At 60.8% G+C, this 115,343-nt stretch carries 24 protein-coding genes and 2 pseudogenes (1 of these 26 running past the window's edge); 11 read left to right on the top strand and 15 right to left on the bottom strand.

Annotated elements, in window-relative coordinates:
• The 3 genes in view from LCH65_RS17270 to LCH65_RS17260 are tightly spaced (each overlapping or abutting the next) and all read left to right on the top strand, a layout consistent with a single transcriptional unit that may run on beyond the window.
• Window positions 1-1,732 carry the 3' portion of a TerB N-terminal domain-containing protein gene (locus tag LCH65_RS17270; protein WP_096114875.1) on the top strand. It extends 734 nt beyond the left edge of the window, so the window shows 1,732 of its 2,466 coding nt (coding positions 735-2,466); its start codon lies beyond the left edge, outside the window; the stop codon is at window positions 1,730-1,732.
• On the top strand, window positions 1,729-3,024 hold the full coding sequence (locus LCH65_RS17265; protein ID WP_226439667.1) for an ATP-binding protein: 1,296 nt from the start codon (window positions 1,729-1,731) through the stop codon (window positions 3,022-3,024). Before LCH65_RS17270 ends, LCH65_RS17265 begins: the two co-directional genes overlap by 4 nt.
• Window positions 2,999-5,287, top strand: coding sequence for a DEAD/DEAH box helicase (locus LCH65_RS17260; RefSeq protein ID WP_226439711.1), 2,289 nt, complete (start codon window positions 2,999-3,001; stop codon window positions 5,285-5,287). The genes LCH65_RS17265 and LCH65_RS17260 overlap by 26 nt, the downstream gene beginning before the upstream one ends.
• Window positions 5,288-5,482: 195 nt before the next feature.
• On the opposite strand, the pseudogene LCH65_RS17255 reads toward LCH65_RS17260, so the two are convergent.
• Together LCH65_RS17255 and LCH65_RS17250 are read right to left on the bottom strand one after the other, a co-directional pair.
• Window positions 5,483-5,863: pseudogene (locus tag LCH65_RS17255) on the bottom strand (HAD family hydrolase); the annotation flags it as partial.
• A gap of 184 nt (window positions 5,864-6,047) precedes the next feature.
• Complete coding sequence (locus LCH65_RS17250) at window positions 6,048-6,512, bottom strand: DUF3429 domain-containing protein (RefSeq protein ID WP_226439666.1); 465 nt, start codon at window positions 6,510-6,512, stop codon at window positions 6,048-6,050.
• A gap of 499 nt (window positions 6,513-7,011) precedes the next feature.
• Between LCH65_RS17250 and LCH65_RS17245 the strand changes: the two genes are divergently transcribed.
• Both LCH65_RS17245 and LCH65_RS17240 read left to right on the top strand, forming a co-directional pair.
• On the top strand, window positions 7,012-7,731 hold the full coding sequence (locus LCH65_RS17245; protein WP_004417680.1) for a hypothetical protein: 720 nt from the start codon (window positions 7,012-7,014) through the stop codon (window positions 7,729-7,731).
• 503 nt (window positions 7,732-8,234) lie between these two features.
• A complete protein-coding gene (locus LCH65_RS17240) occupies window positions 8,235-9,305 on the top strand; it encodes an alpha/beta fold hydrolase (RefSeq protein WP_122266777.1) in 1,071 nt (356 codons plus the stop codon).
• A gap of 26 nt (window positions 9,306-9,331) precedes the next feature.
• Here LCH65_RS17240 and LCH65_RS17235 read toward each other — a convergent pair whose 3' ends face one another.
• Complete coding sequence (locus LCH65_RS17235) at window positions 9,332-10,657, bottom strand: FAD-binding oxidoreductase (protein ID WP_226439665.1); 1,326 nt, start codon at window positions 10,655-10,657, stop codon at window positions 9,332-9,334.
• 397 nt (window positions 10,658-11,054) lie between these two features.
• Between LCH65_RS17235 and LCH65_RS17230 the strand changes: the two genes are divergently transcribed.
• Window positions 11,055-11,495, top strand: a complete 441-nt coding sequence (locus LCH65_RS17230) for a TspO/MBR family protein (RefSeq protein ID WP_003371008.1) — start codon at window positions 11,055-11,057, stop codon at window positions 11,493-11,495.
• A 124-nt stretch (window positions 11,496-11,619) separates the two neighbouring features.
• Here LCH65_RS17230 and LCH65_RS17225 read toward each other — a convergent pair whose 3' ends face one another.
• The 5 genes from LCH65_RS17225 to LCH65_RS17205 all read right to left on the bottom strand — a co-directional run bounded on the left by LCH65_RS17225 (window position 11,620) and on the right by LCH65_RS17205 (window position 20,699).
• Entirely contained in the window at window positions 11,620-12,798 is a 1,179-nt protein-coding gene (locus LCH65_RS17225) for a DUF2252 domain-containing protein (RefSeq protein WP_226439664.1), read from the bottom strand.
• Window positions 12,799-13,039: 241 nt separating this feature from the next.
• Window positions 13,040-14,668 carry a methyl-accepting chemotaxis protein gene (locus LCH65_RS17220; RefSeq protein WP_072365813.1) on the bottom strand — a complete coding sequence of 543 codons (1,629 nt, stop codon included), beginning with the start codon at window positions 14,666-14,668 and terminating at the stop codon, window positions 13,040-13,042.
• Window positions 14,669-15,139: 471 nt separating this feature from the next.
• On the bottom strand, window positions 15,140-18,172 hold the full coding sequence (locus LCH65_RS17215) for an efflux RND transporter permease subunit (RefSeq protein WP_226439663.1): 3,033 nt from the start codon (window positions 18,170-18,172) through the stop codon (window positions 15,140-15,142).
• Window positions 18,169-19,272, bottom strand: a complete 1,104-nt coding sequence (locus LCH65_RS17210) for an efflux RND transporter periplasmic adaptor subunit (RefSeq protein WP_032609571.1) — start codon at window positions 19,270-19,272, stop codon at window positions 18,169-18,171. The genes LCH65_RS17215 and LCH65_RS17210 overlap by 4 nt, the downstream gene beginning before the upstream one ends.
• Window positions 19,269-20,699, bottom strand: coding sequence for an efflux transporter outer membrane subunit (locus tag LCH65_RS17205; protein ID WP_003371023.1), 1,431 nt, complete (start codon window positions 20,697-20,699; stop codon window positions 19,269-19,271). The genes LCH65_RS17210 and LCH65_RS17205 overlap by 4 nt, the downstream gene beginning before the upstream one ends.
• Before the next feature lie 275 nt (window positions 20,700-20,974).
• On the opposite strand from LCH65_RS17205, the gene LCH65_RS17200 reads away from it, so the two are divergent.
• Entirely contained in the window at window positions 20,975-22,309 is a 1,335-nt protein-coding gene (locus LCH65_RS17200) for a diaminobutyrate--2-oxoglutarate transaminase family protein (protein ID WP_122266779.1), read from the top strand.
• A gap of 208 nt (window positions 22,310-22,517) precedes the next feature.
• Here the strand turns inward: LCH65_RS17200 and LCH65_RS17195 are convergent, their stop codons facing one another.
• The 7 genes from LCH65_RS17195 to LCH65_RS17165 all read right to left on the bottom strand — a co-directional run bounded on the left by LCH65_RS17195 (window position 22,518) and on the right by LCH65_RS17165 (window position 102,136).
• Window positions 22,518-24,479 (bottom strand): MacB family efflux pump subunit, encoded by a 1,962-nt coding sequence (locus LCH65_RS17195; RefSeq protein WP_003433892.1) that lies wholly within the window; start codon window positions 24,477-24,479, stop codon window positions 22,518-22,520.
• Window positions 24,480-24,481: 2 nt separating this feature from the next.
• Entirely contained in the window at window positions 24,482-25,639 is a 1,158-nt protein-coding gene (gene macA / locus LCH65_RS17190; RefSeq protein ID WP_060707782.1) for a macrolide transporter subunit MacA, read from the bottom strand.
• A gap of 63 nt (window positions 25,640-25,702) precedes the next feature.
• The gene (sypC, locus tag LCH65_RS17185; protein ID WP_226439662.1) at window positions 25,703-66,301 is read right to left on the bottom strand and encodes a syringopeptin non-ribosomal peptide synthetase SypC; all 40,599 of its coding nucleotides are present in this window, start codon (window positions 66,299-66,301) and stop codon (window positions 25,703-25,705) included.
• Window positions 66,302-66,717: 416 nt separating this feature from the next.
• Window positions 66,718-83,124, bottom strand: a complete 16,407-nt coding sequence (locus LCH65_RS17180) for an amino acid adenylation domain-containing protein (protein ID WP_345945909.1) — start codon at window positions 83,122-83,124, stop codon at window positions 66,718-66,720.
• Window positions 83,121-99,155, bottom strand: coding sequence for a non-ribosomal peptide synthetase (locus LCH65_RS17175; protein ID WP_226439661.1), 16,035 nt, complete (start codon window positions 99,153-99,155; stop codon window positions 83,121-83,123). The genes LCH65_RS17180 and LCH65_RS17175 overlap by 4 nt, the downstream gene beginning before the upstream one ends.
• A gap of 138 nt (window positions 99,156-99,293) precedes the next feature.
• Window positions 99,294-100,994 (bottom strand): cyclic peptide syringomycin export ABC transporter SyrD, encoded by a 1,701-nt coding sequence (gene syrD / locus LCH65_RS17170; protein WP_003433908.1) that lies wholly within the window; start codon window positions 100,992-100,994, stop codon window positions 99,294-99,296.
• Window positions 100,995-101,074: 80 nt separating this feature from the next.
• Window positions 101,075-102,136 carry a TauD/TfdA family dioxygenase gene (locus tag LCH65_RS17165; RefSeq protein ID WP_003433909.1) on the bottom strand — a complete coding sequence of 354 codons (1,062 nt, stop codon included), beginning with the start codon at window positions 102,134-102,136 and terminating at the stop codon, window positions 101,075-101,077.
• 332 nt (window positions 102,137-102,468) lie between these two features.
• Here LCH65_RS17165 and syrB1 point away from each other — a divergent pair, with 332 nt between their 5' ends.
• The 4 genes and pseudogenes from syrB1 to syrE all read left to right on the top strand — a co-directional run.
• Entirely contained in the window at window positions 102,469-104,313 is a 1,845-nt protein-coding gene (gene syrB1, locus LCH65_RS17160) for a syringomycin E biosynthesis L-threonine--[L-threonyl-carrier protein] ligase SyrB1 (protein WP_122241494.1), read from the top strand.
• 17 nt (window positions 104,314-104,330) lie between these two features.
• Complete coding sequence (gene syrB2 / locus LCH65_RS17155; RefSeq protein ID WP_003349549.1) at window positions 104,331-105,263, top strand: syringomycin E biosynthesis L-threonyl-[L-threonyl-carrier protein] 4-chlorinase SyrB2; 933 nt, start codon at window positions 104,331-104,333, stop codon at window positions 105,261-105,263.
• A gap of 72 nt (window positions 105,264-105,335) precedes the next feature.
• Window positions 105,336-106,547 (top strand): syringomycin E biosynthesis aminoacyltransferase SyrC, encoded by a 1,212-nt coding sequence (syrC, locus tag LCH65_RS17150; RefSeq protein WP_003433914.1) that lies wholly within the window; start codon window positions 105,336-105,338, stop codon window positions 106,545-106,547.
• Window positions 106,548-106,934: 387 nt separating this feature from the next.
• Window positions 106,935-115,343, top strand: a pseudogene (gene syrE, locus LCH65_RS17145) (syringomycin E biosynthesis non-ribosomal peptide synthetase SyrE); the annotation flags it as partial.

Genomic DNA, 115,343 nt, shown 5'->3' with positions numbered 1-115,343 from the left:
CGGCAACAACAACTCGTTCCGCGGTTACGCGACGCGCTTTCTGGATCACCTTAAGATGCACGAGGTCGCTCCTCAAACCTACCTGCAAGAGCCGCAGAAATACGAGGCGGGCTCTTACGAGTTACCGATGCCAGTTCGAATCGCGCTCGGGCAAATGGCGGTCGACAAGACTCCATTGAAGAGCTCTTGGGCGCTCGCATGGGCATTGACCGATCCGAATATTACGCGCCGCACGCCCGTGGCCCGCTGCGGAGATAAATTTGGGCAGCTGTTCCAGCAGGAGTTCGACCGCCGCCACCCCAATGGCATAACGCTGGGCAACAACAAGACGCGCTTGAAGGTCGCCTACCGCCCCGCTTCGGCCAGACTCTCTGTTCCAGCCGTCAAGATTGGCGATCTGCCGGATGTTTCTGCGACCTCTGGCCCCCGGAACAAGCTTCAGGCGCTGGTGGATCAGTGCTCAATAACGCTCGACCCTTATAGCCGTTACCTCGGCCGCAACCCAGACTCTCCGGATTCACTGGAAGCCCTGCTGCAGCTCCCTACCCCGCTGTGGCCAGCGGAGGCTCAGGCTGAGCTTGAGATGATAAGGGAAAGCGTCGGTACTGACACAGTGTGTATGAGTTTTGGTGAGCTGGCCGGTCGCTTTAAGTCTGCAGGCGCGCTGTCACGGGACAAGGTCATTGCCTTGGCCCGGGCGCTAGAAGCCTGCAACGTTGGGTTCGAACCCGATGTGCTCTCAGGTGCTCGAACGCCTAAAGCTGAAGACATCGTTGCATTATTTGGGGTCTTGCCGTCGGATGGCCCCCTGCGGGCGGACGATGGATACAACGCAGCCGTGGTCACCCTTGATTTGGCGAGTGCGGTGGCAGCAGCCGATGGCGATACGTCACTTGAAGAGGTGCGCCTGCTGACCAGCCATGTTGACTCCTGGACTCATTTTGAGCCTGGGCACCGCAAGCGTCTGAGCGCACACCTGGCGTTACAGCTCAAGCAGCCCCCTACGCTGGCCAGCTTGAAGAAAAAGCTGGAGCCGTTGGGCGTTGAGGCCAAACGCAAGATTGCGGGCTTCCTGTCCCACCTTGCACATGCTGACGGCGAGGTCACCCCAGCAGAAGTGAAGCTGCTTGAGAGGGTCTACAAGACACTCTCTCTTGATCCTAAAATGGTGTACAGCGATCTCCATTCAGCCGCATCTAGTATCACCGCCCCAACCGAGCGAGGCTCATCGGCGCAACCGAGGTCCATGCCTATCAATGATACTGGTGCTAGCAAACTAAAGACGGACACAGGCTTTACTCTCGATATGAGCAAAATCGCCCAGCTGCAGCAAGAGACCGCCGAAGTCTCTGCTTTACTGGCTGGTGTTTTTGCCGAGGACAGCGCAGGAGACGCCACCATCGCTGCTCATGAAGTCCCGGAAAACCAGCCAAGAGAGAGAACTGCGCTCTCAGGCGACGTCGAATCGGACGCTGAGGCTTCTGAGACATCCCATGGGGCGACTGTGTATGGTTTGGACGTTGATCATTCCGCGTTACTACGCCTGCTTGTAGGCCGCAATGAGTGGAGCCGGGCTGAACTCGAAGACGCAGCCGCCGACCTAGACCTGATGCTTGATGGCGCCCTGGAGCAGATAAATGACATGGCATTTGATCGCTTCGACATGCCGCTCTGTGAGGGCGATGACCCGATCGAGATCAACCCCGAAATTATGAACGAGCTAACCCTATGACGACGATACGAGCCAAGGATCGCGACGCGGTCATCCAGTCCCTCCGTGCAGGGGTAGTCCCGCGTGTTGGCCAGCATCTGATCCAGGTCGGACGTTCTGGCGAGCTTGACTCGCTACTTAAGGACATTGACCGCCTCGCTGATGGTGGGTCTGCGTTTCGCGTTGTCATTGGCGAGTATGGAGCGGGTAAGACGTTCTTCCTGAACCTGGTGCGCGGCATCGCGATGGAGCGCAAGCTTGTGACGATGCATGCGGATTTAAACCCCGATCGCCGACTTCACGCCTCGGGCGGCCAGGCTCGTTCGCTGTATTCCGAGCTCGCAAAGAACATGTCGACTCGCACAAAGCCGGACGGCGGGGCTATGCAAGGGATTGTCGAGAAATTCATCGCTCAGGCTAAGTCCGAGGCCAAGGCCAGTGGCGCTGAAACAGATGCTGTCATCCGCCGCTACCTAGCTGGCCTCACCGAAATGGTAAACGGATACGACTTCGCTGACGTGATCGCCGCCTATTATCGTGGCTTTGAAGAAGGCAACGAACAGCTCAAGGCGGATGCAATCCGTTGGCTTCGGGGCGAGTTCACCACCAAGACTGACGCCCGCGCCGCGTTGGGCGTTCGAACCATCATCGATGACGCTTCTGTTTACGACCAACTGAAATTGCTTTCGCGGTTCGTAAGGCTGGCGGGGTTTACAGGGCTGATGGTTTGCCTGGATGAGCTGGTCAACCTCTACAAGTTGGCAAACACCCAGGCGCGGAATGCCAACTACGAACAGATTCTGCGTATCCTGAACGATTCCCTGCAAGGATCAGCTGAAGGGCTGGGCTTTGTTCTCGGTGGCACGCCTGAGTTTTTGATGGATACACGCCGCGGGTTGTACAGCTACCCGGCGCTGCAGTCTCGCTTGGCTGAAAACACTTTTGCCCGCACTGGCCTCGTTGACCTTTCTGGGCCAGTAATTCGACTCAGCAGCCTTACCCCAGAAGACTTTTATGTACTGCTGCAGAAGCTGCGCAATGTCTACGCATATGCCGATCCAGAGAAATACCTCCTACCGGATGAGGCCATCCCTGCGTTCATGGCGCACTGTAACCAACGACTGGGTGAGGCTTACTTCCGTACACCGCGCACCACTATTACGGCCTTTATCAACCTGCTGGCCGTCCTTGAGCAGAATCCAGGCGCAGACTGGCGATCTCTCCTAGGGGCCGTCGAGCTAGCCAAGGATGAGGGTGGCCAACAGGATCTGGTGGTAGAGGCGGATGATGAGCTCGCAAGTTTCAAACTCTGATTCGTCGTCCTTCGAACTACTGCACCCTGAAGTACAGCAATGGGTATGGTCGCAGGGCTGGACGTCACTTCGGGATGCTCAGGAGTGGGCAGTGCCGGCACTGGTCAATGCCGACAGGGACGTCATCATTGCGGCGTCTACGGCGGCGGGCAAGACCGAAGCAGCCTTTCTACCCATCCTGACTCATCTGCTGAGCCGGCAGGATGACTTGGGAACTGTGTTGTACATCAGCCCGCTCAAAGCGCTGATCAATGACCAATGGGACAGGCTCAGCAGGCTTTGCGAGCGCCTCGAAATCCCCGTGGTCGCCTGGCATGGAGATGTTTCAGCGAGCAAGAAACAACGATTTCTGAAGTCGCCTGAAGGCATTCTGCTGATTACGCCTGAGTCGTTGGAGGCTTTGTTTGTAAACAGGGGGACTGCCCTTCCCGGTTTGTTTGGCGCTACACGCTACCTAGTCGTCGACGAGCTTCATGCCTTCATAGGCAGTGAACGTGGCAAACAATTGCAGTCACTGATGCAGCGCGTCGAATTGGTCGTCGAGCGACAAATTCCCCGTGTCGGGTTGTCGGCGACCTTGGGCGATATGTCTCTCGCACAGCGATTCCTGCGTCCAGGCGCGCCGCAAGGCGTGGAGTTGGTGGAGTCCAAATCATCGGGCCAGGAACTGCTGGTTCAGGTGCGTGGGTACGTCGAGCCACCGATTGAAAAAGTAATTGCTCAACATCTCCAAGGTGCGAACCCGCGCGGCCAAGTCCAAGACAGCCAGGTTCAAAATGGTTCAGCAAGTAACACCGATGAAGAACCGGATGAGCCAACCGGCACCAAGGTCGCTATTGCAGAGCACTTATACAAAGTGCTCCGGGGGAGCAATAACTTGATCTTTCCCAACAGCCGTCAGCAGGTCGAATGGTTTGCCGACCGTCTTCGTGCGCTGTGTGAGCGTGACGGTGTGGTAAACGAGTTTTGGCCACACCATGGCAGCCTCTCCAAAGAGCTGCGCGAAGATACTGAGCGAGCGTTAAAAGCAGGCGACATGCCCGCCTCTGCTGTATGTACAACCACGCTTGAGCTTGGGATCGATATAGGCAACATCAAAACGGTCGCGCAGATCGGCTGCCCTCCCTCAGTGGCCAGCTTGCGGCAGCGGCTAGGGCGTTCAGGGCGCCGTGGGGATGAGGCTGCGATACTGCGGGCGTACTGTTCCGAGCGGCCCATAACGCCGCAATCAGGTCTGTCTGACCAACTGCGCGAAACCCTCGTGCAGTCCATCGCGATGATCCGACTGCTGATTCAAGGGTGGTTCGAACCCCCTAGGGCCGAAGGTCTGCACGCGTCGACCTTGGTGCAGCAGTGCTTGTCATCAATTGCCCAGCTCGGCGGAGCAAGCGCGGCTCAACTATGGAAGAACCTTGTGACTTCGGGTGCATTCCACAACATCGACAAAGGGGATTTCTTGAACCTACTCAAGTCGCTGGGAGAGAAAGAATTGATCGTGCAAGAAAGCGCAGGGCTCCTGCTGCCTGGTGAGCTGGGCGAACGTCTGATCAATCACTACGAGTTCTACAGCGCGTTCAACACCCCGGAAGAATTTCGACTCATCCGAGACGGGAAGCCTCTTGGATCGGTACCGATAGACCGGCCTCTCTCCATCGGTCAGCGAATTATCTTCGGCGGGCGCCGTTGGCAGGTTCAGCAGGTCGACCAAGAAGCCAAGGTGATCGTGGTGACCGCTGCACGGGGTGGCGAGCCGCCTCAATTTGACGGCCTCGGCGCACAGGTTCACGGCCGAGTTCGAGAGGAAATGCGCGCGGTGTTGATGAGTAATGAGCTCTACCCTTTTTTGGATGCCCAGGCAAAGACCCTACTGGAGGAGGCACGCAAGACCTTCCATGCCATGGGTCTTGAGAACAAACACATGGTTGGCTCGCACAGTCGAACGTACCTATTTACTTGGTGCGGAGATCACACTAACGATGCCCTTGTGTTGATGCTCAATCATGTAGGCTTGGACTGCAGCGGTTCAGGCCTTGCGCTCGAAATCAGTAGCTCGCCAGAGCGGACATCACAGGCCCTGGCAGAGGTAGCACGGCTTGATCCAGACCAATCCGAATTGGTTCTGGCCAACGTCGAAAATATGGTGACTGAGAAGTGGGACTGGGCATTACCGAACACCCTACTGATGAAATCCTATGCTTCAAGCCATCTGGATATGCATGGGGCAACTGCGTTTGCTCAGGCTTACACCAAGGCTATCGCTTAGAGTAGACTTGCTGAATAGAGCGATGCTGTCTTGCTCGGCTACAAGCCACCACAAATGTGAGCTCTTCGAGCCAACAACGCTAAGTCCGGTCTGGCCTGCATACCACACATACTGGGCAGCAGCCTGCTGTAGTCCTGATTGGCCTCACCTCCGCGAATTAGAGACAACCCTTCCCCCTCATGATGCGAGGAGGCCTCACGCCCCGAGGAGCTTCACGCTGTGGCTATGTCGCGACTCAATGACCAGATGAGCAAATTGAACCAAATCCTGCACGGCTCCCCTGCCCGACCTGTTTAAATGAAATCCCAGCATCCCCGCTGCCCTAGGCCCATCCCTGTCGCACTTCACGGAATCGCCCACCATCGCGATCTGCTGCTTTCGATCGTCAAACATTTCCCCAGGTACCACCGCCAGCGCACTGCAGATGGACTGATAAATTATTGCGTGCGGCTTCATCGCACCCACTTCATAGCTAAAGGCGTACCCGTCCATTTTCGGAAATCCCCGCAGCACCGCAGCTCCATAGGGCTCGCACAGGTTTGAACAGATGCCCACCCGCACACCCTCGGAGCGCAGCGACCTATGAACATATGACATCGCCCACTTGTTCAATTATGTGTATTTATATGTCTGTCCATGTGTAGCCGCTTTCACCAATCCTTACCTCCCTTTCATGAACCCCGATGCCTCGACCTCCCTCTGTGCTTGCTGACGCTGCATCGGCGAACCTTCCACGGCCAACATTTGATTGTGAGAGGCTTCATAAATGAAGCGCCTCAACTATCGCGGCAAGCAGTAAGCAGACGCTAGCCACGACGGTAAGCCGTAATCGCATCGGAAGGTACCAGGCGGGCAAGCTTATAACCCGCGAGAGTTGCCTGTCCTGCCAGAGGTGGACAACAAAGCCGATGACCAACAGCAAGCAACCCAATGGCATTGGCAGTAACGTGGCAATCCAGGCAATAAGTGCAGGGATGACACTCCAGATGAACCGGCCGCTGCGCTGCTCGGCTTTCATGTCTTGCGCGGTCATGGCGAAGCCCCAGTGCAAGGCGCCGACGAAGCTCAGGATGACGGCTCCATAGTTAACAAGCGCAATCGCAAACAGCGGCCGATAGTCGCCAGAGAACGGGATCAGCAGCGCCAGAGAAATAAACGGCAAAAGACCGCCATAACCCAGCAGGCTGATGGGCTTTGGCAGAGAGGTTGAAGGCAACGCGTTCATGTGTATTCCTTGCAGTGAGCGACACTCAAGACTGTAGGCCCAAAAGCCCCGCTTGAGCGATACATTGATGGCAGGTGGGCCCCGCCTTATGACCCGGTCTTCAGGGTAACCCCATATCGTGATTGAGCCGAGAGCAGTGACCATTTGGGCAAATTGAACGAGATTCCGCATCGGCCCCCTGCCCGGCCTATCCAGATCAAACCCCAGCGTTGATCTTCAAGGCGTGCAATCAGTTTGCTACTTGCTGACGGAGTCATCTCATGAGCCCTGGCAGCAGAAAAACTCCTGCTTTCCGTGCTTTTGCCCGTCGTTGCGCGCCACCATCGTTGCTCTTTCACGTGCGCAATAAAGCAAATCTTATGGCCTTCAGATATCAGGGAACTGACAAGCCAGTATGAGCCACTTAAACGACGGTGATGTCTGGAACCCTTTGGTGCGTGACATTCGATGTGGTAGCGACACTCCCAGCTAACGTAATTCGAACAACGAAGGACATAATATGCTAAATAGAATTTCATCATCCAGCCCGACCAGCTATGTCAGTTCAGGCAGCTCATCGGCAGGTATCAACCCCAGTATAAATGTCAGGCCTCCAAGGGGTGGGCCCGTTGATACGCTAGTAGGCGCAGCCAGTGACAACAACCTTGTGTACATTGGTGATGAGCACGGTAAGCTTTTCATACCTAAACTAATAACCGAGTCCGCTGCAAAACTTAAAAATGCAGGCGTCGACCACCTGGCGGTAGAGTTTGTAAAGCACTCCGATGGCGCCGCGTTCAGAGAAGCATTGAGCGATGGAAAAAGCGCTGTCAAACACTTTCTGGAAGCATCATGGGGGCGACACGGAGACGCTTGGCTAGACAAGGTTTCTGAGGCGCTGTGCAGTGCTCATCGTGCAGGGATTTATGTTTCTGGAATTGATAGGAAAATGGCGATAGATCAGCCTAAAACGCCGATGCAAAAAATTTTGTACATGAAAAAGAGGCTAGCTTTGAATGTAGCTTGGGATGCGGCGGCTACAAGAGAGGCCTCCGCTGTCTGCGCGAACAAAAGTATCGTATGGGGCGGTGCCGGCCATTTCAGCAACAGCAAGACTGACGGACCAAAAGACATGCGGCCAGGCTTGGTAATCTCGTTTGATCTGACTGGAAGAGGCTCTAGCAGAATCAATGATGCTGATGAACATAGCCATATCGTGATCGCTGGCGAGGATAACTAAAGAAAACCATTACTGGTTAATTTTCCTTGGCCATTGCATTTGACGTCTTGGCGAAATTCCGAGCAAGGTCATTGCTTCCGGCCAAACCGTTTGAGGTTTCCGGCTGCGTTTTCATCGCTTCGACTGGGCTGACTGGACTTTTGGCCCAGTCAACCCTCTTACGGGCGCAACTCACTCACCCCCTCCACCGCTCCCTCGCCAACGCGCGAACTCGCTTTTTTCAAGCATATTCTTCAAAACAAAGCTGCGCCAAGGTGTTAAGTAATGTTATATAAAAATTAACTTAACATTATCTGATCGTTGGAAGATGATCTTTTCGACATCCATGACGCCCTGAAAAAAATACAGAACGGGACGGGAACCAAGATCCCCTGTATTGACACCGGGGACATTGCGCCGCGGTGGCACCATCCCAAGGCCCAGCGAAATGCGCGCCAAGTAATTAATCTCCTGCAAGCATCGGAGCGCAGGACCTCCTAAAACAAAAATAATAGGACACAATCATGCATAGATTCATTTCACGTCCCGCGATCGGGCTGTTGTTTTCTGTAGCGTTACTGGCCTCCGCCGTCAATGCCGCACCCTTACCCGCCGCAACCGACGGCGACTGGGTTGCACCGCAGTTCACCTTCCATACCGGTGAGAAACTCGCCAACCTCAAACTGCACTACATCACCCTTGGCAATCCCAAAAATCCCGCCATCCTCTTTCTGCACGGCACCTATCGGCCAGGCAGCGATATGCTGAGCAAGGATTTTGGCGGGGAGTTGTTCGGCCCTGGTCAGCCGCTGGATGCAAGCAAGTACTACATCATTTCCACCGATGGCATTGGCGTAGGCCAGTCAAGCAAACCATCGGACGGCTTGCGCACTCGGTTTCCGGCGTACAACTACGACGACATGGTTCAAGCCCAGTATCGCTTGGTCACCGAAGGCCTGGGTATCAAGCACCTGAGGCTGATCATCGGTAACTCCATGGGCGGCATGCAAACCTGGATGTGGGGCCAGAACTGGCCGCAGATGATGGATGCGCTGGTGCCCATGGCGTCTCAACCCACCGAAATGTCATCCCGCAACTGGATGATGCGCCGCTTGCTGGTCGAGTCAATCAAGCAAGACCCGGCCTGGAACAACGGCAACTACAGCGCGCAACCGCCGTCCCTACGCTTGGCCAACGCGATGTTCAGCATCGGTACCAGTGGCGGTACTCTGGCGTATCAGGCGGCTGCCCCGACCCGCGCTCAGGCCGACAAACTGGTGGATGAACGCCTCAGCGCTGCACAAACCGCCGACGCCAATGACTTTATCTACCAATGGCAATCTTCCGCCGACTTCAACGCAGCCCCCGGTCTGAAGAAAATCCAGGCACCGGTGCTGGCCATCAATTCAGCGGACGATGAGCGCATCCCACCGGAAACAGGCCTGATGCAGGCCTCGATGAAAGAACTCAAGCACGCACGGCTATTACTTATCCCCGCCAGTGCAGACACCCGTGGTCACGGCACCACGAGCATGGCGAAGTTTTATAGCAAGGAGCTCGGGCAGTTTATGCGCGAGACTGAAAAGGTGAAATAAATCCACCTCCTCGCCCCAGCTTCAGCTCAAAAGTCCGCCACCTTGCCCCAGGCGGACGTTTGAAAGCGGTCCGGATGATAAGGACGCGGATCAACAATGGGGCTCACACCGCTGACAATATCGGCAATGAGATGACCCGCGCCCGGGCCAATACCAAAGCCATGCCCGCTGAACCCGGCCGCAATCACTAACCCAGGCAGGCTGGACATTTCGCCGATACCGGGAACGCCGTCCGGTGTACTGTCCACGTAACCGGCCCAGGACGCCTTGATCGACGTACCCTGCAGTGCCGGCACCAATTCCACCGCGCGCTTGTAAGTCAGCGCAACTGCGGAGGCGTCAGCGCTTGGATCGAGAATGCGCATTCTCTCCATCGGCGTGGGCTGGTCCAGGCGCCAGCGCTTCAAGCTTTCGTGGCCAGCCTGCCAGCCTTCCAGCCCCCCAGGTGCAAGGTTGCGCCAGCGACGCTGAAACATTGGCAGGAATTGCGTAGAGAACCTCAGCAACTGCGGCGTGATATCGACTCGACCCCAGCCACTGATCGCCAGCGTGTAACTGCCATCAAAGCGGCGGGTCATGGACGCGCCGGTGGTATGCAGCGCACTGGGAATTTCCTGGCTCGGGGCGGTGACCGAAAGCACGGTCTGACGAATCGTCGCTTGCGGGAAGCGAATACCATACTGGCGGCAGAACGAAGATGCCCAAGCGCCTGCGGCAAGCACCGCGAGCCGGGTGCGGATGGTGCCTTTTTCGGTGACGACTGCCGACAAGCGACCGCCTTCGGTCTCGACGCCCCGCACGGCGCAGTCCTGATGCACGCTACTGCCCAGTGCCATGATCGCGCGCGCGACTGCGGGGGCTGCGCGGGACGGATCGGCAATGCCATCGGTGGGCGCAAACACCCCGCCTTTCCAAGGCTTGCCCGTCGCCCTGCCCCGTTCGGCGGCCTGCTCGGCGGTAAGCATCTGGGTCTGCACGTTGACGGTACGCGCAAACTCGCCCCAGCGCGCCCACCCTTCCAGCTCCTGGTCGTTGTTGCTCAGGTAGAGCAAGCCGCACCGCGTAAAGCCGGTCTGTTCACCGGATTGCTCGGCGAATTGCTCCCACAGTTCCAGGCTTTTGGTGGCCATCGGTAATTCACGCGCATCGCGATTCTGCTGACGGCACCAGCCCCAGTTACGGCTTGACTGCTCGGCGCCTATGCGGCCCTTTTCGACCAGCGCGACCTTCATGCCGCGCTTGGCAAGGTAATAGGCGGTAAACGCGCCTATGATACCGCCGCCGATCACAACCACATCGGCCTCCGCCGGCAGATCTGCAGAGGTATGCACGGGAGTTAAAGGTGCTGGCATGTTCTGGTTATCCACATGAGTTCAGAAGAGTGACCTGTTGCTAAAGCCCGACCCGTCCAGCCAGTCCTCCGATAAAGCGCAGACCACCGTGGTCTGACGAGCATCTGGCCATCAAGGGTTTATTACACCACCATAAGGCCGTCAATAAGCGCTTAAACGCGGGGCTACCTGGTAGAAACCACCGTTTAAACGGCACGCTTCGGCAGACTTTATCGAGGCGCCGAGGTGGGCTTTACAATTCGGCAACAGCGCTTTCCAAGGTGTCAAGCAGAGGGCACGCCTCTCTTCTTCGCTCTGACCCTCACATCAAAAAAACGGACCTTTTCAACACAAAGGCGTCCAACCTGGGTATCGCTACCACCGATCAGCCTCATAAGCCCTCGACCCAGGACAACTCATGACCTTCTTCATTTTCCTTCTAGCCTGCTGCGCCGCCGGAGCAACCGGCATCATCTTCAAGCCAGGAGCATGGTACGAATCTCTTAAGAAACCGAGCTTCACCCCACCTGACTGGGCGTTTCCGGTGGCGTGGACGACGATTTATCTGCTTCTCGCCTGGGCGGGCTATCGCTTGACGCTGATCCCCGGCAGCGAGATCGTGCTGGCCTTGTGGGCCGCTCAAATAGCGCTTAACACGTTGTGGACGCCGGTGTTTTTTGGCGCGAACCGTCTGGTTGCTGCGATGGTGATTCTGGTTCTGCTGTGGGTCGTGGTTGCCGCGATGATCGTGATGGCCTTGCAACTGGACATCATCACCGGGCTGATTTTGTTTCCCTACCTGGTCTGGCTCTCTGTGGCAGCGGCGTTGAACTTCTCCATTCTGCGCCACAACCGATAAGTGCCTGGCGCTGACTTCCTTATGCTTCCCCGGCGAGTTTGAGCAGAATATTGATTAACTGATTCATGTAAGCCAAGGACGGCCAGCATCGGCAGTTAATCTGTTCCGCTCAATTCACAAGGCGCTACAGCGCGTAGCGCCGACAGTGCTCAAGGTAGCCTTGCTCGTGACTGCCGACCAGTTGAACGACGCTTGACCATAGCCAGGAGGGAGCGTCCAGGGTCTCGGAGCGATTGCTTTGCAGATCTCTGATCCACGCCGCACGTGTGGCCAGATCCATCTGTCTGGCGTGGGCGTTACCAACCACTTTTGCGAGATACGCTGCGGCCTGCATGGCCTCTTGCTCGGTGAGCTCATCCAGTTCCAGCTTCATGTCCTGAGGAAGCAGCTCACGTATGAAGAACGAATGATCCAGCATTCGCACGGCAACCATTCGGCTGCCCAGGCCGGGCGAAAGATTCCGGGCGCCCTCCACTACCCGTTTGCCATTGTCTCTGGGCATGCGAGCCCTTGCCGTACGGGGGGCCGCCGCTGCGACGGCTTCCTTGACGTCGAGCAGGCAGAACTCTTCATCCTCTTCATCGCCAACACCCATCAGCACCGCATAGCGAAGCAGCCCCAGCGAGCTGCATCCTTTTACCCAATAGGCGGAGTCGAGTAAGCGCACACGGTCATCCTGCGACCTGCCTTTGAGCGATGTCACCAGCGCATGAATCTCCGGCGTTTCACAAAGCTCCTTGATTGCATCGCGTTCCGCGCGTGACAGTTGCCAGAAATGCTTACCCAACGGAATGGTCGGCTGCGTACCTTCGAAGCGCTCCTTGGCAAGGTGCTTCCACGTGCGTTGTACCGCGCTACGCATTCCGGCTTTCACTTGCGCAGGGCGATCAGGCTCTTCATCGTCGTCGCCCAAAAAAGCTTCTTCGTAGCCCTGCATCATCTCTTCCAGCATTCTTGCCGTGGTAACGCCGGGCAAGTCCGAGCCACGAGCAGCCGTCGCCAACGACAACCCCAGCCTCACCAGGTCATGGGCAGGATTACCGATGACGGCCTGATCGAGATCGCGGATATGCATGTCGATGCGCCCTCTCGAATCCCCTGTGGGCCCCAGATTGCCGGCGTGACAATCGCCACAGATCCAGACCGGCGGACCGCTGGGCAGACGCCTACCCGACTGGCTGTGAAGCCACTCATAGAACTGGGCGGTATTGCCTCGAACGAACGCGTGCGCAGACCGCGCCATTTTTAGATTGCGCAGATTGATGAGGGATTTGAGACGTGTGTTCGGGCGAGGCATTTTCATCGGAAAACCTTGAAGAGGGTTACTCCATTGACTCTTCATGTGACACGAATGTTTCAAGATATTTCATATCTGATCGCTGTTTATTTCAGCGTCCCAGCCGGATTCAAACTGTTTCAAGCGCTTTGCCCACCGCAAACTGGCAAGGTCGACCGTCAACAAGAAAAGAACAAGAGAAAGCAGTGTGTATTCCCGGTCAAAGCGGTCCAGACGATCAGACCGGAAATACACCTGCACAAACCCGTTAAAGCTTGAACTGCGCAACCATCGTGTTGAACGAAATCGCCAGCCGTGAAAGTTCCTGACTGGATGCACTCGTCTGATTAGCGCCGGCTGCAGACTGTGCGCTCAGCTCCTGAATGTTGACCAGGTTGCGATCCACTTCGCGTGCGACCTGAGCCTGTTCTTCGGACGCCGAGGCAATCACCATGTTGCGCTCGTTAATGGTGCCTACGCCGCTGGTGATTTTTTCCAGGGCGCTGCCGGCACGCTGAGCGAGTTCCTGGGTGTTGGTGGCCGTCGCCAGGCTTTTGCTCATTGCAGCGACCGCACCGTCGGCACCGGACTGCACGGTACCGATCATGCCTTCGATTTCCACCGTTGAAGCCTGGGTGCGGTGCGCCAGAGCGCGCACTTCGTCGGCTACCACAGCAAACCCTCTGCCTTGTTCACCGGCGCGTGCAGCCTCGATGGCGGCGTTCAGCGCGAGCAGGTTGGTCTGTTCCGCAATGCTGCGGATGACCTCAAGCACTTTGCTGATATCCCGGACGTGGCCAGCAAGCGTGGTCACTGACCCTGTCGACTCGGTAATCTCCCTGACCATCGTGCCGATGCCCTTGACGGTGTTATCAACCTGGCCACGACCGTTCGCGGCGTCGGTTGCCAGTGCTTTGGACTCCTCCGAGGTAGACACTGCATTGCGGGCTACCTCTTCAACAGCCGCCGTCATTTCGTTTACCGCCGTTGCAGCCTGTTGAATCTCGTCATTTTGTCGAGTAAGGCCGCGTGTGCTTTCTTCGGTGACCGCGCCAAGCTCTTCGGCTGCGGAGGCAAGCTGATCGGACGCGCTGGAAATCTCCTGAATCGTGCGTTTCAAATTGCCCTGCATCGTGCCGATCGCATTGAGCAGGTGCCCCGCTTCATCGCCTCGGGTGCTGGAAACGCTTTGGGTCAAGTCGCCCGATGCAATACGTTGTGCAACTTCGATAGCGCTTCTCAGTGGTCCTGTAATCATGCGAGTGATCAGAATACCCAACATGATCGCCACCACAAACGCGGTGACGATACCCGCCGTCAACATGAATACCGAGTTGCTTTGCAGCCTGTCAGCGGCCTCTGCACCTTCTTTGATCTGGCGCTTGTTGGAGTCGATCATGATCTGCAGGTAGCCGCGAGCCTTGTTGAACTCCCCGTCCGCCAGCGCGTTGAGGCGATTGCGCGCGTCTTCCAGTTTGCCCGCCTGCTGCAGGTCAAAGATGTTCTGGGACGCAGAGATGTAGGCTGACATCAAGACGTCGTACTGGTCGCCCGCTGCGCGTTCATCGTCTTCCAATGGGGTGGCGCGGTAGATGGCATAGACTTTCTGCGCACGCTCCAGCTCGGCATTGATACTTTGGCGCATTTTCTCCGCCGTGGCCTTGTCCTTGGCGTCGAGCAAACGGTAAAGCCCGCGGTTATGAGTGGTCAGGGCGGTCATCGTCTCGTTGGTGTTGGCCACTGAAACCAGATTATTCGAGAACGTCAGCTCAAGGGCATCGGAAAGCCGGTTGATACCGAGCATGCCCAAACCACCCACAGCCAAGGTGATCATGGCGCAAACGATGAACGCGGCCATGAGTTTTTTAGCGAAACTGGTGCGATTTATCAGGTTCATTGATTATCCATCATCGTTAAGTAAGGGGTCACTTCTGTCCGAGAGCCCTACTGCACTAGAGGCAAGTAGTTACGCGTGGTTTTGTACTTTTGTTGTAAGCGGTTCGTTGGACTACAGAAATGGCCATCCCCTCTCTGTGCCAGGGCAGAACCTGCTTCCAACAACAAACTAACCGTGCCGTAGCCTAGTAGATATCTGGCCCAAGACCGTTAGTTTTACGGGGCGCGAGAGGTGGAAAGTGCTGTTCACGACACTTTGACTTTTCGCGCTCCCTGTCTTTATCGGCATGAAGCGGATTTTATGAATAGCCACGGGGGTGTTACTGGATAAAAAGGGGGGACTGCATGAAAACGGGTACTGATGCGCTGGGTGCGCTCAGTGGAACCCAGTGAGGAAGTATGTCGGAATGCGAAGTAGTCTCTGGTGCTTATTCCGGTCAGGGAGCCAGCCCCGAGGCAGCATTTACACTGTTTACCCAGGCCTGCGAAGCCACTTTATAAGTGTCTCATGGCCATCATCTATATAAGTAAAGATAACGGGCACTACCAACAGGCTTAGTACGGTCGAGGCCAACAGTCCGCCGATAACGACCACCGCCATCGGTTGACGGAAACCGGATTCGCCGCCCCATCCCAGTGCGGTCGGCAGCATGCCCGCGCCCATTGCAATGGTGGTCATGAGAATTGGCCGGGCGCGTTTGTGGCAGGCGTCGATCAACGCTTCGTAGCGGCTTACGGTCGGCGCACGGCGAGCCATGATTGCGTACTCCACCAGCAGGATCGAGTTCTTGGTGACGATCCCCATCAGCATCAGCAGACCGATGACTGACGCCATGGAAAAACTCATCCCGCCGATCAACAGTGCCAACAGTGCGCCACCAAGCGATAGCGGGAGCGCCGACAGGATGGTCAGCGGCTGCATGAAGTCATGGAACAGCAACACCAGCACCGCGTAGATACAGAATACGCCAACGGCCATTGCCAGACTGAAGTTGCCAAACAACTCGCTCATCAACTGCAACTCACCCTGCTCCACCAGTTTTACTTGCGCTGGCAGGTTCTGCATGACCGGCGTTTGCCTGGCCTGTTCCATCACTTCGCCCAGATTGCTGCCATTGAGTTCGATGGACAGGGTGATATTGCGTAGGCGATCGATACGATCAATCTGCGCGGGGCCGCTGCCCATGCTGAGCTCTCCCAGCGACGCCAGTGCGATCTGGCCATCACGCCCCGTGACCCGTAACTGAGCGAGGCTCTGCAGGTCGGTACGTACTTGCGGCTGCATGCGCACCCGTACATTGACCTGGCGCTGGGACAGATTGATCTTGCCCAGAGACGAACTGTACTCACCATAGGTGGCCATGCGCAGGGTGTCGGCGATGTCCTGACTGCTGACACCCTGCTCTGCCGCGCGGACAACATCCGGGCGCATCTGGATTTCCGGTCGTTGCACCGCAGCACTTGAGGTGACGTTGCCGATGCCCTTTATCTGGCGCAACTGCGGTTCAAGCGCGGCGGCGGTACGCTCCAGCAAATCGCCATCATCGCTGGCAAGGACGATGTCCAGCCGTTCGCCGCTGGCGTCACCACCGACCGTCACCCGCACACCAGGTAAACTGCGCAGACTTTCACGCATGCTCGCTTCCACCTGGGATTGTTTCAGGGCGCGCTGGTCTCGCGGCAGCAGATCGACGGTCAGTATCGCGTTGCGATTACCTGCACTGCCGGCATCGCCGCTGCCCGCTGCGATGAACACGTGGGCCACTTCAGGGATCGCACGTAAACGCTTCTCAGCCTGCAAGGCAATCTCGCCGGTCTGCGCCAGACTGCTGCCGGGCGGCAATTCCAGGTTGACGGTGCTGCTGGCAATATCCTGTGCAGGCAGAAAGCTGGTCGGCAGCAAGGGTATAAGCGCCAGCGAGCCGATAAATAGAGCGCCCACAATGGCCATGGTGGTCTTGCGGTGGCTCAGGCTGGTGTGAATCCAGCCCAGGTAACGCCTCATCAAACCGCCGTCGTGTTCGCCATGCGATCGCGCCTTGAGAAAGTGCGCAGCCATCATCGGCGTCAGAAGACGGGCGACCAGTAACGAAAACATCAACGCAGCGCTGGCGGTCACTCCGAACTGGCGAAACAGTTTGCCGGAAATCCCGCCCATGAAAGCGGTCGGCAGGAATACCGCGACCAGGGTCACGGTGGTTGCCAATACCGCAAGGCCGATCTCGTCGGACGCTTCGATTGCCGCCTGCCGTGGGGTTTTGCCCATGCGCAGGTGTCGCGCAATGTTTTCGACCTCAACGATGGCATCGTCGACCAGAATGCCGATCACCAGCGCCAGCGCCAGCAGCGATACGGTATTGAGGCTAAAACCGGCAAAATACATCACGCCGAAGGTCGGGATGATCGACAAGGGCAGCGCCGTGGCCACGATAACGGTCGCCCGCCAGTCACGCAGGAACCACCAGACCACCAGCACAGCCAGTAACATCCCTTCGTAGAGCAGCGCCATGGAGCCACGATAGTTTTCCATCACCGGCTCGACGGCATTACTCGCCTCTTCAATACGCACATCAGGGTGCAGCCTGGCGAACTCACTGACTGCCTGGCGCAAATCCCTGGTCACGCCGACGTCGGAAAAGCCCAGGGAGCGGATGACCTGAAAGCCAATCACCGGTTTGCCATCGCGATACGCCAGCGTAGTACGCTCGGCATGGGTATCGCGCACGGTAGCCAACTGCTGCACAGCGAGCATCCGTCCATCGCTGACGGGAATGCGGATAGCGCCCAGCGCTGCGGGGTCGTCAATACCGCCGAGGACACGCAGCGCCTGTTGACCGCTGCCCAGATCGCCCTGCCCTCCGGAATTGTCTTTCTGCATCGCCCGCAAACGATCTGCAATGTCCGTCACACTCAGACCCAGACCGGCCATCAGCGCCGGATCAAGGTCAACCTGGACTTCGCGGTCCACACCGCCCACCCGGCTGATCTTCGCGACCCCACGCACGGTCAGCAGCTGTTTACTCAGCTCGTTGTCGACAAACCATGACAACGCTTCTTCGTCCATGCGTGGCGCATCGACCACATAGGTCAGCAACGCCGTAGTGTTGGTGGTCAGGCGGGTTACCGATGGCGTATCGAGGTTGGCTGGCAATTCAGCCGCAGCGCTGTCCACCGCATTGCGCACTTCGTTGAGGGCTTCGTTGCCATCCTTGTCGATGTCGAAGATCACATTGATGAGGACACTGCCTTCGGTAATTTGCGTGGTGACATGCTTGAGCAGGCGCAGCGAGGTCAGCTTGTCTTCGAGCTTGCGCGCGACTTCGGTTTCCAGTTGCTCCGGGGCGGCCCCTTCCAGCGAGGCACTGATGACCACAGCAGGCAGATCGGTGTCGGGAAAGTCCTGGATGCCGAGACGCTCGAATCCGAGGAAACCAAACAGGGTCAGCAATAAAAACAGCATGACCGCCGGAACCGGGTAACGAATCGACAACGCGGAGATATTCATTGCGCGCGGGCCTCGGCGTTGACCAGCGTCACGCTGGCCCCGTCATTGAGAAAGGCCCCACCGCTGCGGACGATCTGTGCCTGCTCTGCCAGGCCGCCGAGGATTTCCAGCGCCGACCCACGACGTCGTCCGATCTCTACCACTTGCTGGCTGACGCGCATGTCCTTGCCCAGTACAAACACATAGGAGCGCCCGTCGCGCAGGATCACGCTGGTGTCCGGAACCGTCAGCGCCGGGCTGGACGGCAGTTCGATGCGACCGCTGGCGTACATGCCGGAGCGGGCCATCGACCCTGTCGGCAGGGATACGTAGACCAGCGCCCTGCTGGTCTTGCCGTCAAGCACTGGCGAGACCAGCCGCACGTGCCCTTCGACCTCATTACCGCCGGGCAGCTTCACACGGGCGAGCTGCCCGGCCTTGACGCCTGGCAGTTGCTGGGCATCCAGTTCCGCCTGCCACTCGATGCGGCCCTCCCGGATCATTCTGAACATTTCGCTGCCCGCCGACACCACATCGCCAAGCAAGGCCTTGCGCCCGGAAATGATTCCGTCATCCACCGCGACGATGCGCGTCTGCGTGAGTTTGATCCGGATGCTGCGCAGATCGGCATTCGCCGAGGCCAGGTCAGCTTCGGCGGTCTGCACCTTGACCCGGTACTCTTCCAGTTTCTGCTCGGACAGGGCGCCGCTCTGCCCTACCGAGGCCGCCCGTCTGGCATTGGAGCGGGCTTCCTGCAGTTGCGCAGAGGCCTGGGCGGCCGCCGACTTCTGCTTGTTTTCCTCGGCCAGCACGCTGTCATCGGCCAGGGTCGCCAAAACCTGGCCCTTCTTCACCTGATCGCCGATATCAGCTTTCAGGCTGGCGATACGCAAGCTTCCGGTCTCGGCACTGATCACGGCTTCCTGCCACGGTGCGAGCGCACCGCTGGCCACCCGCTCCTGCGGCCAGTCTTCGCGACGCGGTTGCACCGCCTCGACCGTCAGGCTGGTGGCCGGCGCGGCTGCGGCTGCCGGGGGCGGCTCTGCGCGGCCAGACAATAGCCAGCCCGAAACGCCCAGCACTGCCAGCGTCAGCAGCCCATACACGCGTATCTTCCTCATGCGCCGCCCCGCTTCGGTGTTTCACCGGCCAAACCTTCGCGACTGTCCTGCCATCCACCGCCCAGGGCCTTGTACAGGGCAATCCAGTAGCGCACCTGATTTTGTTGCACGTTGATCAGTTCGATTTCAGCCGACAGCGCCGAGCGGCGAGCCTCTTCGCGGTCCAGCAGGCTGGCATTACCGGCCTGCCAGTTGCGGTCTGTGGCCTCGAACGACGCTTGATAACCGTCGCTGGCCCGCTGCGTGCTGGCTTGCGAGCGCCGCGCCGCGTCCAGGCGCACCAGCGCCTGCTCGACCTCCATTACCGCTGTGCGCAGGGTTTGCCGGTAGGTCGCCAGCGCCGTGTCATAATCCGCCCGCGCAGAATCTGCCGCCGCCCGGCGCTTGCCTGCATCGAACAGCGGAACAGTCAGTTGCGGGCCGAGGCTCCAATCGCGGCTGAATACTCCGGTGGTGGTCCCCACTTCGAACGAGCCAACCAGGCTCAGGCTCGGCAGACGATCAGCCTGGGCAGCGCCAATCTTCGCATTCGCTGCGGCCAGTTCGCGTTCGCTGGACGCCAGGTCCGGGCGCTGGCGCACCAGATCGGCGGGTATTTCCCGTACATCCAGCAACGCAGGCTGCGGCAGTCGCGCGGGGTTATGGCTGAGCACTTCTCGTACCTGTTCCTCGTCGCTGCCAGTCAGCTCCACCAGGCTCTTGAGCAGCACGTCGCACTCGCTCTGTTGTTTGATGAGAGTCGCAGTGCTCGCCGCCGCACTGGCGTCGCTCAACGATGAATCGGCGGCGGCGGTAAACCCGGCCTGAAACGATACGCGAGTCAGACGTGCTGTCTGCTCCTGGGATTGCGCCTGATCACGGTAAGCGTTCACCAGCATCTGGCAGCCGCGGTACTGCACGAAGTCATCACCGACCTCGGCGGCCAGTGATACGCGAGCGTCATGCCAATCATTGACACGTGCTTCGAGCAGATTGCGTGAAGCCTCGTCGGTGCGTCGCAGTTTGCCGAACAGGTCCAGTTCCCAGGACGCATCGAGGGTTGCGCCGGAGGTCTTGCCGCTCTGGCGCACCCCGCTCTGCCTGATGCCGGCGCGTGACTTGCTCACACCGCCGCTCACTTGCGGCAGCCGGTCGGCAACGCTGTCGTCCACCGTCGCACGTGCCTGGGCAATGCGCGCAAGAGCCTTGTCGAGTGACGGGCTGTCTGCCTGTGCCAGACGCAACAGGGTTGCCAGCGCAGGGTCATTGAACTGTTGCCACCAATCCTGCAGCCCGACCATCGACGCGTCATGCGGCAGTGGCGCATGCCACTTGCTGGCAACCGCCACCGCAGGCAAGTGGTAGTCCGGTCCTAGCGTGCAGCCGCTCAGCAGCGACACCAGAAACGTCGACAACAGGAAGTGGCCAGCAGGTTTGCCAATCGACATAAAGCTCTCGAAGGTTCCGGAACAGTGGTTGTCTGGAGATAAGGCAACGGCGCAGGGATCCGGGCGATCAGGAGCGTTGTCGCGAGATTTCCTACAGCGCCACAAATCCCTTTCGTAGCATGCATTTAACGCCTGAGGCCGCGAGATGTCTGTCGTGGAATACGGGGACAGTCCGGCGGCGATAAGTTGGCGATCCCCCTGAGGTTCTTACAGAATCGCGCTCTGCTCGAAGCGAGTAGCAATGAATCCGTACCTGTGCCAACAAGGGATCGACTATGGAAGAGTTAAGCAATCTCAAGAAACTGGAGTCGAATGCGCGCACCTATGCAGCGACCTTCCAGCAACTGTTTGTCAGCGGCAAAGGCATGCGAGTCAAGGACGCCAATGGCCGGGAGTACCTCGACTGCCTGTCGAACGCTGGCACGCTGGCACTGGGTCATAACCCACCGGTGGTCCGCGAGGCGGTGATCGAATTTCTCAACAGTGATCATCTGCAGCAGGCCCTTGACCTGGCCACACCGGCCAAGCACGCCTTCGTCGAAGAACTGTTTGCGACGTTGCCCGCCAGCATGCGTGACAACAGCAAAATCCTGTTCTGCGGCCCCAGTGGCTCAGATGCGGTCGAAGCCGCAATCAAACTGGCTCGCCATTACACCCAGCGCTCGCCGCTGATGTCCTTCCACGGTGGTTACCATGGCATGACCGCTGGCGCATTGTCGGCCATGGGCAACCTCAACCCCAAAGCCGGCCTGCTGGCCCAGGGCACCCACTTCCTGCCCTTCCCCTATCGCTTCCGCTGCCCGTTCGGCACCGATGGCGAACATACCGACCGCCTCTCCATCGAGTACATCCGCACGGTACTCAGTGATCCGGAAAGCGGTGTGCCCAAACCGGCGGCGGTGGTGGTCGAAGTGATTCAGGGCGAAGGCGGCTGTATCGCGGCATCGGCCGAGTGGCTGCGCGCCGTGCGGGAGATCACCCGCGAGTTCGGCATCTTGCTGATTATTGATGAAGTGCAGACCGGACTCGGACGTACCGGCAACCTGTTTGCCATCGAACATTCCGGGATAACGCCGGATATTCTGGTGCTGTCCAAGGCCATCGGTGGTGGCTACCCAATATCAGTGATCGTCTATGCCGAGCACCTGGATACATGGGGCCCAGGCATGCACGCAGGTACATTCCGTGGCAATCAGATGGCGATGGTGGCCGGAGCTGCGACCATGCGTCATATCAAGGAGCACGACCTGGCAGGCAATGCCTCGCGCCGGGGGGAGCAGTTGCAAAGCGGGCTGGAAGATATCGCTCGACAGTTCCCGTTTATCGGCGATGTTCGTGGCCGTGGGCTGATGCTTGGCGTGGAGATCGTCAAACCGGCCAGCGGATCGCGTCCTGGGGCTGGCGATGGCGCACGTGCGCGAGCGATCAAGCTGGAGTGCTTCGACAACGGCATGATCATCGAAACGGGTGGACGCAACAGCGCAGTCCTGCGCTTCCTGCCACCTTTGAACATTACCGAGTCGGAAGTAGGTACAGTTCTCGACCGCTTCGAACAGGCCCTCAGGAGCAGCAGCGCCGCACGGGTTTCCAGCGTCAGTGCGGTAGGCTGAAGCCTCGCAAAAGCTTGCTCGGGAGGCTGACGCAGACGACAGACATTCGTTGCCTGCACCAGCCTCTTGCGAGCAGGATCCCTGCCCTTAAGCTTCCTGCGCCGACCTCATACGCCGATCTTTCTGACTCCGCCCGCAGGCACTTTTCAATGCGCGGTCGTACGCCCTTTTCCAACGGGCAGGACATCCTTGTCCTGCAATCCCCCTGTCAATCCCGTGCCAGCGCTTCGATCGGATCGAGCTGTGCCGCGTTACGTGCGGGTACGAAGCCGAACACGATGCCGATCAATGTCGAGCAGATAAACGCAGTGACAATCGAGCTCACGGAGAACACCATCTGCCATTCCTTGACCAGCAGTGAAAACACATAGCCGATCACGAACGACAGGCCGATGCCGATGACCCCGCCAATCAGGCAGACCATCACCGCCTCCACCAGAAACTGCTGACGGATATCCGCCTGGCGTGCCCCGACTGCCATGCGAATGCCAATCTCACGCGTCCGTTCCGTGACCGACACCAGCATGATGTTCATCACCCCGATACCGCCGACCGCCAGCGAGATCACCGCAATCAACGACAGTAACAGCGCCAGCGACTGGCTGGTCTTCTGCACCGTTTGCATCACGCTGTCGAGGTTGTAGGTGAAGAAGTCCTTGGTCCCGTGACGCTTTTGCAACAGCTTGTTCACGTTGTCCTCGACCACCTTGCTTGGCTGTCCGTCCTTGACCCGCACGGTGATACCGTCCAGGTAGGTCTGACCCAGAAGGCGTCCGGAGGCGGTTTCGTAGGGCATCCAGATATTCAGGTTCTTGCTGGTGTCGAAGATGTTTTTCTTGTTCTCGGTCACGCCGATCACCGTGCACGGCAGGTTACCCACCAGAATCACCTGGCCCAGTGGATCGACCTTGGGACCGAACAGGCGAATCCGCGTGTTGTGATCGATTACTACCACCTGTGCCTGCCGCCGGGCGTCATCCTTGTTGAACCCCACCCCCAAGCCCATTTTGGTGCCACGCACCTGGAAGTAACTCGGGCTGACCCCGCTCACCGTCGCCGAGACGTCGATGTTGCGGTAGCGCACCAGCAGGTTGCGGCCGATATTCGGCGTGGCGCTGTCGATGTAGTACTCACTGCTCAACGCCGTCACATCGGACAGCGCCAGGGTCTGGATATCCATGGACTTGGTGTCGCCAAAGTCACTGCCGGGGAACACCTCTATGGTATTGCTGCCGATGGCCTGGATGTCCTTGAGCACATAGCGCTTGGCCCCTTCGCCGATCGCAACGATCGACACCACCGAGGTGATGCCGATGATGATCCCGAGCATGGTCAGCAGCGTGCGCATGCGATGCGAGATCAGCGCCACCCACGCCATGACGAAGGCCTCCTGGAACAGGCCGATGTTGGCCATCAGCCGGTTGCCCTGCCTGGGTTTGCTCGGCAGGCGCTCGGTGGTTTTTTCGTTGACGATCGGACGGTCAGTGTTGACCCGGTCGGCGATGATCTCGCCATCACGCATTTCGATGATGCGCTCGGCGTGCGCCGCAACCTTCTCGTCGTGGGTTACCAGGATCACCGTGTGCCCGGCGCTGTTGAGCTCGAGGAGGATATTCATCACCTCCTTGCCGCTCACACTGTCGAGGGCTCCGGTGGGTTCGTCAGCCAGAATGATCTCGCCGCCGTTCATCAAGGCCCGGGCGATACTCACCCGCTGCTGCTGGCCGCCTGACAACTGGCTTGGCCTGTGCTCCAGATGCCCGGACAATCCCAGGCGCTCAAGCAGCTTCTGCGCGCGCTCCACACGCATGCTTTTACCGGTGCCTGCGTAGATGGCCGGCATTTCGACATTCTGGATCGCCGCCAGGTGCGGCAACAGGTGATAACGCTGAAAAATGAAACCGAAGTGATCGCGGCGCAGCTCTGCCAGCTCATCATCGGTCAGCGTACCGGTTTCACGCCCGTCGACCTTGTAGCTGCCGCTGTTGGCGTGGTCCAGGCAACCCAGCACGTTCATCAGCGTTGACTTGCCGGAGCCCGAGGCCCCGGTAATGGCAACCAGTTCGCCGGCATTGATCGTGAGGTTGATGTCATTGAGCGCGATGAAGTCCTTCTCGCCGGCGACGAAACGCCGGGTGACACCCTTGAGTTCCAGAAGAGCTCGACTCATGGTCAGGCCCCCGCTGTCGCTGGTGTGGCCGACGGTTCACCGATCACCACCTGGTCACCCTCGGCAAGGCCGCTCTTGATCTCGACCCGCACGTTGTTGTTGATGCCGGTCTGCACATTGCGGCTCTGGGCCTGGCCCTGCGCGTCCACCACGCGTACCGGGAAGCTGCCGTCGCCGTTCTTGTCGCCCAGGGCCGCAACAGGCACAGTCAATACGTCCTTGGCCTTTTCACGCACGATATGCACTTGGGCGGTCATCGAAATACGCAGACGGTGATCAGGGTTGGGGACGTCGAACAATGCGTTGTAGAACACCGCACTGTTCGGCTTGCTGGCGGTGCTGGATTGTGCATCCAGGAAGTTTTGCGGTGCTGGCTCCGTGCCCTTCAGCTTGGCGTAATAGCGTTTTTCGGCATCGCCGAGAATGGTGAAATACACCTCTTGCCCGGGGGTGATATGAATCACGTCGGCCTCGGAGACCTGTGCCTTGACAGTCATGGTGTCCAGATCCGCCAACTTGAGAATCACCGGTGTCAGTTGGCTGGCGATCACAGTCTGACCTTCCTGCGTCACGATACCCACCACATCACCGCTGATCGGCGCGACGATACGGGTATAGCCCAGGTTGATCCTGGCGGTCTCGATCTGAATTCTTGCGTCGCGCACCTGTGCCTCCAGCGACCGCAGGTTGGCACTCCGGACCTCGAAATCCGATTGTGCCGTATCGAAGTCCTTTTGCGAGATTGCGTCATCCGCACGTAATTGCTTGTAGCGTTGGTAAATGGCTTTGGCGTCCTTGAGCTGCGCCACGGCCGCGTCTTTCTGGGCGATCAGGTTCTGTTCGTTGACCTGCGACTGGCGCAGGGTGTTCTGCAGCACCACGGGATCGATTTCCGCCAGCCACTGACCTTGTTTGACCTTGTCGCCCAGATTGACCTTCAGGGACTTGAGCTGGCCCGAGACCTGCGAGCCGACGTCAACCTGCTTGATGCCTTGCAGCACACCGCTGGCCAGCACCGAGTTTTCGATGTCGGTGCGTTCGACCTTGGCGGTCAGGTACTCCGGAGCCTTTTCCGGAGACTGGACGCTGTAGGCAATACCCGCTGCCAGAACCAGCAGCACGACAACGATGAGCACTTTGCGAAACTTCAACTTTTTCATAGAAAGCCACGAATGTGTTGAGAATTGACCCGGCGATAGACCGCCGGGCTTGAAGAAACGGCGTTATTGACGGGGTAGCCACCAGTTCGCCAGATGCTGTACATGCTGCGCCTTGAGAATGGTGAAATGGTTGCCCGGCCCACGCCAGACAGTGAGATCCGGAGCACACTGGCGCCAGCCGCTGACCATCGCCTGCTGTTCGCGCTGATTGCCCGCCGCATCCAGCACTGGGTCATCGGCCAGCACCAGACGCACCGGCCCGGAGTAGATCTGCGACGGTTGATAACGTGTGCGCAACGCCGTACCGAAAGCCCGCGCAGGCCCGCGCATCGCGTCCGGCGAAGAACGCTGTGGCAACATCCCTGCCCGCACCATCCCGGCATGCAACAAGCGCATCTGACCGACATCGTCCTGGGTCCGGAAGGCCGTACGATCGATGCCCAGCGACTTTCCCGCAGCCAGTTCCATGGTCTCGATCAAGCGTTCCAGTACGCCTATCGCGGTGTAAGGTTTGCCCACCACGCCGTTGCCGCCCGGTGACTCACTGTCGATCAGTGTCAGCGAAGCCACTTCTCGGCCACGTGCCGTCAGGCGCTGGGCCATTTCAAAGGCCACCCAGCCGCCGAACGAATGACCGAGCAGATGCACCGGCCCCTCGGGATGAGTGCTGTCGAGTGCTTGCAGATACGCTTCGGCGGCGGTTTCCACCAGACTGTAAGGCACCGTGCGGCCATCCAGCCCGCGCGGTTGCAGCCCGTGGATCGGCCAATACGGGCCCAGTGCCTCGGCCAGGCCGATGAAACCGGTCACACTGTCCCCTGCCCCCGGGACACAGAACACGGGCGCATGATCGCGGCGTCCGCCCTGAATCGTCAGCAACGGCCGGTGGGCGTTGTCAGCCCCCCGTGGCCGATCGGGCAGATCAGTCAACGCCTGGCTGATCGCCTGACCCAAGCCCTCGATATGTGGCGGCTTCATCATGCTCAAGTGATCGCCCACGACCTTTATACTGCGCAACTGACTGACGGGCAGTACGCTATCCCAACCCAGGTAACCGCTGTGTTTCTGTGAGTTGGGTTCCCACTCACTGGCAGTGAACAGGTGCAGCGGCACGCTGTTGGGGTAAACCGTGTAATTGGCCTGCGCATGACCGTGAGCCACCTCTCGGTCGAGGTACTGGCAAAGACCCTCGTTCGTGTAGATGTCCAGCTCCGGCGGCAGCGCACCCTGCTCACGGCAGTGCTGCAGAAGCCCGGCGAAATCAAAGGCCTGCCGGTTTGCACGCACTCGCTCCAGGGCTTCCAGAGCCTGCGCGCATTCGCCTCGGGCTTTCCAGAACTGCTCGCAGTGTTCCAGCAGGTGCTGACGGTGGGCGGTCTGCAGGTCCCAACGCTCGCGACCCTGATCCACCAGGCGCGGCATGTAGGTGTCGAGCATGCCGATAAACTCCACCTCCTCGTCCATGCCCTCCAGCTGGATGGCGATTTCGTAGGCCAGAAGCCCTCCGAACGACCAGCCCGCCAGGCGATAAGGTCCGTGCGGCTGCACGCTGCGCATCGCACCCAACAAGCGCGTTGCCAGGCATTCCATGGTCAGCAACTGTTCCTGACCGAGCGGGATGCCGCTCAACCCGTAGACCGGAATGTCGCTGTCGATGTGTACCGCCAGCGCCGCGAAGTGCACATCCTGGCCGGTGAACTCGTGGACCAGGAACAGCGGACGCTGGTTGCCGGTGGTGCGCACCGGCACCAGTTGCTCATGAAGCTGCGCTGCAACCTCTTCGCCGCGGCTGCCCAGCAGGCTGGCCAGGGCCGCCACGCTGGCGTGCTGGAAAACGTCGGCCAGAGACACCGGCAAGCCACTCTGTACCAGTTGGTTGACCAGTCGTACCGCCATCAGCGAGTGACCGCCGAGATTGAAGAAGCTGTCATGACGTCCCACCTGTTGCAATTCAAGTACTTCCGCCCAGGCTTTTGCCAGATGAATCTCCAACTCCCCTGCCGGGGCTTCAAACGTTCGGCTCACGAACTGATCCGCTGTCGGCGTTGGCAGTGCCTGGACATCCACCTTGCCATTGAGCGTCAGCGGCAAGTCTGGCAGGCAGATGAATACGCTCGGGACCATGTATTCCGGCAAGCTGGCGCTCAGTTGTGCACGCAGAGCCTCCGGCTCGGGTGCTTCAACGTCAGCGTGCACGGTGTAGTAAGCCACCAGACGCGTGTCGCCCGGGCTGTCTTCGCGGGCCACTACCACGGAGTTACGCACGCCATCGCACCCATGCAGGCTGCTTTCGACTTCCCCGAGCTCCACACGGAAGCCGCGGACCTTCACCTGGCCATCATTGCGCGCCAGGTATTCGAGGTTGCCGTCCGGCAACCAGCGCGCCAGGTCGCCGGTGCGATAGAGACGCGCGCCCGCCTGCTGACTGAACGGATCGTCGCTGAAGCGTTCGGCGGTCAGTTCCGGGCGATTCAGGTAGCCAAGCGCGACCCCGACCCCGCCGATGTAGATCTCGCCGACGCTGCCCATCGGCACCGGCTCGCCGCACGCGTCGAGCAGATAGATGCGCACGTTGGCGTTGGGTTTGCCGATCGGCAGGCTCAGGGTTCCCGGCTGCACATCAAACACTTCGTAACGAGTGGCGCACGTGGTGCCCTCGGTCGGGCCGTAGCCGTTGAACAAGCGCATTTGAGACGAGTGCTCCCGTACCCGGCGGAACGACGCCGGATCCGCCCGTTCGCCACCGCACTCCAGCATGCGCAAGCCTGCCAAAGCTTCGGGAATCAACCCGGCATACAGATTGAACAACGCGGTCGAACTGAACATCACCGTCACCGCATGGCGTTTGAGCAAGGCCGCAAAGGCTGCCGGCTCAAGCAACACGGAAGGCTCGACGATTATCGACTGGCCGCCATTGAGCAATGCACCCCAGATCTCCGGGCTACTGGCGTCGAACGCCGGGTTGGAAGAAAACGCCACGCGGTCATCGGCACGGAAGTCGTAGTTGTCCCGCACCAGCCGCACAATGCCGTTGTGGGTCACGATCACGCCCTTGGGCAGGCCGGTGGAGCCGGAGGTGTAGATGATGCACGCCGGGGTCTCGCCTGCAGCTTCATCTGCAAGCACGACTGGCCCTTGACTCAACGCTGATAGATCCAGGGTGTCCAGATCGAGTCTCTGTGTCAGGTCAGGTGCCGTCAGTTCGCTGCGGGTCAGCAACAGGGTTGCTTCGCTGTCCTCGAGCATGAAGCGCAGACGCTCTTCGGGAGCCAGGCGATCCAGCGCCAGGTAAGCCGCGCCGCACTTGAGCGTGGCCAGCATACTGGTCAACAGTTCCACCGAACGATCCAGCAGGATCGCCACTCGGGTTCCCGCGTGCACGCCGTGTTGGCGCAAGTGCTGAGCCAGGGCGTTGGCGCGGCTGTCGAGTTCGGCGTAGGTCAGCGTCTGCTCACCCTGACGGGCCGCAAGCGCCTGAGGTCGAGACGCTGCATGCGCCTCGAAAAGGCGATGCATCAACTGACCCTCAGGGTAAGCGCGGTCGGTTGCATTAAGACCGGTCAACAGATGCTGACGCTCGACTGCATCCACCAATGGAACGTGTTCCAGTATGTGTTGTTCATTGGCGACCATAGCTTCCAGCAGGCGCTGGAAATAGCCCAGGTAACGGTCCATGGTGCTTTCGTCGAACAGCGCCGTGGCGTATTCCAGCGTGCCGATCAACTGATCGCCGACCTCGGTCATGTCCAGCACCAGATCGAACTTCGCCGTGTGGTCGTTTACCGCTACGCCTTGCAGGTTCATGCTGCCGAGCGACAGGTCGGACGTTTCGTTGTTCTGCCAGGACAGCATGGCCTGGAAGATCGGGCTGTGGGACAGGCTGCGTTGCGGACGAACCACCTCGACCACCTGTTCGAACGGCAGGTCCTGATGGGTCTGCGCTGCCAGCGTCTGACGCTTGACCTGCTGCATCAACGCTTCGACGCTGGGTGCGCCGGACAGATCGACGCGTATCGCCAGGGTGTTGACGAAGAACCCGATCAGGTCCTCCACTTCGGCACGCAGGCGGTTGGCCACCGGTGTACCGATCACCACATCGTCCTGGCCGGCCAGACGCCCCAGCAGCGAGGCCCATGCGACCATTACGGTCATGAACAGGGTGCTGCCATGTCGCTGGCTCAGGCCCTTGAGGCCGCTGGTCAGCTCTGCATCAAGCACCAGGCCGCGAACGTTGCCGCTGTAGTCCTGTTGTGCCGGGCGTGGCCGGTCGGTCGGCAAGGTCAGCAAGGCTGGCGCGCCACCCAGGGTCTGCTGCCAGTACTGACGCTGTTGCTGCAGCACTTCGCCGCTCAGCCAGTTGCGCTGCCACACGGCATAGTCGGCGTATTGCACCGGCAAAGCGGGCAGCGGATCCTCGGCACCGGCACTGAACGCCGCATAGAGCGCACTCAGCTCGCGGGTCAGCACATCCGCGGACCAGCCGTCGGAGACGATATGGTGCATCGTCACCAGCAACACATGATCGTCCTCGGCCATGCGCACCAGGCGTCCCCGTACCAGCGGACCGTTGAGCAGATCGAAGCCCTCGTTGGCCTCTGCAGCGGTGATGGCGAGCAGTTGCTGTTCAGCATCCGCCTGCCCGGTCAACACCTGCAGTTGCAGGCTGAAACCGATACCGGCAGGAGCGATGCGCTGCACCGGATCCTGGTCCTGCTCTTGCACAAAGGTCGTACGCAGCACTTCGTGGCGGGCGACGATACGGTCCAGCGCTCGCTCCAGCGCAGGGTTATCCAGAGTGCCACGCAGACGCAGCCCTGCCGGAATATGGTAAGCCGCGCTGCCGCCTTCCAGCTGCGCGAGGAACCACAGACGCTGCTGAGCAAACGACAGCGGCAAGGCTTGATCACGGGACACCGGCACGATAGGCGGCTGGCTGCTGCCTTTGGCGTCGGCGAGTATGCGTGCCATGGCGGCCAGTTCCGGCTGGGCAAAGATATCCGCCAGGCCCAGCTCGACGCTCAACTGCTGGCGCACTTGGGAAATCAGACGCATCGCCAGCAGCGAGTGCCCGCCCAGTTCAAAGAACTGGTCGTGACGGCCCACCTGTTCCAGATCGAGCAGGTTCTGCCAGATCTGCGCCAGCGCCAGCTCTGTGGCCCCTTGCGGCGCCACGTGTTCGCGGCTGGCAAAGGCATCGGCTTGCGGAGCCGGCAACGCCTTGCGGTCGAGCTTGCGGTTCGGCGTCAACGGCAGTGCATCAAGCAGCACAAACGCGCTCGGCAGCATGTACTCGGCCAGTTGCGGTGCCAGTTCGGCGCGCAGACTGGCGGCATCCAGGTTCGCTTGTGGCTGTGCAATCACGTAGGCCACGAGGCGTTTTTCGCCGGGAGTGTCTTCCCGAGCGATCACCACCGCTTCCTTGACCCCGGCGCAATTGCCCAGGCGGGCTTCGATTTCGCCCAGTTCGATACGGAAACCGCGCACCTTGACCTGGAAATCGTTACGCCCCAGATATTCAATGCGGCCGTCAGCCATGTAGCGTGCCAAATCGCCGGTTTTGTACATCCTGGAATCAGGGCTGCTGCTGAACGGATCCGCGAGGAAACGCTCGGCGTTGACCTCGGCAAGGTTCAGGTAGCCGCGTGCCACGCCATCGCCACCGATGAAGATCTCACCAGCCACGCCATAGGGCACGGGCTGCTGATGGGCATCAAGCAGGTAGATGCGGGTGTTGGCCATCGGTTTGCCGATGGTCGCGTTGCCACTGCCTTCGCTGCCGGCCACAGCATCATGGCTGACATAAGCCGCGGTGCAAGAAACGGTTGCCTCGGTTGGACCATAGGTGTTGATCAGGCGAGTATGCGCCGGGCGCACCTCGTCCCAGAGCTTGAGCTTCTGCGCCGACAGCGCATCACCCGTGACGTTGATCAGGCGCACCTCGGCCAAGCGTTGTTCGGCAGCCTGAGGCTGGTTGTGCCACTCGGCCACCAGCGTGTGCCAGTGCGCGGCGGTCAAGTGCAGGACCGTCGGATGAATGCCGTGAGTTTCAAGACCTTCGTTGCCGAAGATCTCGCGGCTCGGAGCCAGGGTGGCACCCGCCAGCAAGGCCGGGAAGATTTCCTCCACCGACAGGTCAAAGTTCAGGGTGTTCTGTTGCAGCACGGTGTCGGTTGGCGCCAGGCCAAAAAGCCGCGCCGCATCGACGCTGTAGTTGACCAGGCCGCGATGTTCGATCATCACGCCCTTCGGATTGCCCGTGGAGCCCGAGGTGTAGATCACATATGCCAGATTGCGCACGCTGAGGGCTTCCACCACCGGGTTGTCGTCACGCTCGGTAAAGGTTTTGCGCTGATCGCTGTCGAGCAACACCAGTGGCAAGGTCAGGGTCGGCAAGCGCTTGCGCAGATCACGCTGGGTCAGCAACGCCGCTGGCTGGCTGTCGGTGATCATGTAAGCCAGTCGCTCGGCCGGATAGGCAGGGTCCAGCGGTACATAAGCCGCCCCTGCCTTGAGCACACCGAGCAGGCCGACCATCATTTCCACACCGCGCTCGACGCAGATCGCCACCCGGTCGTCCGGGCCGATGCCCAGGCCGATCAGGTGATGAGCCAGACGGTTGGCCTGACGGTTCAATTCGGCATAGCTCAGGCGCTGCGCCTCGTGGACCACGGCGATAGCGTCGGGCTGTACCTGGACCTTTTCTTCGAACAGCTGGTGAATCGTGCAGTCTTGCGGGTAAGGCACATCGGTAGCATTAAGGTCGACCAGCAGATGCTGGCGCTCCGCCTTATCGAGCAACGGCACCTGCTCCAGCAACTGGCGGTCGTCGGCGACCATGGCTTCCAGCAAGCGCTGGAAGTAGCCCATGTAACGCTGCAGGGTGCTTTCGTCGAACAGTGCCGTGGCATATTCCAGCGTGCCGATCAGTTGATCGCCAACCTCGGTCATGTCCAGCGTCAGGTCGAACTTGGCCGTATGGCCAGCCACTGCGACGCCCTGCAGGTTCATGTCGCCAAGCGCCAGATCGGATGTTTCGTTGTTCTGCCACGACAACATGGCCTGGAAAATCGGGCTGTGGGACAGGCTGCGTTGTGGGCGAACCACCTCAACCACCTGTTCGAACGGCAGGTCCTGATTCGCCTGGGCGGCCAGGGTCTGCTGTTTGACCTGCTGCAACAGGCTTTGGACGCTCGGTGTACCCGAGAGGTCGACGCGCACGGCCAGGGTGTTGACGAAGAACCCGATCAGGTCCTCCACCTCGGTACGCAGGCGGTTGGCCACCGGCGTACCGATGACCACGTCGTCCTGACCGGCCAGACGTCCCAGCAACGCAGCCCATGCGGCCATGACCGTCATGAACAGGCTGCTGCCATGACGCTGGCTCAGCGCCCTGAGGCCACGCGTCAGGTCGGCGTCGAGGACCAGGCCGAGCAACTGGCCGCTGTAGTCCTGTTGCGTCGGGCGTGGCCGGTCGCTCGGCAAGGTCAGCAAGGCCGGCGCGCCGGCCAGAGTCTGCTGCCAGTACTGGCGCTGTTGCTGCAGCACGTCGCCGCTCAGCCAGTTGCGCTGCCACAGCGCGTAATCGGCGTATTGCACGGGCAATGCTGGCAACGGATCCTCGGCGCCTTGGCTGAACGCTGCATAGAGCACGCCCAGTTCACGGGTCAACACGCCAGCGGACCAGCCGTCAGAGACGATGTGGTGCATGGTCACCAGCAAGACATGGTCATCATCGGCCAGGCATACCAGACGTCCACGCACCAGTGGGCCGTTGAGCAGATCAAAGCCCTCTTCGGCCTCTTCTGCGGCGATGGCGAGCAGTTGTTGTTCCGCGTCGCCCTGCCCGGTCAGCACCTGCAGTTGCAAGTTGAAGCCGATATCGGCTGGAGCGATGCGCTGCAGCGGATCCTGGTCCTGTTCCTGGACAAAGGTTGTGCGCAATGCCTCATGGCGCGCAACGATACGGTCCAGCGCGCGCTTCAGTGCGTCCTGATCGAGCCTGCCGCGCAGACGCAGACCGGCTGGAATGTGATAAGCCGCACTGCCGCCGTCCAGCTGCGCGAGGAACCACAGGCGTTGCTGGGCAAACGACAGCGGCAAGGACTGATCGCGGGACACCGGCACGATGGGCTGCTGGCTGCTGCCGGCAGCGTGTGCCACTACCTGAGCCAGCGCCGCGAGTTCCGGCTGGGCGAAGATGTCCGCCAGGCTCAGCTCGACGCCCATGCGCTGACGCACCTGGGAAATCAGGCGCATTGCCAGCAGCGAGTGCCCGCCCAGTTCGAAGAAGTGGTCATGACGCCCTACTGCTTCCAGGTTGAGCAGGTTCTGCCAGATCTGCGCCAGGGCTTTTTCGCTGGTGCCTTGCGGGGCGACATGTTCGCGACTGGCAAAGGCGTTGTCCGCTGGAGCTGGCAAGGCCTTGCGATCGAGTTTGCGATTCGGTGTCAGCGGCAGTGCATCAAGCAGCACGAACGCACTTGGCAGCATGTACTCGGCCAGTTGCGGCGCCAGTTCGGCGCGCAGTCTGGCGGCATCCAGGTTTGTTTGTGGCTGGGCGATCACGTAGGCCACGAGGCGTTTTTCGCCGGGATTGTCTTCCCGAGCGATCACCACCGCTTCCTTGACCCCTTTGCAGCTACCGAGACGCGCTTCGATTTCGCCCAGTTCGATACGGAAACCGCGCACTTTGACCTGGAAGTCGTTACGGCCCAGGTACTCGATACGGCCGTCGGCCATGTAGCGTGCCAGGTCACCGGTCTTGTACATCCGGGCATCAGGGCTGTTGCTGAACGGATCAGCGAGGAAGCGCTCGGCGTTGACCTCTGCAAGGTTCAGGTAACCGCGTGCCACGCCGTCGCCACCGATGAAAATCTCACCGGCCACGCCGTATGGTACCGGCTGCTGATGGGCATCGAGCAGGTAGATGCGGGTGTTGGCCATCGGCTTGCCGATGGTCGCGTTGCCGCTGCCTTCGCTGCCGACCGCAGCGTCGTGACTGACGTAGGCCGCGGTGCAGGACACCGTCGCTTCGGTCGGCCCGTAAGTGTTGATCAGGCGAGTGTGTGCCGGGCGCACCTCATCCCAGAGTTTGAGTTTCTGTGCCGACAATGCGTCACCTGTGACGTTGATCAGGCGCACCTCGGCCAGGCGTTGTTCAGCAGCCTGCGGCTGGTTGTGCCATTCGGCGACCAGGGTGTGCCAGTGAGCGGCGGTCAAGTGCAGGACGGTCGGGTAAATGCCGTGATTTTCAGTGCCCTCACTGCCGAATATCTCGCGGCTTGGCGCCAGAGTCGCACCGGCCAGGAGTGCCGGGAAGATCTCCTCCACCGACAGGTCGAAGTTAAGGGTATTTTGTTGCAGCACCGTGTCGCTCTGGGACAGGCCAAACAGCCGCGCCGCATCGACGCTGTAGTTGACCAGGCCTCGGTGTTCGATCATCACGCCCTTCGGATTGCCCGTGGAACCCGAGGTGTAGATCACATACGCCAGGTTGCGCACGCCGAGTGTCGGTACGACCGGGTTGTCATCGCACTCGGCGAAGCCCTGGCAATGCTCGTCGTCGAGCAATACCAGCGGCATCGACAGTGCAGGCAAACGCTCCTGCAAGCCGCGCTGGGTGAGCAACGCCGCCGGCTGGCTGTCGTTGATCATGTAGGCCAGGCGCTCGGCCGGGTAAGCCGGGTCCAGCGGTACGTAGGCGGCACCGGCTTTGAGTACACCGAGCAGCCCGACGATCATTTTCACTCCGCGTTCGACGCAGATCGCCACTCGATCATCCGGACCGATGCCCAGGCTGATCAGGTGGTGAGCGAGACGATTGGCCTGGCGGTTCAGTTCGGCATAGCTCAAGCGCTGCGCCTGGAAGGCCACGGCGATGGCGTCGGGCTGTGCCTGGACCTTTTCCTCGAACAGCTGATGAATCGTGCGATCTTGCGGGTAAGGCACGTCGGTAGCGTTAAGGTCGACCAGCAGACGCTTGCGCTCCGCGGTATCGAGCAGTGGTACGTGTTCCAGCACCTGGCGGTCATCGGCGACCATGGCGTGCAGCAAACGCTGCAGGTAGCCCAGATAGCGGGCGATGGTGCCTTCATCGAACAACGCAGTGGCGTATTCCAGCGAACCGAACAACTGACCCTGGGCTTCGCCGATGTCCAGCGAGAGATCGAACTTGGACAGCGTATGGCCCGCGCTCAGGCTCTCCAGTTGCAGATCGCCAAGGGCGAAATCCCCACCGCCCATGTCCTGCCAGCTGAGCATGGCCTGGAACACCGGGCTGTGCGACAGGCTGCGCACCGGCTTGATCACTTCCACCACCTGCTCGAACGGCAGGTCCTGATGGTCCTGGGCGCCTAACGTGTTGCTCTTGACCTGCGCCAGCAGCGTTTCTGCCGTGGGCTTGTCGCTGAGGTCGACGCGGATCGCCAGGGTATTGACGAACAGGCCCACCAATCCTTCGGCTTCGCTGCGTGTGCGGTTGGCCACTGGCGTGCCGATGACCACGTCGTCCTGGCCGGACAGCCGCCCCAGCAGTGCAGCCCAGGCGGCCATGAGGGTCATGAACAGGGTGCTGCCGTGACGTTGGCTCAATGCCTTGAGGCCGCGAGTCAGGTCTTCGTCGAGCACGATGGGCAGCACCGCGCCGGTATAGTCCTGCTGTGCCGGACGCACCCGGTCGGTGGGCAACATCAGCAGCGCCGGAGCGTCTGCCAGGGTTTGCTGCCAGTAGTCGCTTTGTTGCTGCAGCAGATCGCCGCTCAGCCAGCGACGCTGCCACACCGCGTAGTCCAGGTATTGCAGCGCCAGTGGCGCCAACGGGTCGTCCTGGCCCTGACTGAATGCCGCGTAGAGCGCCGCCAGTTCACGGGTCAGCACGCCAATTGACCAGCCATCGGAAACGATGTGGTGCATGGTCAGCAACAGGACGTGATGGTCCTCGGCCATACGGATCAGGCGGCCTCGGATCAATGGGCCCTGTTCCAGATCGAAGCTTTGCAGCGACTCCTCACTGGCCAGTGCCTGAAGCTTCTCTTTGGCATCCACCAGCCCTTGCAGATCGTGCAGTTGCAGGTTGAAGCCCGCATCCGCCGGGCTGATCCGTTGCAATGGTTGTTCGTCATCGCCCTGAATGAAGGTGGTGCGCAGACCCTCGTGACGCGCCACGATACGCTCCAGCGCTCTTTGCATTGCCGCGCGATCCAGCTCGCCCCGCAGGCTCAAGCCGACAGGCATGTGGTAGGCCGCACTGGCACCTTCCATCTGGGCGAGGAACCACAGGCGTTGCTGGCCGAACGACAATGGCCAGGCCTGATCGCGTGCCACCGGTACGATATCCGGCAGGATGCTGCGTCCGGCCTGGGCGATGGCCAGTGCCAGTGTGCTCAGTTCGGGGTGGGCAAACAGCGCGGCCAGGCTCAGTTCGACGCCCAGTTGTTGACGAATTTGCGAAATCAGGCGCATCGCCAACAAGGAGTGACCGCCCAGCTCGAAGAACTGGTCGTGACGGCTGACGCGTTCAACCTGGAGCAGGTCGCTCCAGATTTGCGCCAGCAGGGTTTCGGTTTCGCCTTGGGGGGCTTCGTAACCACGGCGGATCAGTGCATCGGCTTCCGGTGCTGGCAGTGCCTTGCGGTCCAGCTTGCCGTTCGGCGTCAGCGGCAGTGCGTCGAGCAGCACATAGGCTACCGGGATCATGTAGGCTGGCAGTTGCTCCTGCAGCCAACCGCGCAGGCTGTCGATGTCTGTCGAAGCCTGCTCTGCGCTCAGGGTGTAATAAGCCACCAGACGCTTGTCACCCGGAACATCTTCGCGAGCAGCCACCACTGCTTCATGGACGGCCGGGTGTTTGGCCAGGCGTGCATCGATCTCGCCCAGCTCGATACGGAAGCCGCGGATCTTCACCTGATCGTCGTTACGACCCAGGTATTCGATATTGCCGTCTGGCAGGTAGCGCCCCAGGTCTCCGGTGCGGTACATGCGTGCCGCTGGCTGTTCGCTGAACGGGTCCTTGAGGAAGCGTTCGGCGGTCAGGTCGTCACGGTTCAGATAACCCCGTGCCACACCGGCACCGCCAATGTAGATTTCACCGCTAACACCCAGTGGAACAGGCTGCTGTTGCTCGTCCAGCAGGTAAAACTGTGTATTGCCCACTGGTTTGCCGATGTGAGCTGCGAAGCCGTCTTCGCGGTTCATCGCCACCCAGCTTGAGTACGTAGTGGTTTCCGATGGGCCGTAGAGGTTGCACAGGCGCTGCACGCCGGTTTTTTCGAACAGATTTTCCACGAGGCTGCGTTTCAGCGCTTCACCGGCCACGTTCACCGTATGGACCGATTCCGGCAACCCATCAACGTCCAGCAGTGCTTTAAGCGCCGACGGTACGGTGTTGATCAGGCCGATATCGTGCTCGCCGTGTTGCAGTTCAAGCACATTCTTGACGATTTCGATGCTGCCACCCGAGGTCAGCGGTGCAAAGCACTCGTAGACCGCAAGATCGAAGTTCAGCGAGGTGGAGAACAGCGTTTTTTCCAGTGCAGAGCCGTAAAAAGCCGCGTGCGCCCAGGTCAGGAAGTTCACGGTGTTGCGATGTTCGATCATCACGCCTTTCGGCAGGCCGGTCGAGCCCGAGGTGTAGATCAGATACGCCAAGTGCGCCGAGGTCAGCTCAGGCACCTGCGGATTCTGGACGGATTGGTCCTGCCAATCGCTCAGATCAAGATTGATGACAGGTACTGATTCGTCGGCCAGCAAGCCCTGAGTCGCGGTTTGCGCCAGTACTGCGGCCGGAGCGCTGTCCTGCAACATGTAAGCAATACGTTCCGCTGGATAGGCCGGATCCAGTGGCACGTAACCGCCGCCCGCCTTGAGGATCGCCAGCAACCCGACGACCATCTCCACGCCGCGCTCTACACAGATCCCGACCCGCGAATCCGGCTGAACGCCCTGCTTGCGCAAGGCATGGGCCAGGCGGTTGGCCTGTTCGTTAAGCTCGCGATACGTCAGACGCTGCTCGCCGTGGACCACAGCGAGCGCCTGAGGCGTGCGTTCGACCTGTGCCTCGAACATCCCATGGATGGTCTGCTGCTGCGAGTATTCCAGCGCGGTAGCGTTCAAGCCATACACCAGATGCTCACGCTCCGCGGCCGACAGAACCGACAAGCCTGCCAGCGGCACCTCGCCGGACTGCTCCAGTGCGCTGACCACATTCTCCAGAGTGGTCTGCACATACGCGCAGACGCGTTGCGCGTCGATGCTGGCACTGGCTTGAATCGTTAAACTGAAGCCCGTTCCCTCATCGTTTACTGAAAGGGTCAGCGGATAGTTGGTGCGCTCTTCGCCGCGCAGGCTTTCGATGCCTTGCCAGGCGTCCAGTGTCTGTTGGTTGACCTCAGCGGCGATATGTCGGTAGTTGAGCAAAGCGCTGAACAGCGGCGTCGAAGCGGACACGCCACTGCAACGCTGGGCCAGTACCAGCGAGGCGTGTTCATGGGCAAGCAGCCCACTGAGCCTGGCGTGGGTAGCCTTCAGACTGTTGCGCACGCCCTGCTCGCCCAGCGTGACACGCAACGGCAAGGTATTGATGAACATCCCCAGCGCTCGGTCAGACCCGGCACCGCCTTGCAGGCGGCCAAGCAATACAGTGCCGAAGACCACATCATCTTCGCCTGACAAGGCGCCCAGAACACGAGCCCATGCCAGGTGATACAGACTGGCGGAGCTGACCCCGAACTGGCGGGCCTGCACGCGCAGGCGGCGGCTCAGGTCCATGTCGACCTGTAGGCGCGCTTCCTCGATACCGCGCCCGTCGCCCTGCACGTCCTGCAGACCAAACGGCAGCGTCGGCTCATCGATGTCACCGAGCATGTCGCGGAAAAACGCTTCGTGCTCTTCTCGGCTCACGCCGAGCATGGCCTGCGCTACGTAATTGCGATAAGGCACGGACGGTGGCAGCGAGGCTTGCTGTCCGAGCATGTATGACTCGATTTCGCTGGTGAGAATGCGCAGCGACGTGGCGTCGTCCACCAGGTGATGGAACAGCAGCATGCCCAGCCAGCGGTCGTTCTCCGCGTCATGTGCATAACCGATGCGTAGCATCGGTGCCTGACGAATGTCCAGACGCGTGTGGCGAGGGTCCAGACGTTCCAGCAGTTGTTCGGCGATATCGCCATCGGCAGGGTCCAGTATCAGCTCATCCAGGCCCAGAGGTGCTTCACGCCAGACCACCTGCACCGGAGAGTCGAGACGTTCCCAAAGCACGGCGGTGCGCAGGATATCGTGCCGCGCGATCACGCCTTGCAGGGCCTGAGCGAAACCGTGCAGACGCTCGAGGCTATCAAAGGCAAACAACGCGTATTGCAGGTACGGGTCTCCCTCGGTCGCGGCAAGGTGGTGATACAAAATACCTTCCTGCAGCGGTGCCAGAGCGTAGATGTCCTGCACGTTGGCCAGGCCGCCGGGGACGCTTGCCACTACACGGTCGATATCATTCTGGCTCAGGACTGTCAGAGGCAGCATGTCCGGGGTGATGCGCTCGCAGTTGGCGGGAATGAGGTTGGCGGGTACTTCCAGTGCCCCCTTGCCGCCTACCGCTGCTGCCAAGGCAGACAAGGTCGGCTGACTGAACAGCACGCGCACGTCGGCAACCAGGTCGATCTGGCGCATCCGCTCGATCAGTTTGACGGCCAGCAGTGAGTGGCCGCCCAGCTCAAAGAAGTTGTCATGACGACCGACCTGCTCCAGTTGCAGCAGGTCTTGCCAGATCCGCGCAATGGCCATCTCGGTGTCGTTTTCAGGCGCTGCATAGCCACGACTGGCCACCGCCGAACGGTCGGGCACCGGCAAAGCCCTGCGGTCGAGCTTGCCGTTGGCCGTCAGTGGCAACTCATCGAGTTGCACGTAGGCTGCGGGCACCATGTGCTCCGGCAATGCACCGTGCAGATGCTCGCGCAGGCTTTCGATGTCCAGCAGGCTTTCCGGCTGCTGCGTCGTGACATAGGCCACCAGGCGCTTATCGCCGGGCACATCTTCACGGCACAGCACCACGGCATCGCGGACGTCCGGATATTCAGCCAGACGCGCTTCGATCTCGCCCAGTTCGATACGGAAACCACGAATCTTGACCTGTTCGTCGTTGCGGCCCAGGTATTCAAGGCTGCCATCGGCCAGCCAGCGTCCCAGGTCGCCGGTACGGTACAGGCGCGCACCCGGTGCGGTGCTGAACGGGTTATCGAGGAAACGCTCGGCGGTCAGAGCTTCACGGTTCAGGTAGCCACGAGCAACACCGGCACCGCCCACGTACAGCTCGCCGATTACGCCTGCCGGCACCGGTTCGCCATGGGCGTCGAGCAGATAAAGCTGCAGGTCCGGGATGCGCTTGCCGATCGGGCTGGCACCGACGCGCTGGGCGTCTTCGGGCTGCAACGGGTAATAGGTCACATGCACTGTGGTTTCAGTGATGCCGTACATGTTCACCAGTTGCGTGCCAGCGTTCACGCTGCGGGCGTACCACGGCTTGAGCATCGCCGTTTCCAGCGCTTCACCGCCGAAAATCACCTGACGCAGCGAATGTGCCTGAGTGTTTTCAGCCTGGGCAGCAATCAGTTGACGGAACGCACTTGGCGTCTGGTTGAGCACCGTCACCCCGGTACTGCACAGCAGCGTGTAGAAGTCTTCCGGCGAGCGGCTGACCAGTTGCGGGACGATCAACAGACGGCCGCCGTGCAGCAAGGCGCCCCAGATTTCCCAGACCGAGAAGTCGAAGGCGAACGAATGGAACAGCGCCCAGACATCCTGTTCATTGAAACCGAACCAGTCTTCGGTGGCCGAGAACAGTCGTGCAACGTTGCGATGCTCGACCATCACGCCCTTGGGCAGACCGGTGGAGCCCGAGGTATAGATGACGTAGGCAAGGTCAGCGGGCTTGACCGGTACTTGCGGATTGCAGACGGATTCGTCCTGCAGGTCGGCATCGTCGAGATAGATCAGCGGCACTTCGCAGACAGGCAACGTCTGCTGCACCGACTGCTGGCTCAACAACGCGACCGGCGCACTGTCACCGAGGGTATAGACCAGGCGCTCCAGCGGATAAGCCGGATCCAGTGGCACGTAACCGGCGCCGGATTTGAGAATACCCAGCAAGCCAATGATCATCGCCGGGCCGCGTTCGACGCAGATCGCTACCCGATCATCCGGGCGAACGCCGAGGGCCAGCAGGCGATGTGCAACCTGGTTGGCACGGGCGTTGAGTTCGCCGTAGCTCAGGGTCTGCTCTTCGAACACCAGCGCCACGGCATTCGGCCGCTCTGCTGCGCGCGCTTCAAATTGCAGATGAATCGGTGTCTCGCTCGTATAGGTATTGCCAGGCTCGTTCCACTGTTCGAGCAACTGCTGCCGCTCGCTGTCCGGCAGGATCGAAATAGCGTGCAACGGTGTCTGCGGCGCCTGCTCAAGCGCGTTGACCAGATTGCTCAATGTTTGCAGCATGTAGGCGCAAATCCGGGCGCCGTCGATCAGCGGTATGGTCTGTACGGTCAACAGGAAGTCTTCGCCGCGGTCATCGACGTTGAGGGTCAGTGGATAGTTGGTGCGTTCTTCATCGCCCAGTGCTATTGCCTGCATGCCATTCCAGGCCGTCAGCGTTTCATCGGTCACGGCAACGCTGGTGTGGCGATAGTTGAGCAAGGCGCTGAACAACGGCGCCGGTGCGACCACGCCACTGCAACGTTGGGCCAGCGCCAGAGACGCGTGTTCATGCCCGAGTAATGCGGTCAAGCGCCGGTGCGTGGCCTTGACCCCGTCACGCACGCCCTGGTCGCCCAGGCCCACACGTAGCGGCAAGGTGTTGATAAACACGCCCAGCGCTCGCTCCGAGCCTTCGCCACCTTGCATCCGGCCCAGCAGCACGGTGCCGAACACTACGTCGTCACGCCCCGAGGCCTTACTCAACAGCTGCGCCCAGGCCAAGTGGACCAGGCTGGCGGCACTGACTCCCAGTTGACGGGCCTGGGCCCGCAAACGACGGCTGAGCTCCATATCCACCGGCAGAAAGTCTTCTTCGATGTCATGACCGTCACCTTGCACCTCCTGCAAACCAAACGGCAGCGTCGCCTCGTCAACATCGCTCAACATGTCGCGGAAGAACACCTCATGTTCCTCCTGACTCATGCCCAGGCGGACCTGAGCAATATAATTGCGATAGGGTGCCGCCAGGCCCAGTTGAGCCCCCTGCCCCAGCAGGTAGGCCTGCATCTCATGGCGCACTACTTCCAGCGTTGTATGGTCCATGACCAGGTGATGGAACTGTAACCAGCCCAGCCAGCGCTGGTTTGACTCATCCCAGGCATGTACAAGACGCATCATCGGCGCCCGACGAATGTCCAGACGGTGGCGGCGGGAGTCGAAACGCTGGTGCAACTGTGTCGCGACATCGCCGCCTTGCGGATCCGGGTCGAAGCTTTCGCGCATCAGCAACGCCTGACGCCAGACCACTTGCATCGGTTCGTCCAGTCCCTCCCAGACCAGTGCAGTGCGCAGAATGTCATGGCGCTGGATCACGAACTGCAAGGCGCGGGCAAAGTCGTCGACATGCTCCTGGCTGTCGAAGGCGAACAGCGATTGCAGCAAATACGGATCTCCGCGCTCAGCGCTGAGGTGGTGATAGAGGATGCCTTCCTGCAACGGCGCCAATGGGTAGATGTCCTGCACATTTGTCACGCCGCCCGGCACGCTGTCGACTACCTTATCGATCTGTGCCTGGGTCAGGTCGGCCAGTGGCAGCAATTCAGGCGTAATGCGTTGGCAATCCTCGGTAATCAGATTGGCTGGCACCACGATGTCCGTGTTACCGCCGACTGCGGCCGCCAAGGCGGATAACGTCGGCTGGCCGAACAGCACGCGCACGTCAGCGCTCAAACCCAACTGGCGCATACGGCCGATAAGGCTCACCGCCAGCAGCGAATGACCGCCCAGCTCGAAGAAGTTGTCGTGACGGCCGACCTGGGCAACGCCCAGCAGGTCTTGCCAGATGGCTGCGATCTGCGCTTCGGTTTCACCTAGTGGGGCTTCATAACCCCGGCTGATCAGTGCATCGGCTTCAGGTGCTGGCAAGGCCTTGCGGTCCAGCTTGCCGTTCGGGGTGAGTGGCAGTGCATCGAGACGTACGTAGGCCACCGGGATCATGTAGGCCGGCAATTGCTCCTGCAGCCAGCCGCGCAGGCTGTCGATGTCTACCGAAGCCTGCCCTGCGCTCAGGGTGTAATAAGCCACCAGACGCTTATCACCCGGCACATCTTCGCGGGCGTTGACCACCGCTTCGTGTACGGCCGGGTGTTTGGCCAGGCGTGCATCAATCTCGCCCAGCTCGATACGGAAGCCACGGATTTTCACCTGATCGTCGTTACGGCCGAGGTATTCGATATTACCGTCTGGCAGATAACGGCCAAGGTCGCCGGTACGGTACATGCGTGCCGCTGGGTTTTGGCTGAACGGGTCTTTGAGGAAACGCTCGGCAGTCAGGTCGTCACGGTTCAGATAACCGCGCGCCACGCCAGCACCGCCGATGTGGATTTCACCGGCAACGCCCAGTGGCACAGGCTGTTGCTGTTCGTCCAGCAGGTAAAACTGTGTATTGCCGACCGGTTTGCCGATGTGAGCTGCGAAGCCATCTTCACGATCCATAGCCACCCAGCTTGAATAGGTGGTGGTTTCGGATGGGCCGTAGAGGTTGCACAGGCGCTGCACGCCGGTTTTTTCGAACAGGTTTTCCACCAGGCTGCGTTTCAGCGCTTCACCGGCGACGTTGACCGTATGGACCGATTTCGGCAGTCCATCGACTTCCAGCAAGGCCTTGAGCGCCGACGGTACGGTGTTGATCAGGCCGATATCGTGCTCGCCGTGTTGCAGTTCCAGCACGTTTTTGACCACTTCGATGCTGCCGCCCGAGGTCAGCGGCGCGAAGCACTCGTAGACTGCGAGGTCGAAGTTCAATGAGGTGGAGAACAGCGTTTTTTCGAGTGTAGAGCCGTCGAAAGCCGTGTGCGCCCAGGTCAGGAAGTTAACGGTGTTGCGGTGTTCGATCATCACGCCTTTCGGCAGGCCGGTGGAACCCGAGGTGTAGATCAGGTAGGCCAGATGCGCTGAAGTCAGCCCCTGTACCTGCGGATTCTGGACGGATTGGTCCTGCCAATCGCTCAGATCAAGATTGATCACAGGTACCGAAACGTCCGCCAGCAAGCCCTGAGTCGCGGTTTGCGCCAGCACTGCGGCCGGAGCGCTGTCCTGCAACATGTAGGCAATTCGTTCTACCGGATACGCCGGGTCGAGCGGCACATAACCGCCGCCCGCCTTGAGGATCGCCAGCAACCCGACGACCATCTCCACGCCGCGCTCTACACAGATCCCGACCCGCGAATCCGGCTGAACGCCCTGCTTGCGCAAGGCATGGGCCAGGCGGTTGGCCTGCTCGTTAAGCTCGCGATACGTCAGGCGCTGTTCGCCGTGGACGACCGCAAGAGCCTGCGGCGTAAGCTCGACTTGTGCTTCGAACAGCCCGTGAATGGTCTGTTCGTGCGGGTAATCCAGCGCGGTGTCGTTGAAATCCACGAGCAACTGATCACGTTCGACAGCTGGCAGAATCGACAAACCTTGCAACGGCGTTTCTGGCGTCTGCTCCAGTGCCGTCAACAGGTTTTCCAGTGCCGTGTGCATATAGCCGCACACACGTTGCGCACCGATTGACGAAGCCACCAACGCCGTCAGGCTGAACCCATCGGCCAGATCATCGACGTTCAACGTCAATGGGTAGTTGGTGCGTTCTTCGCCACTGAGGACCGCAATGCCCTGCCATGCCTGCATGGCCTGGTCAGACACACTGCCGACCCCGCTGTGGCGATAGTTGAGCAGCGCGCTGAACAGCGGCGCTGGCGCGGCAACACCGCTGCAACGCTGGGCCAACGCCAGCGAGGCATGTTCGTGACCGAGCAAGGCAGTCAAGCGCTTATGAGTGGCCTTTACCCCGTCGCGTACGCCCTGCTCGCCTACCGAAACCCGCAGCGGCAAGGTGTTGATGAACATCCCCAAGGCTCGCTCGGTACCTTCGCCACCCTGCATCCGGCCCATCAGGACGGTACCGAAGACCACATCCTGCTTGTTTGATACCTTGCCCAACACCTGAGCCCAGGCCAGGTGCACCAGACTTGCGGCGCTCACACCCTGTTGCCGGGACTGAGCACGCAGGCGCAGGTTGAGTTGAGGATCCAGCGCCAGGCTGGCTTCCTCGATGTCACGACCTTCACCCTGCACGTCCAGCAGGCCGAACGGCAGCGTCGGCTCGTCGATATCGCCGAGCATGTCGCGGAAAAACGCTTCATGGTCAGCCTGGCTGACACCCAGGCGTGCCTGGGCCACATAGTTGCGATACGGCACAGGCACCGACGCTGCCAGGCTGTCTGCCTCGCCCGCCAGCCAGGCCTGCATTTCATGCTTCACCACTTCCAGCGCAACGTGGTCCAGCGCCATGTGGTGGAACAGCAGCATCGCGAAGATGCGCTGGTTGAGCGGGTCTTCGGCATAGGCCACGCGCATCAGCGGCGCCTGGCCGATGTCCAGACGGTAATGGCGCGGGTCAAAGCGGCTGTGCAGTTGTGTTCCTATATCGCCGTCTGCCGGATCAAGCTCAAGCGCGTCCAGGTGCAACCGAGCCTGACGCCAGACCACTTGCACAGGTGAGTCCAGACCGTCCCAGACCACGCTGGTGCGCAGAATGTCATGGCGGTCGATGACCGCCTGCAAAGCCTGAACGAAGGCATTCAGACGCTCGCCGTCAGCAAAGGCGAACTGCGTCTGTAACACATAGGGGTCGCCGATTTCGGCGGCCAGGTGGTGATAAAGAATACCTGCCTGCAACGGCGCCAGCGGGTAGATGTCCTGCACATTGGCCACGCCGCCCGGCACGGTTGCCACGACTTGATCGATCTGCGACTGAGTCAGGTCCGCCAGTGGCAGCAGCTCAGGCGTAATGCGTTGGCAATCTTCGGTGATCAGGTTGGCTGGCACCACAATCTCGGTGCCACCGCCCACAGCTGCGGCCAGTGCTGCCAGCGTCGGCTGGCTGAACAGCACGCGTACATCGGCGCGAAGACCCAACTGGCGCATACGCCCGATCAGGCTCACCGCCAGCAACGAATGACCGCCGAGTTCGAAGAAGTGGTCGTGACGCCCGACCTGTGCGACGCCCAGCAGGTCTTGCCAGATAACCGCGATCTGCTCCTCGATTTCGCCTTGCGGCGCCTCGTAGCCACGGCTGATCAGCGCATCACCGTCCGGTGCGGGTAGCGCCTTGCGATCCAGCTTGCCGTTCGGCGTCAATGGCATGGTATCGAGCAATACGTAGATGGCCGGAACCATGTATTCAGGCAACTGTTGCTGCAGGTGACCGCGCAGGGTTTCGATATCGACAGCAGTGTGCCCGGCAGACCGTGTGTAGTAGGCCACCAGACGTTTGTCGCCCGGAATGTCCTCGCGGGCGGTAACTACCGCTTCATGGACCGCCGGATGTTTGGCCAGAGCGGCCTCGATTTCGCCGATCTCGATACGCAAGCCGCGGATCTTCACCTGGAAGTCATTACGGCCCAGGTATTCCAGCGCACCATTGGCCAGCCAGCGGCCCACGTCGCCGGTTTTGTATAGGCGGGCCTGCGGGTCGCTGGAAAACGGGTCAGCGACGAAACGCTCGGCACTCAATTCTGGCTGGTTCAGGTAACCCCTGGCCACGCCGATGCCGCCAATGTGCAGTTCACCGGCAACGCCCAGCGGTTGCAAGTGACCTGACGCATCCAGCACGTGCATTTGAATATTGGCAATCGGACGGCCGATGGGCACGCTTTCGCCCGGATCCGTCGGGCGGCATTCCCACGCAGTAACGTCGATGGCCGCTTCGGTCGGGCCATACAGGTTGTGCAGTTCAACACCCTTGAGCTGTTGCTCGAAGCGGCGCTGCAACGCGCGAGGTAAAGCCTCGCCGCTGCACAGTACGCGGCGCAGTTGCGGGAAGTCGCGGGTTGAACGGTGCTCCAGAAATACATCGAGCATCGAGGGCACAAAGTGCAGCAGGGTAATGCCCGCGTCACTCATGACCTGCGCCAGATAGTCAGGGTCCTGATGGCCTCCGGGACGGGCCATGACCAGTTCGGCACCGGCCAGCAGCGGCAGGAAAAATTCCCAGACCGACACGTCGAAGCCGAACGGGGTCTTTTGCAGTACCCGATCGTTGCTGTCCACGTGATAGGCGTCGCGCGCCCAGAGCAGGCGGTTGACGACTCCAAGGTGCTCGTTCATTACGCCTTTGGGCGTGCCGGTGGAACCGGAGGTGTATAGCACGTAGGCCAGATGATTCGGCTGAAGGCCCAAAGCGTTGGCATCCGGGTTAACGCACGGTTGCTTAGCCAGTTGCGCGCTATCCTGATGGTCATCCAAAACCAGTATCGGCAGCTGCATGGCATGCAGGTTGCCATGCAGGTCCAGAGTAGTCAGCACCGCCTGCGGCGAACTGTCCTCAAGCATATAGGCCTGACGCGCGCTCGGCAGGTCAGGGTCGATCGGTACATAGGCACCACCGGCCTTGAGAATACCCAACAGCGCCACGACCATTTCCGCGCCGCGACGCAGGCTTACTGCGACCCGCGAGTCCGGCTTCACACCCAGTTCGATCAGGCGATGGGCGAGCTGGTTGGCCTGTTGGTTGAGTTCGGCGTAAGTGAGCAACGGCCCGCTGTCGCCGCGCACAGCGCAGGCATCCGGACGCTGGTTGACCTGTTGTTCGATCAGTTGGTGAATCAACACATCGCGAGGATAAGGGTGGGCAGTGTCATTGAAACCCGTCAGCAACAGCTCGCGTTCATCGTCCGGCAGCATCGGCAGGCTGTTCAGCGCTGCTTGCGGGGTGTGTTCCAGTGCTTCCACCAGGCTGCGCAGTGCAACCTGCATGTACTCGCCGATGCGCTGGGCATTGATTTGCTGGACGGCCTGAATGGTGAGCATAAAGTCATCGCCCAGGTCATCGACGTTCAGGCACAACGGATAGTTGGTGCGTTCTTCCATGCTCAGGGTCTGAATGCCCTGCCAGGCTGACAATGTGTCGGTCGATGCCGCACCGTTGTTGCTGTGGCGGTAGTTGAGCAAGGTGCTGAACAGCGGCAGCGAACTCGGCACGCCGCTGCAGCGCTGGGCCAGCGACAGCGAAGCATGCTCATGCCCCAGCAGTGCCGAGAGGCGTTGGTGAGTGACCTTGACCGCCGCCAGAGCGCTCTGGCTGCCGACGCTGATGCGCAACGGCAAGGTGTTGATGAACATGCCCAGCGCCCGGTCGGCACCGTTGCCGCCCTGCATCCTGCCCATCAGTACGGTGCCGAACACGACTTCTTCGCGCCCCGAGACCCGACCAGCTACCTGAGCCCATGCCAGGTGGGCAAGGCTTGCAGCGCTGACCCCCAACTGCCGCGCAATGCTGCGTATACGGCTGCTCAGCTGGCTGTCGAGTAACTGATTCACTTCCTCGATGCCACTGCCATCGCCCTGCACGTCCTGTATGCCGTAAGCCAGAGTCGGTTCGTCGATGTCGCCGAGCATGTCGCGGAAAAACGCTTCGTGTTCAGCCTGGCTGATACCCAGGCGCGCCTGTGCCACATGGTTGCGATAAGGCACGGGGGCCGGCAATTGCTCGATCTGACCCTGCAGGCTGGCCTGCATTTCCTCCACTACCACTTCCAGAGAGGTGTGATCCAGCGCCAGATGGTGGAACAGCAACATGCCGACCAGACGCTGGTGGGTGGTGTCCTCGGCATAGGCGATGCGCATCAGCGGCGCCTGGCCGATGTCCAGGCGATAGTGCCGTGGGTCAAAGCGCTCGCGCAGTCGTGTCAGCACGTCACCGTCGAGCGGATCGATGGCCACCTCTTCCAGACTCAGTTTCGCGTTGCGCCATACCACCTGTACCGGCTGCTCAAGCCCCTCCCAGACCACGCTGGTGCGCAGGATGTCGTGGCGTTCGACCACGCTCTGCAAGGCTGCGGCGAAACCGGCCAGGCGCTCGCGATCATCGAACGTGAAGAGCATCTGCAAGATGTAGGGGTCACCTTCATCCGCGGCCAGATGGTGATAGAGAATGCCTTCCTGCAAGGGGGCCAGGGCGTAGATGTCCTGAATGTTGGCCAGGCCGCCCGGCACGCTCGCAACGACCCGATCAATCCCTGCCTGATCGAGGTCAGCCAGCGGCAGCATGTCCGGGGTAATACGCTCGCAGACCGGCACGATCAGGTTATCCGGCACTTGCACGTCGGTGTACCCGCCCACCGCCGCAGCGAGTGCGGCCAGGGTCGGCTGGTTGAACAGCACGCGCACGTCAGCCGACAGGTCGATCTGGCGCATGCGCTCGATCAGTTTGACGGCCAGCAGCGAATGCCCGCCCAGTTCGAAGAAATGATCGTGGCGGCCAACCTGCGGCACTTGCAGCAGGGACTGCCAGATCTGCGCGATGGCGATCTCGACATCGCCCTCTGGCGGCGCGTATTCGCGCATTGCCAGTGCCTGCGCATCCGGAGCAGGCAATGCCTTTTGGTCGAGCTTGCCGTTGGCGGTCAGGGGGAAGCTGTCCAGTGCCACAAAAGCACTGGGCACCATGTAGTCGGCCAGAGACAGCAGCAACCGCGCACGCAAGTCAGCCGCGACGATCTCGTGGCCCGGCTCGGCGATCACATAGGCCACCAGGCGCTTGTCACCCGGTTGATCCTCGCGGACCAGCACCAGCGCTTCGCGGACCGTATCGCAGGCAGCCAGCACCGCCTGAATTTCTCCCAGCTCGATACGGAAGCCACGGATCTTGACCTGGTCGTCGTTGCGGCCCAGGTAATCGAGACTGCCGTCAGCCATCCAGCGACCCAGGTCGCCGGTTCGGTACAGGCGCGCTTGAGGATCCTTGCTGAACGGGTTCGCCAGGAAACGCTCGGCGGTCAGCGCTTCACGGTTCAAGTAGCCCCGCGCGACACCGGCACCGCCGACATACAGCTCGCCAACAACACCCACCGGCACCGGCTCGCGACGTGCATCGAGTACATACAACTGCAAATCGGGAATGCGCACACCGATAGGACTCACGCCCGCCCGCTGAGCATCTGCCGCCACCAGGGGGTGGTAGGTCACATGCACCGTGGTTTCGGTGATGCCATACATGTTCACCAGTTGTGTACCGGCGTTGATCACCCTGCCGTACCACGGCTTGAGCATGCTGGTGTCCAGCGCTTCGCCGCCAAAAATAACCTTGCGCAAGGAGTGCCGCTGATCGCTCTCGCCCTGGGCGTTGAGCAACTGGCGGAAGGCGCTCGGGGTCTGGTTGAGCACCGTCACTTCTGCGTTGCACAACAGCGCATAGCAGTCTTGCGGGGAGCGGCTGACCAGCTGCGGCACGATCAGCAAACGCCCGCCGTGCAACAGCGCACCCCAGATTTCCCAGACCGAGAAGTCGAAGGCGAATGAATGGAACAACGCCCAGACATCCTGCTCGTTGAAACCAAACCAGCTCTGTGTGGCCGAGAACAAACGGGCCACGTTGCGATGCTCGACCATTACGCCCTTGGGCAGGCCGGTCGAACCGGAGGTGTAGATGACGTACGCCAGGTGGCGCGGGCTGAGCCCGGTCAGCTGTGGATTGTGACCCGGTTGGGCCTGCAACGCCGGACTGTGCAAATCCACGCGTGGGCCATCGAACGTGCCCAGCAGCGCCAGCCCTGCAGCATCGGCCAGCACCGCCATCGGTGCGCTGTCCTGCACCTGGTAGGCGATACGCTCGGCCGGATAGGCCGGGTCAATCGGCACGTAACCCGCACCGGCCTTGAGCACCCCTAGCAGACCGACGATCATTTCCAGGCTGCGCTCGACACAGATCGCTACCCGGTCATCTGGCTGCACGCCCAGGCCCAGCAGATAATGGGCCACCTGATTGGCGCGAGTGTTCAGCTCGGCATAGGTCAGGGTGCGGTCTTCGTAATGCAAGGCCACGGCATTCGGCTGCGCCACCACCCAGGCTTCGAAGGTACGGTGAATCAGGGTGTCGTCGGCCTGCAGGGCATGCGGAGTGTTCCAGCTTTCCAGCAGTTGCTGGCGCTCGATCGCGGGCAGGATATTCAGCGCTCCCAGCGCAGCGTCCGGGGTCTGTTCCAGTGCTTGCACCAGATTTTCCAGCACACAGTGCATGTAGGTACACACACGTTTGGCACCGATCTGCCCTTCGGTCATGACGGTCAGGGCGAAACCTTCGCCCAGATCATCCACGCACAAGGTCAGCGGGTAGTTGGTGCGTTCTTCGCCATGCAGCGCCTGAATGCCTTCCCAGGCGACCAGCGCCTGGTCACTTGCGTCGAGATCACCGGTATGGCGGAAGTTGAGCAGCGAGCTGAACAATGGCGTCGAAGCGGGTACACCACTGCAACGTTGGGCCAGTACCAGCGAGGCGTGCTCATGGGCCAGCAGCCCGCTGAGCCGTGCGTGGGTGGCTTTCAGACCGCTGCGCACGCCCTGCTCGCCCAGCGTGACACGCAACGGCAAGGTGTTGATGAACATCCCCAGCGCCCGGTCAGACCCGGCACCGCCCTGCAGACGACCGAGCAATACGGTGCCGAACACCACATCGTCCTTGCCGGATGCAGCGCCCAGTACACGGGCCCAGGCCAGGTGATAAAGGCTGGCGGAGCTGACCCCGAGCTGTCGGGCCTGCACGCGCAGGCGGCGGCTCAGGTCGATGTCGACCACCTGGCGTACTTCCTCGATACCGCTTCCGTCGCCCTGCACGTCCTGCAGGCCGAATGGCAGCGTCGGTTCATCGACGTCACCGAGCATGTCGTGGAAAAACGCCTCGTGCTCTTCACGGCTGACACCGAGCATGGCCTGGGCCACGTAGTTGCGATAAGGCACGGACGGTGGCAGCGAGGCTTGCTGCCCGAGCATGTACGCCTCGATTTCACTGGTGAGAATGCGCAGCGAGGTGGCATCGTCCACCAGGTGATGGAACAGCAGCATGCCCAGCCAGCGATTATTCGCCGCGTCCTGTGCATAGCCGATACGCAGCATCGGCGCCTGACGGATGTCCAGACGCGTGTGACGAGGGTCCAGGCGCTTGATCAGTTGTTCGGTGATGTCGCCTTCGGCCGGGTCCAGCACCTGCTCATCCAGGCCCAGAGTTGCCTCACGCCAGACCACCTGCACGGGTGCGTCGAGACGCTCCCAAAGCATCGCGGTGCGCAGGATATCGTGGCGGGCGATCACGCCTTGCAGGGCCTGAGCGAAACTGTGCAGCCGCTCGAGGCTGTCAAAGGCAAACAGTGCATATTGCAGGTACGGGTCACCTTCGACTGCGGCAAGGTGGTGATACAAAATCCCCTCCTGCAACGGTGCCAGGGCATAGATGTCCTGCACGTTGGCCAGGCCGCCGGGCACGCTTGCCACCACGCGGTCGATATCGTCCTGGCTCAGCGACACCAGCGGCAGCATGTCCGGGGTGATGCGCTCACAGCCGGCGGGAATAAGGTTAGCGGGGGCTTCTACAGCACCCTTCCCGCCCACTGCGGCCGCCAGGGCAGACAGGGTCGGCTGGCTGAACAGCACGCGCACATCGGCAACCAGATCGATCTGGCGCATGCGCTCGATCAGTTTCACGGCCAGCAGCGAGTGGCCGCCCAGCTCAAAGAAATTGTCATGACGACCAACCTGCTCCAGTTGCAGCAGGTCTTGCCAGATACGCGCAATGGCCATCTCGGTATCGTTTTCAGGTGCTTCATAGCCGCGACTGGCCACCGCCGAGCGGTCGGGTGCTGGCAAAGCCTTGCGGTCGAGCTTGCCGTTGGCCGTCAGCGGGAAACTTTCCAGGCTGACAAAGGCGCTTGGCAGCATGTACTCGGCCAGCGACAGGCGCAGTTGCTCGCGCAGTTGCGTAGCGTCCGGTTCCAGTCCCGCCGTACCGATGACGTAGGCCACCAGACGCTTGTCACCGGGCTCGTCCTCACGCACCAGCACCAGCGCATCCTGTACAGCGTCACACGCGGCCAGTTGTGCTTCGATCTCGCCCAGTTCGATACGGAAACCGCGAATCTTGACCTGTTCGTCGTTACGGCCCAGGTATTCCAGGCTGCCATCGGCCAGCCAGCGCCCGAGGTCGCCGGTGCGATACAGTCGCGAATCCGGCGCAGTGCTGAACGGGTTATCAAGAAAGCGCTCTGCCGTCAGTGCTTCGCGGCTCAGATAGCCCCGTGCCACACCTGCCCCGCCCACGTACAACTCGCCGATCACGCCTACCGGCACCGGTTCGCCATGAACATCGAGCAGATAAAGCTGCAGGTCCGGGATGCGTTTGCCGATCGGGCTTGCACCGACGCGCTGTGCGTCTTCAGGTCGCAACGGGTGATAGGTCACATGCACCGTGGTTTCGGTAATGCCGTACATGTTTACCAGTTGTGTACCGGCATTCATGTTACGGGCGTACCACGGCTTGAGCATCGCCGTTTCCAGCGCTTCACCACCGAAAATCACCTGACGCAGCGAATGCGCCTGCGCGTTCTCGCCCTGGGCAGCAATCAGTTGCCGGAACGCGCTCGGCGTCTGGTTGAGCACCGTTACCCCAGCGCTGCATAGCAATGTGTAGAAGTCTTCCGGCGAGCGGCTGACCAGTTGCGGCACGATCAACAGACGTCCGCCGTGCAGCAGCGCGCCCCAGATTTCCCAGACCGAGAAGTCGAAGGCGAACGAGTGGAACAGCGCCCAGACATCCTGCTCGTTGAAGCCGAACCACTCTTCCGTGGCCGAAAACAGCCGTGCAACGTTGCGGTGCTCGACCATTACGCCCTTGGGCAGACCGGTGGAGCCGGAGGTATAGATCACATAGGCCAGGTCGCTGGACTTGACCGCTACCTGCGGATTGCACACGGATTCGTCCTGCAAGTCGGCATCGTCAAGACTGATGATTGGCAGTTCCGTCACTGGCAAGGCTTGCTGCACGGTCTGCTGGCTCAACAGTGCGACCGGCGTGCTGTCGCCGAGGGTATAGGCCAGGCGTTCTAGCGGGTAAGCCGGGTCCAACGGTACATAACCGGCACCGGATTTGAGGATGCCCAGCAAGCCGATAATCATCGCCGGGCCACGCTCGACGCAGATCGCCACGCGATCGTCCGGGCGCACACCCAGCGCGAGCAAGCGATGGGCAACCTGGTTGGCGCGGGCGTTGAGTTCGCCGTAGCTCAGGGTTTGATCTTCGAATACCAGCGCCACGGCGTCTGGTCGTTCTGTAGCGCGGGCTTCGAATTGCTGGTGGATCGGTGTTTCGTGTGCATAGGTGTTGCCGGGCTCGTTCCACTGTTCGAGCAACTGCTTACGCTCGCTGAGCGGCAATATTGAAATAGCATGCAGCGGGGTTTGCGGTGCCTGTTCCAGCGCATCGATCAGCCCCTCTACGGCCAGTTGCAAATAGTCACACACACGCTGCGCGCCGATGCTCGCCGTGACCAGCGAGGTGAACAGAAAACCTTCACCTGTATCGTCGACGTTGACGGTCAATGGGTAGTTGGTGCGTTCTTCATCGGCCATCCCCAACGACTGCATGCCACTCCACGCCGTCAGTGCCTCATCGGTTACGGCAACGTTGCTATGCCGATAATTGAGCAAGGCGCTGAACAGCGGCGTCGGTGCGACCACGCCGCTGCAGCGCTGGGCCAGCGCCAGCGACGCATGCTCGTGCCCGAGTAAGCCGGTCAAGCGCCGGTGCGTGGCCTTGACCCCTTCACGCACGCTCTGGTCGCCCAGGTCTATCCGTAGCGGCAAGGTATTGATGAACATGCCAAGGGCTCGTTCGGCACCTCGACCGCTCTGCATCCGGCCCATCAGGATGGTGCCGAACACCACGTGTTCACGTCCGCTGACGCGGCCCAGCATCTGCGCGAACGCCAGGTGGATCAGGCTCGCCGCACTGACCCCAAGTTGCCGCGCCTGAACTCTCAAGCGTTGATCCAACGCGCCGTCCAGCTGCAGGCGGGCATGATCGAGAGCGCTGCCGTCGCCTTGCACATCGTGCAGGCCGAATGGCAGCGTCGGCTCGTCGATGTCGCCGAGCATCTTCTGGAAGAACTGCTCGTGATCCTGCTCGTTCAGGCTTTGTCGGGCCTGAGCGACATAATTGCGGTAGGGAATGGAGTCGCCAAGTTGCTCGGCCTGACCGAGCAGGCAGACCCGCATTTCATGCTGCACCTGATCCAGCGCGGTGTGGTCGAGGATCATGTGGTGGAACATCAAGATCGCCACCCAGCGCTGGTTAACGGTGTCCAAAGCACACACCATGCGCATCAAGGGTGCCTGACGGATGTCCAGGCGTATCTGGCGTGGGTCAAGGCGCTCCTGCAACTGACGGGTTACATCACCTAGCCTGGGGTTGAGTTGAACTTCTTCGACGCCTAGCTCGACCTGGCGCCAGACCACCTGCAACGGTTCATCAAGGCTTTCCCAGTGCATGGACGTGCGCAGAATGTCATGGCGGTCGATGACCATTTGCAGCGCTTTGGCGAAGGTGTCAACGTGTGCGCGGCTGTCAAAGGCAAACTGCGCCTGCAACACATAGGGGTCGCCCCGTTCGGCGCTGATGTGGTGGTAGAGAATGCCTTCCTGCAACGGCGCCAACGGGTAGATGTCCTGCACGTTCGCTGCGCCACCGGGCACGCAGGCCACCACCTGGTCGATCTGCTCCTGATTCAGGTCGATCAACGGCAGCATGTCCGGAGTGATTCTCTGGCAGTCCGCAGGAATGCGGTTGGCTGGAATAACCAGATCGTCGACCGCGCCTGCCGCTGCCGCCAGTGCCGCAAGGGTTGGCTGGCTGAACAGCGTACGCACGTTGGCGCTCAGGCCCGCCTGGCGCATACGTTCGATCAGGCTTACCGCCAGCAATGAATGCCCGCCCAGTTCAAAGAAATGGTCGTGGCGACCGACACGTTCGATCTTGAGCAAGTCGCTCCAGATTTTCGCCAGAGTGATTTCTGCTGTGCCTTGTGGCTCCTCGTAGCCGCCACGGATCAGTGCATCACCGTCCGGTGCTGGCAGGGCCTTGCGGTCGAGCTTACCGTTCGGGGTCAGCGGCATTGCGTCGAGCAGCACATAGGCCGCCGGGATCATGTGGGCCGGCAGTTGTTCCTGCAGCCAGCCGCGCAGGCTATCGATGTCCACCGAAGCCTGCCCTGCGCTCAGGGTGTAATAAGCCACCAGACGCTTGTCGCCGGGAATGTCCTCACGCGCGGTGACTACCGCCTCATGGAACGCCGGGTGTTTGGCCAGGCGTGCATCGATCTCGCCCAATTCGATACGGAAGCCGCGGATTTTCACCTGATCGTCGTTACGGCCCAGGTATTCGATATTGCCGTCTGGCAGATACCGGCCAAGGTCGCCGGTACGGTACATGCGTGCCGCAGGCTGTTGGCTGAAAGGGTCCTTGAGGAAGCGTTCGGCAGTCAGGTCGTCACGGTTCAGGTAACCGCGCGCCACACCGGCCCCGCCGATGTAGATCTCGCCCACAACGCCCAGTGGAACGGGCTGTTGCTGTTCATTCAGCAGGTAAAACTGTGTATTGCCGACCGGTTTGCCGATGTGTGGAGCGAAGCCGTCTTCGCGATCCATCGCCACCCAGCTTGAGTAGGTGGTGGTTTCAGATGGGCCGTAAAGGTTGCACAAGCGCTGCACGTCAGTTTTTTCGAACAGCGATTCAACCAGGCTGCGTTTCAGTGCTTCACCGGCCACGTTCACGGTGTGCACAGATTCCGGCAGGCCGTTAACTTCCAGCAGTGCTTTCAGCGCCGACGGCACGGTGTTGATCAGGCCGATATCGTGCTCGCCGTGTTGCAGTTCCAGCACGTTCCTGACGACTTCGATGCTCCCGCCCGAGGTCAGCGGCGCGAAGCACTCGTAGACCGCGAGGTCGAAGTTCAGCGAAGTGGAGAACAGCGTTTTCTCCAGTGCTGCCCCGTCAAAAGCCGTGTGCGCCCAGCTCAGGAAGTTCACAGTGTTGCGGTGTTCGATCATTACGCCTTTTGGCAGGCCGGTCGAACCCGAGGTGTAGATCAGGTAGGCAAGATGCGCTGAAGTCAGCCCCGGCACCTGCGGGTTCTGGACGGATTCGTCCTGCCAATCGTTCAGATCAAGATTGATAACAGGCACCGAAACATCGGTCAGCAGCGCTTCAGTTGCCGACTGCGCCAACACAGCGGCAGGCACGCTGTCCTGCAACATGTAAGCAATACGTTCCGCTGGATACGCCGGGTCGAGCGGCACATAACCGCCGCCCGCCTTGAGGATCGCCAGCAAACCGACGACCATCTCCACACCGCGTTCCACACAGATCCCGACCCGCGAATCCGGCTGCACGCCCTGCTTGCGCAAGGCATGCGCCAGGCGGTTGGCCTGCTCGTTAAGCTCGCGATAGGTCAGATGTTGTTCGCCATGCACTACGGCCACATCATCTGGCGTGCGCTCGACCTGTGCTTCGAACAGCCCATGAATGGTCTGTTGCTGCGGGTAATCCAGCGCGGTGTCGTTGAACTGCACCAGCAACTGCTCACGTTCGGCAGCAGGCAGGACCGGCAGGCTGCCGAGGGCCGAGGACGGTGACTGTTCCAGCGCATCCACCAGCTGCTCCAGCACAGTCTGCATGTAAGCGCAGACCCGTTTGGCACCCACGGTACTGCTGACCAGCACGTTCAGGTTGAAGCCTTCACCGGAGTCATCGACATTCAAGGTCAATGGATAGTTGGTGCGTTCTTCGCTGTTCAGCGTATGAATACCCTGCCAGGCCTGGGTAGCCCGCTCGGATACGCTGCCAGGCGCACTGTGGCGATAGTTGAGCAGCGAACTGAACAGTGGCGTCGGTGCGGCAATGCCGCTGCAACGCTGAGCCAGCGCCAGCGAAGCATGTTCGTGACCCAGCAAGGCAGTCAGACGCTCATGGGTGGCCTTGACCGCGTCACGCACGCTCTTTCCGCCCACTGAAACCCGCAGCGGCAAGGTGTTGATGAACATCCCCAAGGCCCGCTCGGCGCCTTCCCCGGCCTGCATCCGGCCCATCAGCACGGTGCCGAACACTACGTCCTGCCTGTTGGAAACCGTGCTCAACACCTGAGCCCAGGCCAGGTGCAGCAGACTGGCGGCGCTCACGCCCTGTTGTCGGGCCTGAGCGCGCAGTCTCAGGTTCAACCGAGGGGTTAGCGCCAGGTTGGCTTCCTCGATATCAAGGCCATCGCCCTGCACATCCAGCAGACCGAATGGCAGCGTCGGCTCGTCCACATCCCCAAGCATGTCGCGGAAAAACGTTTCGTGCTCGGCCTGACTGACGCCCAGGCGTGCCTGGGCCACATAATTGCGGTATGGCACCGGTGTCGACAGGTTTTGAGCTTCGCCCAACAGCCAGGCCTGCATTTCATGCTGTACCACGGCCATCGCCATGTTATCGAGGACCATGTGATGGAACAGCAGCATCGCGCAGATACGCTGATTCAGCGGATCTTCGGCATAGGCCAGGCGCATCAGCGGTGCCTGAGTGACATCCAGGCGGTGGTGACGCGGGTCGAAGCGGCTGTGCAGTTGCGTGCTGACATCACCGGCTGCGGGGTCGAGTTGCAACGCCTCAAGAGGCAATTGCGCGTGGCGCCAGACCGCTTGTACGGGTGAGTCCAGGCCTTTCCAGATTACACCGGTGCGCAGAATGTCGTGTCGATCAATAACTGCCTGCAAAGCCTGGACGAAAGCGTCCAGGCACGCGTGGTCGTCAAAGGCGAAATGCGCCTGCAGCACATACGGATCGCCCTGCTCGGCGGCGATGTGGTGATAGAGAATGCCTTCCTGCAACGGCGCCAACGGGTAGATGTCCTGCACATTCGCCACGCCGCCCGGCACGCTGGCAACCACCTGGTCGATCTGTGCCTGGGTCAGGTTGGCCAGTGGCAGTAGTTCAGGCGTAATGCGTTGGCAATCCTCGGTGATCAGATTGGCTGGCACCACGATGTCCGTGCTACCGCCGACTGCGGCAGCCAGTGCAGATAACGTCGGCTGACTGAACAGCACGCGTATATCGGTGCTCAGACCCAACTGGCGCATGCGCCCGATCAGGCTGACTGCCAGCAGCGAGTGACCGCCGAGTTCGAAAAAGTTGTCGTGACGACCAATCCGGGCAACGCCCAGCAGCTCTTGCCAGATGGCCGCGATCTGCGTTTCGGTTTCACCTTGTGGAGCTTCGTAGCCACGGCTGATCAGTGCATCGGCGTCCGGTGCTGGCAAAGCCTTGCGGTCGAGTTTGCCGTTCGGGGTCAGCGGCATGGCCTCAAGCCGCACATAAATGGCCGGCACCATGTACTCAGGCAGCTTTTCCTGCAAATGCCTGCGCAGGTTATCGATGTCGACCACGGTGTTTCCGGTCGCCAAGGTGTAATAAGCCACCAGACGCTTGTCGCCCGGCACATCTTCGCGGGCTGTCACTACGGCTTCGTGGACGGCCGGGTGTTTGGCCAGACGCGCATCGATCTCGCCCAGTTCGATACGGAAGCCGCGGATTTTCACCTGATCGTCGTTACGGCCGAGGTATTCGATATTACCGTCTGGCAGATAACGGCCAAGGTCGCCAGTACGGTACATGCGTGCCGCTGGGTTTTGGCTGAACGGGTCTTTGAGGAAACGCTCGGCAGTCAGGTCGTCACGGTTCAGGTAGCCACGGGCCACGCCAGCACCGCCGATGTAGATCTCACCGGCAACGCCTAGTGGCACAGGCTGTTGCTGTTCGTCCAGCAGGTAAAACTGTGTATTGCCGACCGGTTTGCCGATGTGAGCTGCGAAGCCATCTTCACGATCCATAGCCACCCAGCTTGAATAGGTGGTGGTTTCGGATGGGCCGTAGAGGTTGCACAGGCGCTGCACGCCGGTTTTTTCGAACAGGTTTTCCACGAGGCTGCGTTTCAGCGCTTCACCGGCGACGTTGACTGTATGGACCGATTTCGGCAGTCCATCGACTTCCAGCAAGGCCTTGAGCGCCGATGGTACGGTGTTGATCAGGCCGATATCGTGCTCGCCGTGTTGCAGTTCCAGCACGTTTTTGACGACTTCGATGCTGCCGCCCGAGGTCAGCGGTGCAAAACACTCGTAGACCGCGAGGTCGAAGTTCAGCGAGGTGGAAAACAGTGTTTTTTCCAGTGCAGAGCCGTCAAAAGCCGTGTGCGCCCAACTGAGGAAGTTCACAGTATTGCGGTGTTCGATCATCACGCCTTTCGGCAGGCCGGTGGAACCCGAGGTGTAGATCAGGTAGGCCAGATGCGCTGAAGTCAGCCCCTGTACCTGCGGATTCTGGACGGATTGGTCCTGCCAATCGCTCAGATCAAGATTGATGACAGGTACTGAAGCGTCGGCCAGCAAGCCCTGAGTCGCGGTTTGCGCCAGCACTGCGGCCGGAGCGCTGTCCTGCAACATGTAAGCGATACGTTCCGCTGGATAAGCCGGGTCGAGTGGCACGTAACCGCCGCCCGCCTTGAGGATCGCCAACAAGCCGATGACCATCTCCACGCCGCGTTCTACACAAATGCCTACCCGCGAATCCGGCTGAACGCCCTGCTTGCGCAAGGCATGGGCCAGGCGGTTGGCCTGCTCGTTAAGCTCGCGATACGTCAGGCGCTGTTCGCCGTGGACGACCGCAAGAGCCTGCGGCGTAAGCTCGACCTGTGCTTCAAACAGCCCGTGAATGGTCTGCTGCTGCGGGTAATCCAGCGCGGTGTCATTGAAATCCACCAGCAAATGATCACGCTCGACAGCTGGCAGAATCGACAGACTTTGCAACGACGCTTGTGGCATTAACTCAAGCGCGTCCACCAGTTGTTCCAGCGCCGTGTGCATGTAGCCACACACACGCTGCGCACCGACCGTGCTCGCCGCCAGCGCGGTCAGTTTGAAGCCGTCACCAAGGTCATCGACGTTCAAGGTCAATGGATAGTTGGTGCGTTCTTCACTGTTCAGGGCTTGAATACCCTGCCAGGCCTTGGCAGTTTGTTCTGCAGCGCTGCCCACCGCGCTGTGGCGGTAATTGAGCAGTGCGCTGAACAGTGGCGTTGGTGCGGCTACACCGCTGCACCGCTGGGCCAACGCCAGTGAGGCATGTTCGTGAGCGAGCAACGCGGTAAGTTGCGCGTGTGTTGCCTTGACCCCGGCGCGTACCCCTTGCCCGCCTACGGCGACCCGCAGCGGCAAGGTATTGATGAACATTCCCAGCGCCCTGTCAGCGCCCTCGCCGGCCTGCATACGGCCCAGCAGTACAGTACCGAACACCACATCGCGACGATCGGAAACCTTGCCCAGCACCTGTGCCCACGCCAGATGCACCAGACTCGCGGCACTCACACCCTGTTGTCGGGCCTGAGCACGCAGTCGCAGGTTCAACTGGCTGTCCACGACAAGAGCGGCTTCTTCGATATCACGGCCATCGCCCTGCACATCCTGCAGGCCGAAAGGCAGCGTCGGTTCGTCGATATCGCCCAGCATGTCGCGGAAAAACACTTCATGATCCGCCTGGCTGACCCCCAGACGCGCCTGAGCCAGGTAATTGCGATAGGGCACCGGCGCCGACAAGGATTCTGCCTCGCCCAACAGCCAGGCCTGCATTTCATGCTGCACCACTTCCATGGCCATATGGTCCAGGGCCATATGGTGGAACAGCAGCATCGCGATAATTCGCTGGTTGAGCGGGTCCTCGGCATGGACCAAGCGCATCAGTGGCGCTTGAGTCATATCGAGGCAGTAGTGACGCGGATCGAAGCGGCTATGCAGTTGCGCGCCAATCTCACCGTCAGCCGGGTCAAGTTCAAGCCCCTCAAGGTGCAATTTCGCTTCACGCCAGACCACCTGCACGGGTGAGTCCAGACCGTCCCAGACCACACCGGTACGCAGAATGTCATGCCGGTCGATAACCATCTGCAAGGCTTGAACGAAGGCGTCCAGGCGCTCGCGGTCATCAAAGGCAAACTGGCTCTGCAGCACATAGGGGTCGCCCTGCTCGGCTGCCATGTGGTGATAGAGAATGCCTTCCTGCAACGGTGCCAGCGCGTAGATATCCTGAACATTTGCCACGCCGCCGGGTACGGTAGCGACCACCTGGTCGATCTGCACCTGGGTCAGATTCGCCAGTGGCAACAGCTCCGGGGTGATGCGCTCGCAGCCTTTGTCTATCAGGTTGGCCGGTACCTTGATGTCATGGCCTGCGCCGACGGCTGCGGCCAGTGCGGCCAGCGTGGGCTGGCTGAACAGCACGCGTACATCGGCGCTCAGGCCCGCCTGACGCATGCGTTCGATCAGGCTGACGGCCAGTAGCGAATGCCCGCCGAGCTCAAAGAAGTGATCGTGGCGGCCGACGCGTTCAACGTTGAGCAATTCGGACCACAAGCGCGCCAAGGTGATTTCCACTTCCCCCTCGGGTGCCTCGAATTCACGGCTGGCATAGGCGTCAGCGTCCGGTGCCGGCAAGGCCCGGCGATCCAGCTTGCCGTTGGCGGTCAGCGGGAAAGAATCCAGCACCATAAAGGCGCTTGGCACCATGTATTCGGCCAGAGAAGCCGCCAGTTCGCGGCGCAGTTCGACCGCTGACAAGGCGCTGTTGTCTTCGCCGACCACGTATGCCACCAGGCGCTTTTGCCCAGGTTCGTCCTGGCGGGCCAACACCACGGCCTCCCTGACGCCAGAGCATTCGACCAGACATGCTTCGATTTCACCCAGTTCGATACGGAAACCACGGATTTTCACCTGGTCATCGTTACGGCCCAGATACTCGATAACCCCGTCTGCGTTCCAGCGGCCGAGGTCACCCGTGCGGTACAACAGGGCTCCAGCGTCGTCGCTGAAAGGATTGTCGACAAACTGTGTGGCGTTCAGCTCAGGACGGTTCAGGTAACCCTTGGCCACGCCCTGCCCGCCGATATACAGCTCCCCGCCCACGCCCACGGCCACCGGTTGGCGCAGGGTATCGAGCACATAAACCTGGCTGTTGCCAATCGGGCGACCGACAGGAATACCGCCGGTGCCGACCGAGGTGATCTCATGGGTCGTGGAAAAGGTCGTCGCTTCGGTCGGGCCGTAGCCGTTGAGCAAGTGTCGCGGAGCGCCTTGTTTCAATACCCGGGCGATCACCGCCGGGTCCAGCACATCACCACCGACGATCAGGTAGCGCAATTTCGCGAAGGCCTCCATCAGGCCGTCGGCATACTGATGGAACAGGCCCGCGGTCATCCACAGCACGCTGACCGACTGGGACAACAGCAGCGCGCGGAGCTCGTCCAGAGACAGCAACACCGACTGCTCCACCACAACCACGCAGCCGCCATTGAGCAGTGGCGCCCAGACATCCAGGGTGCTGGCGTCGAACGCCGGGTTTGAGGCGAACGCCACACGATCCTGTGCATTGAAGTCAGCGTAACCGTTGTTGATGACGAGGCGGCTGACAGCACGGTGCGGCACCAATACGCCTTTGGGCATACCGGTGGAACCGGAGGTGTACATGATGTAGGCCACCGATTCGGCGGACGCTGATGATGCCGGGTTGTGCGCATCGCTTGGCAGTTGCAGCAGGTCGAGGTCAATCCGCTGGATGCCTTCAGGCAGGTCGTGGCGAGCCAGCGTCAACACCTGCCGCGCGCCGCAGTCTTGCAGCATGAATGCCTGACGCTCGGCGGGAGCGTTGATGTCCAGCGGCACGTATGCCGCCCCGCATTTGATAATCGCCAACTGACCGGCCAGCAGATCGAGGGAACGCTCCAGCAGCAATGCCACCCGCTCGCCCGGTTGCACGCCGAGGTCGACCAGGTGACGAGCCAGCGCGTTGGCGCGACCGTTCAATTCCCGGTAGGTCAGGCACTGGTCATTCTGTACAGCAGCAAGTGCATCAGGCTGCGCCGCCACTTGCTGTTCGAAAAGTTCCTGCAGGCTGCTGTTGCGTGGGTAGTCGCGTGCCGTGTCATTGAAGTCATGCAGCACTTGCTGGCGTTCGGCTGAAGAGAGGACTTGCAGACGCTGCAAAGGGGTTTGCGGCTGCTGCTCCAGCGCCTCTACCAGCGCGCCGAGTGCCGTCAACATATACTCGCCGATGCGCTGTGCACCGATCTGCGCCAGGGCCTGAACCGTCAGGCTGAAGCGCTGGCCCAGGTCGTCCACCGACAGAGTGATCGGGTAAGTGCTCTGCTCCTCGCTGCCCAGGCTCTGCAAGCCATTCCAGGCCTGGAGCGCTTCGGCCGAAGCCACCGATTCGCTGGCACTGTGACGGTAATTGAGCAGCGAATTGAACAACGGCGCCGATGCGGCCACGCCGCTGCAACGCTGGGCCTGGGCCAGGGACGCATGTTCATGACCGAGCAAGGCAGTCAGTCGAGCGTGGGTGGTTCTGACCCCTTCACGCACCGCGTGCCCTTCCAGCTTGACCCGCAACGGCAAGGTGTTGATGAACATGCCCAGTGCCCGATCGGCACCGTCGCCGCCCTGCATCCGGCCCATCAGCACTGTGCCGAAAACCACATCCGATTTGCCCGACAGTGCACCCACCACCCGCGCCCAGGCGAGGTGATGCAGGCTCGCGGCACTGACCCCAAGCTGCCGGGCCTGTGTGCGCAGGCGCGCGCTCAACGCTTCATCGACGGGCAGGTGCACATCTTCGATCAGTTGCTCGCTGCCCAGCGTTTCGACCACGCCGAACGGCAGCGTCGGCTCGTCGATGTCGGCCAGCATCTCGCGGAAAAAACCTTCATGAGCATCAGCCCCGACACCCAGCCGAACCTGTGCCACGTAGTTGCGATACGGCACTGCTTCGGGCAAGGCATGGCCTTCGCCGAGCAGAAAGGCCTGCATCTCGTGTTTCACCAGCTCAAGCGCGGCGTGGTCAATGGCAATGTGGTGGAACAGCAGGATAGCGACCCAGCGAGCGTTGGCCGGATCTTCAGCACAGACCATGCGCATCAACGGGGCCTGGCGTAAATCGAGGCGGAACTGCCGGGAATCATAGCGTTCGTGCAACTGGGTTTCGATGTCGCCGTCAGCCACGTCCAGCGTCAGTTCATCCACGGCCAGCGCCGCATCGCGCAACACCACTTGCACCGGTTCGTCTAGGCCTTCCCAAACCATCGCCGTGCGCAGGATGTCATGGCGTTCGATCACCGCCTGCAGTGCCTGGGCGAAGTCGTCGAGACGTTCGCGGCTCTCGGCCCCGAACAACGCCCGCAATACATACGGGTCGCCCTGCCCGGCCGCCAGGTGATGATAGAGAATCCCTTCCTGCAGAGGCGCCAGCGGATAGATGTCCTGCACATTGCCAGCCCCGCCCGGTATCGCATCGACGATTCTGTCAATCGCCTCTTGGCTCAGATTGGCCAGCGGCAGCATGTCCGTGGTAATGCGAAACGCCGGACTGAGCCAGTCACCGCCCATTCGAGCTACCAGCGTCAGCAGTTCTGCCTTGTGCACGCTCAGGCTTTCAAGAGTGGCACTGTCCAGCCCCTCGTCGTCTCCGAGAATCACCAGATCATCTTCTTCCTGTTGAAGACGGATCGGGTGCGTGGAAAGAACTGCCATCAATTCGCTGAAGTGCATCGAATAACCTGCTGTTTTTCATTTCGGAGAGGGTTGACGACTCCGGGGCACGGTGTCGCAAACAGTGTTTCGCACGATAAATACGGAGGGGCTTCGAAACTCGAAGACAGAACGGGATCCGGGCGCAGGTATGATTGGAGCCGCAGCAATAAAGGGCTGCGATCCTATGACACACACGAAACTTCCCATTCGCCGTGCTTCCCACACGCCGCAAAAATTAGAGCATCCACAGGCGACTGTCTGTCGTGGGAAGCTGGGACAAGACTTGAGGGTGACGTCAACGCAGCGATGTGCGAGCGCTTGGCTGAACAAGCAGGGGGGATGTTGGGAAAACGTTGGGAAAGCGTTGCGAAGGGCTTCAGGGTGGAAGGCAACCACTCGACCGTTTGCAAACCGGTCGGGTGGTTGCCGTGGCTTCAGATACGGCGTTTGCGCTTGAACGTCGGAATTTTCGTCTCCGGCACCTCCAGCCGCTTGACCTTGCCCACTGACGCCGCCACCTGAATAAGCGTCGGATGACCGAACAGCACTCTAACGTCAGCTTCGAGGTCCGCCTGACGCATGCGCTCAATCAGGCTCACCGCCAACAAAGAATGCCCGCCCAGTTCGAAGAAATGGTCATGACGTCCGACCTTTTCGACATTAAGCAGGTCCGCCCAAAGCGCTGCCAGTTTGATCTCGACGTCACCCACCGGGGCTTCGTAAGCGCGCGAGACAAGTGCGCTGCTGTCCGGTGCCGGCAGGGCCTTGCGGTCGAGCTTGCCGTTCGGCGTCAGCGGCCACGCGTCAAGCGGCATATAAGCTGCCGGGAGCATGTAGTCCGGCAGCAGCCCTTGCAGGTACGTGCGCAGATCGCTGCTTTCCGGTAGCCGTGCAGGGTCGGACGCTGTGAAATACGCCACCAGACGGGTTTCGCCTGGTACGTCCTCACGGGCGACAACCACCGTTTCCTGTACCCCTGGGTGCTTGGCCAGACACGTTTCGATCTCGCCCAGTTCGATACGGAAACCACGGATTTTCACCTGATCATCGTTACGACCCAGGTATTCGATATTGCCATCCGGCAGATAACGGCCAAGGTCACCCGTGCGGTACATGCGTGCCGCGGGCTGCTGGCTGAACGGGTCTTTCAGGAAACGTTCTGCGGTCAGATCATCGCGGTTCAGATAACCACGGGCCACACCTGCCCCGCCGATGTAGATTTCACCCGGCATACCTCGCGGAACGAGCTGTTGCTGCTCGTCCAGCAGATAGAACCGGGTGTTGCCCACCGGCCTGCCGATATGCGGAGCGAAGCCGTCTTCGCGGTCCATCGCCACCCAGCTTGAGTAAGTGGTGGTTTCGGACGGCCCGTACAGGTTGCAAAGGCGCTGCACGCCGGTTGTCTCGAACAGTGATTCGACCAGACTGCGCTTGAGCGCTTCGCCAGCGACGTTGACGGTGTGAACCGATCCTGGCAACCCGTTGATTTCCAGCAGCGCTTTCAGCGCTGACGGCACGGTGTTGATCAGGCCGATATCGTGTTCGCCGTGTTGCAGTTCAAGAACGTTTTTCACCACGTTGATGCTGCCACCCGATGTCAGCGGCGCAAAGCACTCGTAGACCGCGAGGTCGAAGTTCAGCGAGGTGGAGAACAGCGTTTTTTCCAGTGCAGAGCCGTCGAAAGCCGTGTGCGCCCAGGTCAGGAAGTTAACGGTGTTGCGGTGTTCGATCATCACGCCTTTCGGCATACCGGTAGAACCCGAGGTGTAGATCAGGTACGCCAGATGTGCCGAGGTCAGGCCCTCGATTTCCGGGTTCTGTATGGATTCGTGTTGCCAGGCGCTCTGATCATCAAGGTCGATGGTCTGCACCGAAACGCCTGCCAGCAAATGCCGAGTGGCTGCCTTGACCAACACCGCCGCTGGCTCACTGTCCTGCAATATGTAAGTAATTCGTTCGGCCGGATAAGCCGGGTCCAGCGGCACATAGCCACCGCCCGCCTTGAGGATCGCCAACAAGCCGACGATCATTTCTGCCCCGCGTTCTACGCAGATCCCCACGCGGGAATCCGGCTGAACGCCCTGTTTACGCAAGGCATGGGCCAGGCGGTTGGCCTGGTCGTTGAGCTCGCCATACGTCAGGCGCAGTTCGCCATGCACCACCGCCAAAGCCTGCGGCGAGCGCTCGACCTGCGCTTCGAACAGGCCATGAATGGTCTGCTGCTGCGGGTAATCCAGCTCGGTAGCGTTGAGCCCGAACACCAGTTGCTCACGCTCTGCTGCCGGCACAACCGACAAACCTGCCAGAGGCATCTCGCTGGACTGCTCCAGTGTGCTGACCATGCTCTCCAGCGCCGTCTGCATATACGCGCAGACCCGTTGCGCATCGATACTGGCGATGGTTTGGACCGTGAGGCTGAAGCCCACCCCTTCATCGTTGACCGAAAGGGTCAACGGATAGTTGGTGCGTTCTTCACTGTGCAGATGTTCAATGCCCTGCCAGGCGTCGAAAGCCTGCTGATTGACCTCTGCGTCGACATGCCGGTAGTTAAGCAAGGCACTGAACAGCGGCGTTGACGCTGGCACCCCGCTGCAGCGCTGGGCCAGTACCAGTGAGGCGTGCTCATGGGCGACCAAGCCACTGAGCCGTGCGTGAGTGGTTTTCAGGCCACTGCGCACGCCCTGCTCACCCAGCGTGACGCGCAGCGGCAAGGTGTTGATGAACATTCCCAACGCCCTGTCGGAGCCGACACCGCCCTGCAAACGACCGAGCAACACGGTGCCGAATACCACATCGTCTTTGCCTGACACCGCGCCCAATACACGGGCCCAGGCCAGGTGATACAGGCTGGCGGAGCTGACCCCGAGTTGACGAGCCTGCGCCCGCAAGCGCTGACTCAGGTCGATATCGACCCGCTGGCATGCTTCCTCGATACCCCGCCCGTTGCCCTGCACGTCCTGCACGCCGAATGGCAGCGTGGGCTCGTCGATGTCACCGAGCATGTCACGGAAAAACGCCTCATGTTCCTCGCGGCTTACACCGAGTCTGGCCTGGGCCACGTAATTGCGATAAGGCACGGACGGCGGCAGCGAGGCTTGCTGGCCGAGCATGTGCGCCTCGATTTCGCTGGTGAGAATGCGCAGCGACGTGGCGTCGTCAACCAGGTGGTGGAACAACAGCATGCCCAGCCAGCGATTATTTACCGCGTCGTGGGCATAACCGATGCGCAGCATCGGCGCCTGACGGATGTCCAGGCGCGTGTGACGCGGGTCGAGACGCTTGAGCAACTGTTCGGTGACCTCGCCATCGGCCGGGTCTATTACCAGCTCATCAAGCATCAGAGGCGCTTCACGCCAGACCACTTGCACCGGAGCCTCGAGACGCTCCCAAAGCACGGCGGTGCGGAGGATATCGTGCCGCGCGATTACAGCTTGCAGTGCCTGGGCGAAACTGTGCAGACGCTGGTTATTGTCGAAGGAAAATAGTGCGTATTGCAGGTACGGGTCACCCTCGACCGCTGCAAGGTGGTGATACAAAATCCCCTCCTGCAGCGGCGCCAGGGCATAGATGTCCTGCACGTTGGCCATGCCGCCGGGCACGCTGGACGCCACGCGGTCGATGTCGTCCTGGCTCAGCGATGCCAGCGGCAGCATGTCTGGAGTGATGCGCTCGCAGTCGGTGGGAATAAGGTTGGCGGGCACCTCGACGGCCCCCTTGCCGCCCACCGCCGCCGCCAGGGCAGACAGGGTCGGCTGGCTGAACAGCACGCGTACATCGGCAATCAGATCGATCTGGCGCATGCGCTCGATCAGTTTCACGGCCAGCAGAGAGTGGCCACCCAGTTCGAAGAAGTGGTCATGCCTGCCGACCTGCTCCAGTTGCAGCAGGTCTTGCCAGATATGCGCAATGGCCATCTCGGTATCGCTTTCGGGCGCCTCGTAGCCACGGCTGATCAGCGCATCACCGTCCGGTGCTGGCAGCGCCTTGCGATCCAGCTTGCCGTTCGGCGTCAGTGGCATGGTATCGAGCAGTACGTAAATGGCCGGAACCATGTATTCAGGCAACTGCTGCTGCAGGTGACCGCGCAGGGTTTCGATATCGACAGCAGTGTGCTCGGCAGACTGCGTGTAGTAAGCCACCAGACGTTTGTCACCGGGTATGTCTTCGCGAGCGGTGACCACCGCTTCATGAACCGCCGGGTGTTTGGCCAGAGCGGCCTCGATTTCACCGATCTCGATACGCAAGCCGCGGATCTTCACCTGGAAGTCATTACGGCCCAGGTATTCCAGCGCACCATTGGCCAGCCAGCGACCCACGTCGCCGGTTTTGTACAGGCGGGCCTGCGGATCGCTGGAAAACGGGTCGGCGATGAAACGCTCGGCACTCAGCTGCGGCTGGTTCAGGTAACCCCGTGCCACGCCAATTCCGCCAATGTGCAGCTCACCGGCCACGCCCAGCGGTTGCAACTGGCCCAGGGCATCCAGTACGTGCATCTGAATGTTGGCAATCGGACGGCCAATAGGCACGCTTTCGCCAGGATCCGTCGGGCGGCATTCCCAGGCAGTAACGTCGATGGCCGCTTCGGTCGGGCCATAGAGGTTGTGCAGTTCAACGCCCTTGAGGTGTTGCTCGAAGCGGCGCTGCAACGCGCGGGGCAAGGCCTCGCCGCTGCACAGTACGCGGCGCAGTTGTGGGAAGTCGCGGGTTGAACGGTGTTCCAGAAACACATCGAGCATTGAAGGCACAAAGTGCAGCAGGGTAATGCCCGCGTCACTCATGACCTGCGCCAGATAGTCAGGGTCCTGATGGCCACCGGGACGGGCCATGACCAGTTCGGCACCGGCCAGCAGCGGCAGGAAAAACTCCCAGACCGACACGTCGAAGCCGAACGGGGTCTTTTGCAGTACCCGATCGTTGCTGTCCACGTGATAGGCGTCGCGCGCCCAGAGCAGGCGGTTGACCACACCCAGGTGTTCGTTCATCACGCCTTTGGGCGTGCCGGTGGAGCCGGAGGTGTACAGCACATAGGCCAGGTGGTTTGGCTGCAAACCCAGGGCCTTGGCATCCGGATTAACGCTCGGCTGCCTGGTCAATTGCGCGAGGTCATCGCGGTCATCGAGCACCAGCACCGGAAGGTCCAGGGCCGGCAGGTTGTCGTGCAGATCCTGAGTGGTCAGCACTGCCTGCGGCGAGCTGTCCTCAAGCATATAGGCCTGACGCGCGCTCGGCAGGTCCGGATCGATCGGCACGTAGGCGCCACCGGCCTTGAGAATACCCAACAGCGCCACGACCATTTCCGGTCCGCGACGCAGGCTGACCGCAACTCGCGTATCCGGCTCCACGCCCAGTTCGATCAGGCGATGGGCGAGCTGGTTGGCCTGTTGGTTGAGTTCGGCGTAAGTGAGCAGCGGTCCGCTGTCGCCGCGTACGGCGCAAGCACCCGGACGCTGGGCGGCCTGTTGTTCGAACAGTTGGTGAATCAACACATCGCGAGGATAAGGATGGGCAGTATCATTGAAACCCGTCAGCAACAGCTCGCGCTCATCGTCCGGCAGCATCGGCAGGCTGTTCAGCGCTGCTTGCGGGGTGTGTTCCAGCGCTTCCACGAGGCTGCGCAATGCAACCTGCATGTACTCGCCGATGCGCGTTGCACTGATTTGTTTGACGGCCTGAATGGTGAGCACGAAGTCATCGCCCAGGTCATCGACGTTCAGGCACAACGGATAGTTGGTGCGTTCCTCCATGCTCAGGGTCTGAATGCCCTGCCAGGCTGACAATGTGTCGGTCGATGCCGCACCGTTGTTGCTGTGGCGGTAGTTGAGCAAGGTGCTGAACAGCGGCAGCGAACTCGGCACGCCGCTGCAGCGCTGGGCCAGCAACAGCGAAGCATGCTCATGCCCCAGCAGTGCCGAGAGGCGTTGGTGAGTGACCTTGACCGCCGCCAGAGCGCTCTGGCTGCCGACGCTGATGCGCAGCGGCAAGGTGTTGATGAACATGCCCAGCGCCCGGTCGGCACCGTTGCCGCCCTGCATCCTGCCCATCAGTACGGTGCCGAACACGACTTCTTCGCGCCCCGAGACCCGACCAGCCACCTGAGCCCATGCCAGGTGGGCCAGGCTTGCAGCGCTGACCCCCAACTGCCGCGCAATGCTGCGTATACGGCTGCTCAGCTGGCTGTCTAGTAACTGATTCACTTCCTCGATGCCACTGCCATCGCCCTGCACGTCCTGTATGCCGTAAGCCAGAGTCGGTTCGTCGATGTCGCCGAGCATGTCGCGGAAAAACGCTTCGTGTTCAGCCTGGCTGATACCCAGACGCGCCTGTGCCACATGGTTGCGATAAGGCACCGGGGCCGGCAACTGCTCGATCTGACCCTGCAGGCTGGCCTGCATTTCCTCCACCACCACTTCCAGCGAAGTGTGATCCAGCGCCAGATGGTGGAACAACAACATGCCGACCAGACGCTGGTGGGGGGTGTCCTCGGCATAGGCGATGCGCATCAGCGGTGCCTGGCCGATGTCCAGGCGATAGTGACGCGGGTCAAAACGCTCGCGCAGTCGTGTCAGCACGTCACCGTCGAGAGGATCGATGGCCACCTCTTCCAGGCTCAGTTTCGCGTTGCGCCATACCACCTGTACCGGCTGCTCAAGCCCCTCCCAGACCACGCTGGTGCGCAGGATGTCGTGGCGTTCGACCACGCTCTGCAAGGCCGCGGCGAAACCGGCCAGGCACTCGCGATCATCGAACGTGAAGAGCATCTGCAAGATGTAGGGATCACCTTCATCCGCAGCCAGATGGTGATAGAGAATGCCTTCCTGCAAGGGGGCCAGGGCATAGATGTCCTGAATGCTGGCCAGGCCGCCCGGCACGCTGGCGACGACCCGATCAATCCCTGCCTGATCGAGGTCAGCCAGCGGCAGCATGTCCGGGGTAATACGCTCGCAGTCCGGCACGATCAGGTTATCCGGCACTTGCACGTCGGTGTACCCGCCCACCGCCGCAGCGAGTGCGGCAAGGGTCGGCTGGTTGAACAGCGCACGTACGTCGGTACTCAGGCCGACCTGACGCATGCGTTCGATGAGCATCACTGCCAGCAGCGAATGGCCGCCCAGTTCGAAGAAGTGATCATGACGACCGACCTGTTCGACCGTCAGTACATCCGCCCAGATCGCTGCCAGCAGGGTCTCGACTTCGCCTTGCGGTGCTTCATAACCACGGCTGATCAGCGCTTGCGCATCCGGCACTGGCAGCGCCTTGCGGTCAAGCTTGCCGTTGGCGGTCAGCGGCAGAGCGTCAAGCTGCACGTAGGCTGCCGGCACCATGTAGTCCGGCAACGTGCCTTGCAGATGGTTGCGCAGGTGTTCGATGTCGACAGGCTGCTGTGCGGTGAAATAAGCCATCAGACGCTTGTCGCCAGGCACATCCTGACGGCACAGCACTACGGCTTCGCGAACAGCGGAGTGTTCGGCCAGGCGCGCTTCGATTTCACCCAGTTCAACGCGGAAACCACGAATCTTCACCTGCTCGTCATTGCGGCCGAGATACTCCAGGTTGCCGTCGGCGCGCCAGCGAACCAAATCGCCGGTGCGGTACATCAGTGCGTTTTCCGACGGATTGAACGGATCGACGACAAACTGCGTGGTGCTCAGTTCATCACGGTTCAAATAGCCCTTGGCAACGCCTTGCCCGCCGATATACAGCTCGCCGGGCACGCCCAACGGCACGGGTTGGCCTTGGCTATCGAGCACATACAGGCGGCTGTTGCCTACGGGTTTGCCAATAGGAATAGGGCCATTGCCGACCGAAACAATCTCGTAGGTCGCGGAAAAGGTCGTCGCCTCGGTCGGGCCATAACCGTTGAGCAGATGCTGTGGCGGATTATTCGCCAACACCCGGCCGATAACGGCCGGGTCCAGCACGTCGCCGCCGACAATCAGGTAGCGCAGGCGCGAAAAGGCCTCGCCCAGCCCCGAAGCGTATTGATGGAATAAACCGGCGGTCATCCACAGCACGGTTACCGATTGCTCCAGCAGCAGACGCTGGAAATTCAATGGGGACAGCAAGTCGTTCTGCCCGATCACCACCACGCAGCCGCCGTTGAGCAACGGTGCCCAGACATCCAGCGTGCTGGCGTCAAATGCAGGGTTGGAAGCGAACGCCACGCGGTCCTGAGCGTTGAAATCGGCATAACCGTTGTTGATCACCAGACGGCTTATGGCCCGATGCGGCACCAGCACACCTTTCGGAACACCCGTCGAACCAGAGGTGTACATGATGTAGGCAACACTTTCGCTTGACTGCGGCAACGCCAGATCAGTGTCTTTCAGATCGTTCAGGGTCAAACCGTCGAGATCGATACGCTGGGCAGCGGTTTCCAGCGACACTTGGCTGTGAGTGAGCAGTACACTCGCCTGGCTGTCCTCGATCATGAACGCCTGACGTTCGACCGGTGCATTGACGTCCAGCGGCACATACACCGCCGCGCACTTGAGCACTGCCAGTTGACTGGCGAGCAGGTCATGGCTGCGCTCCAGCAAAATCGCCACGCTGTCACCCGGCTGTACGCCAAGACCGAGCAGATGCCGCGCCAGACGGTTGGCCCGAATGTTGAGTTCGGCATAACTCACTGCAACGCCGTCGTGGATTGCCGCACAAGCCTCGGGGCACGCCCGCACCTGAGCTTCAAACAGGCTATGCACGGTCTGTTGCTGCGGATAGTCCAGCGCGCTGTCGTTGAACCTCACCAGCAACTGCTCACGTTCGGCAGCGGGCAGGATCGGCAGGCTGTCGAGGGTCGAGGACGGTGATTGCTCCAGGGCATTCGACAGATGCTCCAGCACGGTCTGCATGTAGCCACAGACGCGTTTGGCACCGACGGTGCTGCTGACCAGTACCGTCAGGTTGAAACCGTTGCCTACGTCATCGATATTCAGGGTCAACGGGTAGTTGGTATGGTCTTTGGCACCGAAGGACTCGATCCCCTCCCAGGCAGTGGCGGTTTCCGCTGAAACGTCGCTCACGACACTGTGTCGATAGTTGAGCAACGCACTGAACAGTGGCGCCGGGGCATCCACGCCGCTACAGCGTTGGGCGAGTACCAGTGGCGCGTGTTCGTGGCCCAGCAAAGCCGTTAGTTGCCCGTGGGTCGCTTTCAATCCCTCGACCACCGTCGTCGCGCCGATATCGACGCGCAGTGGCAAGGTGTTGATAAACATGCCCAACGAGTGGTCTGCACCCTCGCCGGCCTGCATACGGCCCAGCAGTACCGTGCCGAACACCACCTGTTCACGGGCCGAGACGCTGCCGAGCACCCGTGCCCAGGCCAGATGCATCAGGCTCGCCGCGCTGACGCCTGCCTGTCGAGCCTGAGCCCGCAAACGCAGGTTCAGTTCAGCGGGCAGGATCACGCTCGCCTCTTCGATGTCACCGCAGCCGTCCTGCACATCCTGCAAACCGAACGGTAGCGTTGGCTCGTCGATATCACCGAGCATTTCACGGAAGAAAGCTTCATGCTGCGCATCGCTGACACCCAGCCGGGCCTGGGCCACGTAGTTGCGATACGGCACGCTCTGACCCAGAGAAGCACCCTGACCTAGCAAGTGCGCCTGCATTTCATGCAGCACCACGTACAGCGAGGTTGCGTCATTGACCAAGTGATGGAACAGCAGCATCGCCAGCCAGCGATCGTTGAGCGGGTCATGGGTAAAGACAATCTGCATCAAGGGCGCTTGACGCACATCGAGGCGGTAATGCCGGGGATCGAAGCGCTCGTGCAACTGTTCATCAATCGGGCCGTTTACCGGATCGAGGCACAACTCGGTGACGTGCATTTCAGCTTGGCGCAGCACCACTTGCACCGGTTCGTCGAGACCTTCCCACAGTACAGCGGTACGCAGGATATCGTGACGATTGATAACCGCTTGCAAGGCGTGGCTGAAATCGTCCAGTCGTGCGCGGTCGCGCAGACTGAACAGGGCTTTCAGGGTGTATGGATCGCCCTGCTCGGCACTGATGTGGTGATAAAGAATACCTGCCTGCAAAGGCGCCAGCGGGTAAATGTCCTGCACGTTAGTAGCACCGCCGGGCACATGCTTTACCACGCAGTCGATCTGCGCCTGAGTCAGGCTGATCAGCGGCAGCAGGTCCGGGGTGATGTGTTCGCAGCGTTCCGGAATCAGATTGGCCGGCACCACGACTTCCGTGCCACCGCCGACCGCTGTCGCCAGTGCCGCCAGCGTAGGCTGGCTGAACAGTACGCGCACATCGGCACTCAGGCCGACCTGACGCATGCGCTCGATCAATTTCACTGCCAGCAGCGAGTGGCCGCCCAGTTCGAAGAAGTGGTCATGGCGACCGACCTGTTCGACCGTGAGTACATCAGCCCAGATCGATGCCAGTTGGATCTCAACCTCGCCCTGTGGTGCTTCATAGCCACGACTGATCAGCGATTGCGCATCCGGCATTGGCAGGGCCTTGCGGTCGAGCTTGCCGTTGGCGGTCAGCGGCAGCGCATCGAGCTGCACGTAGGCTGCCGGCACCATGTAGTCCGGCAATGTGCCTTGCAGATGGCTGCGCAGGTGTTCGATGTCGAGCACCGTTTCAGGCTGCTGCGTCGTGACATACGCCACCATACGCTTGTCACCAGGAACATCCTGGCGGCACAGCACCACGGCTTCACGAACATCGGCGTGTTCGGCCAGGCGTGCTTCGATTTCACCCAGCTCAACGCGTAAGCCGCGGATTTTCACCTGATCATCGTTACGCCCCAGGTAGTCGAGAGTGCCATCGGCGTTCCAGCGTGCCAGGTCGCCGGTGCGGTACATCCGGGCGTTGGCGTGGAACGGATCACGCAGAAAGCGCTCGGCGGTCATCTCCGGTTGGTTCAGATACCCCCTCGCCACGCCTTCTCCGGCGACGTACAGCTCGCCCGCCACACCCAGCGGCACCAGTTGTTGATGCTCATCGAGCAGATACACGCGGGTATTGGCAATCGGTGTGCCGATGTCGAGTCTGCCGTCGGGCAGCAAACGCCCCGACGTGGCGACCACCGTGGCCTCGGTCGGGCCGTAGTTGTTGATGACGGTGAAGCCCGGATCGCGCTGGAACTGGCGCAGACGGTCGCCACCAATCAAGAGCGTACGCAAGGTGGGGTGAGACAGGTCGCGGCTGAAGGCATATTCGGCGACCGGCGTTGGCAGGAAAGCCACCTGCAGCGGTTGAGCGATCCACCAGTCGAGCAGTGCATCAAGCTGTTCATTACCCACGTCCGCAGGCGGCAGGTGCAGGGTCGCCCCGACACACAGCGCCGGCCAGACTTCCCAGGCCATGGCGTCGAAGCCGAAGCCTGCGACGCTGGCGGTATGACTACCAGCCTGGAGATCGAAGGCCTGGCAATGCCAGTCGATCAGGTTGCCGAGGGTGCGGTGCTCGACCATCACGCCTTTTGGCTGGCCAGTGGAGCCGGAGGTGTAGATCACGTAGGCCAGATGCGTGGGGTTGAGCCCTGCCACCTGCGGATTGTCCAGGCGTTGCGGCCATTCAGGGCGGTCGAAAGCGATGACGGGTGCAGATGCTTCCGGCACACGGCTCATCAGAGTCTGCTGGGTCAGCAGCACTTTGGGTGCGCTGTCGGCCAGCAGATAGGCAATGCGTTCGTCAGGGTGTGACGGATCGACCGGGACATAGCCTGCGCCTGCCTTGAGGACGGCGAGCATGGCCACCAGCGTGTCCAGCCCGCGACGGGCCATGACCGCCACGCGATCATCGACACCTACGCCGAGACTGATCAGGTGATGGGCCAGGGCGTTGGCGCGATGGTTCATCTCGCCGTAGTGCAGGCAATGCTCGCCCACCTGAGCCGCGACACTTTCGGGTGCGCTGACTGCCCGGGCTTCAATCATGGCGTGCACGGTCTGCTGCCGCGGGTAGTCCTGCGCGGTGTCGTTGAATGCCAGCAGCAGTTGCTGCCGCTCGGCTTCCGGCACTACCGGCAGGTCGCACACGGCTGAATCCGGGGCGGATTCAAGGGCCTCGACCAGATGACTCAAGGCGGTCTGCATGTAATCGCAGATGCGCCGCGCATCGATACCCGCCACCGCCTGTGCATTCAGGCTGAAAGCATCGCCAAAGTCATCGACGCTCAAGCTCAGTGGATAATTGGCACGTTCTTCACTGCTCAGAACATGAATACCTTGCCAGGCCTGGATCGCCTGTTCGGAAACGCTGGCAGCTGCACTGTGGCGGTAGTTGAGCAAGGCGCTGAAAAGCGGCGTCGGTGCGGCAACGCCGCTGCAACGCTGGGCCAAGGCAAGGGATGCATGTTCGTGACCGAGTAACGCGGTCACGCGCTTATGGGTCGCCTTGACCTCGTCACGCACGCCCTGCTCACCTACCGAAACCCGCAGCGGCAAAGTGTTGATGAACATGCCCAAGGCGCGTTCGGCGCCCTCACCGGCCTGCATCCGCCCCATCAACACCGTACCGAACACCACGTCACGCTTGCCCGACACAGTGCCGAGCACCTGGCCCCAGGCCAGATGCACCAGGCTGGCGGCGCTGACGCCTTGCTGCCGGGCCTGAGCCCGCAGGCGCAGATTCAGTTGAGGGTCCAGCGTCAGGCTGGCTTCCTTGACGTGGCTGCCATCGCCCTGCACATCCAGCAGGCCGTACGGTAGGGTCGGCTCTAGGATATCGCCCAGCATGTCGCGGAAGAACGTTTCGTGATCAGCCTGGCTGACACCCTGGCGTGCCTGAACCACATAGTTGCGGTACGGCACGGGCACCGACGCTGCCAAGGCTTCGGCCTCGCCGAGCAAGCCGTTCTGTATTTCGTGCTTCACCACTTCCAGCGCAGTGTGGTCCAGGGCCATGTGGTGGAACAGCAACATCGCGCAAATCCGCTGGTTGGGCGGATCTTCGGCATAGACCACGCGCATCAACGGTGCCTGACCGATGTCCAGGCGGTAGTGACGCGGGTCGAAGCGGCTGTGCAGTTGCTCGCCGATATCGCCGTTCACAGGATCCAGTTCGAGCGCTTCAAGGTGCAATTGGGCCTTACGCCAGACCACCTGCAGCGGGGACTCAAGGCCTTGCCACACCACACTGGTGCGCAGAATATCGTGACGGTCTATAACCGTTTGCAACGCTTGAACAAAAGCATCCATACGTTCGCGGTTATCAAAGGCGAACTGAGTCTGCAACACATAGGGATCGCCGCTTTCGGCGGCCAGGTGGTGATAGAGGATGCCTTCCTGCAACGGTGCCAGCGGGTAGATGTCCTGCACATTCGCCACGCCACCCGGCACGCTTGCCACGACCTGATCGATCTGCACCTGGGTCAGATTGATCAACGGCAGCAGCTCAGGCGTAATGCGTTGGCAATCCCCGGCGATCAGATTGGCCGGTACCATGACTGCCGTGCCACCACCGACCGCAGCAGCCAGTGCGGCCAACGTCGGCTGGCCGAACAGCGCACGCACATCGGCGCTCAGGCCCAACTGACGCATGTGCCCTATGAGGCTGACTGCCAACAGTGAGTGTCCGCCCAGCTCGAAGAAGTTGTCATGTCTACCGACCTGCTCAACGCCCAGCAAGTCTTTCCAGATAGCAGCGATCTGCGTTTCGGTTTCACCTTGTGGGGCTTCGTAGCCACGGCTGATCAGTGAGTCACTGTCCGGCGCTGGCAGGGCCTTGCGGTCGAGTTTGCCGTTCGGGGTCAGCGGCATTGCGTCGAGACGCACGTAGGCCGCAGGGATCATGTGGGCCGGCAGTTGTTCCTGCAGCCAACCGCGCAGGATTTCGATGCTCGGTTCCGTTTGCGCGGACTGGACCGTGTAATACGCCACCAGGCGTTTGTCGCCTGGAATGTCCTCGCGGGCGGTGACTACCGCTTCATGGACCGCCGGGTGTTTGGCCAGGCGTGCATCGATCTCGCCCAATTCGATACGGAAACCACGGATCTTCACCTGATCGTCGTTACGGCCCAGGTATTCGATATTGCCGTCTGGCAGGTAGCGACCCAGGTCGCCGGTGCGGTACATGCGTGCCGCTGGGTTTTGGCTGAACGGGTCTTTGAGGAAACGTTCGGCAGTCAGGTCGTCACGGTTCAGATAACCCCGCGCCACGCCAGTACCGCCGATGTAGATCTCACCGGCAACGCCCAGTGGCACAGGCTCCTGTTGCTCGTCCAGCAGGTAAAACTGTGTATTGCCGACCGGCTTGCCGATGTGAGCTGCGAAGCCATCTTCACGATCCATTGCCACCCAGCTTGAATAGGTGGTCGTTTCGGATGGGCCGTAGAGGTTGCACAGGCGCTGCACGCCGGTTTTTTCGAACAGGTTTTCCACGAGGCTGCGTTTCAGCGCTTCACCGGCGACGTTGACTGTATGGACCGATTTCGGCAGTCCATCGACTTCCAGCAAGGCCTTGAGCGCCGATGGTACGGTGTTGATCAGGCCGATATCGTGCTCGCCGTGTTGCAGTTCCAGCACGTTTTTGACGACTTCGATGCTGCCGCCCGAGGTCAGCGGTGCGAAGCACTCATAAACCGCAAGATCGAAGTTCAATGAGGTGGAGAACAGCGTTTTTTCGAGTGCAGAGCCGTCGAAAGCCGTGTGTGCCCAACTGAGGAAGTTAACGGTGTTGCGGTGTTCGATCATCACGCCTTTCGGCAGGCCGGTGGAACCCGAGGTGTAGATCAGGTAGGCAAGATGCGCTGAAGTCAGCCCCGGCACCTGCGGATTCTGGACGGATTGGTCCTGCCAATCGTTCAGATCAAGATTGATGACAGGCGCTGAAACGTCGGCCAGCAAGCCCTGAGTCGCGGTTTGTGCCAGTACTGCGGCCGGAGCGCTGTCCTGCAACATGTAGGCAATTCGTTCTACCGGATACGCCGGGTCGAGTGGCACATAACCGCCGCCCGCCTTGAGGATCGCCAGCAAGCCGATGACCATCTCCACGCCGCGCTCTACACAAATCCCGACCCGCGAATCCGGCTGCACACCCTGCTTGCGCAAGGCATGGGCCAGGCGGTTGGCCTGTTCGTTAAGCTCGCGATAGGTCAGACGTTGTTCGCCATGCACTACGGCCACATCATCTGGCGTGCGCTCGACCTGTGCTTCAAACAGTCCGTGAATGGTCTGTTGCTGCGGGTAATCCAGCGCGGTGTCGTTGAACTGCACCAGCAACTGCTCACGCTCGTCGGCCGGCAAGATCGGCAAGCTGTTCAACGACGTCTGCGGTGTCTGCTCCAGTGCATGCACCAGGCTTTCCAGCGCCGTCTGCATATACCCGCAAACCCGCTGGGCACCGATACCGGTGACAGCCTGAACATTCAGGCTGAATCCTTCGCCAAAATCGTCGAGGGATAAAATCAATGGGTAGTTGGTGCGTTCTTCGCCGCCCCTCACCTCAATCCCTTCCCAGAGTTGAGCGGTCTGATCGGTGACTTCCTGATCGGTCGCCGCTTCAGCGGAACTGTGGCGATAGTTGAGCAGTGCGCTGAACAGTGGCGTCGGTGCTGATACACCGCTGCAACGCTGGGCCAACGCCAGCGAGGCGTGTTCGTGGCCGAGCAATGCAGTCAAACGTATATGGGTCGCCTTGACCCCGGCGCGCACATCCTGCTCACCCACGTCCACCCGCAGCGGCAACGTATTGATAAACATCCCCAAGGCCCGGCGAACCCCCTCGCCGCCGCGCATACGCCCGAGCAGTACGGTGCCGAATACGACATTGCTGCGCCCGCACAGGCGCCCGAGCACCTGTGCCCAGGCAAGGTGATGCAAGCTCGCCGCGCTCACCCCTTGCAGTCGGGCCTGATTTCGCAAGCGCCGGCTCAGCTCTAAAGGCAGGGTCTGATGCGCTTCTTCGACACCATGGCCGTCGCCGCGCACATCGTGCAGGCCGAACGGCAGCGTAGGTTCGTCGACGTCGCCGAGCATCTCGCGGAAAAACCCTTCGTGCTGCTTGTTCGTGACGCCGAGCCGGGCCTGGGCCACATAGTTGCGATACGGCACTGGCTCGCCCAGGGTGTGGGCCTGACCGCTCAGGTGCGCGTGGAGTTCATGATGGATCTGGTCCAGCGCCGCATGGTCGATGGCGATGTGGTGAAACAGCAACATCGCCACCCAGCGCTGGTTGGCCACGTCGTGGGTGAAGGCCAGCCGCAGCAAGGGTGCCTGGCTGATATCGAGGCGGTAATGCCGTGGGTCGAAGCGTTGTTGCAACTGCTCGCTGGCGGTACCGGCGTCAGGCTCAAGGGTGATTTCGCTGAGCACCAGATCAGCCTTGTGCCACACAACTTGAACCGGCTCGTCCAGGCCTTCCCATACCACGCTGGTACGCAGGATGTCGTGGCGGTCGATGATCTGCTGCAAGGCCGTGGTGAACTCGTCGAAAAGCTCCCGGCTGGCAATCGTAAACTGTGCCTGTAGCACGTATGGATCGCCTTGTTCGGCGGCAATATGGTGATAAAGAATGCCTTCCTGCAACGGCGCCAGCGGGTAGATGTCCTGCACATTGCGCACGCCGCCAGGGACGCGGGCAACGATGCTTTCGATGGCTGCCTGGTCGAGTTTGATCAGCGGCAACATTTCCGGGGTGATGCGCTCGCAGCCCGGCACAATCGCCTGGGCGGGAACCTCCACTTCATCGGCCTTGCCGCTGTAATACTCGCCGGCATTGATCAGTTCGATCAATGCCGCCTTGTTCTCGCGCAACAGCGCCAGCACGGCGGGCTCCATGAGGGACTGTCGCTTACCGCTGACGACCAGTTGGTCGCCCTTGACGGCGAGCTGCACATCTTTCTCTTCCAGTACTGCCAACAGTTCAATCATGCTCACAGAACAATCTCCATTCTTTCCGTTGTTGCTGCGTATTCCATGAGGGTGGGGTGTTTGAACAGCGACTTGACCTCGGCCTCCAGGCCTTCCTGACGCATGCGTTCCATCAGGCTGACAGCGAGCAGAGAGTGACCACCCAGCTCAAAAAAATGGTCGTGTCGGCCAACCTGCGTGACACCCAGCAAGTCTTGCCAGATCTCCGCAATCAGTACTTCTCTCTCGCCTTGCGGAGCTTCGTAGCCACGGCTGATCAACGCGCCCTCGCCCGGCGCAGGGAGCGCCTTGCGGTCAAGTTTGCCGTTGGGGGTGAGAGGCAATGCATCGAGACGCACGTAAGCCACCGGGACCATGTAGGCCGGCAACTGCCCTAGCAGCCAGCCGCGCAGGCTGTCGATGGCAGGTTCCGTTTGCGCCGACCGGACTGTGTAATACGCCACCAGGCGTTTGTCACCGGGGACGTCTTCACGAGCGGCGACTACCGTATCCTGGACGGCAGGATGCCTGGCCAGACACGCGTCGATCTCGCCGAGCTCGATACGGAAGCCGCGAATCTTCACCTGATCGTCGTTACGGCCCAGGTATTCGATATTGCCGTCTGGCAGGAAGCGACCCAGGTCGCCGGTGCGATACATACGTGCCTGGGGCTGCTGGCTGAACGGATCCGCGAGGAAGCGTTCGGCAGTCAGGTCGTCACGGTTCAGGTAGCCGCGGGCCACGCCCGCGCCGCCGATGTAGATCTCTCCGGCAACACCCAGTGGCACGGGCTGTCGTTGCTCATCCAGCAGGTAAAACTGTGTATTGCCGACTGGTTTGCCGATGTGCGAAGCGAAGCCGTTTTCGCGATCCATCGCCACCCAGCTTGAGTAAGTGGTGGTTTCCGACGGGCCATAGAGATTGCACAGGCGCTGCACGCTGGTTTTCTCGAACAGGTTTTCCACCAGACTGCGTTTGAGTGCTTCACCGGCGACGTTGACGGTATGGACCGACTCTGGCAAACCGTTGATTTCCAGCAGCGCTTTCAGCGCCGACGGTACGGTGTTGACCAGGCCGATATCGTGCTCGCCGTGTTGCAGTTCCAGCACGTTTGTGACCACCTCGATGCTGCCACCCGAGGTGAGCGGCGCAAAGCACTCGTAGACCGCGAGGTCGAAGTTCAGCGAGGTGGAGAACAGCGTTTTTTCCAGCGCAGAGCCGTCGAATGCCGTATGCGCCCAGCTCAGGAAGTTAACGGTGTTGCGGTGTTCGATCATCACGCCTTTCGGCAGGCCGGTCGAGCCTGAGGTGTAGATCAGGTACGCAAGATGCGCTGAGGTCAGCCCCGGCACCTGCGGATTCAGGGCAGATTCGTCCTGCCAGTTGCTTGCATCAAGATTGATCACAGGTACCGATACGTCGACCAGTAACGCCTCAGTCGCCGACTGCGCCAGCACAGCGGCAGGCGCGCTGTCCTGCAACATGTAGGCAATTCGTTCTACCGGGTAAGCCGGGTCGAGTGGCACGTAACCGCCGCCCGCCTTGAGGATCGCCAGCAACCCGACGACCATCTCCACACCGCGTTCCACACAGATCCCGACCCGCGAATCCGGCTGCACGCCCTGCTTGCGCAAGGCATGCGCCAGGCGGTTGGCCTGTTCGTTAAGCTCGCGATAGGTCAGGCGTTGTTCGCCATGAACCACTGCCATGGCTTGCGGTGTGCGCTCGGCCTGCGCTTCAAACAGCCCGTGAATGGTCTGTTCGTGCGGGTAATCCAGCGCGGTGTCGTTGAACTGCACCAGCAACTGCTCACGCTCGGCAGCAGGCAGGATAGGCAGGCTTTCGAGCGCGGCGTCCGGTGACTGCTCCAGCGCAACAAGCAGATTTTCCAGCGCGGTCTGCAGGTACCCGCAGACTCGCCCGGCACCGACTTTGCCGGTCACCAGCACTGAAAATCTGAAACCGTCACCCTGATCATCGACGTTCAAGGTCAACGGGTAGTTGGTGCGTTCCTCACCATTCTGCACGTCGATGCCGCGCCAGGCCTCGATCGATTCGTTGGTGGGTTCTGCCACGCTGCTGTGGCGGTAGTTGAGTAGCGCGCTGAACAGTGGCAACGGTGCCGCCACGCCGCTGCAACGCTGCGCCAGCACCAGCGGCGCGTGTTCATGACCGAGCAATGCGGTGAGTCGGGCATGGGTCGCTCGTACGCCGTCCCGTGCACCCTGCCCGGCCAGATCGACGCGCAGCGGCAAGGTATTGATGAACATGCCCAACGCCCGTTCGGCGCCTTCGCCACTGTGCATGCGGCCCATCAACACGGTGCCGAATACGACGGTGTGCCTGCCCGATACCTGACTCAATACCTGAGCCCACGCCAGATGCATCAGACTTGCGGCGCTTACCCCCAGCTGCCGAGCCTGGGCGCGCAGACGCCTATTCAACTGCCGGTCCAGTATCAGGCTGCTTTCTTCAACATCGCGGCCATCCCCTTGCACATCCAGCAGCCCGAACGGCAGCGTCGGTTCGTCAATGTCACCGAGCAATTCGCGGAAAAACGCTTCGTGGGCCTCGCGGCTTACACCCAGGCGAGCCTGGGCCACATAGTTACGATACGGAATGGCTGCTTCGAGTTGGTCAGCCTGCCCCAGCAGATGCGCCTGCATGTCGTGGAGCACAATCTCCATCGCTGTATGGTCGAGGACCATGTGATGGAACAGCAGGATCGCCGCACAACGCTGGTTGGGCTGGTCTTCGGCGAAGATCAGCCGCAGAAGTGGTGCCTGGCTAATGTCCAGCCGCGAATGGCGAGGGTCGAAGCGCTGTTGCAGTTGCTCCATGATCGGCCCCTCGAGCGGGTCGAGTTCGACCTGCTCCAGCAACAGCCGAGCCTGACGACAGACAACCTGCACCGGTGTTTCCAGGCCTTGCCAAAGTACTGCAGTTCGCAGGATGTCGTGGCGATCAATCACACTTTGCAAGGCATCGACAAAGGCATTCAAACGCGTTCGGTCAGCAGTCTCGAATACCGTTTGCAGGACGTACGGATCGCCTTGTTCGGCAGCCAGATGGTGATAGAGAATCCCCTCCTGCAGTGGTGCCAGCGGGTAGATGTCCTGCACATTTTCCACGCCGCCGGGCACGCTGGCGACAATGAGGTCGATGGCGGCCTGATCGAGATCGGCCAGTGGCAGCAGCTCTGGCGTAATGCGCTTGCAGTCGTCCGGGATGGCGTTTTGCGGGACTGTTATTTCATTCAGGCTACCCACCGCCGCAGCCAGCGCGGCCAGCGTCGGCTGTGTGAACAGGGTGCGAATATCGGCATCGAGCCCCTGGCGCCGCATTTGCGCGATCAGGTTGACGGCCAACAGCGAGTGCCCGCCCAGCTCGAAGAAGTGGTCATGACGACCCACCCGCTCGACGTGCAGCAACGAACTCCAGATCTCGGCCACGGCCATTTCCACCGGCCCCTGGGGTGCCTCGTACTCCCGATCCGGAAGCGCGTCGCGATCCGGCATTGGCAGGGCCTTGCGGTCGACTTTGCCATTGGCCGTCAGCGGCCAGGCGTCCAGACGCACGAAGGCGATGGGCACCATGTAGCCAGGCAGCACTGTCAGCAAGGCAGAGCGCAGTTCTGCCACCGGCGTCGACAGCGAACCGTCGCGCTCGATGAAATACGCCGTCAGCCTTGGCTGGTCCGGTTCGTCCTCTCGGGCCAGCACCAGCGCTTCTTCGATGCCCGGCAACCGACTTAGCTGCGCTTCGATCTCGCCCAGTTCGATGCGCGCGCCGCGAATCTTAACCTGATCATCATTGCGCCCCAGGTAGTCGAGAGTGCCATCGGCGTTCCAGCGTGCCAGGTCGCCGGTGCGGTACATCCGTGCGTCAGTGTGGAACGGATCACGCAGAAAGCGCTCGGCGGTCATCTCCGGTCGGTTCAGATACCCCCTCGCCACGCCTTCTCCGGCGACGTACAGCTCGCCCGCCACACCCAGCGGCACCAGTTGTTGATGCTCATCAAGCAGATACACGCGGGTATTGGCAATCGGTGTGCCGATATCGAGTCTGCCGTCGGGCAGCAAACGCCCCGACGTGGCGACCACCGTGGCCTCGGTCGGGCCGTAGTTGTTGATGACCGCGAAGCCTGGATCACGCTGGAACTGGCGCAGACGGTCGCCACCAATCAAGAGCGTACGCAAGGTGGGGTGAGACAGGTCGCGGCTGAAGGCATATTCGGCAACCGGGGTCGGCAGGAAGGCCACTTCCAGCGGTTGAGCGATCCACCAGTCGAGCAGTGCATCAAGCTGTTCATTACCCAGGTCCGCAGGCGGAAGGTGCAGGGTCGCCCCGGCACACAGCGCTGGCCAGACTTCCCAGGCCATGGCATCGAAGCCGAAGCCTGCGACGCTGGCGGTATGGCTGCCAGCCTGCAGATCGAAGGCCTGACAATGCCAGTCGATCAGGTTACCGAGGGTGCGGTGCTCTACCATCACGCCTTTTGGCTGGCCAGTGGAGCCGGAGGTGTAGATTACGTAAGCCAGATGCGTGGTGTTGAGCCCCGCCACTTGCGGGTTTTCTAGGCGTTGCGGCCATTCAGGGTGGTCAAAGGCGATGACCGGTGCAGACGTTTGCGGCACACGGTTCATCAGGGCCTGCTGGGTCAGCAGCACTTTGGGTGCGCTGTCGGCCAGCAGATAGGCAATGCGTTCGTCAGGGTGTGACGGATCGACCGGGATGTAGCCGGCGCCTGCCTTGAGGACGGCGAGCATGGCCACCAGCGTGTCCAGTCCGCGACGGGCCATGACTGCCACACGATCATCCACACAGACACCGAGACTGATCAGGTGATGGGCCAGGGCGTTGGCGCGATGGTTCATCTCGCCGTAGTGCAGGCAATGTTCGCCCACCTGAGCCGCGACACCTTCTGGCGCGCTGGCGGCCCGGGCTTCGATCATGGCATGCACGGTCTGCTCGTCATTAACTTGCGCCAGCGCCGTCGTGTTGAGCGTTTCCAGCAGGTAACGGCGTTCCTCTTCGCCGACCAGCGGGATGCGATCAAGATGCGTCTGCTCATCAGCCGCCAGGGCTTCGAGGATCTGCATGAAATAGCCGAGATACCGTTGCGCCGTGGTTTCGTCGAACAGCGCCGTGGCGTAGTCCAGCGTACCTACCAGCGTCTCGCCCTGCTCGCTCAGGTTCAGCGAAAGGTCGAATTTGGACACCTGACTGTTCTGCTCGACCGGCTCCACTCTCAGATCGCCAAGCGAATCGGCAACGTTTTTTCCCGGCATCCAGTTCAGCGTGGTCTGGAACAAAGGAGGATGGGCCAGGCTGCGTGTCGGGCGAACGACTTCCACAACCTGTTCGAACGGCAGGTCCTGATGCTCCTGTGCTTCCAGTACGCGGGCCTTGACCCGGGCCAGCAGCGCCTCGCCGCTCGGATTGCCCGAGGTGTCGATGCGCACCGCCAGGGTGTTGACGAACAGGCCGATCAGGTCTTCAAGTTCGGTATGGCCTCGCCCTGCCACCGGGCTGCCAATCACCACGTCGGCCTGACCCGAAAGGCGCGTGAGTGTCGTCGCCCAGGCGGCCATCAGCGCCATGTACAGCGTGACGCCCTGACGTTGTGCCAGTTTGCGCAGGTCTGCTGCCAGATTTGCATTCAGTTGCACGGCAAGGCTGGCACCGGCGAAGTCCTGCTGCGCCGGACGTGGCCGATCAGTCGGCAACGTGAGCAGCGTCGGCGCTCCCTCCAGTGCCTGATGCCAATAGGCGGCCTGGTGTTGCAGGCGTTCGCCGGACAGCCAGCGACGTTGCCATACCGCGTAATCGGCGTACTGGATCGCCAGCGCCGGCAGTGGATCGGGCTGTCCCTGGCAGAACGCCGGGTACAGCGCCAGCAGTTCCTGGCTCAGTACAGCCATCGACCAGCCATCGGCGATGATATGGTGCACAGTCATCAGCAGCACATGACGGTCGTCGGCCACTTGCAGCAAATGAGCGCGAATCAGCGGGCCGTTAGCCAGATCGAACGGTGCTACCGCCTCGACCCGAATAAACTCTTCCAGGCCATGAGGCGCATGACGAATGTCTTCGACAGACAGCCCTGCGTCTGCGCAGGTGGGCACGAACAGTACTTGCGCAGCGCCTTCACAGGTCACAAATCGGCTGCGCAAGGTTTCATGGCGTTCGACGATACGTGCCAGGGCTCGGGCCAGGGCGGTGACGTCGAGCGCCCCCACAAGGCTCAGTGCCATCGGGATGTTATAGGCTTCGTTACCGCCGTCCATCTGTGCCAGGAACCACAACCTTTGCTGGGCGAAGGACAATGGCATTGGCTGATCACGCTTCACCGGCAGGATCGCTGTCAGTTCACTGCGCGCCACGCCATTCAGCGCTGCGGCCACCGCTGCCAGTTCACCGAGTGCAAACAGCTCGCCCAGCGGTAATTCCACGCCAAGCTGTTGGCGTACTTGAGACACCATGCGCATGGCCAGCAGAGAGTGCCCGCCCAGATCGAAGAAGTTATCGTAGCGACCAACCTGCTCGACCTGCAGTACCTCGGCCCAGATCTCGGCCAGCACTGCTTCGACCTCACCTTGTGGTGCTTCGTAACCACGACTGATCAGCGCTTGCGCATCCGGCACTGGCAGGGCCTTGCGATCGAGCTTGCCATTGGTGGTCAGCGGCAGCGCATCGAGCTGCACGTAGGCTGCTGGCACCATATAGTCCGGTAACAAGCCTTGCAGATGGTTGCGCAGGCGTTCGATGTCCAGCGCGGTTTCAGGCTGCTGCGCGGTTACATAAGCGACCAGACGCTTGTCACCAGGCTCATCCTGACGGCACAGCACCACGGCTTCACGAATATCCGAATGCTCGGCCAGGCTTGCTTCTATTTCACCCAGTTCAACGCGGAAACCACGGATTTTCACCTGATCGTCATTACGACCCAGATATTCCAGATTACCGTCGGCACGCCAGCGAACCAGGTCGCCGGTGCGGTACAAGCGTGCCTGTGGGTCGCTGTCGAACGGGTCGGCAACAAATTTCTCAAGGGTCAGTTCATCCCGATTCAAATACCCCCTGGCGACACCCTGCCCGCCGATATACAGCTCGCCGGGCACGCCCAACGGCACGGGTTGGCCTTGGCTACCGAGCACATACAGGCGGCTGTTGCCCACGGGTTTGCCAATAGGGATCGAGCCATTGCCGACCGACGTGATTTCGTAGGTCGCGGAGAACGTCGTCGCCTCGGTCGGACCATAGCCGTTGAGCAGATGCTGTGGAGGACTGTTGGCCAACACTCGGCCTATGACGGCAGGGTCCAGCACATCGCCGCCGACAATCAGGTAGCGCAACCGCGAAAAGGACTCGCCCAGCCCTGAGGCGTATTGATGGAATAAACCGGCGGTCATCCATAGCACGGTTACCGATTGCTCCAGCAGCAGACGCTGGAAGTCGCGCGGAGACAGCAAGTCGTTCTGCCCGATCACCACCACGCAGCCGCCGTTGAGCAACGGTGCCCAGACATCCAGCGTGCTGGCGTCAAATGCAGGGTTGGAAGCGAACGCCACGCGGTCCTGAGCGTTGAAATCGGCATAACCGTTGTTGATCACCAGACGGCTTATGGCCCGATGCGGCACCAGCACACCTTTCGGAACACCCGTCGAACCAGAGGTGTACATGATGTAGGCAACACTTTCGCTTGACTGCGGCAACGCCAGATCAGTGTCTTTCAGATCGTTCAGGGGCAAACCATCGAGATCGACACGCTGTGCAGCGGTTTCCAGCGACACTTGGCTGTGAGTGAGCAGTACACGCGCCTGGCTGTCCTCAACCATGAATGCCTGACGTTCGACCGGTGCATTGATGTCCAGCGGCACATACACCGCCGCGCACTTGAGCACTGCCAGTTGACTGGCGAGTAGGTCATGGTTGCGCTCCAGCAAAATCGCCACGCTGTCACCCGGCTGCACGCCAAGACCCAGCAGATGCCGGGCCAGACGGTTGGCCTGGGTGTTGAGTTCGGCATAACTCAAGGCAACGCCGTCGTGGATTGCCGCGCAAGCCTCGGGGCACGCCCGCACCTGAGCTTCAAACAGGCTATGCACGGTCTGTTGCTGCGGGTAATCACGCGCGGTGTCGTTGAACGCCACCAGCAGCTCCGTCCGTTCGGCTTCCGGCACCACTGGCAGATCGCGCACTGCTGAGTCCGGTGCCGATTCAAGGGCTTGAACCAGATGGCTCAGGGCGGTCTGCATATAGTCGCAGATCCGCTGGCCATCGAAACCGGCTGCTACCTGTACGTTCAACAGGAAGCCTTCGCCTTGATCGTCCACCGACAGGGTCAACGGGTAATTGGTCCGTTCGAGTACGCCGAGCACCTGGGTATCCGCCCAACGATCGCCACCGCTGGCTTCACGTGCCGGGCTGTGGCGATAGTTGAGCAACGCGCTGAACAGCGGCGACGCTGCATCCACCGCGCTGCAACGTTGCGCCAGCACCAGCGGCGCGTGTTCGTGGCCGAGCAATGCGGTCAAACGGGCGTGGGTGCGACGCACGGCCTGACGCACGGCGCAGGTACCGACATCGACCCGCAGCGGCAAGGTGTTGATGAACATGCCCAAGGCGCGGTCGGCACCCAGGCCGCTTTGCATGCGCCCCAGCAACACCGTGCCGAATACCACGTCTTCACGCCCGCTGGCGCTGCCCAGCACTCGCGCCCAGGCCAGGTGATGCAAGCTTGCTGCACTCACCCCCAGTTGCCGAGCCTGAGTGCGCAGACGCTGACACAAATCAGCCTCAAGCGCGTGGCGAACCTCCTTGATGCCCTGCCCGTCACCCTGCACCTCAAGCAGACCGAACGGTAGCGTCGGTTCATCGACATCGCCGAGCATCTCGCGGAAAAATGCTTCATGTTGTTCGCGAGTCACGCCAAGATGGGCCTGCGCCACATAATTCCGGTAAGGCATCGCCGCCGGCATTTGCGCCGCGCTGCCTTGCACGTGAGCGAGCATTTCTGCGCTCATCACGTCCAGCGCGGTGTGGTCGAGGGCAATGTGATGGAACAGCAGGATCGCCACCCAGCGCTGATTCTCCGAGTCCTGCGCAAAGGCCAGGTGAGCCAGCGGGGCCTGGCTGAGATCGAGGCGGTACTCGCGGGGATCAAAACGGCGTTGCATCTGGGCGACGATATCGCCGCCGCCCGGTGCCAGGGTGATTTGCTCAATCGACAGCTCGACCCGGCGTAGAGCCACTTGCAGCGGTTGTTTCAGACCTTCCCAGACCAGCGCCGTGCGCAGGATGTCATGGCGATCGATCATTGCCTGCAAGCCTTCGGCAAAGCGTCGTACGTGCGCCGGATCATGCAGGGCGAAGGTTGCTTGCAGCAGATACGGGTCGCCCTGCTCCGCGGCGAGATGGTGATAAAGAATGCCTTCCTGCAACGGTGCCAGCGGGTAAATGTCCTGCACATTGGGCGCACCACCGGGAACGCCGGCGACAATGCGATCGATAGTCCCTTGGTCCAGCGAAGTGAGGGTCAGCATGTCCGGGGTGATGTGCTCGCAGCCGTCGGGAATGCCGTTGGCCGGAACCTCGATCTCGATACCGCCGCCCACCGCCGCCGCCAGTGCGGCAAGGGTGGGCTGGCCGAACAGCACGCGTACATCGGCACTCAGGCCAACCTGACGCATGCGCTCGATCAGCTTCACCGCCAGCAGCGAGTGACCACCCAGTTCAAAGAAATGGTCCTGCCGACCGACGCGTTCAACACTCAGCACGTCGGCCCAGAGCTCAGCCAGCATGATTTCGGTGTCGCCGATCGGGGCCTGATAGTCGCGACTGACGAAGGCATCGGCTGATGGCTGCGGCAACGCGCGACGATCCAGTTTGCCGTTGGGCGAGACCGGCAGTTTTTCCAGGTGTACATAGGCTGCGGGGATCATGTAATCCGGCAGCAGCGCCTGTAAATGCAGACGCATCTGGTCGGCCTCGGGCACCACCTGCCCGGCGTGCACGCTGAAATAAGCGACCAGGCGCTTTTCACCGGGAACGTCTTCGCGGGCCAGCACCGCTGCATCGCGCAGACCTGGAAATTGACCGAGACGCGCCTCGATTTCGCCCAGTTCGATACGGAAACCTCGGATCTTGATCTGATCGTCGTTACGGCCCAGATAGACGATCCTGCCGTCGGCCTGCCAGCAACCCAGGTCGCCGGTCTTGTACAGGCGCGCGTGTGGGTTGCCGACATCGCTGGCGGCAAACGGATCAGCGATAAAGCGTTCGTTGGTCAGTTCATCACGGTTCAAGTAGCCACGCGCGACACACGCACCGCCGATGTACAGTTCACCCGCGACGCCCACCGGAACGGGGCGCATGTGTTCGTCGAGCAGGTAAATGCGGGTATTGGCCACCGGCTGACCGATGCTTGGTAAGGTCGGCCAGGCCTGCGGGTCACCCTCAAGGGTCAGCGCCGTGACCACATGGGACTCGGTCGGGCCGTAGTGGTTATGCAGGCGGGCGTCGTTCAAACGGGCGAATAACTGCCGCATCGGTTCGGTGATTCGCAGTTGCTCACCGGCAGTGATTACGTCCTGCAACAGGCAATCAGTCTGTTCGGGTTCAGCGACCACCGCCTCGGCCAATGCCTGCAGGGCAATACACGGCATGTACAGGCGTTCGATACGCTGCTCGCAAATATGTTGGAACAGGCGGCGGAAATTCAGACGAGTATCGCCGTGGATCAGTGACAGTTCGCCACCTGCACACAAGGTGCTGAAGATTTCCTGAAAGGCCACATCAAAACCCAGCGCGGCGAACTGCAAGGTGCGTTGCCTCGGGCGACCGTGCTCGACAGTCTGGGCGATCTGCCAATGCATCAGATTGACCAGCGGCGCATGGGGCATGGCCACGCCTTTGGGCTGTCCGGTAGAGCCCGAGGTGTAGATCAGGTAAGCCAGGTGCTGCGCGCCAAGCCCCGCAAGCTGCGGATTGGTCGTCGGCGTGCGGTCAATACCGCTCTCGGCGTGGGCATCAGCCTCCAGCAGCAACACCGGCATGACGGCCTGCGCAAAGCGCTCGCGCAAACCGCGTTGGGTCAGCAGCATTTTCGGTGCGCTGTCCTCAAGCATGTAGGCCAGGCGTTCCGCAGGGTAAGAAGGGTCGAGTGGTACGTAGCCTGCGCCGGCCTTGAGAGTGCCCACCAGGCCCGCGATCATTTCCAGACTGCGTTCCGCACAGATCGCCACCCGGTCATCAGCACCAATGTCTTCGGCGATCAACCGATGGGCAATCTGGTTGGCCCACTGATTGAGCTCGAGGTAGCTCAGTTGCTGGCCTTCGTAGGTGACTGCCACCGAGTCGGGTTGCGCAGCCGCCTGAGCCTCAAACATCTGGTGCAGCAAAACGTCTTGCGGGTAGCCGCAGTCGAATGCGTTGAAGTCTTCCAGCAATTGGCGACGCTCGTGCACGGGCAACCAGTCGAGGCTGTGCAAGGGTGCATTTGGCCGACTGTCCAGCGCGTCGGCCAGTTGCTCCAGCACGGTGTGTATGTAACCGCAGATGCGCCGGGCACCGATTCCGGCCACTGCCTGAACGGTCAGGCCGAAGGATTCGCCGAGGTCGTCCACCGACAAGGACAGTGGGTAGTTGGTGCGCTCTTCACCGCCGAGTACCTCGACACCGCCCCAAAGCCTGGTCTGCCCTGCCTCTTGAGGTGTCTGGGCGCCGACCGCGACATGGCGGTAGTTCATCAGTGCACTGAATAACGGTGTCGGTGCCGCCACGCCGCTGCATCCCTGGGCCAGTGACAACGGTGCATGCTCATGACTGACCAGCGCCGCCAACCGTGCGTGGGTGGTACGCACTGCAGCCTCAATGCCCTGCTCTCCGGCCGCGACGCGCAATGGCAAGGTATTGATAAACATGCCCAAGGCCCGTTCGGCGCCTTGACCACTGAGCAGGCGGCCCATCAGCACAGTACCGAAGACCACGTCCTGACGCCCTGACAGGCGCCCGATCACCTGAGCCCACGCGAGGTGATGCAGGCTGGCGTTGCTGACGCCGAGGCGTCGGGCATGGGCGCGCAGACGTTCGGCCAGCTCCGGGTCAACCGGTAGCAGGGCTTCGTCGACTCCGCTGCCGTCGCCTTGCAGGTCTTGCAGGCCGAACGGCAGGGTCGGCTCGTCAACATCGGCGAGCATGTCGCGGAAGAACGCTTCGTGCTCCTCGCGGCTCATGCCCAATCGCGCCTGAGCCACATGATTGCGATACGGTACCGACGCTGGCAGATGGTTGCCGCGCCCTTGTCTGAACGCCTCGATCTCTGCGCCCAGCAGGGCCAGCGAGGTGGCGTCATCGATCAGGTGATGGAACATCAACACCGCCACCCAGCTTTGGTTGACGGGATCCTCTGCGTAATGCAGGCGCATCATCGGTGCCTGATGCAGATCCATGCGTATCCGCCGTGGATCGAACTGTGCCTGCAATTGGGCCGCGACATCACCCTGCTCCGGATGCGGCAAAAACGCCTCGACGCGCAGCCGTGCCTGACGCCAGACCACCTGCACTGGCTCGTCGAGCTCTTCCCAGGCTACCGCCGTGCGCAGAATGTCGTGACGGTCAATGACTTGCTGCAAGGCCTCCGTGAAGTCCAGCAGTTGCTCGAAGCTATTGACCCGCAACAACGCCTGCAACAGGTACGGATCACCCTCCTCACTGCTCAAGTGGTGATAAAGAATGCCCTCCTGCAACGGCACCAGCCCATAGATATCCTGCACGTTGCCCACACCGCGCGGCACTGTGGCGACCAAACGGTCGATCTGTGCCTGGGTGAGTCGGGCCAGAGGCAGCATGTCGGGGGTAATGTGCCGACAGTCGGCGGGAATCTTATTGGTGGGCGCCTGCACGTCCGTGACATTGCCGCTCGCTGCCGCCAGCGAGGCCAGGGTCGGCTGGCCGAACAGCACGCGCACGTCGGCATTCAGACCGATGTCGCGCATGCGTTCGATCAGTTTCACCGCCAGCATCGAATGCCCACCCAATTCGAAGAACTGGTCATGACGGCCTACCTGCTCGACGCCCAGCAACTCGGCCCACAACCCGGCCAGGCGGGTTTCCGTCAGGCCTTGCGGTGCCTCGTATTGACGCCGGGCATAGGCCTCGGCCACGGGCAGCGGCAGTGCCTTGCGATCAAGCTTGCCGTTGGCGGTCAGCGGGAAAGCCTGCAGGCTGACAAAAGCGCTCGGCAACATGTGCTCGGCCAGCGACAGGCGCAGCTGTTCACGCAACCAGGTAGCGTCCGGTTCCAGGTCTGCCGTGCCGATGACATAGGCCACCAGGCGCTTGTCGCCCGGTTCGTCTTCACGCACCACGACCACCGCTTCACGCACGCCTTTGCAAGCGCTCAATCGAGCTTCGATCTCGCCCAGTTCGATACGGAAGCCACGAATTTTCACCTGTTCATCGTTACGGCCCAGGTATTCCAGGCTGCCGTCCGGCAACCAACGACCCAGATCGCCAGAGCGGTACATTCGCGCCCCGGGTTCCGGGGCGAATGGATCATCGAGAAAGCGCGTCGCGTTCAATTCATCGCGATTGAGGTAGCCACGGGCCACGCCTGCCCCGCCCACGTACAACTCGCCCGCCGCGCCTGGTGGCAGCGGATGGCCATAAGCATCCAGCAGGTACAGCTGCAGGTCGGGAATGCGCTTGCCAATCGGACTGGCGCCAACGCGCTGCGCGTCTCCAGGCTGCAACGGATAATAGGTCACATGCACCGTGGTTTCGGTGATGCCGTACATGTTTACCAGTTGTGTTGTGGCGTTGACTTTGCGGGCGTACCACGGCTTGAGCATCGCCGTTTCCAGGGCTTCGCCGCCAAAAATCACCTGGCGCAGCGAATGCGCCTGCTCTTTTTCGCCCTGAGCCGCAATCAGTTGGCGGAACGCACTTGGCGTCTGGTTGAGCACCGTGACACCGGCACTGCACAGCAGCCTGTAGAAGTCTTCTGGCGAGCGGCTGACCAGTTGCGGCACGATCAACAGGCGGCCGCCGTGCAGCAATGCGCCCCAGATTTCCCAGACCGAGAAGTCAAAGGCGAACGAGTGGAACAGCGCCCACACGTCCTGTTCGCTGAAGCCGAACCAGTCTTCCGTGGCCGAAAACAGTCGTGCAACGTTGCGATGCTCGACCATTACGCCCTTGGGCAGACCGGTGGAGCCGGAGGTATAGATCACATAGGCAAGGTCGCTGGACTTGACCGCTACCTGCGGATTGCACACGGATTCGTTCTGCAGGTCGGCGTCGTCGAGATAGATCAGCGGCACTTCAGATAACGGCAACGCTTGTTGTACTGACTGTTGGCTCAATAATGCCACTGGCGTGCTGTCGCCGAGGGTATAGGCCAGGCGCTCCAGCGGGTAAGCCGGGTCCAGCGGCACATAACCGGCACCGGATTTGAGGATGCCCAGCAAGCCGATAATCATCGCCGGGCCACGCTCGACGCAGATCGCCACGCGATCATCAGGGAGCACACCCAGCGCGAGCAAGCGATGCGCGACCTGGTTGGCGCGGGCGTTGAGTTCGCCGTAGCTCAGGGTCTGCTCTTCGAATACCAGCGCCACGGCGTCTGGTCGTTCTGTAGCGCGTGCTTCGAACTGCTGGTGGATAGTCAGGTCATCGGCGAAATGTGGCTGATCGGCATTCCACGCCTGAACCCGGGAGGTGTCGGTCTCGCTGATCAGCGAGAACCCGTTCACCGGGAGTTGTTCATTCGTCAGCCCCTGCTCCATAACACGCTGCAAGCGCTCGGCAAGGAGGACAATCTCGTCGTGCTGAAAAAACGCCTCGTTGTAGATGTAGTGCATCCACGATTCAGTTTCGCAGGCGTTGGTGCGCAGGTAGATAGCTAGCGGCGTCTGTTCGTGGTTGTTCGAACACTTGGTAGTGCTGGCGGCTGCCTGATTGAAATGCAGCGGAAGGTTCTGGCGCTCATAGGAGAACGTCAGATCGAACAATTGGGTACGCTCGGTACGGCGCAATTCCAGCAGCCGGTTGAGGTCGCTGACCGGGAACCGCTGGTGGCGGTAATCCTGCTTGACTGCCCGACATATACCCTGGACCAGTTCTGCGAACGGCAGGTCTGGACTGAATTTCAGGCGCACCGAACTGAGTTGGGTAAAAAGCCCCAGGGTCTTCTTGTAGCCGGCATTGGAGCGGTTGAGAATCGGCAGGCCGATGACCAGTTCATCACGCTGGTAGACGCGGGTGAAGTACACGTACAGCACTGCCAGCAAAACATGGAACGACGAGGCTTGCAGTCGAAGCGCCAGATCGTCGATCTGCTGCTCCAGACCACGGTCAAGACCGGAGCTGATGTGGCCGCTGCGGCTGTGTGCTGTCTGGTTCTGAATAGAGACCTGGCGCGGGCGCGCTGTCAGCAACGGATCGGGGATCTCACGGTATTTGTCCAGCCAGTAGGCTTGATCGAGCGAAAAACGTCGCGACCCGCGATACTTGAGGTCGTCCTTGATGAAATCGACATAGGACGGCGCCGCAACGTCAGGCGTGCGCTGATTGAGCAGCGCATTGTAAATCTCACTGAGGTACGTACAGACACCGTCGATGCTCCAGCCGTCGAGCACGATGTGGTGGGTATAAAACACAAAGTAGAAGCGCTGCTCTTCGAGTTTGAGCAAATGCATTCGGTAGAGTGGCCCACCCTCGAGCCTGAACGCTTTTTCAAGCCGGGTCTGCACCCAGTGTGCGGCTGCCTGACGCGGGTCGTCATGCCCTTGCAGGTCGATCGGAGTCATACACTGCGGCATGCTCGAGGCGAAGGCCTGTAGCGGCAAGCCCTCCTCGTCACGTTCGTCAAGCAGGACCATGCGCAGAGCATCGTGTTCTTCAATCAACAGGTCCACGGCCTGCTGGAACAACACGGAATCGACGGCACCATCGATCTCCATATAGCCGCCGATGTTGTATAACGGCGAGTCGCCCTGGGTCATCTGATCCAGCCAGATATTGCGTTGCGCAGCGGTCAGGGCAAATGCCATACATTTCTTCTCGCAAAGGGTCGGCCTGGCCGCATACAAAAGGCAGCGATAACCGGTAGTCGATTCGGAGCCAGGGACGAGCCTGCTTCATGCAGTTTTGTGAAGGACCATCCCTGGGAATTTGGACTGCGCTTGAGTTCAGGCGCGCTTGCCCTGGACCTCGCACTTCACGTCGGAGACGATGCAACCGTCGGCCAACTTGATGATGCGGTCGGCCAACTGGAAGTACTGATCGTCGTGAGTAATGATCAGGATCGTCTTGCCGCGACGTTTGAGGTCCGGCAGCAATTCCTCGTAAAAGAAACGCTTGAACGGCGGGTCCTGGTCGGCGGCCCACTCGTCCAGCAGGTAAATCGGACGGTCCTCCAGGTAGGCGCAAACCAGTGCCAGGCGTTTCTGCTGGCCGTACGACAAGTCCGTGGTGGTCGAGTAACCAAGTCCCTCGATCTTGACCTTTTCTTCCAGGCCCAGAGTCGACAGGTATTTCTGCGCCTGATCGGTACTGGGATGTTCTTTCTCGTCAGGACCTATCAATCGGTTGAACACATGGAAGTCAGAGAACACCGCCGAGAACAGATCGCGATAGTTGCCGCGCGAGTCGTCTGTGACCGCCGTACCGTCGAGCAGTAGTTGACCCTCTTGCGGGATGTACAGGCCGCAAAACACTTTGGCCAGGGTGCTTTTGCCACAACCGTTGCCGCCGACGATGTAGACCAGTTCACCGGAGTGGATCGTCAGGTCGATAGGTCCCAAGGCAAAACCGGAACTGCTCTGCGGGTCCTTGTAGTTCATGTGTACGTTCTTCAGCTGGATACTGCCCCATGACTTCTTGTGATCGAGGAGCAGCACATTGTCGGCATCGCTGGTTTCCGGTTCTGGGTGCGGTTCGTTGATGGAGAAACCGAAATCCGCCAGGCGCGTGCAGGCAATACGTCCCTGGGCCAGCATCGGCATGGCGCTGACCAGCATTACCAGCGGGCCCATGATGTACAGCACCGCCAACACACTGGCACTCATGGTCCTGGCATCGATAACAGCGAACATCGGCGCAACGAACAGCAGGCAGCCGACCAGCAACGACAGGGTCAACTGGCCAACGTTTTCGGCGCCAGTGAACCAGAGCCGTTCAATGTAGTTGTACTTCGCGACCCGCACCGAAGACTCCTGGATGGCCGAGCGGCTGAACCAGCGGCGGCGAATACCGTTGAGTTTCAGTTCCTTGAGGCCGAACACCAGCGCGTGTGTGTATTCGTTGAAGGCCGTGAACTCGTCGCGCACCTTGTGGGTGAACTTCATGCCACCCATGAAAAACAGCATGTACATTGCAACGCCCAGCACCATCAGCGAGATGGTTATTGCAAACACCACCCAGGACAGGTAGGCCAGGTAGGCAATACCGAACAGGAACACCGCCGACTCCACCAGGATCGTTGGCATGACCAACAGCGTAGCGTTGAGTTGCGGCATATCACTGGTCAGCAGGGTCAGCACATTCGGCGCACCACGGCGGTCGATTTCCTCAAGCGGCGTGCCGAGGATCTTGCGGCACAGGGCGATGCGCATACGGGTCATGATGCGCATGCTGGCGTAGGCCGGAAACAGCGACGCACCGTTGCGGAAAACCAGGGCAACCAGGCTCAGGCCAACGAACCAGAACAACGACTCACGCTGAAAGGTCTCCTCGTGAATCGCCTGGTTGATCACATTGACCACGGCAATGGACGCAACGCCGCTGATGAGCCCGGTCAGCAGCGTAAAGAACGTCAGCCAGGGATGGCTGCTCCACAACAGACGCATGATCGAGCCTGGTCTGGCCTTCTTTTCTTGCTTGGTTTTCATTAGCTGCTGCCCTTGAATTCATTAGCCAGCGCGGGCGCCGGTGGTTGAAAGTCCTGGCTTGATAACGGGATGTCGGTCATTCAGGCCGGTTGCCAAACGTCGCCGCGAGCGGTCATTTCGCCCATGGCGACAACGATCAGCCGGGGTTCCTCATAAGGGTCACGGGCGTGTGCGGCAAGCATGTTGTCAAGCATCACCACATCACCCTTGCGCCAGTCGAAACGCACAGCGCAAGCCTCGTAGGCTTTACCGATCAAGGCCATCACCGAGTCCTCGATGGCTGAGCCGTCGCCATAGCTGACCAACCGTGGCAGGCGCTCGGGGCCGAACATGTCGAGCAGGTCCTCACGCAGTTCCTCGCCCATGCAATACGGGTGATGCAATTGCACCTGATTGAAGAAACAACGCTCGCCCGTGAAGGGATGGGTGATCACTGCCGGGCACTGGGTGCGCAGCTGCAGGGTGTCGCCGTCAAGCCACTCGAAGTCTGTACCTTGCTCGCGGCAACGCTGCTCGATAACGCTGCGTTCGGACGTGCCGAAGAACGATTCCCAGCTCGGCTCGACACCGGCGGTGAAGGTCCGGCTGTAAAGCAGACCTTTGCTCTCGAAGCGCTCGACCACCTCTTGCGGCAGGTACGCGAGCACTTGACGGATATCCGCCAGCGGCGTTGCTCCACCCACCCGCGATGGCTGCTCGCAAAAGAAAAATTGCTTGCGTGGCCAGCTTTCCAGGTGCGAACTCTCGTTGTGATAAAGGATCATCTCGCGCTCTGGATACGGCGTTGAGCGATAGACATTGCGCCCGCCTTCCTTTTTCGGAAGGTCGCCGTACGCGCCGTGCAGGCCAGGTGAAAGCGCCTCTGCAAAGCCTTCGAAGGCAGCGACCGAAGGCAGATCAAATCCCCGAAACAAGACCGCGCCGTGACGGCACAGCAGCGTCTCGATCGCTTCGCGCCGGGCGCTGGCCCACAGCACCGGATCCAGTCCGTCAACTGTTGGCTCGATCACCACAGGCAAACGGGTACCGGTAGCCAGCAAGGACAACCGCACCGACGGGTCAGCGGCCCTGTCAGGCCAGGTTGGCGCATCCGTTTGCTGTTCATCAGCGAAAACGGGCGCAGTGTTAGCTTGAAGACTCATGAACAAACTCCTGGACCTCAGCCCTTCACATCCACTTTTTGTATGGAGCCAGACCAGTACGCTCCGGCACCGCGCAAGAATAAAAACACTGATGGCCAGAGGCGTCTGTCACCGCAATCCGGGACATCGGTCGCGAAGAGTGTCGATGCGTACTGATCAGAATCGGCAGGCTTTGTCCCCATTTCCCTCGACAGACGCAGCCCGGCAGTCGGTGCTGAAATGCGCCAACTGCGGATCATGCCGGCCCATTGACGGATTCGTCAGGCCGCAGGGATGTCTCGATTGCAGCGGATTTGAACGCTGCGTCTGGTTATTACACAGGAGCCTTGGTCATGCCGATTACGAACACTGACGAATCGCTTAGCGCCGCGTCAGCCCCTCTCAAACCCGGTGCTTTCCTGCACGAGATATTCAGTGACAGGGCGCGACAATTTCCTGAGCGCACCGCCGTCAGCGATGCCGCCCGGACGTTGAGCTACGCACAGCTCGACGCGTTGTCGACAAAGCTGGCTGCACGCTTACGCGATGAAGGTGTGACCTATGGCACGCGTGTGGGCATGTACCTGCCGCGCAGCGTCGATCTGGTCACCAGCCTGCTGGGTATTCTCAAAGCCGGTGGCACCTATGTGCCGGTCGACCCGCAATACCCTGGCAAACGCGTCGAGCACATCGTGCGTGACAGCGAGCTGAGCCTGATCATCGGTGATGCCACCAACCTGCCGAAAATACCGTCGCTGCGCGTATTGGCACTCGACGAGTTACTGTCCGCGCCGGCGCTGCAATCGGCCGCTGAAGACACCCGTATCGACCCGAGTACTGCCACTGCCTACATCATCTACACCTCGGGTTCCACCGGTGAGCCCAAGGGCGTACAGGTTTCCCATGGCAACGTCAGTCGCCTGCTGGAAAGTACTCAACGCGTCTATGGCTTCAACGCCCAGGACGTCTGGTCGATGTTCCACTCCATCGGTTTCGACTTCTCGGTCTGGGAAATCTGGGGTGCCCTCGCCCATGGCGGCCAGGTGGCCGTTGTCCCGTATGACGTCTCGCGTTCTCCTGCCGCCCTGCGTCAATGGCTCGCCGATCAGCGCATCACCGTGCTCAGCCAGACGCCATCGGCTTTCCGTGGTCTTGATGAAGCCGATCGTGGCAACACTGCTTCTCTGGCGCTGCGCTATGTAGTGTTCGGTGGCGAAGCGTTGCCCGCCAGCGTGCTGCGTTCCTGGGTCGAGCGCCATGGCGACCAGAAGCCTGCGCTGATCAACATGTACGGCATCACCGAGGCCACCGTTCACACCACCTTCAAGCGAGTGTTGGCGCAGGATCTGGAAACAGCGGCCATGGTGTCTCTCGGCAAGCCGCTGGACGGCTGGCGCCTGCACCTGCTTGACGCGAGTCAGACTCCGGTCGCGGCAGGCACTACTGGCGAGTTGTACATCGAAGGCGCGGGCGTGGCTCAGGGCTACCTGAACCGTGAGGCGCTCAACGTCGAGCGCTTCATCGAGTTGCCCGGTGCTGTACGCGCCTACCGTACTGGCGACCTGATGACTCTGGAGGGTAATGGCGAATACCGTTACGCCGGTCGCTGCGACGAGCAATTGAAAATCAGCGGTTTCCGCATCGAGCCCGGCGAGATCGAAGCCTCTCTGCAAACCAGCCCGAGCGTGGCCGCTGCCCATGTTGGCGTACATGATTACGGCGATGGCGACCTGCGCCTGGTGGCTTACGTGGTGCCAGCCCAGGGCGTCGAAGCCTGGACCGAACAGGCCCGCAGCGAAGTTGCTGCATTGATGGCCGAAAATTTGCCAGAGTACATGCGTCCCTCGCTGTATGTGCCACTGGCAGAGCTGCCGGTGACCCCCCACGGCAAAATCGACAAGCAACAACTGCCCTCGCCAACCGCTGCCGCGACGACTTCACAAACGACTGACGTCAAAGGCCTCAGTGAACAGGAGCACTTCGTGCTCAAAGTCTGGAGCGAAGACCTGGGTCTGAAAAACATCGGTGTCAATGACGATTTCTTCGATTCCGGCGGCACTTCTCTGGCATTGATCCGCTCGCTGAGCAAGCTCAAGACACATTACAAAATCAACCTCGACCCCGGGATCCTGGCGGATGGCGCAACGGCCAAAGTCCTGGCCGACCACATCTCCCGTAGCCTTGTTCAAGCCCATTGACCGAAAAGGAAAAGCTCATGAGCAAAAAATTCGCTTTAACTGCGGAACAGCGTGCCTCGTTCGAGAAAAACGGCTTTATCGGTCCGTTTGACGCCTATTCGCCAGAAGAAATGAAGGAAACCTGGAAGCGCACCCGTCTGCGCCTGCTCGACCGTAGCGCCGCCGCCTATCAGGACCTGGACGCCATTTCCGGGGGTACCAACATCGCCAACTATGACCGCCATCTGGACGATGACTTTCTGGCCAGCCACATCTGTCGCCCGGAAATCTGCGATCGCGTCGAAAGTATCCTCGGCCCTAATGTGCTGTGCTGGCGCACCGAGTTCTTTCCCAAGTATCCGGGCGATGAAGGCACCGACTGGCATCAGGCCGATACGTTCGCCAATGCCTCCGGCAAGCCGCAGATCATCTGGCCGGAAAACGAAGAGTTCGGCGGCACCATCACCGTCTGGACGGCGTTCACCGACGCCAACATTGCCAATGGCTGCCTGCAGTTCATTCCTGGCACCCAGAACAGCATGAACTACGACGAAACCAAGCGCATGAGCTATGAACCCGACGCCAACAACTCGGTGGTCAAGGACGGCGTGCGTCGCGGTTTCTTCGGTTACGACTATCGCCAGTTGCAGATCGATGAGAACTGGAAGCCCGACGAGGCCTCTGCTGTGCCCATGCAGATGAAAGCCGGGCAGTTCATCATTTTCTGGTCGACCCTGATGCATGCGTCCTATCCGCACAGCGGCGAATCACAGGAGATGCGCATGGGCTTTGCGTCACGCTACGTACCGTCGTTCGTGCACATCTATCCGGATTCGGACCACATCGAAGAGTACGGCGGCCGCATCAGCCTGGAGAAATACGGTGCGGTGCAGGTGATCGGTGACGAAACACCGGAATACAACCGCCTTGTGACTCACACCACACGCGGCAAGAAATTCGAAGCGGTCTGACCCACATACGTCAGACGACAGTAGCCTCGCGCAATGTGCCTGAAAAAAGCGCCCGACAAAGAGTGACGATCCATGACTATTTCCTCCGATGCAGCGATGCGTCTGTGCGAGACGGTGAGGATGCTCAGGCACCTTGCCCTCAATTTGCCCGATCCCGTGTGCCTGAGCTTTCTCGCCCGGGACGACGGTCCTCTGCCAGAGCCGGCGTGCTCCAGCGTGCGAGCCGCCGAGCGGGCAATCAATGCGGCGTTTGCGCGCATCGGTGTGCGCACCCTCCAGTACTTGCATGGGGGCGAGGCACAACTGTCGTCGTTCGAATACTTTATAAGCCGCAAAATCTGCGAAGCGCTCGACTATACCTACGAGCACTTCGACGATGCTGAAGACGTCACCGCCTTCAATCGACTGCTCAAGCATTTCGAATTCAGTGGTGCAGTGCCGCACATCGAGACACTGCATCTAACCACCCGTGACCATGCGCCTTTGCTGGTGCATGCCAGTACCAACCGCGAGCTGCCTCCTGTGGTTCTGGCATTACCCTGCGGCATTCCGTTCGATCTCTGCCGCGACTGGTTCAATGCCTTGAGCGAGCGGTTTTTTGTCGTGACCTGGGAGACCCGGGGACTGTTCGGTGCCTGCGAGGCGTTCGACCAGATCGCGGTGGACACCGATGCCCAGGTTGCCGATATGATCAGCGTAATGAATCACTTCAGGTTATCCAGCGCGCATCTGATGGGTATCTGCGGCGGCGCGGTCATCGCCCTGAGCGCCGCTGCAGCCCATGCCGACCGGGTCAACTCCCTGAGCCTGTGGCATGGGGATTACAACCTGGGCGACAACGACCTGCGCACCGCTCATCAGCAAAACTTCGAATGGCTGATGGAAAGCGCAGCTCAGGATCGCGGCGAGGCTGCTGACCTGCAAGCGATGTTCCTGGACCAGTCGACGCTGGCCACTACCCCCGAGTCCATTGCCCACGTGGTGCTTTACCCCTATGTCAATCCCGAGTTGTTCTATCGCTATGCGCGTTTGAATGACGCACTGAACAAGACCGAGCTGGCATCACGACTGGCGCGCATCAGCGCGCCAACTCTGGTCGTGGCTGGCGATGCCGACTCGACGACGCACATCGGTGGCTCACGGCATATCGCTGCGTCGATCAAGGACGCCACGCTGCACATAGAACACAATGGCAGCCACCTCGCGTTCTTTGTCTCCAGCCCGCAATCGAAACACACCGCCTTCAGCTTCCTGGACGAAGTTCTTCAGCCCGCTGTCGCCTGACAGTCGCGCGATACCTCGGCGAATAAAAGGGCGGGGGCTCAGGCCCCCGACTTCACTCTGCGCTGCGGCCTTGAGCGCGGCGGTAACCGGCTCACCTTCCAGGCGGCACACTGGCGCAGCACCAATCACCAACCTTCCCTTCACCACCCCGCTCCACAAGCCAGTCGAATCGGTCCGGGCCTTTATACCGAACAGTCTTGAATCATTGAACACCCAGCCCGGAAGCCCGCAGTTGTCCCAGCTTCCCACGACAGACATCCCCAAGGGGATGCTCTATTTTTTTTCAATGTTTTTAGTCCTCCCTCCGACTGGCAGCCGTCCAGCCACATGCCGCGCCGCCCTTCGACCGGAGACGAGCCAATTGATTTCGCAAACAGGTGCTTTGAGATGAATTCGTTGATCGACAATCTGTGCACGCAAGGACAAGAACCCCTTTCGCTGGCTTCGGTTCAGCAAGGTATCTGGCTCGATCAGCTCACACACCCGCACCTGCCTTACTACAACATCGGCATGACTCTGGAGATCAAGGGCGAGATCGATATTGTGTTGTTCGAGAAAGCCATCCAGATGGTCATCGACAGCCATGACGCGTTGCGCCTGAGTTTCAGCCACGAGAGGGGCATGGGCGGCCAGCGTGTTCTGTCAGAGGCGCCGTTCAAGCTTGAAGTGACCGACTTGCCTGAGGTCGACGGCGACGCCGAGCATGCCATTGCGCATCTGCGCGAGTCCTTCCGCCAACCCTTTGAGTCAATGACCGGACAACTCTGGGAGTCGCGTCTGGTTCGTTGCGGTCCGCAACTTTATTACTGGTTCAATCGCTTGCACCACCTGGTCGCCGACGGTATCGGTGCAGTGCTGATCGCGCACGCCGTAAGCGATGCCTACTCAGGCTTGCTGGAAGGCAAGCAAACGCTTGCTGAGGGGCCTTCTTACCTCTCGTTCCTTGAAGAAGACAAGGCCTACATGACGTCTTCTCGCTACGAGCGTGATCGACTGTTCTGGGAGCAGACCTACGCCCAACTGCCGCCGGTTCTGCTGCAACGCAGAGCGGATTTCAAGGCAGGCGTAACCAACGGTCCAGCTCCCAGTGACCAGGTTCAAGCCATGTTGCCCCGCGCGCTTTACAACGCGCTTACGCAGTTTGCCAGCGAATGCAACCTGTCCGTGGCTCATGTACTGGTCGGAGTGATCAGCACCTATTTCTGCCGTACCGTAGGCGTCGATGAGATCGTTGTCGGAATGCCGGTGCATAACCGCACCAATGCTCGTCAGAAAGCCACCATCGGGATGTTTTCCTCGATCAGCCCGATTCGCGTGGGCTTCGATCCGCATGCAACGCTGGTCGACCTGATGAATAACATCGGTACGCAACTACGCCGCACTTACCGTCACCAGCGTTTCCCGATTGCCGAACTCAACCGTAGCCTGCGGCTGGCGCAAACCGGACGCCATCAGCTGTTCGATGTTTCACTGTCATTCGAAAGCTTCGATGGTGATGTCACGTTCGGCTGCGAAGACCCGGCGCGGGTGCTGATGCTGGACAACGGCTACGAACAGACGCCCATGGCGATCTTCGTACGCGATTACCATCCCTCTGAAGACATCCACCTGGACTTCAACTTCAACACGGCTTACTTCACCTTCGAGGAAGTTCAGCGCATACAGCAGCGCATTTTCGCCATGCTTGAAGCTGTGCTGAATCAACACGACAACCCTTTGGCACACTTCCCGCTGATGAGCCAAAACGAGCATCAGCAACTGGCAACTTTCAACCAAACCGCCCTCGCCTATCCTCGCGACATCCTGATTCACCAACTGATCGAACAACAGGCCGCCCAGCGTCCGGATGCCTGCGCCGTGCGCAGCGACAGCGGGCCGTTGCTCACTTACGCCGAACTCAACCAACAGGCCAACCAGCTCGCCCATCGCCTGATCGAACTGGGCGTGGAACCGGATACGCGGGTTGCGGTAAGCCTGCGTCGCGGTCCGGAAATGGTCGTGGCGCTGTTGGGTATTCTCAAGGCCGGTGGCGCCTACGTGCCGATCGATCCGGACCTGCCCAGCGCTCGCCAGACCTATATGCTCGAAGACAGCTCGCCAAGGGCGGTGCTGACCACTCAGGATCTGCACGACAACCTGCCGGCCCTGGACCTTCCGGTGCTGGTGCTCGATGACCGCGATGACAGTGCGCAATTGACCAGGCAGCCGAGCGTTAATCCGGATGCCAAGGCCCTGGGTTTGCAGCCAAATCACCTGGCCTATGTGCTGTACACCTCCGGTTCCACCGGCACGCCCAAAGGCGTGATGAACGAACACCTGGGTGTGGTCAACCGCCTGCTCTGGGCGCGCGACGCCTATCACGTGGACAGCAACGATCGGGTACTGCAAAAGACCCCGTTCGGCTTCGACGTGTCGGTCTGGGAATTTTTCCTGCCGCTGCTCGCCGGTGCCGAACTGGTCATGGCCCGTCCCGGTGGCCATCAGGACCCTGACTATCTGGCGCAGGTCATGAGTGACGCGGGCATTACCCTGCTGCACTTTGTGCCCTCGATGCTCGATGTATTTCTGGAGCACCGCTCAACCCGCGACTTCCCGCAACTGCGCCGCGTACTGTGCAGCGGCGAGGCTTTACCTCGCGCGTTGCAGGGCCGCTTCGAGCAACAGCTCAAGGGTGTTGAATTGCACAACCTGTATGGCCCGACCGAAGCGGCCATCGACGTTACTGCGTGGGAATGCCGCCCGACGGATCCGGGCGAAAGCGTGCCTATTGGCCGTCCGATTGCCAATATTCAAATGCACGTGCTGGATGCGTCAGGTCACTTGCAACCGCTGGGCGTTGCCGGTGAACTGCACATTGGCGGCATCGGCGTGGCCAGGGGTTACCTGAACCAGCCAGAATTGAGTGCCGAGCGTTTCGTCGCTGACCCGTTTTCCAGCGACCCGCAGGCCCGCCTGTACAAAACCGGCGACGTGGGCCGCTGGCTGGCCAATGGCGCGCTGGAATACCTGGGCCGTAATGACTTCCAGGTGAAGATCCGCGGCTTGCGTATCGAGATCGGCGAAATCGAGGCCGCTCTGGCTTTGTGCACCGGTGTGCGTGAAGTGGTAGTGGTTGCCCGCGCAGACGACCCGGCACAACCTGACAGCAAGCGTCTGGTGGCCTACCTGTGTGGCGAACCGGTCCCCGCCGAAAACCTGCGCAAAGAGTTGCTTGAACACCTGCCCGAATACATGGTTCCCAGCGCTTTTGTGCAGCTGGACAGCCTGCCCTTGACGCCCAACGGCAAGCTGGATCGCAAGGCACTGCCTGCTCCGGATGCGCAATCGCTGATCAGCCGTGGTTACGAAGCGCCGCAAGGCGAAGTGGAAACGCTGCTGGCGTCGATCTGGGTCGACGTGCTCAAGGTTGAACAGGTGGGTCGTCATGATCACTTCTTCGAGCTGGGCGGCCACTCGCTGCTGGCGGTGAAATTGATCCAGCAAATGCGCGATGTCGGTCTGAGTGCCGATGTGCATGTGCTGTTCGGCCAGCCGACCGTGGCGGCGCTTGCCGCAGCAATCGATGGCGGCACGGACGTCGTGGTGCCGGCCAACCTGATTCCCGAACGTTGCGAACACATCACCCCTGATTTGCTGCCGCTGATCAGCCTCACTCAGGCGCAGATCGACCGCGTGGCGAAGGACGTGCCCGGCGGTGCTGCCAATGTGCAGGACATCTACCCGCTGGCACCGTTGCAGGCGGGGATTCTTTACCACCATATCAGTGCCGAACAGGGCGACCCCTATACCCTGAAAGCACTGTTTGGCGTGTCAGACCGTGCGCGGCTGGACGCTTTCAGCGGCGCTTTGCAAGGCGTGATCAACCGCCACGATATCCTGCGCACCGCAGTGCTGTGGGAAGATCTCGATGAGCCGGTGCAAGTGGTGCTGCGCCAGGCTGAACTGCAAGTCACCGAGTTGTTCCTCGACCCTGCAGACGGCCCGGTTGACGAGCAATTACACCAGCGCTTCGACCCTCGGCATTACCGCCTTGATGTGCGTAACGCGCCATTGATGCGCATTGTCTATAGCCATGACCCGGTCAACGACCGCTGGCTGGCGATGCTGCTGTCCCATCACCTGGTCAGCGACGCCACCTCCCTGTCCGTGGTCCTGCATGAAATTCAGGCGCACCTGCTCGGTCAGGGCAATGCGTTGGCTGAGACGGTGCCGTATCGCAACTATGTCGCCCAGGCTCGCCTGGGGGGGCGTGATGCGCAGCACGAAGCGTTCTTCCGCGAGATGCTCGGCGACATCGACGAGCCGACCCTGCCATTCGGTGTGCAGGATGTGCAGGACGGCGGCCGTGACCTCAAAGAGGCCAGCGTGCCCCTGGCCGCCGAGCTGAGCCTGCGTTTGCGGGCTCAGGCTCGACAGGCAGGCGTCAGCGTCGCGAGCCTGATGCACCTGGCCTGGGCGCGGGTGCTGGGCAATGTCTCGGCCTGTGAAAAAGTGGTGTTCGGCACGGTACTGCTGGGCCGTATGCAGGCCGGCGACGGTGCCGACCGTGCGTTGGGCATGTTTATCAATACCTTGCCGCTGCGCGTCGATATCGACGCGACGACAGTAGCCGAGGGATTGAAGACGACCCACGAGCAGCTGACATCCTTGCTGGGGCATGAGCATGCTCCGCTGGTGCTCGCCCAGCGTTGCAGCGGCGTGGCCGCACCGACGCCGCTATTCAGTGCATTGCTCAACTACCGGCACAGTGTCGTGGGCGATGTTTCGGCACAAGCTGCCGCCGCCTGGGAAGGGATCGAGTCTTTCGGCACCGAAGACAATACCAACTACCCGTTGACCCTGAACGTCGATGACCTGGGCGATGCTTTCACGCTCACTATTCAGGCCGTCCAGCAAATCAATGCCCAGCGCATCGGCGAGTACATGCAGGTTGCACTGCACAGCCTGGTGGAAGCGCTGGAACACACCCCGCATGCCGCGTTGAACAGCCTGCCGATACTGCCGGATGACGAGCTCGAGCTGTTGCTGGCGGGCTTCAATAATACCGCTCACCCTTATCCACGCGATGTGTTGATTCACCAACTGATCGAACACCAGGTCAACCAGCGTCCGGATGCCTGCGCCGTACGCGGCGACAGCGGACCGCTGCTCACCTACGCCGAACTCAACCAACAGGCCAACCAGCTCGCCCATCGCCTGATCGAACTGGGCGTGGAGCCGGATACGCGAGTTGCGGTCAGCCTGCGTCGCGGACCGGAAATGGTCGTGGCGCTGTTGGGTATTCTCAAGGCCGGTGGCGCCTACGTGCCGATCGATCCGGACCTGCCGAGCGCGCGTCAGGCCTATATGCTTGAGGACAGCTCGCCGCAGGCAGTGCTGACCACTCAGGATCTGCACGACAACCTGCCTGCCCTGGACCTTCCGGTGCTGGTGCTCGATAACCGCGATGACCTCGCGCAAATGGCTAAGCAGCCGAGCGTTAATCCGGATGCCAAGGCCCTGGGTTTGCAGCCAAACCACCTGGCCTACGTGCTGTACACCTCCGGTTCCACCGGCACGCCCAAAGGCGTGATGAACGAGCACCTTGGAGTCGTTAACCGCCTGCTCTGGGCACGTGACGCCTATAAAGTGGACAGCAATGATCGCGTGCTGCAAAAGACCCCGTTCGGCTTCGACGTGTCGGTCTGGGAATTTTTCCTGCCGCTGCTGGCCGGTGCCGAACTGGTCATGGCGCGTCCCGGTGGCCATCAAGACCCTGACTATCTGGCACAGGTCATGAGTGACGCGGGCATCACCCTGCTGCACTTTGTGCCCTCGATGCTCGATGTATTTCTGGAGCACCGTTCAACCCGCGACTTCCCGCAACTGCGCCGCGTACTGTGCAGCGGCGAGGCCTTACCGCGCGCATTGCAGCGCCGCTTCGAGCAACAGCTCAAGGGCGTCGAACTGCACAACCTCTATGGCCCGACCGAAGCGGCCATCGACGTTACTGCCTGGGAATGCCGCTCGACGGATCCGGGCGAAAGCGTGCCCATCGGCCGTCCGATTGCCAACATTCAGATGCACGTGCTGGATGCCTTGGGCCAGCTGCAACCACTGGGCGTGGCCGGTGAACTGCACATTGGCGGCATCGGCGTAGCGCGGGGTTACCTTAACCAGCCGCAGCTGAGTGCCGAGCGTTTCATCGCTGACCCGTTTTCCAACGATCCGCAGGCCCGCCTGTACAAAACCGGCGACGTGGGTCGCTGGCTGGCCAATGGCGCGCTGGAATACCTGGGCCGTAATGACTTCCAGGTGAAGATTCGCGGTTTGCGTATCGAGATCGGCGAAATCGAGGCGGCGCTGGCCAAACACCCGGCGGTTCATGAAGCGGTGGTCACGGCTCGTGAAGATGTGCCGGGCGATAAACGTCTGGTGGCTTATTACACCCTGATCGCAGAGCATGCTTCGGTAGACATCGAAAACTTGCGCGACTGGCTGCAGGAACAACTGCCGGCTTATATGATCCCGATGGCCTATGTGCTGCTCGAGTCAATGCCATTGACGCCGAACGGCAAGCTGGACCGCAAAGCCTTGCCAGCCCCACAAGCCGATGCACTGATCAGCCGTGCCTATGAAGCCCCGCAAGGCGAAACCGAAACGCAGATCGCGGCTATCTGGCAAGACCTGCTGGGCATCGAGCAGGTAAGCCGTCACGACCATTTCTTCGAACTGGGTGGCCACTCACTGCTGGCCGTCTCGCTGATCGACCGTCTGCGCAAGCAGGGCCTGAATCTCAGCGTAAACACTGTATTCACTGCGCCCAGCGTGCGTGAAATGGCTCTGGCTATCAGCCAGGACAAACAACCCCTGTTCCAGGCACCGGCCAATCGCATTCCTGCCCACTGCACGCAATTAACGCCAGACATGTTGCCGCTGGTGGAACTGAGCGTTGATGAGATTGAACTGATTACCTCCGCCGTTCCGGGTGGAGCCACCAATATCCAGGACGTCTATCCGCTTGCACCGCTTCAGGAAGGCATCCTGTTTCATTACCTGCTGAATCATGAACGCGACGCCTACCTTGTGCGCTCGACGATCGAGTTCGACAGCCGTGCACGTCTTGACGCCTTTCTTGAGAGCCTGCAAACGGTTATCGACCGCCATGATGTCCTGCGCAGTTCGGTGCATTGGACCGGCCTGCCGCAAGCGGTGCAAGTGGTGCACCGCCAGGCGCAATTGCCGGTACATACGCTCACCCTGACGCCCAATGAAGATGTATTCAGCCAGATGGATCGTCTAAGTGATCCCAGTCGTCTGCGTCTGGACCTGCGCCAGGCACCGCTACTGCTCGCCTACATTGCTGGCGATCCAAACTCGGATCGTTGGCTACTGGCGCTGATTGATCACCATATGATCAGCGACCACGTCACCCTGGAACTCATACTCGAAGAAATTCGCCTGCTGATGCGCGGCCACAGCGCAGACCTGCTGCCACCGCAGCCTTACCGGGAGTTTGTCGCACAGACCCTCGCCAGCCCTTCAAGTGCCCACGAAGCCTACTTCACCCGCCGCCTGGCTGATGTTGATTCACCCACCGCTCCGTTCGAACTGCTGGAAGTTCAGGGTGACGGTAATGACGTCGAAGAGGCCGAACTGGCATTGAGCATTGACCTCTGCGCACGTATCCGGACTCAGGCCCGGGAGCGCGGCATGTCCCCGGCGGTGCTGTTCCATGTCGCCTGGGCCCAGGTGCTGGCCCGTTGTACCGGTCGCGATGATGTGGTGTTCGGCACTGCGGTCACCGGCCGCCTGCAAGGTACGATAGGCGCCGAGCGAGCCATGGGCATGTTCATGAACACCCTGCCGGTTCGCGTGCAACTGGCCACGCAAGGCGCCCACGAACTGGTCATGGCCACCCACCGTGATCTCAGCGAGTTACTGAGCCACGAGCAGGCATCATTGGCCCTGGCTCAGCGTTGCAGTAGCGTGGCCGCGGGAGTGCCGTTGTTCTCCAGCCTGCTCAACTACCGGCACCAGAGTGAGGACAGCCAGTTGCAATGGCCGGGCCTGCGCCTGCTCGACAGCTCCGAGCGCACCAATTACCCGTTGTGCCTGTCGGTCAATGATTACGGCAGTGACCTCAGCCTGATGATACACAGCGTTCAGCCCGCGGATCCGCAACGTCTGGGCGCCATGATGCAGTGTGCGCTGGAGCAATTGACCGACGCGCTGGCGCACACACCACAGATGGACGTTACGCAGCTGGATGTGCTGCCCGCCGCCGAGCGCAACCTGCTGCTGGAGACCTTCAACCAGACCCGCAAGGACTACCCGACGGACCTGTGCATTCAGCACCTGTTTGAGGCACAGGTACGCACGCAACCTGACGCCATCGCCGTCGCTTCCAAGGGGCAGCGCCTGAGCTATGACGAATTGAACCGTCAGGCCAACCGCCTGGCTCATCACCTGATCGGCCTGGGTATCGGCCCGGATGACCGGGTAGCGATCTGCGTCGAGCGCGGTGTGGAAATGATGGTCGGCCTGCTCGGTGTGCTGAAGGCAGGGGCGGCTTATGTGCCACTGGACCCGGCCTACCCGGCCGAGCGCCTGGCCTACATGATTGAAGACAGTACGCCGTCGGCGTTGCTGACACAGCGTCACTTGCAGGAATATCTGCCGACCCTCACCTTGCCACTGGTGTTGCTCGACGATGATCAGCGCAAAACCTTTACCGAGCGTGACGACAACCCGGTGGTTGAAGCCCTCGACGTGCGCAATCTGGCCTATGTGATCTACACCTCGGGCTCCACCGGT

Origin of the sequence: Pseudomonas sp. MWU16-30316 (assembly GCF_020515645.1) — a bacterium.
GTDB classification, from domain to species: Bacteria; Pseudomonadota; Gammaproteobacteria; order Pseudomonadales; family Pseudomonadaceae; genus Aquipseudomonas; species Aquipseudomonas cerasi.
Note: the sequence above shows the minus strand (reverse complement) of the source record. Positions and strands in the feature narration are given on the sequence as shown.

Excerpts from the sequence above, each read along its gene's own strand:
- LCH65_RS17235 (WP_226439665.1), bottom strand. The coding sequence starts at position 10,657 with ATGCCAGCACCTTTAACTCCCGTGCATACCTCTGCAGATCTGCCGGCG.
- syrB2 (WP_003349549.1), top strand. The coding sequence starts at position 104,331 with ATGAGCAAAAAATTCGCTTTAACTGCGGAACAGCGTGCCTCGTTCGAG.
- LCH65_RS17205 (WP_003371023.1), bottom strand. The coding sequence starts at position 20,699 with ATGTCGATTGGCAAACCTGCTGGCCACTTCCTGTTGTCGACGTTTCTG.
- LCH65_RS17240 (WP_122266777.1), top strand. The coding sequence starts at position 8,235 with ATGCATAGATTCATTTCACGTCCCGCGATCGGGCTGTTGTTTTCTGTA.
- macA (WP_060707782.1), bottom strand. The coding sequence starts at position 25,639 with ATGAAAAAGTTGAAGTTTCGCAAAGTGCTCATCGTTGTCGTGCTGCTG.
- LCH65_RS17230 (WP_003371008.1), top strand. The coding sequence starts at position 11,055 with ATGACCTTCTTCATTTTCCTTCTAGCCTGCTGCGCCGCCGGAGCAACC.
- LCH65_RS17195 (WP_003433892.1), bottom strand. The coding sequence starts at position 24,479 with ATGAGTCGAGCTCTTCTGGAACTCAAGGGTGTCACCCGGCGTTTCGTC.
- LCH65_RS17260 (WP_226439711.1), top strand. The coding sequence starts at position 2,999 with ATGAGCTCGCAAGTTTCAAACTCTGATTCGTCGTCCTTCGAACTACTG.
- LCH65_RS17210 (WP_032609571.1), bottom strand. The coding sequence starts at position 19,272 with ATGAGGAAGATACGCGTGTATGGGCTGCTGACGCTGGCAGTGCTGGGC.
- LCH65_RS17265 (WP_226439667.1), top strand. The coding sequence starts at position 1,729 with ATGACGACGATACGAGCCAAGGATCGCGACGCGGTCATCCAGTCCCTC.
- LCH65_RS17200 (WP_122266779.1), top strand. The coding sequence starts at position 20,975 with ATGGAAGAGTTAAGCAATCTCAAGAAACTGGAGTCGAATGCGCGCACC.
- sypC (WP_226439662.1), bottom strand. The coding sequence starts at position 66,301 with ATGCACTTCAGCGAATTGATGGCAGTTCTTTCCACGCACCCGATCCGT.
- LCH65_RS17215 (WP_226439663.1), bottom strand. The coding sequence starts at position 18,172 with ATGAATATCTCCGCGTTGTCGATTCGTTACCCGGTTCCGGCGGTCATG.
- LCH65_RS17225 (WP_226439664.1), bottom strand. The coding sequence starts at position 12,798 with ATGAAAATGCCTCGCCCGAACACACGTCTCAAATCCCTCATCAATCTG.
- LCH65_RS17175 (WP_226439661.1), bottom strand. The coding sequence starts at position 99,155 with ATGGCATTTGCCCTGACCGCTGCGCAACGCAATATCTGGCTGGATCAG.
- syrB1 (WP_122241494.1), top strand. The coding sequence starts at position 102,469 with ATGCCGATTACGAACACTGACGAATCGCTTAGCGCCGCGTCAGCCCCT.
- LCH65_RS17165 (WP_003433909.1), bottom strand. The coding sequence starts at position 102,136 with ATGAGTCTTCAAGCTAACACTGCGCCCGTTTTCGCTGATGAACAGCAA.
- syrC (WP_003433914.1), top strand. The coding sequence starts at position 105,336 with ATGACTATTTCCTCCGATGCAGCGATGCGTCTGTGCGAGACGGTGAGG.
- LCH65_RS17250 (WP_226439666.1), bottom strand. The coding sequence starts at position 6,512 with ATGAACGCGTTGCCTTCAACCTCTCTGCCAAAGCCCATCAGCCTGCTG.
- LCH65_RS17220 (WP_072365813.1), bottom strand. The coding sequence starts at position 14,668 with ATGAACCTGATAAATCGCACCAGTTTCGCTAAAAAACTCATGGCCGCG.
- syrD (WP_003433908.1), bottom strand. The coding sequence starts at position 100,994 with ATGAAAACCAAGCAAGAAAAGAAGGCCAGACCAGGCTCGATCATGCGT.
- LCH65_RS17245 (WP_004417680.1), top strand. The coding sequence starts at position 7,012 with ATGCTAAATAGAATTTCATCATCCAGCCCGACCAGCTATGTCAGTTCA.